The sequence below is a fragment of the Acidocella aromatica genome (assembly GCF_014201825.1).
In the GTDB taxonomy this organism is placed as follows: Bacteria; Pseudomonadota; Alphaproteobacteria; order Acetobacterales; family Acetobacteraceae; genus Acidocella; species Acidocella aromatica.
Window position 1 is genome coordinate 167,875 of the sequence record NZ_JACHFJ010000001.1, and the last position, 111,359, is coordinate 279,233.

At 63.9% G+C, this 111,359-nt stretch carries 116 protein-coding genes, 3 tRNA genes, 1 other RNA gene and 1 pseudogene (2 of these 121 only partly in view); 71 read left to right on the forward strand and 50 right to left on the reverse strand.

The genetic code is table 11. The features are described from left to right. The 10 genes from ahpF to HNP71_RS00865 form a co-directional block, all read right to left on the reverse strand. Window positions 1-75 carry the 5' portion of an alkyl hydroperoxide reductase subunit F gene (ahpF, locus tag HNP71_RS00820; protein WP_183264952.1) on the reverse strand. Its footprint begins 1,503 nt before the window's first position, so the window shows 75 of its 1,578 coding nt (coding positions 1-75); its start codon is at window positions 73-75; its stop codon lies beyond the left edge, outside the window. A gap of 129 nt (window positions 76-204) precedes the next feature. After that, the gene (ahpC, locus tag HNP71_RS00825) at window positions 205-768 is read right to left on the reverse strand and encodes an alkyl hydroperoxide reductase subunit C (protein WP_183264953.1); all 564 of its coding nucleotides are present in this window, start codon (window positions 766-768) and stop codon (window positions 205-207) included. 233 nt (window positions 769-1,001) lie between these two features. After that, the gene (locus HNP71_RS00830; protein ID WP_183264954.1) at window positions 1,002-1,784 is read right to left on the reverse strand and encodes a succinate dehydrogenase iron-sulfur subunit; all 783 of its coding nucleotides are present in this window, start codon (window positions 1,782-1,784) and stop codon (window positions 1,002-1,004) included. Between the two features lie 17 nt (window positions 1,785-1,801). Next, a complete protein-coding gene (gene sdhA, locus HNP71_RS00835) occupies window positions 1,802-3,613 on the reverse strand; it encodes a succinate dehydrogenase flavoprotein subunit (protein WP_183264955.1) in 1,812 nt (603 codons plus the stop codon). A gap of 15 nt (window positions 3,614-3,628) precedes the next feature. Then, the gene (gene sdhD, locus HNP71_RS00840; protein WP_183264956.1) at window positions 3,629-4,033 is read right to left on the reverse strand and encodes a succinate dehydrogenase, hydrophobic membrane anchor protein; all 405 of its coding nucleotides are present in this window, start codon (window positions 4,031-4,033) and stop codon (window positions 3,629-3,631) included. 5 nt (window positions 4,034-4,038) lie between these two features. Further along, a complete protein-coding gene (gene sdhC, locus HNP71_RS00845) occupies window positions 4,039-4,470 on the reverse strand; it encodes a succinate dehydrogenase, cytochrome b556 subunit (RefSeq protein WP_183264957.1) in 432 nt (143 codons plus the stop codon). Between the two features lie 93 nt (window positions 4,471-4,563). Beyond that, window positions 4,564-5,205, reverse strand: coding sequence for a class I SAM-dependent methyltransferase (locus HNP71_RS00850; RefSeq protein WP_221246586.1), 642 nt, complete (start codon window positions 5,203-5,205; stop codon window positions 4,564-4,566). A gap of 33 nt (window positions 5,206-5,238) precedes the next feature. After that, window positions 5,239-5,487, reverse strand: a complete 249-nt coding sequence (locus HNP71_RS00855) for a hypothetical protein (protein ID WP_183264958.1) — start codon at window positions 5,485-5,487, stop codon at window positions 5,239-5,241. Window positions 5,488-5,811: 324 nt separating this feature from the next. Beyond that, window positions 5,812-6,069, reverse strand: a complete 258-nt coding sequence (locus HNP71_RS00860) for a hypothetical protein (RefSeq protein ID WP_183264959.1) — start codon at window positions 6,067-6,069, stop codon at window positions 5,812-5,814. A 161-nt stretch (window positions 6,070-6,230) separates the two neighbouring features. Then, window positions 6,231-6,566, reverse strand: a complete 336-nt coding sequence (locus tag HNP71_RS00865) for an accessory factor UbiK family protein (RefSeq protein WP_408840399.1) — start codon at window positions 6,564-6,566, stop codon at window positions 6,231-6,233. Here HNP71_RS00865 and rfaD point away from each other — a divergent pair. From rfaD to HNP71_RS00890, 5 genes are read left to right on the forward strand one after another with little or no spacing between them, the layout of a single operon-like run. Continuing rightward, window positions 6,553-7,536 carry an ADP-glyceromanno-heptose 6-epimerase gene (rfaD, locus tag HNP71_RS00870; protein ID WP_183264960.1) on the forward strand — a complete coding sequence of 328 codons (984 nt, stop codon included), beginning with the start codon at window positions 6,553-6,555 and terminating at the stop codon, window positions 7,534-7,536. The genes HNP71_RS00865 and rfaD overlap by 14 nt on opposite strands. Beyond that, the gene (gene lgt / locus HNP71_RS00875) at window positions 7,536-8,357 is read left to right on the forward strand and encodes a prolipoprotein diacylglyceryl transferase (protein WP_183264961.1); all 822 of its coding nucleotides are present in this window, start codon (window positions 7,536-7,538) and stop codon (window positions 8,355-8,357) included. The genes rfaD and lgt overlap by 1 nt, the downstream gene beginning before the upstream one ends. Window positions 8,358-8,373: 16 nt before the next feature. Next, a complete protein-coding gene (locus tag HNP71_RS00880; protein WP_246344022.1) occupies window positions 8,374-9,267 on the forward strand; it encodes a class I SAM-dependent methyltransferase in 894 nt (297 codons plus the stop codon). Continuing rightward, entirely contained in the window at window positions 9,264-9,998 is a 735-nt protein-coding gene (pgeF, locus tag HNP71_RS00885; RefSeq protein ID WP_183264962.1) for a peptidoglycan editing factor PgeF, read from the forward strand. Before HNP71_RS00880 ends, pgeF begins: the two co-directional genes overlap by 4 nt. Beyond that, window positions 9,995-10,870, forward strand: a complete 876-nt coding sequence (locus HNP71_RS00890) for a hypothetical protein (protein WP_183264963.1) — start codon at window positions 9,995-9,997, stop codon at window positions 10,868-10,870. Before pgeF ends, HNP71_RS00890 begins: the two co-directional genes overlap by 4 nt. Here HNP71_RS00890 and HNP71_RS00895 read toward each other — a convergent pair. Next, complete coding sequence (locus HNP71_RS00895) at window positions 10,867-11,937, reverse strand: NAD(P)H-dependent flavin oxidoreductase (protein WP_183264964.1); 1,071 nt, start codon at window positions 11,935-11,937, stop codon at window positions 10,867-10,869. The genes HNP71_RS00890 and HNP71_RS00895 overlap by 4 nt on opposite strands. Further along, complete coding sequence (locus tag HNP71_RS00900; protein ID WP_183265265.1) at window positions 11,934-12,596, reverse strand: tyrosine-protein phosphatase; 663 nt, start codon at window positions 12,594-12,596, stop codon at window positions 11,934-11,936. Before HNP71_RS00900 ends, HNP71_RS00895 begins: the two co-directional genes overlap by 4 nt. A 63-nt stretch (window positions 12,597-12,659) precedes the next feature. Between HNP71_RS00900 and HNP71_RS00905 the strand changes: the two genes are divergently transcribed. From HNP71_RS00905 to HNP71_RS14040, 4 genes are read left to right on the forward strand one after another with little or no spacing between them, the layout of a single operon-like run. Then, window positions 12,660-14,387: an ABC transporter ATP-binding protein gene (locus HNP71_RS00905; protein ID WP_183264965.1), complete on the forward strand. Its 1,728-nt coding sequence runs from the start codon at window positions 12,660-12,662 to the stop codon at window positions 14,385-14,387. A gap of 4 nt (window positions 14,388-14,391) precedes the next feature. Next, entirely contained in the window at window positions 14,392-15,504 is a 1,113-nt protein-coding gene (locus tag HNP71_RS00910; protein ID WP_183264966.1) for an MFS transporter, read from the forward strand. Window positions 15,505-15,514: 10 nt separating this feature from the next. After that, window positions 15,515-17,011 (forward strand): ATP-binding protein, encoded by a 1,497-nt coding sequence (locus tag HNP71_RS00915; protein WP_183264967.1) that lies wholly within the window; start codon window positions 15,515-15,517, stop codon window positions 17,009-17,011. Window positions 17,012-17,055: 44 nt separating this feature from the next. Further along, window positions 17,056-17,835: an HNH endonuclease gene (locus HNP71_RS14040; protein ID WP_221246559.1), complete on the forward strand. Its 780-nt coding sequence runs from the start codon at window positions 17,056-17,058 to the stop codon at window positions 17,833-17,835. Window positions 17,836-17,886: 51 nt separating this feature from the next. On the opposite strand, the gene purD is transcribed toward HNP71_RS14040, so the two are convergent. Then, on the reverse strand, window positions 17,887-19,152 hold the full coding sequence (gene purD / locus HNP71_RS00925; protein ID WP_183264968.1) for a phosphoribosylamine--glycine ligase: 1,266 nt from the start codon (window positions 19,150-19,152) through the stop codon (window positions 17,887-17,889). A gap of 49 nt (window positions 19,153-19,201) precedes the next feature. Between purD and xseA the strand changes: the two genes are divergently transcribed. Both xseA and HNP71_RS00935 read left to right on the forward strand, forming a co-directional pair. Next, window positions 19,202-20,689: an exodeoxyribonuclease VII large subunit gene (gene xseA, locus HNP71_RS00930; protein WP_246344006.1), complete on the forward strand. Its 1,488-nt coding sequence runs from the start codon at window positions 19,202-19,204 to the stop codon at window positions 20,687-20,689. Between the two features lie 12 nt (window positions 20,690-20,701). Continuing rightward, window positions 20,702-20,944, forward strand: a complete 243-nt coding sequence (locus HNP71_RS00935; protein ID WP_183264969.1) for an Lrp/AsnC ligand binding domain-containing protein — start codon at window positions 20,702-20,704, stop codon at window positions 20,942-20,944. A 2-nt stretch (window positions 20,945-20,946) separates the two neighbouring features. Here the strand turns inward: HNP71_RS00935 and HNP71_RS00940 are convergent, their stop codons facing one another. Continuing rightward, a complete protein-coding gene (locus HNP71_RS00940) occupies window positions 20,947-21,507 on the reverse strand; it encodes an HNH endonuclease (RefSeq protein WP_183264970.1) in 561 nt (186 codons plus the stop codon). Window positions 21,508-21,699: 192 nt separating this feature from the next. Here HNP71_RS00940 and gluQRS point away from each other — a divergent pair, with 192 nt between their 5' ends. The 8 genes from gluQRS to HNP71_RS00980 all read left to right on the forward strand — a co-directional run bounded on the left by gluQRS (window position 21,700) and on the right by HNP71_RS00980 (window position 27,780). Continuing rightward, window positions 21,700-22,515 (forward strand): tRNA glutamyl-Q(34) synthetase GluQRS, encoded by an 816-nt coding sequence (gene gluQRS / locus HNP71_RS00945; protein WP_183264971.1) that lies wholly within the window; start codon window positions 21,700-21,702, stop codon window positions 22,513-22,515. Continuing rightward, window positions 22,512-23,468, forward strand: a complete 957-nt coding sequence (locus HNP71_RS00950; RefSeq protein WP_183264972.1) for a CPBP family intramembrane glutamic endopeptidase — start codon at window positions 22,512-22,514, stop codon at window positions 23,466-23,468. The genes gluQRS and HNP71_RS00950 overlap by 4 nt, the downstream gene beginning before the upstream one ends. Before the next feature lie 73 nt (window positions 23,469-23,541). Further along, the gene (locus HNP71_RS00955) at window positions 23,542-23,781 is read left to right on the forward strand and encodes a twin-arginine translocase TatA/TatE family subunit (RefSeq protein WP_183264973.1); all 240 of its coding nucleotides are present in this window, start codon (window positions 23,542-23,544) and stop codon (window positions 23,779-23,781) included. A 3-nt stretch (window positions 23,782-23,784) separates the two neighbouring features. Then, window positions 23,785-24,378 carry a methylthioribulose 1-phosphate dehydratase gene (locus HNP71_RS00960; protein WP_183264974.1) on the forward strand — a complete coding sequence of 198 codons (594 nt, stop codon included), beginning with the start codon at window positions 23,785-23,787 and terminating at the stop codon, window positions 24,376-24,378. Further along, window positions 24,375-24,914, forward strand: coding sequence for a 1,2-dihydroxy-3-keto-5-methylthiopentene dioxygenase (locus HNP71_RS00965; RefSeq protein ID WP_183264975.1), 540 nt, complete (start codon window positions 24,375-24,377; stop codon window positions 24,912-24,914). Before HNP71_RS00960 ends, HNP71_RS00965 begins: the two co-directional genes overlap by 4 nt. After that, window positions 24,911-25,567 (forward strand): acireductone synthase, encoded by a 657-nt coding sequence (gene mtnC / locus HNP71_RS00970; protein WP_183264976.1) that lies wholly within the window; start codon window positions 24,911-24,913, stop codon window positions 25,565-25,567. The genes HNP71_RS00965 and mtnC overlap by 4 nt, the downstream gene beginning before the upstream one ends. Then, entirely contained in the window at window positions 25,560-27,065 is a 1,506-nt protein-coding gene (gene lnt / locus HNP71_RS00975; RefSeq protein WP_246344007.1) for an apolipoprotein N-acyltransferase, read from the forward strand. The genes mtnC and lnt overlap by 8 nt, the downstream gene beginning before the upstream one ends. Before the next feature lie 235 nt (window positions 27,066-27,300). Then, a complete protein-coding gene (locus HNP71_RS00980) occupies window positions 27,301-27,780 on the forward strand; it encodes a helix-turn-helix domain-containing protein (RefSeq protein ID WP_183264978.1) in 480 nt (159 codons plus the stop codon). Window positions 27,781-27,823: 43 nt separating this feature from the next. On the opposite strand, the gene HNP71_RS00985 is transcribed toward HNP71_RS00980, so the two are convergent. The 5 genes from HNP71_RS00985 to HNP71_RS01005 all read right to left on the reverse strand — a co-directional run bounded on the left by HNP71_RS00985 (window position 27,824) and on the right by HNP71_RS01005 (window position 34,810). Beyond that, entirely contained in the window at window positions 27,824-29,584 is a 1,761-nt protein-coding gene (locus HNP71_RS00985; protein ID WP_183264979.1) for an acyl-CoA dehydrogenase C-terminal domain-containing protein, read from the reverse strand. A gap of 12 nt (window positions 29,585-29,596) precedes the next feature. Then, on the reverse strand, window positions 29,597-31,873 hold the full coding sequence (locus HNP71_RS00990; RefSeq protein ID WP_183264980.1) for a 3-hydroxyacyl-CoA dehydrogenase/enoyl-CoA hydratase family protein: 2,277 nt from the start codon (window positions 31,871-31,873) through the stop codon (window positions 29,597-29,599). After that, a complete protein-coding gene (locus HNP71_RS00995; RefSeq protein ID WP_183264981.1) occupies window positions 31,873-33,009 on the reverse strand; it encodes an acetyl-CoA C-acyltransferase in 1,137 nt (378 codons plus the stop codon). The genes HNP71_RS00990 and HNP71_RS00995 overlap by 1 nt, the downstream gene beginning before the upstream one ends. A gap of 24 nt (window positions 33,010-33,033) precedes the next feature. After that, window positions 33,034-33,462 (reverse strand): MerR family transcriptional regulator, encoded by a 429-nt coding sequence (locus HNP71_RS01000; protein WP_183264982.1) that lies wholly within the window; start codon window positions 33,460-33,462, stop codon window positions 33,034-33,036. A gap of 76 nt (window positions 33,463-33,538) precedes the next feature. Then, the gene (locus HNP71_RS01005) at window positions 33,539-34,810 is read right to left on the reverse strand and encodes an OmpP1/FadL family transporter (protein WP_183264983.1); all 1,272 of its coding nucleotides are present in this window, start codon (window positions 34,808-34,810) and stop codon (window positions 33,539-33,541) included. A 216-nt stretch (window positions 34,811-35,026) separates the two neighbouring features. Between HNP71_RS01005 and HNP71_RS01010 the strand changes: the two genes are divergently transcribed. The 5 genes from HNP71_RS01010 to HNP71_RS14045 all read left to right on the forward strand — a co-directional run bounded on the left by HNP71_RS01010 (window position 35,027) and on the right by HNP71_RS14045 (window position 41,508). After that, the gene (locus tag HNP71_RS01010; protein WP_183264984.1) at window positions 35,027-35,464 is read left to right on the forward strand and encodes a DUF2147 domain-containing protein; all 438 of its coding nucleotides are present in this window, start codon (window positions 35,027-35,029) and stop codon (window positions 35,462-35,464) included. 68 nt (window positions 35,465-35,532) lie between these two features. Then, a complete protein-coding gene (locus tag HNP71_RS01015; RefSeq protein WP_183264985.1) occupies window positions 35,533-36,717 on the forward strand; it encodes an aminotransferase class I/II-fold pyridoxal phosphate-dependent enzyme in 1,185 nt (394 codons plus the stop codon). Continuing rightward, window positions 36,714-37,337, forward strand: coding sequence for an alpha/beta fold hydrolase (locus HNP71_RS01020; protein WP_183264986.1), 624 nt, complete (start codon window positions 36,714-36,716; stop codon window positions 37,335-37,337). The genes HNP71_RS01015 and HNP71_RS01020 overlap by 4 nt, the downstream gene beginning before the upstream one ends. Further along, on the forward strand, window positions 37,337-38,083 hold the full coding sequence (locus HNP71_RS01025) for a methyltransferase (RefSeq protein WP_183264987.1): 747 nt from the start codon (window positions 37,337-37,339) through the stop codon (window positions 38,081-38,083). Before HNP71_RS01020 ends, HNP71_RS01025 begins: the two co-directional genes overlap by 1 nt. A 428-nt stretch (window positions 38,084-38,511) precedes the next feature. Next, window positions 38,512-41,508: a Hint domain-containing protein gene (locus HNP71_RS14045; RefSeq protein WP_221246560.1), complete on the forward strand. Its 2,997-nt coding sequence runs from the start codon at window positions 38,512-38,514 to the stop codon at window positions 41,506-41,508. 61 nt (window positions 41,509-41,569) lie between these two features. Here the strand turns inward: HNP71_RS14045 and HNP71_RS01035 are convergent, their stop codons facing one another. Then, complete coding sequence (locus tag HNP71_RS01035) at window positions 41,570-42,031, reverse strand: Lrp/AsnC family transcriptional regulator (protein WP_183264988.1); 462 nt, start codon at window positions 42,029-42,031, stop codon at window positions 41,570-41,572. A gap of 152 nt (window positions 42,032-42,183) precedes the next feature. On the opposite strand from HNP71_RS01035, the gene ald reads away from it, so the two are divergent. Beyond that, window positions 42,184-43,302: an alanine dehydrogenase gene (gene ald, locus HNP71_RS01040; protein ID WP_183264989.1), complete on the forward strand. Its 1,119-nt coding sequence runs from the start codon at window positions 42,184-42,186 to the stop codon at window positions 43,300-43,302. A gap of 45 nt (window positions 43,303-43,347) precedes the next feature. Here ald and HNP71_RS01045 read toward each other — a convergent pair whose 3' ends face one another. Then, window positions 43,348-44,784 (reverse strand): hypothetical protein, encoded by a 1,437-nt coding sequence (locus HNP71_RS01045; protein ID WP_183264990.1) that lies wholly within the window; start codon window positions 44,782-44,784, stop codon window positions 43,348-43,350. Window positions 44,785-45,177: 393 nt separating this feature from the next. Here HNP71_RS01045 and HNP71_RS01050 point away from each other — a divergent pair, with 393 nt between their 5' ends. The 5 genes from HNP71_RS01050 to HNP71_RS01070 all read left to right on the forward strand — a co-directional run bounded on the left by HNP71_RS01050 (window position 45,178) and on the right by HNP71_RS01070 (window position 48,083). After that, the gene (locus tag HNP71_RS01050; RefSeq protein ID WP_183264991.1) at window positions 45,178-45,870 is read left to right on the forward strand and encodes a hypothetical protein; all 693 of its coding nucleotides are present in this window, start codon (window positions 45,178-45,180) and stop codon (window positions 45,868-45,870) included. A gap of 117 nt (window positions 45,871-45,987) precedes the next feature. Next, window positions 45,988-46,341, forward strand: coding sequence for a hypothetical protein (locus HNP71_RS01055; RefSeq protein ID WP_183264992.1), 354 nt, complete (start codon window positions 45,988-45,990; stop codon window positions 46,339-46,341). A 19-nt stretch (window positions 46,342-46,360) separates the two neighbouring features. Further along, window positions 46,361-47,071: a C39 family peptidase gene (locus HNP71_RS01060; RefSeq protein ID WP_246344008.1), complete on the forward strand. Its 711-nt coding sequence runs from the start codon at window positions 46,361-46,363 to the stop codon at window positions 47,069-47,071. A 27-nt stretch (window positions 47,072-47,098) separates the two neighbouring features. Beyond that, on the forward strand, window positions 47,099-47,668 hold the full coding sequence (locus HNP71_RS01065; protein ID WP_183264993.1) for a hypothetical protein: 570 nt from the start codon (window positions 47,099-47,101) through the stop codon (window positions 47,666-47,668). Window positions 47,669-47,726: 58 nt separating this feature from the next. Further along, window positions 47,727-48,083, forward strand: coding sequence for a hypothetical protein (locus tag HNP71_RS01070; RefSeq protein WP_183264994.1), 357 nt, complete (start codon window positions 47,727-47,729; stop codon window positions 48,081-48,083). Window positions 48,084-48,095: 12 nt separating this feature from the next. Here the strand turns inward: HNP71_RS01070 and HNP71_RS01075 are convergent, their stop codons facing one another. Beyond that, the gene (locus HNP71_RS01075) at window positions 48,096-49,151 is read right to left on the reverse strand and encodes a sigma-54 interaction domain-containing protein (RefSeq protein WP_183264995.1); all 1,056 of its coding nucleotides are present in this window, start codon (window positions 49,149-49,151) and stop codon (window positions 48,096-48,098) included. A 386-nt stretch (window positions 49,152-49,537) separates the two neighbouring features. On the opposite strand from HNP71_RS01075, the gene trhO reads away from it, so the two are divergent. Further along, window positions 49,538-50,530, forward strand: a complete 993-nt coding sequence (gene trhO, locus HNP71_RS01080) for an oxygen-dependent tRNA uridine(34) hydroxylase TrhO (RefSeq protein WP_183264996.1) — start codon at window positions 49,538-49,540, stop codon at window positions 50,528-50,530. A 199-nt stretch (window positions 50,531-50,729) separates the two neighbouring features. Then, window positions 50,730-51,224, forward strand: a complete 495-nt coding sequence (locus HNP71_RS01085; RefSeq protein WP_183264997.1) for a peptide deformylase — start codon at window positions 50,730-50,732, stop codon at window positions 51,222-51,224. A 376-nt stretch (window positions 51,225-51,600) separates the two neighbouring features. Here the strand turns inward: HNP71_RS01085 and HNP71_RS01090 are convergent, their stop codons facing one another. Then, window positions 51,601-51,831, reverse strand: coding sequence for a hypothetical protein (locus HNP71_RS01090; protein ID WP_183264998.1), 231 nt, complete (start codon window positions 51,829-51,831; stop codon window positions 51,601-51,603). Window positions 51,832-52,096: 265 nt separating this feature from the next. On the opposite strand from HNP71_RS01090, the gene HNP71_RS01095 reads away from it, so the two are divergent. From HNP71_RS01095 to HNP71_RS01125, 7 genes are all read left to right on the forward strand, one after another. After that, window positions 52,097-52,435 (forward strand): DUF2322 family protein, encoded by a 339-nt coding sequence (locus HNP71_RS01095; protein ID WP_221246561.1) that lies wholly within the window; start codon window positions 52,097-52,099, stop codon window positions 52,433-52,435. A 1,076-nt stretch (window positions 52,436-53,511) separates the two neighbouring features. Next, window positions 53,512-54,828 carry a hypothetical protein gene (locus tag HNP71_RS01100; protein ID WP_183264999.1) on the forward strand — a complete coding sequence of 439 codons (1,317 nt, stop codon included), beginning with the start codon at window positions 53,512-53,514 and terminating at the stop codon, window positions 54,826-54,828. A gap of 141 nt (window positions 54,829-54,969) precedes the next feature. Next, window positions 54,970-55,290 carry a hypothetical protein gene (locus tag HNP71_RS01105; protein WP_183265000.1) on the forward strand — a complete coding sequence of 107 codons (321 nt, stop codon included), beginning with the start codon at window positions 54,970-54,972 and terminating at the stop codon, window positions 55,288-55,290. 146 nt (window positions 55,291-55,436) lie between these two features. Further along, window positions 55,437-55,913, forward strand: a complete 477-nt coding sequence (locus HNP71_RS01110) for a hypothetical protein (RefSeq protein ID WP_221246562.1) — start codon at window positions 55,437-55,439, stop codon at window positions 55,911-55,913. Between the two features lie 171 nt (window positions 55,914-56,084). Then, the gene (locus HNP71_RS01115) at window positions 56,085-56,345 is read left to right on the forward strand and encodes a helix-turn-helix transcriptional regulator (RefSeq protein WP_343062170.1); all 261 of its coding nucleotides are present in this window, start codon (window positions 56,085-56,087) and stop codon (window positions 56,343-56,345) included. 101 nt (window positions 56,346-56,446) lie between these two features. Next, window positions 56,447-57,664 carry a tyrosine-type recombinase/integrase gene (locus HNP71_RS01120; protein ID WP_183265002.1) on the forward strand — a complete coding sequence of 406 codons (1,218 nt, stop codon included), beginning with the start codon at window positions 56,447-56,449 and terminating at the stop codon, window positions 57,662-57,664. A gap of 108 nt (window positions 57,665-57,772) precedes the next feature. After that, window positions 57,773-58,006 (forward strand): hypothetical protein, encoded by a 234-nt coding sequence (locus HNP71_RS01125; RefSeq protein WP_183265003.1) that lies wholly within the window; start codon window positions 57,773-57,775, stop codon window positions 58,004-58,006. Window positions 58,007-58,050: 44 nt separating this feature from the next. Here the strand turns inward: HNP71_RS01125 and HNP71_RS01130 are convergent, their stop codons facing one another. The 6 genes from HNP71_RS01130 to HNP71_RS01155 all read right to left on the reverse strand — a co-directional run bounded on the left by HNP71_RS01130 (window position 58,051) and on the right by HNP71_RS01155 (window position 61,305). Continuing rightward, the gene (locus HNP71_RS01130; RefSeq protein ID WP_183265004.1) at window positions 58,051-58,857 is read right to left on the reverse strand and encodes a methyltransferase domain-containing protein; all 807 of its coding nucleotides are present in this window, start codon (window positions 58,855-58,857) and stop codon (window positions 58,051-58,053) included. Further along, window positions 58,854-59,681: a glycosyltransferase family 25 protein gene (locus HNP71_RS01135; RefSeq protein WP_183265005.1), complete on the reverse strand. Its 828-nt coding sequence runs from the start codon at window positions 59,679-59,681 to the stop codon at window positions 58,854-58,856. The genes HNP71_RS01130 and HNP71_RS01135 overlap by 4 nt, the downstream gene beginning before the upstream one ends. A gap of 614 nt (window positions 59,682-60,295) precedes the next feature. After that, window positions 60,296-60,372 (reverse strand) — tRNA-Arg (locus HNP71_RS01140). Window positions 60,373-60,405: 33 nt separating this feature from the next. Further along, on the reverse strand, window positions 60,406-60,711 hold the full coding sequence (locus HNP71_RS01145) for an ETC complex I subunit (protein WP_183265006.1): 306 nt from the start codon (window positions 60,709-60,711) through the stop codon (window positions 60,406-60,408). Window positions 60,712-60,728: 17 nt separating this feature from the next. Then, window positions 60,729-60,805 (reverse strand) — tRNA-Pro (locus HNP71_RS01150). Window positions 60,806-60,822: 17 nt separating this feature from the next. Next, a complete protein-coding gene (locus tag HNP71_RS01155; protein ID WP_183265007.1) occupies window positions 60,823-61,305 on the reverse strand; it encodes a DUF192 domain-containing protein in 483 nt (160 codons plus the stop codon). A 62-nt stretch (window positions 61,306-61,367) separates the two neighbouring features. Here HNP71_RS01155 and HNP71_RS01160 point away from each other — a divergent pair, with 62 nt between their 5' ends. Continuing rightward, window positions 61,368-62,744, forward strand: a complete 1,377-nt coding sequence (locus HNP71_RS01160) for an ArnT family glycosyltransferase (RefSeq protein WP_183265008.1) — start codon at window positions 61,368-61,370, stop codon at window positions 62,742-62,744. On the opposite strand, the gene HNP71_RS01165 is transcribed toward HNP71_RS01160, so the two are convergent. Next, window positions 62,734-63,234 (reverse strand): hypothetical protein, encoded by a 501-nt coding sequence (locus HNP71_RS01165; protein ID WP_183265009.1) that lies wholly within the window; start codon window positions 63,232-63,234, stop codon window positions 62,734-62,736. The two genes, HNP71_RS01160 and HNP71_RS01165, sit on opposite strands and share 11 nt — an antisense overlap. A gap of 157 nt (window positions 63,235-63,391) precedes the next feature. On the opposite strand from HNP71_RS01165, the gene HNP71_RS01170 reads away from it, so the two are divergent. The 6 genes from HNP71_RS01170 to der all read left to right on the forward strand — a co-directional run bounded on the left by HNP71_RS01170 (window position 63,392) and on the right by der (window position 69,516). Further along, complete coding sequence (locus HNP71_RS01170) at window positions 63,392-64,015, forward strand: 2OG-Fe(II) oxygenase (RefSeq protein WP_183265010.1); 624 nt, start codon at window positions 63,392-63,394, stop codon at window positions 64,013-64,015. Further along, window positions 64,008-64,664 (forward strand): 2OG-Fe(II) oxygenase, encoded by a 657-nt coding sequence (locus HNP71_RS01175; protein WP_183265011.1) that lies wholly within the window; start codon window positions 64,008-64,010, stop codon window positions 64,662-64,664. The genes HNP71_RS01170 and HNP71_RS01175 overlap by 8 nt, the downstream gene beginning before the upstream one ends. Window positions 64,665-64,797: 133 nt before the next feature. Further along, window positions 64,798-66,147 carry a glutamate--tRNA ligase gene (gltX, locus tag HNP71_RS01180; protein ID WP_183265012.1) on the forward strand — a complete coding sequence of 450 codons (1,350 nt, stop codon included), beginning with the start codon at window positions 64,798-64,800 and terminating at the stop codon, window positions 66,145-66,147. 35 nt (window positions 66,148-66,182) lie between these two features. Beyond that, window positions 66,183-66,848, forward strand: a complete 666-nt coding sequence (locus HNP71_RS01185; RefSeq protein ID WP_183265013.1) for a tetratricopeptide repeat protein — start codon at window positions 66,183-66,185, stop codon at window positions 66,846-66,848. Between the two features lie 8 nt (window positions 66,849-66,856). Beyond that, the gene (locus HNP71_RS01190; protein WP_183265014.1) at window positions 66,857-68,176 is read left to right on the forward strand and encodes a PQQ-binding-like beta-propeller repeat protein; all 1,320 of its coding nucleotides are present in this window, start codon (window positions 66,857-66,859) and stop codon (window positions 68,174-68,176) included. 2 nt (window positions 68,177-68,178) lie between these two features. Continuing rightward, a complete protein-coding gene (gene der / locus HNP71_RS01195; protein ID WP_183265015.1) occupies window positions 68,179-69,516 on the forward strand; it encodes a ribosome biogenesis GTPase Der in 1,338 nt (445 codons plus the stop codon). A gap of 76 nt (window positions 69,517-69,592) precedes the next feature. On the opposite strand, the gene HNP71_RS01200 is transcribed toward der, so the two are convergent. Together HNP71_RS01200 and HNP71_RS01205 are read right to left on the reverse strand one after the other, a co-directional pair. Continuing rightward, window positions 69,593-71,395, reverse strand: a complete 1,803-nt coding sequence (locus tag HNP71_RS01200) for an ABC-F family ATP-binding cassette domain-containing protein (protein WP_183265016.1) — start codon at window positions 71,393-71,395, stop codon at window positions 69,593-69,595. 45 nt (window positions 71,396-71,440) lie between these two features. Then, window positions 71,441-71,788, reverse strand: a complete 348-nt coding sequence (locus HNP71_RS01205; RefSeq protein WP_183265017.1) for a hypothetical protein — start codon at window positions 71,786-71,788, stop codon at window positions 71,441-71,443. 133 nt (window positions 71,789-71,921) lie between these two features. Between HNP71_RS01205 and HNP71_RS01210 the strand changes: the two genes are divergently transcribed. Together HNP71_RS01210 and HNP71_RS01215 are read left to right on the forward strand one after the other, a co-directional pair. Further along, window positions 71,922-72,656 (forward strand): polysaccharide deacetylase family protein, encoded by a 735-nt coding sequence (locus HNP71_RS01210; protein WP_183265018.1) that lies wholly within the window; start codon window positions 71,922-71,924, stop codon window positions 72,654-72,656. 103 nt (window positions 72,657-72,759) lie between these two features. Further along, complete coding sequence (locus HNP71_RS01215) at window positions 72,760-73,203, forward strand: glycine zipper domain-containing protein (RefSeq protein WP_183265019.1); 444 nt, start codon at window positions 72,760-72,762, stop codon at window positions 73,201-73,203. A gap of 144 nt (window positions 73,204-73,347) precedes the next feature. On the opposite strand, the gene HNP71_RS01220 is transcribed toward HNP71_RS01215, so the two are convergent. The 3 genes and pseudogenes from HNP71_RS01220 to HNP71_RS01235 form a co-directional block, all read right to left on the reverse strand. Further along, window positions 73,348-73,423, reverse strand: a tRNA-Lys gene (locus tag HNP71_RS01220). 374 nt (window positions 73,424-73,797) lie between these two features. Continuing rightward, window positions 73,798-74,263, reverse strand: a pseudogene (locus tag HNP71_RS01230) (transposase); the annotation flags it as partial. 65 nt (window positions 74,264-74,328) lie between these two features. Continuing rightward, window positions 74,329-75,474: a GNAT family N-acetyltransferase gene (locus tag HNP71_RS01235; protein WP_183265020.1), complete on the reverse strand. Its 1,146-nt coding sequence runs from the start codon at window positions 75,472-75,474 to the stop codon at window positions 74,329-74,331. A 56-nt stretch (window positions 75,475-75,530) separates the two neighbouring features. Here HNP71_RS01235 and pepN point away from each other — a divergent pair, with 56 nt between their 5' ends. From pepN to HNP71_RS01250, 3 genes are read left to right on the forward strand one after another with little or no spacing between them, the layout of a single operon-like run. Continuing rightward, window positions 75,531-78,116, forward strand: coding sequence for an aminopeptidase N (gene pepN / locus HNP71_RS01240; protein ID WP_183265021.1), 2,586 nt, complete (start codon window positions 75,531-75,533; stop codon window positions 78,114-78,116). Window positions 78,117-78,138: 22 nt separating this feature from the next. Continuing rightward, window positions 78,139-78,825 (forward strand): glutathione binding-like protein, encoded by a 687-nt coding sequence (locus HNP71_RS01245; protein WP_183265022.1) that lies wholly within the window; start codon window positions 78,139-78,141, stop codon window positions 78,823-78,825. Further along, window positions 78,822-79,490, forward strand: coding sequence for a glutathione S-transferase N-terminal domain-containing protein (locus tag HNP71_RS01250; protein ID WP_183265023.1), 669 nt, complete (start codon window positions 78,822-78,824; stop codon window positions 79,488-79,490). The genes HNP71_RS01245 and HNP71_RS01250 overlap by 4 nt, the downstream gene beginning before the upstream one ends. Here the strand turns inward: HNP71_RS01250 and HNP71_RS01255 are convergent. From HNP71_RS01255 to HNP71_RS01270, 4 genes are read right to left on the reverse strand one after another with little or no spacing between them, the layout of a single operon-like run. Beyond that, on the reverse strand, window positions 79,475-80,227 hold the full coding sequence (locus HNP71_RS01255) for a DUF2272 domain-containing protein (RefSeq protein WP_183265024.1): 753 nt from the start codon (window positions 80,225-80,227) through the stop codon (window positions 79,475-79,477). The two genes, HNP71_RS01250 and HNP71_RS01255, sit on opposite strands and share 16 nt — an antisense overlap. Next, on the reverse strand, window positions 80,217-81,305 hold the full coding sequence (mtnA, locus tag HNP71_RS01260) for an S-methyl-5-thioribose-1-phosphate isomerase (protein ID WP_183265025.1): 1,089 nt from the start codon (window positions 81,303-81,305) through the stop codon (window positions 80,217-80,219). The genes HNP71_RS01255 and mtnA overlap by 11 nt, the downstream gene beginning before the upstream one ends. An 11-nt stretch (window positions 81,306-81,316) precedes the next feature. Beyond that, window positions 81,317-81,793, reverse strand: coding sequence for a UPF0262 family protein (locus HNP71_RS01265; protein WP_183265026.1), 477 nt, complete (start codon window positions 81,791-81,793; stop codon window positions 81,317-81,319). Next, on the reverse strand, window positions 81,793-82,236 hold the full coding sequence (locus HNP71_RS01270) for a DUF983 domain-containing protein (RefSeq protein WP_183265027.1): 444 nt from the start codon (window positions 82,234-82,236) through the stop codon (window positions 81,793-81,795). The genes HNP71_RS01265 and HNP71_RS01270 overlap by 1 nt, the downstream gene beginning before the upstream one ends. Window positions 82,237-82,592: 356 nt before the next feature. Between HNP71_RS01270 and HNP71_RS01275 the strand changes: the two genes are divergently transcribed. Continuing rightward, window positions 82,593-83,303, forward strand: coding sequence for a hypothetical protein (locus HNP71_RS01275; RefSeq protein ID WP_183265028.1), 711 nt, complete (start codon window positions 82,593-82,595; stop codon window positions 83,301-83,303). A gap of 58 nt (window positions 83,304-83,361) precedes the next feature. Here the strand turns inward: HNP71_RS01275 and nudC are convergent, their stop codons facing one another. Further along, window positions 83,362-84,258, reverse strand: a complete 897-nt coding sequence (nudC, locus tag HNP71_RS01280) for an NAD(+) diphosphatase (protein WP_183265029.1) — start codon at window positions 84,256-84,258, stop codon at window positions 83,362-83,364. Between the two features lie 72 nt (window positions 84,259-84,330). On the opposite strand from nudC, the gene ffs reads away from it, so the two are divergent. The 5 genes from ffs (at window position 84,331) to HNP71_RS01305 (ending at window position 88,669) form a co-directional block, all read left to right on the forward strand. Continuing rightward, an RNA gene (ffs, locus tag HNP71_RS01285) (signal recognition particle sRNA small type) lies at window positions 84,331-84,429 on the forward strand. A gap of 33 nt (window positions 84,430-84,462) precedes the next feature. Further along, the gene (locus HNP71_RS01290; protein WP_183265030.1) at window positions 84,463-86,241 is read left to right on the forward strand and encodes a DNA polymerase III subunit gamma/tau; all 1,779 of its coding nucleotides are present in this window, start codon (window positions 84,463-84,465) and stop codon (window positions 86,239-86,241) included. Further along, the gene (locus HNP71_RS01295; protein ID WP_183265031.1) at window positions 86,242-86,565 is read left to right on the forward strand and encodes a YbaB/EbfC family nucleoid-associated protein; all 324 of its coding nucleotides are present in this window, start codon (window positions 86,242-86,244) and stop codon (window positions 86,563-86,565) included. 80 nt (window positions 86,566-86,645) lie between these two features. After that, on the forward strand, window positions 86,646-87,236 hold the full coding sequence (recR, locus tag HNP71_RS01300; RefSeq protein WP_183265032.1) for a recombination mediator RecR: 591 nt from the start codon (window positions 86,646-86,648) through the stop codon (window positions 87,234-87,236). 32 nt (window positions 87,237-87,268) lie between these two features. Next, window positions 87,269-88,669: a pyridoxal phosphate-dependent decarboxylase family protein gene (locus HNP71_RS01305; protein ID WP_183265033.1), complete on the forward strand. Its 1,401-nt coding sequence runs from the start codon at window positions 87,269-87,271 to the stop codon at window positions 88,667-88,669. Here the strand turns inward: HNP71_RS01305 and HNP71_RS01310 are convergent. Next, window positions 88,666-88,872, reverse strand: a complete 207-nt coding sequence (locus tag HNP71_RS01310) for a hypothetical protein (RefSeq protein WP_246344009.1) — start codon at window positions 88,870-88,872, stop codon at window positions 88,666-88,668. The two genes, HNP71_RS01305 and HNP71_RS01310, sit on opposite strands and share 4 nt — an antisense overlap. 173 nt (window positions 88,873-89,045) lie before the next feature. On the opposite strand from HNP71_RS01310, the gene HNP71_RS01315 reads away from it, so the two are divergent. After that, window positions 89,046-90,980, forward strand: a complete 1,935-nt coding sequence (locus HNP71_RS01315; RefSeq protein WP_183265034.1) for a DUF6600 domain-containing protein — start codon at window positions 89,046-89,048, stop codon at window positions 90,978-90,980. Window positions 90,981-91,056: 76 nt separating this feature from the next. On the opposite strand, the gene HNP71_RS01320 is transcribed toward HNP71_RS01315, so the two are convergent. From HNP71_RS01320 to mutT, 5 genes are all read right to left on the reverse strand, one after another. After that, window positions 91,057-91,389, reverse strand: a complete 333-nt coding sequence (locus HNP71_RS01320) for an FkbM family methyltransferase (RefSeq protein WP_183265273.1) — start codon at window positions 91,387-91,389, stop codon at window positions 91,057-91,059. Beyond that, window positions 91,390-92,007, reverse strand: coding sequence for a hypothetical protein (locus HNP71_RS01325; protein ID WP_183265035.1), 618 nt, complete (start codon window positions 92,005-92,007; stop codon window positions 91,390-91,392). A gap of 256 nt (window positions 92,008-92,263) precedes the next feature. After that, the gene (fusA, locus tag HNP71_RS01330; protein WP_183265036.1) at window positions 92,264-94,345 is read right to left on the reverse strand and encodes an elongation factor G; all 2,082 of its coding nucleotides are present in this window, start codon (window positions 94,343-94,345) and stop codon (window positions 92,264-92,266) included. A 224-nt stretch (window positions 94,346-94,569) separates the two neighbouring features. Further along, window positions 94,570-95,319, reverse strand: coding sequence for a competence/damage-inducible protein A (locus HNP71_RS01335; protein WP_183265037.1), 750 nt, complete (start codon window positions 95,317-95,319; stop codon window positions 94,570-94,572). Then, window positions 95,316-96,323, reverse strand: coding sequence for an 8-oxo-dGTP diphosphatase MutT (gene mutT / locus HNP71_RS01340; RefSeq protein ID WP_183265038.1), 1,008 nt, complete (start codon window positions 96,321-96,323; stop codon window positions 95,316-95,318). Before mutT ends, HNP71_RS01335 begins: the two co-directional genes overlap by 4 nt. Before the next feature lie 60 nt (window positions 96,324-96,383). Here mutT and HNP71_RS01345 point away from each other — a divergent pair, with 60 nt between their 5' ends. The 5 genes from HNP71_RS01345 (at window position 96,384) to HNP71_RS01365 (ending at window position 100,093) form a co-directional block, all read left to right on the forward strand. Further along, window positions 96,384-97,646 (forward strand): glutamate-5-semialdehyde dehydrogenase, encoded by a 1,263-nt coding sequence (locus HNP71_RS01345; protein ID WP_246344011.1) that lies wholly within the window; start codon window positions 96,384-96,386, stop codon window positions 97,644-97,646. A gap of 2 nt (window positions 97,647-97,648) precedes the next feature. Next, window positions 97,649-98,251, forward strand: a complete 603-nt coding sequence (locus tag HNP71_RS01350; protein ID WP_343062185.1) for a nicotinate-nucleotide adenylyltransferase — start codon at window positions 97,649-97,651, stop codon at window positions 98,249-98,251. Between the two features lie 110 nt (window positions 98,252-98,361). Continuing rightward, window positions 98,362-98,784 (forward strand): ribosome silencing factor, encoded by a 423-nt coding sequence (gene rsfS, locus HNP71_RS01355; protein WP_183265040.1) that lies wholly within the window; start codon window positions 98,362-98,364, stop codon window positions 98,782-98,784. Next, the gene (locus HNP71_RS01360; RefSeq protein WP_183265041.1) at window positions 98,781-99,236 is read left to right on the forward strand and encodes a 23S rRNA (pseudouridine(1915)-N(3))-methyltransferase RlmH; all 456 of its coding nucleotides are present in this window, start codon (window positions 98,781-98,783) and stop codon (window positions 99,234-99,236) included. Before rsfS ends, HNP71_RS01360 begins: the two co-directional genes overlap by 4 nt. A gap of 125 nt (window positions 99,237-99,361) precedes the next feature. Beyond that, on the forward strand, window positions 99,362-100,093 hold the full coding sequence (locus tag HNP71_RS01365; RefSeq protein ID WP_183265042.1) for a hypothetical protein: 732 nt from the start codon (window positions 99,362-99,364) through the stop codon (window positions 100,091-100,093). A gap of 3 nt (window positions 100,094-100,096) precedes the next feature. On the opposite strand, the gene HNP71_RS01370 is transcribed toward HNP71_RS01365, so the two are convergent. Both HNP71_RS01370 and HNP71_RS01375 read right to left on the reverse strand, forming a co-directional pair. Then, a complete protein-coding gene (locus HNP71_RS01370; RefSeq protein WP_183265043.1) occupies window positions 100,097-100,519 on the reverse strand; it encodes a hypothetical protein in 423 nt (140 codons plus the stop codon). Window positions 100,520-100,655: 136 nt separating this feature from the next. Then, window positions 100,656-101,645: a zinc-dependent alcohol dehydrogenase family protein gene (locus tag HNP71_RS01375; RefSeq protein WP_183265044.1), complete on the reverse strand. Its 990-nt coding sequence runs from the start codon at window positions 101,643-101,645 to the stop codon at window positions 100,656-100,658. A 185-nt stretch (window positions 101,646-101,830) separates the two neighbouring features. Between HNP71_RS01375 and HNP71_RS01380 the strand changes: the two genes are divergently transcribed. The 6 genes from HNP71_RS01380 (at window position 101,831) to HNP71_RS01405 (ending at window position 108,474) form a co-directional block, all read left to right on the forward strand. Next, a complete protein-coding gene (locus tag HNP71_RS01380) occupies window positions 101,831-103,108 on the forward strand; it encodes a tetratricopeptide repeat protein (RefSeq protein WP_183265045.1) in 1,278 nt (425 codons plus the stop codon). An 86-nt stretch (window positions 103,109-103,194) separates the two neighbouring features. Beyond that, window positions 103,195-104,709, forward strand: a complete 1,515-nt coding sequence (gpmI, locus tag HNP71_RS01385; RefSeq protein WP_183265046.1) for a 2,3-bisphosphoglycerate-independent phosphoglycerate mutase — start codon at window positions 103,195-103,197, stop codon at window positions 104,707-104,709. Next, window positions 104,706-105,887 (forward strand): murein hydrolase activator EnvC family protein, encoded by a 1,182-nt coding sequence (locus HNP71_RS01390; RefSeq protein WP_183265047.1) that lies wholly within the window; start codon window positions 104,706-104,708, stop codon window positions 105,885-105,887. Before gpmI ends, HNP71_RS01390 begins: the two co-directional genes overlap by 4 nt. Before the next feature lie 56 nt (window positions 105,888-105,943). Continuing rightward, window positions 105,944-107,302, forward strand: a complete 1,359-nt coding sequence (locus HNP71_RS01395; protein ID WP_183265048.1) for a S41 family peptidase — start codon at window positions 105,944-105,946, stop codon at window positions 107,300-107,302. A gap of 10 nt (window positions 107,303-107,312) precedes the next feature. Continuing rightward, window positions 107,313-107,789 (forward strand): RNA pyrophosphohydrolase, encoded by a 477-nt coding sequence (locus tag HNP71_RS01400; protein ID WP_183265049.1) that lies wholly within the window; start codon window positions 107,313-107,315, stop codon window positions 107,787-107,789. 28 nt (window positions 107,790-107,817) lie between these two features. Further along, window positions 107,818-108,474, forward strand: coding sequence for a dienelactone hydrolase family protein (locus HNP71_RS01405; RefSeq protein WP_183265050.1), 657 nt, complete (start codon window positions 107,818-107,820; stop codon window positions 108,472-108,474). Between the two features lie 50 nt (window positions 108,475-108,524). On the opposite strand, the gene HNP71_RS01410 is transcribed toward HNP71_RS01405, so the two are convergent. Beyond that, a complete protein-coding gene (locus tag HNP71_RS01410) occupies window positions 108,525-109,043 on the reverse strand; it encodes a chromate transporter (RefSeq protein WP_183265051.1) in 519 nt (172 codons plus the stop codon). Further along, entirely contained in the window at window positions 109,040-109,588 is a 549-nt protein-coding gene (locus HNP71_RS01415) for a chromate transporter (RefSeq protein WP_183265052.1), read from the reverse strand. Before HNP71_RS01415 ends, HNP71_RS01410 begins: the two co-directional genes overlap by 4 nt. Before the next feature lie 182 nt (window positions 109,589-109,770). Between HNP71_RS01415 and pstS the strand changes: the two genes are divergently transcribed. Then, window positions 109,771-110,826, forward strand: a complete 1,056-nt coding sequence (pstS, locus tag HNP71_RS01420) for a phosphate ABC transporter substrate-binding protein PstS (protein WP_343062171.1) — start codon at window positions 109,771-109,773, stop codon at window positions 110,824-110,826. A gap of 66 nt (window positions 110,827-110,892) precedes the next feature. Then, window positions 110,893-111,359, forward strand: partial view of a phosphate ABC transporter permease subunit PstC gene (gene pstC, locus HNP71_RS01425; protein WP_183265053.1) — the 5' portion only. Its footprint extends 460 nt past the window's final position; 467 of the gene's 927 nt are visible here — the first part of the coding sequence; it begins with the start codon at window positions 110,893-110,895; the stop codon falls past the right edge of the window.

Genomic DNA, 111,359 nt, shown 5'->3' on the forward strand with positions numbered 1-111,359 from the left:
GGCCACCAGTTCCAAACTCACGGAAACGCGGGCGAGATAGGCCTTCAACTGGCCCTTCAGGCTGTCGTCCAACATAACGGGCTCCATATTTTTTAAAATATAGCGCGGCCTGCCAGGGAAAATGCACTCGGCCAGGGGGCGCGGAAATTTGTCGTCTTGGGGTGCCCCCGCCGGTTGCCCGGCGGGAACGGAGCGGAAATCCGCTTAGATCTTGCCGACCAGGTCGAGCGACGGGGCCAGGGTCTTCTCACCCTCGTGCCACTTGGCCGGGCAGACCTCGCCGGGGTGGGAAGCGACGTACTGCGCGGCCTTCACCTTGCGCAGCAGCTCCTTGGCATCACGGCCGATGCCGCCGGCATTGATCTCGACAATCTGGATCACGCCGTTCGGGTCGATCACGAAGGTGCCACGGTCGGCCAGACCGGCAGCCTCGATCAGCACTTCGAAGTTGCGGGAGATCGTCTGGGTCGGATCGCCAACCATGAAGTAGTCGATCTTCTTCACCGCGGCGGAGGTGTCGTGCCACGCCTTGTGAGAGAAATGCGTGTCGGTGGAGACGGCGTAGATCTCAACGCCCAGCTTCTGGAACTCGGCGTAGTTGTCGGCCAGGTCCTCGAGCTCGGTCGGGCAGACGAAGGTGAAGTCAGCCGGGTAGAAGAAAACGACAGACCACTTGCCCTTGAGGTCGGCGTCCGAGACGGTCACGAACTTGCCACTCTTGAAGGCCTGGGCGGTGAACGGCTTAACTTCCGTGTTGATCAGCGACATAAATTCACTCCTTGCGAGTATGGTTGGGTCTCGACGAGGGAGCTTGTAGCCGCTTTCTCACAATCCATGAAATTGATTTTTTTTGTAATTACAATCGATGAAAGCGATCGAGACCTCGGCGCCCCTGCGATACTCTAGAGAGGCGCTGTGGATTTACAATGCCGAATAAAAGACAAAAAAGAAGCGGCCTTTTTGAGAAAAGGCCGCCCCAAAAACGTCTAAACGTTTGATTTTTAGCCCTGGCGCTCCAGCATCAGCTGCTTGATCTTGCCGATCGCCTTGGCCGGGTTCAGGCCCTTGGGGCAAGTCTGCGTGCAGTTCATGATGGTGTGGCAGCGATAGAGCTTGAAGGGGTCCTCCAGCGCATCCAAGCGCTTGCCGGTCGCCTCGTCGCGGGAATCGGCGATCCAGCGATAGGCCTGCAACAGCACTGCCGGGCCGAGGTAGCGGTCGCCGTTCCACCAGTAGCTCGGGCAGGAGGTGGAGCAGCAGAAGCACAGAATGCACTCCCACAGACCATCGATCTCCGCACGCTCTTCCTTGGACTGGAGGCGCTCGGCATCCGGCGGCGGGGCCGTCTCGGCCTGCAGCCAGGGCTCGATGGAACGCAGCTGCGCGTAAGGCTGGTTCAGGTCCGGCACCAGATCGCGCACCACCGGCATATGCGGTAGCGGGGTGATCCGCACCTCGCCCTGCACGTCGGCGATGGGCTTGAGGCACGCCAGGGTGTTGGTCCCGTCGATGTTCATCGCGCAGGAGCCGCAGATGCCTTCGCGGCAGGAGCGGCGGAAGGTCAGCGTGGAGTCGATCTCGTTCTTGATCTTGATGATCGCGTCGAGCACCATCGGCCCGCACTTGTCGAGGTCAACCTCGTAGGTGTCCATGACGGGGTTCTTCCCGTCATCGGCATTCCAGCGATAGACCTTGAACGCCTTGACGCGCTTGGCGCCAGCCGGGGCCTTGTAGGTCTTGCCCTCACCGATCTTCGAGTTCGCGGGCAGGCTAAATTCAGCCATGGTTCTACTCCCCTTCCTTAGTACACGCGCTTCTTCGGCGGGAACACGGACACCTCGTTGGTGAGGGTCTGCATCTTCACCGGACGGTAAGTGAGTGTAACCTCACCCTTCTCCGAAACATGAGCAACGGTGTGCTTCATCCAGTTGTGGTCGTCGCGCTCGGGGAAATCGTCATGCGCCTGGGCGCCACGGCTTTCCTTGCGGGCTTCCGCACCCACCATGGTGGCGGCGGCGTTGCCCATCAGGTTCTGCAACTCCAGCGCCTCGACGAGGTCGGAGTTCCAGATCAGCGAGCGGTCAGTCACATTGATGTCCGGCAGGCCGCCCCAGAGCTTGTGCATCTTCTCCACGCCCTCGGTAAGGGACTTGGAGTTGCGGAACACAGCGGCGTGGGCCTGCATGGTGCGCTGCAGCTGGTCGCGCAGCTCGGCAACCTTGGTGCCGCCATTGGCATGGCGGGTCTTGTCGAAGCGGTCGAGGCTGGCCTCGCCGGCGCCGGCCGGCAGCGGGGCCTGGGTAGCGCCCGGCTTCACGATCTCGGCGGCGCGGTGGCCAGCGGCACGGCCGAACACCACGAGGTCGAGCAGCGAGTTAGTGCCCAGGCGGTTGGCGCCATGCACGGAGACGCAAGCCGCCTCGCCCACTGCCATCAGGCCCGGCACGACCGCGTCCGGGTTCTCCGCAGTCGGGCGCAGCACTTCGGCCTTATAGTTCGTCGGGATACCGCCCATGTTGTAATGCACGGTCGGCAGCACCGGGATCGGCTCCTTGGTCACGTCCACGCCAGCGAAGACGCGGGCGGTCTCGGAGATGCCCGGCAGACGCTCGTGCAGGATGTCGGCACCCAGGTGCTCCAAGTGCAGCAGGATGTGGTCCTTGTTCGGGCCGACGCCGCGCCCCTCGTTGATCTCGACGGTCATCGAGCGGGAGACCACGTCGCGCGAGGCCAAATCCTTCGCGGTCGGCGCGTAACGCTCCATGAAGCGCTCGCCCTCGGAGTTGGTGAGATAACCGCCCTCGCCACGTGCGCCCTCGGTGATGAGGCAGCCAGCGGGGAAGATGCCGGTCGGGTGGAACTGCACGAACTCCATGTCCTGAACCGGCAGGCCGGCGCGGATCGCCATGCCGCCGCCGTCGCCGGTGCAGGTATGGGCGGAGGTGCAGGACTGGAAGGCGCGGCCGTAACCGCCGGTGGCCAGCACGACCATCTGGGCGCGGAAGCGGTGGATGGTGTCATCCTCCAGGTTCCAGGCCATTACGCCACGGCAGGCGCCTTCCTCGTCCATGATCAGGTCAAGCGCGAAGTATTCGACGAAGAACTCGACGTCATGCTTCAGGCTCTGCTGATACAGCGTATGCAGCATGGCATGGCCGGTACGGTCGGCGGCGGCGCAGGCGCGCATGGCCGGCTCCTTGCCGTATTCCTTCATGTGGCCACCGAACGGGCGCTGATAGATTTTGCCATCCTCGGTGCGGGAGAAGGGCATGCCGTAATGTTCCAGCTCGTAAATCGCCGGAACCGCCTCGCGGCACATATATTCGATGGCATCCTGGTCGCCCAGCCAGTCCGACCCCTTCACGGTGTCGTACATGTGCCAGCGCCAGTTGTCCTCGCCCATATTGCCAAGCGAGGCGCTGATGCCGCCCTGCGCCGCCACGGTGTGGGAGCGGGTGGGGAACACCTTGGTCACACAGGCGGTCTTGAGACCGGCCGCGCCCATACCGAGGGTCGTGCGCAGGCCGGAGCCACCGGCGCCGACGACCACCACGTCGTAGGTGTGATCGACGATATTATAGGCGCCATAAGAAGGTTTGGAGATCGCGTTCATGTTCGCAGGATTCCGTTACGAGAAAGCGAGTTTGAGGACGGAGACGGCGGCGGCCAGCGCGAGGAACCAAACCCCGCCCTTGACGACCAGCAGCAGCGCGAGGCGCTTGCCTTCCTCACGGACATAGTCCTCGATCACGACCTGAAGGCCCATCGAGATATGGGAGAACATCGTGCCGATGAGCAGCAGGAACAGCACGGCGTTCCAGGGCTCGCCCAGATAGGCGGCCATGGCGGCGTGGTCGGCGCCCTTCAGGATCAGCACGGAGACCACGAAATACAGCGACAGCGGCAGCAGCGCGACGGAGGTGACGCGCTCGGCCCACCAGTGGGCGGCACCACTCTTGGCGGCGCCCAAGCCGCGGGCGCGGCCCAGCGGGCTGCGCATGATATGGACGGAGGGGGAGGTATCCTTGCTCATATGCTTCACCCGACGATGTAGGCAACGGCCCAGAAGGCCACGGTGAGGAGGATGGCGGCGCCGATGACCAGGCGGCCGGAGCGGTGCATGTCCGGCAGCTCGAAGCCCTTGCCGGCGTCCCAGGAGAGGTGCCGGATGCCGTTGCAGAAGTGGTAGAACAGCGCCAGCGTGAAGCCGAACAGGACGAGCTGGCCGATCCAGGAGGCGAAAATGGCCTGGACCACGGAGAAAGCGGCGTCGCCCGAGGCGGCGGCAACCAGCCAAGCCACCAGCAAAATAGTTCCGGCGCTTAGAGCGACGCCGGTGATGCGGTGGAAGATCGAGGTCGCGGAGGAGATTTGCGGCTTATACACTTGCAAATGCGGGGACAGCGGCCGGCGCACCAGCTTGCCCTCCGAGTTGCGCCCTACCATCAGGGCTTCGCGGACATCCTTCATCGGAAACCTTTCAATCCGTCGTTTAAGCAATTTTGTGCAGGTGCTTAGTCCCCGGCACCGGCTGGGTCAACGCTTTACGCCAAGCCCTATAACCTATTCAGGGGGGAGCTGGAACAACGTAACGATGCGTTGCTGGGTGTCCTCAAGCTCAAGGCTCGTTGGCACGGAGATCTCCGCCAAGATCTTGCCGCGGGCCGAAGGCAGGTATTTCCTGCCCGGATCGGCGATGATCACCGGAACCTCGCGCGCGCAGGCGGCGAGCCAGGGGAGAATGTGCCGGGTCATCGGCGCCTCATAGCAGACATCTCCGCAGAGAATGACATCCCACCGGCACGGGGTGCCGACGATGTCTCCCAGCAGCACCTCAAGCTCGACTCCGTTGGCCGCGGCATTCAGGCGCATTGCCGCGGCGGCGAGCGGATCGATCTCCGCCGCCTCCACATGGGCGGCGCCGGCGCGCATGCAAGCCAATGCGGCGAGTCCGCAGCCGGCGGCGAAGTCCAGCACACGCTTGCCGCGCACGAGACCGGGGTTTTGGCTGATGTGCAGTGCCAGCGCCTCGGAGCCGGGCCAAGCGAAGGCCCAGAAAGGCGGCTGCATATTGTGCTTACGAAGGAAGTCTTCGGTCGCCAGCCAGAGCGGCGTCAGCTCGGTGGCGAGATGCAGGCGGATCTCCGGCACCAGAACGGCCTGCGTCAGCCTCGTATGCGCCTCGACGAACGCCACTGCCTCCAGCGGCGTGGGAATGGTCTCAGACAGGGGGGTTGATCAGGCAGCGCGGCCGATCTTCGCGACCGGCCCGCGGAAGATGCTCTCCACGAAACCGTCCGCCTCGGACAGCTCGTCCAACAGCGCCTCGATGCCCTTGCGCTCTTCCAACTGGAAGGCCCAACGGCTGGCGACTGGCCAAAACACGATGGTAGCCTGCATCAGCAAAGCGATGACACCGCCAAAGGTCCGGCCATTGGCAAAAAGCACTGCGCAAGGCAGAAACTTGGCCAAATTGAAGGACTTCATAGGAAACTCCTAAATTCTCGCTAAAGTGTTGTCGCGTTAGCAACTTTTCGTCAAGAATTTTATCGAACGGAAAAAGCCTCGAAGTCACCCGAAACCATACCCAAAACAGTTCAAAATCAACGTTTTTGCAATGCAACCACCACAAAAATTGGGGCAACCATCCAAAAACGTCAGCCCCGGAAAAATTCTCAGCAAAATAAATTAATAATTTGATTTTAAACAAAACCACTAACACGCTTTATGTTAGTAATCTTCCCTGAACGACCGCAATTTTGTCTCAGAGACCGATACAGACAAGGGAAAAAGTGATATTGAAATGGTTTTTTAAATAACCGCATCCGCTATGGAGGCATCAGCCTCCACCGGAACAGGTGAGAGGCTACCATATGGCCGGCAAGCATAGCTCACCGATATTTGATCAAGCAGCGCCTGAACTCTGCGCTCCTGGACGAACTCATTCCCCAGGCGCACCGCCATCGGCCACAAGACAAGGCTGAGCTGCATGGCCAGCATCGACAACCCCAAAGTAACCCGCCCGGCACGAAACGCGGCCAGCCACGGGCAAACAAGCATTTTGCTCATTATCATTCTCCCCATCCCGCGAAGCCAAGTGGTTCGCCTCAGGTGAGCAAGATCAACACGATCTTCCACCTAAGGTTCAAATAAACTTCGCGGGAATTTTATTAACGGGCGTTAATGCTGACCTAATTCCAGCCCTAAGCGCCCATTAACGCCAAGCCGGTTCAGCTGGCGAGGTCGCTGGTCTCGTCGGTCTCGGGGGCCCCCGACTCCAGCGCGGCGACGCGGCGCTCCAACGCCTCCACCTCGGCCTTGGCACGGCGCGCGAGCTCGGCCATGGCCTCAAACTCCTCGCGCTTCACCAGGTCCAGGCGGCGCACCGCCTCATCGACCCGCGCGCGCACCAGGGAGGAAACCTCCTCGCGCACCCCCGCCAGGGCGGAAATCGCGCCACCGGCGACACCTGCCAGGTCATCGAAAAATTTCGGACGTTCGGTCATCGGGCGGGCCTTCTCTGTTGTGACGGTTCTCCATATAAACCGGCATATGATATTGGTCACGGGTGGCGCAGGGTTTATCGGCTCCAATCTCCACGCGGCACTGGCCGCGGGGGGGCAGGAGGTCATCATCTCCGACTGGCTCGGCCATGAAGGCAATAAGTGGCGGAACTTCTACCACCACCCACCCGCCACCGTGATTCCGCCCGAGGCGCTGGACGCCTTCCTCGAGCACGACATGCGGCTCACCACCATCGTGCATCTGGGCGCCATCTCGGAAACCACGGCGACCGACGCGGATCTGGTCTGGCACACAAATTTCACACTTAGCCAGAAGCTTTGGACGTGGTGCACCTCGCGCCGGGTGCGTTTCATCTACGCCTCCTCCGCCGCCACCTATGGCGACGGCTCAGCCGGATTCGACGACGACATGTCGCTCGAGTACCTGCACAAGCTGCAACCGCTGAACCTGTATGGCTGGAGCAAGCACGCTTTCGACCTCTGGGTGGCGCAGCAGAACAAGGAGCACGCCCACATGCCACCCAACTGGGCGGGGGTGAAGTTCTTCAACGTCTATGGCCCCAACGAGTATCACAAAGGCAAGATGATCTCGGTGGTGAAGGTGAAGCACGACGAGGTGCAGGCGGGCGGCCCGGCGCGGCTGTTCCGCTCCGACCGGCCGGACATCCCCGATGGCGAGCAGAAGCGCGACTTCATTTATATCGACGACGTGGTGGCCGCGCTGCAATTCCTTATCGGCGTGCCGCAGCTCACTGGCATCTATAATCTCGGCACCGGCATCGCGCGTTCCTATGCCGACCTCGCCCGCGCGGTATGCACCGCCAATGGGGTGGAGGAGCGGATCGAGTTCATCGATATGCCGCAAAACCTGCACGGGCAGTATCAGTCCTACACCGCCGCAAAGATGGAGCGGCTGCGCGCCATCGGCTTCGACCATCAGTTCCACACGTTGGAACAGGGGGTCGTCGCCTATATCCAGAATCACCTACTCAAGCCGGACTCGTATCGCTGATGGTCTTCACCTGGCCCAATTTCTCGCCCGTGCTGTTCAGCATCGGGCCGTTCGGCGTGCATTACTACGCGCTGGCCTACATCAGCGGGCTACTGCTCGGCTGGTGGCTGGCGCGCAGGCTGGTGGCACTCGCCCCCGTGGCGGCCAACGCGGCGCAGGTGGATGACTTCCTCACTTGGGCGGTACTGGGCGTGCTGCTGGGCGGGCGGATCGGCTATGTGCTGTTCTACCAGCTGCACCAGGAAACGCTGGGACAATTGCTGGCGCATCCCATCGACATCATCGCCGTTTGGCACGGGGGCATGAGCTCGCATGGTGGATTTATCGGTGTCGCCATCGCCATTGCCTGGTTCAGCCTGAAACACGGGCTAAACATGCTGCGCTTTGCCGACCGCATCGCGGTCTGCGTGCCGATCGGGCTGTTCCTGGGCCGCTGCGCCAATTTCATAAATGGCGAGCTGTGGGGCCGGGTGGCGGAGAGCAACTGGTTTCCGGTGCTGGTGGTGTATCCGCAATCGGGCACGCTGGCGCCGCGCTATCCGTCCGAGCTGATCGAGGCCGCGACGGAAGGGTTGATCCTGTTCCTGATCATGATTTTCTCGGTCCGTTGCACGGCCTTGCGCAACCGCGAGGGCGCGCTCACCGGCATCTTCCTGGTCTTCTACGCCATTGCCCGCATCGTCTCGGAATGCTTCCGTGAGCCGGATGCGTTCCTCGGTTTCCTGCCCTTCGGCACCACCATGGGGCAGGTGCTCTCGATCCCCGTGCTACTGGCCGGAATCGGGGTGTTCGCCTACGCGATGCGCAAACGTGCAGCCTGAACGCTTCGACCATTTCATGGCTCGCGCCAACGCCGCGTATTACGCGCGCGGTGCCTTCACGCGCGATTTCGTCACCGCGCCGGAACTGACGCAGGTATTCGGCGAACTGCTCGGCGCCTGGGCGAAGATCGTCTGGCAGATGCTCGGCGCGCCGGAGGACGTGATGCTGGTGGAGGCCGGCCCCGGGCGCGGCGTGCTGATGGCCGACGCGTTGCGGGTATGGAACGCGCCCTCCGTGCATTTCATCGAATCCTCCCCGGCGCTACGGGCCAAGCAAGCCAGGCGCGTGCCCCGCGCCATGTGGCACGACTCGCTGGACTCGCTCCCCCCCGGCCCGGTGATCCTGCTGGCCAATGAGTTTCTCGACGCCCTGCCCGTGCGCCAGTTCATCCGTGGCGAGGCCGGGTGGATGGAGCGCCATGTGGCCGACGGCGCCTATGTGGACCTGCCTACGGACTATTCCCTGCCCGACGCCCCAGTGGGCAGCGTGCGCGAGGTGAACGAACCGGCGCTGGAATTCTGCCGCAAGCTGGCAGCGCGGGGTGGCGTGGGGCTGTTCATCGATTACGGCCCCATGCACTCGGGCGTGGGCGAGAGCGTGCAGGCCATCCGCCACGGCGAATACGCCGACCCGCTGCAATACCCCGGCGAGGCGGACATCACCGCGCATGTGGATTTTGGGGCGATCAAGGCCGCCGTGCATACACAAGGGCCGGTGAAGCAGAACGCTTTCCTCACCGCGCTCGGGCTGTTCCAGCGCAGCGATATTCTGGCCCAGCGCCACCCGGACAAGGCGCAGGACCTGAAACTCGCCGTGCACCGCCTGACCGCGCCCGAGGCCATGGGCAGCCTGTTTAAAGCAATTGTGGTTTGCCCTGAGAGCCTGCCCGGTCTACCGGGATTCGCATGACGGAATTCTTCACCGGGTCACTCAAGGCGAAACACGGATTCTTCACCCGCAATGGCGGCGTGTCGCAGGGGCTGTACGCCAGCCTCAATTGCAGCTTCTCCTCGGACAATCCCGACCATGTGCGGGAGAACCGCGCCCGCGTGGCGGCCGCCATGGGAGTGAAGCGCGAACATCTGCTGGGGGTGAAGCAGGTGCATGGCGATGGCGTGGTGACGGTGCGCGCCCCCTGGGCGGAAGGCGCTGGCCCCGCCGCCGATGCGCTGGTGACGAACCTGCCGGGCTTGGCGCTGGGGGTGATAACCGCCGATTGCGCGCCGGTGCTGTTCTGTGCCGAGGGCGTGGTGGGCGCCGCCCATGCTGGCTGGCGCGGGGCGCTGGCCGGGGTGCTGGAGGCCACGGCAGCTGCGATGCGCGAACTCGGCGCGCGGGATATCCATGCCGTGATTGGCCCCTGCATCGGTCAGGCGAGCTACGAGGTGGGCGCGGACATGCGTGACGCCGTGCTGGCCCGCCACACCACGGATACGCAGTTCTTCGAGGCGGGCCGCCCTGGACATTGGCACTTCGACCTGCCCGGCTACTGCGCCGCGCGTCTGCACGCGGCGGGAGTAAAAGCCGAGGCGCTGGGGCTGGATACCTATGCCCAGGAGCAGGAATTCTTCTCCTACCGGCGCAAAACTTTGCGCGGCGAGGCGGCAACCGGCCACCAGATCTCGGTGATCCGCCTGTGAGGCGCACCGCCCTGGCCCTGCCTCTGCTTCTCGCCGCCTGTGGTACGCTGCCGCAGCCTTTCTATGGCAACCCAGGTCCGGCAGGAGCGAAACTCGCCATCCCCCCTGCCCCGGTGCTGATGGTCCCCGCCCCAAAAACCGCGCTGCTGGACGGTAAATCCGCCACCGCCTATGCGGGCGACCTTTCCACCGCGCTGGTGAATTACGATGTCCCCGCCGTGAGCGGCGCTGGCGGCAAGCAGAGCTGGCGCCTTGGTATCAGCGCCAATCAGGCCGGGGATATTGTGACGCCGCGTTACGTCATCACCGGGCCGGACGGCAAGGAATACGGCCATCAGGACGGCGCGCCCGTGCCCGCCCAGGGCTGGACGAGCGGCGATGCCCAGACGCTGAACAACGCGGCATCGACGGATGCGGCGCCCCTGTCCAAACTACTGGCGGCGATCAACGCGCAGATCCAGCAGAGCAACCCGGAATCGCTGGAGAACCGACCGCCCCGAATTTTCGTCGGCACGGTGAGCGGCGCGCCAGGGGATGGCAACAGCACGCTGCCTCTGAACCTCAAACGCAACCTGCCTGGCGCGGATGACGTGCTTGCCAAAGACGCGAAGAACGCGGACTTCACCGTGACCTGCACGGTAAAGACCAAGCCCGACACGGGCGGGCAACTCCAGGTGGAGCTGGACTGGGTGGTGCGCGACGGCAATGGCCGCATCGCGGGGCAGGTGACGCAGATCCACGACCTGGCCCCGGCGGATATCACCCCATACTGGGGCGATGTCGCCGCCGCCGCCGCACAGGAAGCGGCGGGGGGCATTCAGCAGGTGGTGAGCAATGCCGTGCTGAAGAAGGGGCAGAAGCCCACGTCTTAACAGAGGAGCTGCCGCGCCTCGTCCCACCACATCGCCGCGATTTCGCCAGCGGGGCGCGCGGGGGCCAGACGCGCCGACTGCCCGGCCCAGGCCTGCATCCTCGAAAGATCATTATTCCGCATTGCCGCGTCCCGCAGCGCCTGCGTAAGCCCGCGCTGCACCGGATAGGGCGCGGGCGGCGGAGCCTTGGGCGTGGCGGCGGCAAGGACATATTCGGTGGTGAGGCCCCTGCCCGTCCGCCCGGAAAAGGCGCGGGTGAGCATGGTGTCCTCGGGTTGGGCGGTGGCCAGGGCATCGGCCCAGCCCGAGGCGATGCCTGCCTCGGGCGCACGCAGGAAGCCAGTGCCGATCTGCACAGCCGAGGCTCCCAGCAGCAGCGCCGCCGCGATGGTCCGGGCGTCGGCAATGCCACCCGCCGCGATAACGGGAATATCCACCGCATCGCACACCGCAGGCAGTAGGGCGAACAGGCCAATGGCGGCGCTCTCGGCCTCATTGGCTGCAAAGGCACCGCGATGCCCGCCGGCCTCGGCCCCCTGGGCGATGAGCGCATCGGCTCCGGCTGCTGCCGCCGCGCGGGCCTCCGCCACGGTGGTGACCGTGGCGAGCCATTTGATCCCCTCTTCCTTCAACCTCGCCACGAAATCCGCCGGGAACAGCCCCATCATCGAGGATATGGCCGTGGGCCGGGCGGTAAAAATCGCCTCGCATTGCGCGGTGAAGTCTGGCGGGGTGGCGTTGCCCGCTTCGGGCGGTACTGCCGGGCCCCATTGGCCGAGAAACTCGCGCAATGCGGCTTCATTGGCTTCATCGCGCCGGGGTGGCGGGTCCGGCACCCATAGGTTCATCTGGAACCTGCCATTGCTGGCGGCACGGAACTTTTCCGCCCAGTCGGCAATGGCCTGGGGTTGCATAAGCAGCGCGCCGCAGGCCCCAAGCCCGCCTGCATTCGCCACGGCGGCGGATAGCACTGGCGGGCAAGCCCCGGCCATGGGGGCGAGCAATATGGGCAGGCGCAGCCCAAAAGCCGCGCAGAAGACTTCGGCACGAGCCAGATCCTGTTTCATTCGCGCCTCAGCACCGCCGCGTTGATGAACTCTGCCACCTTGCCGGCCTTGAAGGCGGCGCGCAGGGCGTTCTCGTCGTAATCCTCCCGCACCCAGTCTAGGAACGGCTTCTTGCCCTCGCCCGTGCTCTGGTAGAGGCGGAAAAACTCGTCGAGGATGCCGGTCTTGGCCTGTTTGATATGGCCGAAGCGCAGGGAGAGTTGCTTCAGGGCCGCCTCCACCGTGCCACCCCGGATGAGCACGAACAGCCCGGCCGCCAGACCGGCGCGGTCCGCCCCGGATTTGCAGTGGATGAGCGCCGGACCGCGCATATGGGCGATGATGTCGGCATAGCGAAGGATGCGCTCCCGGTGCGGCACGCCGCGCGATTCAAACGCCATGTCGTAGAAATCCAGCCCCAGGCGCTGGGCCGTGTCCCGGGAAAGCGCGTCCGAGCCGTTTTTTGCCGGACCGCGCAGATTGATGAGCGATCTCAGCCCGAATTTTCGGGTAAAGGCGGCAAGGTTGCCCGGCGTGGGGTGGTTGGACCGGTACAGTACGCCCGGCTCGACGGCGGCGAAATTCGTCCAGACCAGCCGGAAGATGGCATGGTCGATGAACAACGCGTCGATCCAGGCGTTGCGGCGGCCGCGTTTGGTGGCGAGGTCGCCCTTGTAGATGGTGTCCATATGCGACGGCTTAGCGCATTTCGCCGCCGCCCAAAACTGTGCATAAGCGGCGCCATGACCGAGCATCCCTCCACCACCGCCCTCATCCGCCGCCTGTGGCGCGAGCATGTGAAGCATTACAAGGGCCGTATCGCCCTGATCGTGGTGGCGACGCTGGCGATGTCCGGTGCCACGGCGCTGTACCCGGCGCTGATCGACTGGGCCTTCACCATGTTCGAACACAAGGATTCGCGCATCATCTACCAGGTGCCACTGCTGATGACGGCGGTGGCGGCGGTGCGCGGCGGCTCGATGTACGTGCAAGCGGTGCTGACGCAGGACATGGTGCTGCTCACCATCCGCCGTTTGCAGAACGCCATGTTCGGGCATCTCACCAACGCCGCCCTGGCGCGGGTGGAGCGCGAGGCCCCGGCCCAGCTCGCCGCGCGCTTCACCACCGATGCCACGGTGATCCGCGAGGCAATGACCCGCGCCGTGAATACCGTGGCCGATGCGGCCACCGTGGTCGGGTTGGTGGCGACGATGATTTCCATCGACTGGAAGCTGAGCCTCGCCGCCGCCGTGCTGTTTCCGGCAGCGGCGATACCGGTGGAGAAAATCGGCCGGCGTCTGCGCCGCGCCTCAGGCGGCATGCAGGAGACTATGGGCGTGGCAGCGGCGATGCTGAACGAGAGCTTCGCCCAGGCCCGCACCGTGCGCGCCTACGGGCTGGAGGCGCACGAGATGAGCCGCGCCGAGAAGACGTTCGAGGGGCTTTACGCCGCGCTGATCCGCATGACCCGCGTGCGCTCGCGCCTGGACCCGATGCTGGAGGTGCTGGCGGGCGCCGCCGTGGCGCTGGTGATCGGCTTTGAAGGCTGGCGCGGCGTGCCGCCGGGCAGCTTCATGGGCTTTGTCTCGGCGCTGCTGATGGCCGCCCGCCCCCTGCGCGCTTTGGGCACAATGAATGCCGCCATGCAGGAAGGCATGGCCGGGCTGGTGCGGGTGTTCGCGGTCATCGACGAGCCGGCTGCCATCGCCGACGCCCCAGGCGCCGTTCCCCTGCCGACTGGGCCCGGCAAGGTAGTGTTCGAGAACGTCGCCTTCACCTACCCCGATGGCCGTCCGGGGCTTAAGAGCCTCTCCTTCACCGCCTCACCGGGCAAGACGCTGGCGCTGGTCGGCAGCTCGGGGGCCGGCAAATCCACCGCGCTGGCGCTGATCCCGCGCCTCTACACCCCCAGTGCGGGGCATATTCTTATCGATGGCACGGACATCTCCCAGATGACGCTGGCCTCATTGCGTGGCTCCATCGCCTATGTCGGCCAGGAGGCACTGCTGTTCGACGATACGATCGGCGCCAATATCCGCCTTGGACGGCCGGATGCGGCGCCGGACGAGGTCTGGGCGGCGGCGGAAGCGGCAGCCTGCGGCTTCATCAAGGATATGCCCGCCAAGCTCGGCACCCGCGTGGGCGTGAACGGCCAGCGTCTCTCGGGTGGGCAGCGCCAGCGCGTGGCCATTGCCCGCGCCATCCTGCGCAACCCGCGCATATTGCTGCTGGATGAAGCCACCAGCGCGCTGGACACCGAGAGCGAGGCCCTGGTGCAGGCGGCCCTCACCCGGCTGCGCCAGGGGCGCACGACCATCGTGGTGGCGCACCGCCTCTCCACCGTGCGCGATGCCGACATGATCGTGGTGATGGCCGACGGCCAAGTGGCCGAATGCGGCACGCATGAGGAGCTGATGGCCAGGGATGGGGCTTTCGCCCGACTGGTGAAGGCCCAGGCCCTGGCGGCATAAAACCATGCCCTATCGTCTGCTGCTCGCCACCGCCTCGTCGTTCTTTTCGGCTGGGTCGTTCTGGATGTTCCTGCCGCTGCTCTCCGTCTCGCTACGCGGCGAGGGGGTGAGCGATGCCTGGGTGGGCGTGATCTCCGGCCTGCCCTGGGCCGGGCTGCTGCTGGTCTCGGGCTTCATCCCCCGGCTGATGCACAGGCTCGGGCTGCAACGCATGGTGCTGGCTGGCATGGGCATCTCGGTGCTGGTGTTCCTGGGCTTCGCCGCCACGCGTTCGGTGCCGCTGTGGAGCCTGCTGTGCCTAGCGCTCGGCGTGTCGCTGGGGCTGCGCTGGTCGGGCATGGATACGTGGATCAATGGCAGCGTGCCGGATCATTTGCGCGGCCGGCTGATCGGCGCTTACGAACTGGTGCTGAGCGGCTCGATGGCCGCCGGACCGGCGGTGCTGGCACTCACCGGCAGCACCGGGCGCGGACCGTTTCTGGCGGCGGCTGCGGTGGTGATGCTGGCCATGGCGATGCTGACTCTGGCCGGGCGCGAGCAAGGCGGCATCACGGAAAATCCCGGCACGGTGAAGGCCATGACCGTGCTGCGCGCGGAGCTGGCGGCGTTCACCGGTATCGGGCTGGTGGGGCTGACGGAAGCGTGCAACCTCTCGCTGCTGCCGCTGATGGGGCTGGGGCTCGGCACCGAGCTGCACCGTGCGGCGCTGCTGGTGGTGGTCTGCCAAACCGGCGTGGCGGCGGGGGCCTTCATCTGCGGCGCGCTGGCGGATAAACTCAACCGGCGGGTGCTCAAGCTGGTCACCGGCGTGGCGATGGCCGTGCTGCCGCCGCTGTTGCCGTTGGCCCTGGCGCATGGCGCGGTGTGGCCGGTGCTGATCCTCTGGGGCTTGGCGCAAGGCGGGCTGTTCACCGTGGGCATGGTCAAGCTGGGCGCGCGCTTCTCCGGCGTGGCGCTGGCGCGGGCGATGTCGCTCGCCATGGTCATCTACACGCTGGGCGGCATTTTCGCGCCGCCTGTTATGGGCGGGGTGATGGCCCTGCTTGGCCCAGCAGGACTGGTCTATGGCCTCGCCGCCGTGGCGGTTGCGGGTGTGGCGGCGATCGCCGCGAATTGAAGGTAAGGTTATGACGGTTGCGATTGATATGGGCCTGACCATGACGGGCGGCCCAGCGGTAATGGACCTGGAAGAACTGCTGGCCACCCGCTTGCTGGTGCAGGGTAATTCGGGGTCGGGCAAGTCGCATCTGCTGCGCCGGTTGCTGGAGCAGAGCGCGCCCTGGGTGCAGCAGGCGATCATCGACCCCGAGGGCGATTTCGTCACCCTGGCCGAGCGGTTCGGACATCTGGTCATCGACGCCGAGGCGCATAGCGAGCAGGGCTTGCAACTGGCGGGGGAGCGGGCGCGGAGCCATCGCGTCTCCACTGTGCTGAACCTTGAAGGGCTGGATGCGGAGAACCAGCTCCGCCGCGCCGCCGCGTTTCTGGGCGGGCTGTTCGAGGCGCCGCGTGACCATTGGTACCCGATGCTGGTGGTGGTGGACGAGGCGCAGCTTTTCGCCCCCGCCGCAGCTGGCGAGGTGTCGGACGATGCGCGCAAGCTCTCGCTGGGGGCGATGACGAACCTGATGTGCCGGGGGCGCAAGCGCGGGCTGGCCGGGGTGATCGCCACCCAGCGCCTCGCCAAGCTGGCCAAGAACGTGGCCGCCGAGGCCTCCAACTTCCTGATGGGCCGCACCTTTCTGGACATCGACATGGCCCGCGCGGCCGATCTGCTGGGTATGGAACGGCGCCAAGCGGAGGCGTTCCGCGATCTGGAGCGCGGGCAGTTCATGGCGCTGGGCCCGGCTGTGTCGCGCCGTCCTCTGGGGTTGCGCATCGGGGCGACGGAGACGCAGCCGCGCAACTCCACGCCCAAGCTGATGCCCCTGCCCGGCACCGCGCCGGAGGATGCGCACGCCATCATCCTGGCCGCCCCGCCACCCGAGGCCCCGCGCGCGGTTCGCCGCCCGCCCCCGCCGCCTGCGCCCGACCTGCTGAGCCAGCTGATGGCCGCCAAGCCAGCGCTGGCCGAGGCCCCGGAGGAAGCCCCCGAAGCGCAGCCCACGCCGGAGGAGCTGGCCGCCCGCCGCGCGTGGCTGGACAAGATTTTGGGCGCGATACTGGCCGACCCGGAGGCGGGCTTCCGGGCCATCGGCGTGCTGTATCAAGACTTCCTGGTCCGCTGCCGGATTGAGGGTCTGGGCTCCGGCGCGCCGGATCTGGCGGCGTTCAAGCGCATGCTCACCCGCGCCCGGGCGGGGATTTCCGCCGAGATGGCCGAGGACGAGGTCTGGCGGGACGTGGCCGCGCGCGGGGCCGTGCTGCCCGAGGATGTGCAGGGAATTTACATGATGATCGCCCGCGCCGCGAAAGACGGGCTACCCTGCCCCAGCGACCCTGCGATCGCCCGGGCTTATGGCACGCGCTCGCTGGGCCGGGCGCGGCGGCTGCTGACCTATATGGAAGAACAGGGGCTGATTGTGTGCCAGCAGGATGGCGCGGGGCGGCGCATCGTGACGCTGGTGGAACTGGCCTGGGCCACCGCGCCGGGGGATCCGAATGCCGACGAGGAAGCGGCGTGAGGTTTTAATTGCAACACCAAAAAACTCAAGATATCTCAAACAGAATGAGAACTCTTGTTGTTTATTGGAAGTCAGGCGAAGCAAAAGGGTACAGCGATCTTTTGCCATGTCGATGGTTCGAAGCTGAAGGCGAATGGCCCAGTGTTACCCATGACATTTTAGGCCCCAGAAACGGAAAATGGCCTGCCAAGTTTACTTTGACCGTGAAGGGTGATGTTGCCCTATTCGATTATGCTGGCAAGAATGGAGAACATATAAGTGCCAATGAAAACTATACCGTTTGCATTGGCACTCTGAAAATTGTTTTCAAAGCTAATAGCTCTCGTACAATTGTCCGCCAAATTTTGTGGCGCAATCATGACGACAAGAAATTTCAAACTGCCGATGTAGATTATTTCGAACAAGATCTAACCGAAAAAGAGGATGCTCTTTTCAACCCTCTGGATCTAGAGGATGGACGCAAATGGATTAAACAAATGATTGTCCTCCGACGCGGGCAATCATCTTTCCGCAAGAAACTTATGATAGCCTACGAATCTCGCTGTGCGATTACAGGCTGTACGATTCCAGAAGTTCTTGAAGCAGCTCATATCAGCCCATACATGGGTGACAAAACCAACCATGTGACAAACGGCTTACTGCTACGGGCAGATATCCATACGTTATTCGACTGCGGCTTGATTGAAGTTAGTCGTGATTACAAAATAATCGCTCCCGACCATATCCGTACGTTTTACCAGCTGCCAGAGAGAATCACTTTACCTCACGTGAAACGCGACTGGCCCAATCAAGATGCACTCGAGCAAAAATTACGTGACGATTGAAAATGCCCACTTTGGGGGGCGAAGAAGCAGCCTCTCTGCCCCCCATTGCGCTTACAGCGCCCTCTTGCCGATATCGCGGCGGCAGAAGCCGTCTTCCCAGTCGATGGCGTCCACCGCCGCATAGGCGCGGGAGATCGCCTCGCGCAGATCGGCACCGACCGCGTTCACCGCCAGTACGCGCCCGCCATTGGCCAGGATGCCGCCCTGGTCGGCCATGGTGCCTGCCTGGAAGATATGCGCGCCGGGGAACTTGCCCGCTTCCTCCAGCCCGTAAATCTCGGAGCCCGTGGCGTAAGCGCCGGGATAGCCCTTGGCGCACATCACCACCGTGGCCGAGCTGCCGGGGCGGAACTCCACCGTGGTGTCCTTCAGCGTGCCATTGGTGGCGGCCAGCAGGGCGGGCAGCAGGTCGGATTTGAGCATCGGCAGCACCGTCTCGCATTCCGGGTCGCCGAAGCGGACGTTGAACTCGATCAGCTTCGGCCCGTCGTGCTCGACCATCAGCCCGGCGAAGAGGAAGCCACGGAACGGCGTGCCGCGACGGACCATCTCTTTCAGCGCGGGGCGGACGATCTTTTCCATGCTCTCCCGCACCACATCCGGCGTGGCCCAGGGTGGGTTGAAGATCGCGCCCATGCCGCCGGTGTTGGGGCCGGTATCGCCCTCGCCGACGCGCTTATGGTCGGCGGCAGTGCCAAAATAGAGCGCGTCCTCGCCATCGCACAGGGCGAAGACGGAGATTTCCTCGCCAACCAGGCATTGCTCGATCACCACCAGGGAGCCCGCTGCGCCGTGGACCTTGTCCTCCATGATGGCGGTAATGGCCTCGTGCGCTTCCTCGGGCGTATGCGCCACGACGACGCCCTTGCCAGCCGCGAGACCGTCGGCCTTGATGACGATCGGCGCGCCCACGGCGTCGATATATTCATGGGCCTCCAGCGCGTGGGTGAAGCTCGCCCATTTGGCAGTGGGAATGTTCGCGGCCTCGGCCACTTCCTTGGTGAATTTCTTGCTGCCCTCGAGTTGCGCGGCTGCGGCGGACGGGCCGCAGCAGGCGATGCCCGCTGCCGCTAGGGCATCGGCGATGCCCGCCACCAGCGGGGCCTCGGGGCCGGGGATCACGAGGTCGATCTTCTGCTCCACGGCAAAGGCCACAATCCCCGCGATGTCGGTGGCGCGCAGGGGCACGTTCTCGCCGCACTGGGCGGTGCCGGGGTTGCCGGGGGCGATGTAGAGCTTGTTGAGCTGCGGGCTCTTGGCGATGGCCCAAGCCAGCGCGTGCTCCCGCCCGCCGGAACCGATGATCAAAACGCGCATGTCGTGCCCCCTACTGTTACCGGGGCGCGCTGTATCATAGTCTGGGCCCATGAGTGAAATGGGACAGAACACGCCGGAATTTTCGGTCTCCGAACTGGCCGGGGCGGTGAAGCGCACGCTGGAGGGATCGTTCGGCCGCGTGCGGGTGCGCGGCGAGATCACGGAATTCAAGGCTTACGGCTCGGGGCACCAATATTTCGCGCTGAAGGATGAGGGGGCGAAAATCCGCGCCATCATCTGGAAGGGCGTGGTGGCGCGAGTCGGGCTGAAGGCGGAGAACGGGGTGGAGGTGATCGCCACCGGCAAGCTCACCTCCTACCCCGAGCGCTCGGAGTATCAACTGATCGTCGAGCGGCTGGAATATGCCGGGGCCGGGGCGCTGCTGGCGCGCATCGAGGCGCTGCGGGTGAAGCTGGCTGCTGAGGGGCTGTTCGAGCGACGCCGTCCGCTGCCCATGCTGCCCGGCGTGATCGGCGTGGTCACCTCCGCCCAAGGCGCGGTGTTGCAGGATATCAAGACCACCATCGCCAGGCGCTTTCCGCGCCAGATATTGCTATGGCCGGTACCGGTGCAGGGCGAGGGGGCGGCCGAGAAGATCGCCGCCGCCATCAACGGCTTCAACGCCCTGCCGTCAGAACTACCGCAGCCGGATGTGCTGATCGTGGCGCGCGGCGGCGGCAGTCTGGAAGACCTGATGGCCTTCAACGACGAAGCCGTGGTGCGCGCCGCCGCCGGAAGCCGCATTCCGCTGATCTCCGCCGTGGGGCATGAGACGGACACGACGCTGATCGACTTCGCCGCCGACCGCCGCGCCCCCACCCCCACCGCCGCCGCCGAGATGGCCGTGCCTGCCCGGCTGGAGCTGCTGGCCGACCTCAGCCAGCGCGCCGCACGGCTGGAGGGGGCGCTGGCCCGGTTGCTGAGCCTCGCCCGCGCCGGGCTGGACCGCGCCGGCGCAAAACTGCCCGACCTGCCCGCCATGCTGGGCACGGCGCGCCAGCGCCTGGACGACCGCACGGAGCGCCTGACCCTGGCGTTGCCCAATTTCTTCGCCGCCCGCCGCGCGCGGGTAGAGCGGTTGGCGTTGCGGCATCCACGCGAGTTCTTGCTCCGCCTGCGCGGCAATGTGCAGCTGCTGGAGCGCCGGCTGCGGGATGGGCTGCCCAATTTGCTGCGCGCGGGGCAAAAGCGGCTGGACGCGGCAGGGTATCGGCTGACCCATCCGGGCGGCGAGATCGCGCTGCGGCGTGGCGGGTTGGACTTGCTGGCGCAACGGCTGGACGCGCCTCTGCCGGGACGGCTGCGTGAAGCGCGGCTACGGCTAGAAAATGTTTCCGCCAGGCTGGAAACCGTGAGTTATGAACGGGTGCTGGCGCGTGGCTTCGCGCTGGTGACGAATGCCAAGGGTGCCGCGGTGACGAGTGCCGCGAAAGTGGCGCCCGGTGCGGCGCTCACGCTGCGCTTCGCCGATGGCGAGGTGGGCGTGCGCGCCGACAAGGGCGAGAAGAGAACCGCTCAACTCGATTTGGGATTATAGGAGGATTCACACATGAAAACGCTGATCGTGCAGATCAAGTGCCAGCTTGGCGAGGCCTATAACGTCGCCGCCTATATCATCGACAAGGTGATCCCCTGCCATATCTACTCGATCTCGGGTCATTACGATCTGCTGGCGATCATCAATCTCGATGACGAGATCGATCCCGGCGTGTTCGTGAACACGCAACTGCATAAAGTGCCGGGCATTGCCGAGACCAGCACGATGATCGCATTCAACGCGTTCACGCCGTAAGGTCAGCTCTCCAGCTCAGAATCCCAGTAGAGAAAATCCCGCCAACTCTCGTGCAGATAGTTCGGCGGGAAATGCCTGCCGCTTTCCTGCAGCTCGTAGCTGGTCGGGCGGCGGGGTTCCTGGCGCGGGATCATACCGCATTCGCGCGGCATCTTGCTGCCCTTGCGCAAATTGCACGGGCCGCAGGCCGTCACCACGTTTTCCCAACTCGTGCGTCCGCCTTTGGCGCGGGGGATCACGTGGTCGAAGGTCAGCTCCTGCGTCGCCCGCTTGCCGCCGCAATATTGGCAGGAGAAGGTATCGCGCAGGAACACGTTGAAGCGGGTGAAGGCCGGGGTGCGGGCCGAGGGAATGAAATCGCGCAGGGCGATGACGCTGGGCAGGCGCATGGAGAAGGAGGGCGAGCGGACCTCCTGCTCGTATTCCGAAAGCACGGAAACCCGGTCCAGGAATACCGCCTTTACGGCGTCCTGCCAGGTCCATGTCGACAACGGATAATAGGATAGCGGACGGAAATCCGCATTGAGAACAAGCGCGGGAAAATGAAACCCGCCGTCAGGCATTACTCTGCCTGCCCCTGTGAGGGAGCAAATCTTGGGGAGTAGCCACGAAACGCTCCCACATGTGGTAGTGCCTTCGAGTCATGCGCGATTTATGACAGGGGAAGCGCCGCACTGCAAGATGCCCAGCCGAATGTAAGGGTTTTGTCACGCGCCTCGCCAAGCCGCAGGGCCGCCGTATAGACTGCGTGGCGCATGAGCATCGTTACCCGTTTCGCCCCCAGCCCGACCGGATATCTGCATCTTGGCCACGCTTTTTCAGCCTGGATGGCCTGGAAGCGCGCGGATATTTTCCGTCTGCGCCTGGAAGATATCGACACCACGCGCTGCCGCCCGGAATACGCCGATGCCATTCTGGAAGACCTGCGCTGGCTGGGGCTGGACTGGGATGGCGAGGTGCGCGTGCAATCCCAGCACTTCCCCGAATACGCGCGGGCTTTGGAAAAACTCCAGGCGCGCGGGCTGCTCTATCCCTGCTTCTGCACACGGGCCGAGATCGCGCGCGCGCAATCCGCCCCGCATGGGGTGGAGGGGCTTTACCCTGGCACTTGCCGTACGCTCCCGCCCGAGGTTCGGGCGGCGCGGATTGCCTCCGGTGCGCCCTATGCCTTGCGGCTGGATGTGGCGGCGGCGCGGCGATGCGTGGGGGAATTGCGCTTCTTCGAGGAAAACACAGGCTGGCTTGAGGCCAAGCCGGAGCGGCTGGGCGATGTGGTGCTGGCGCGCAAGGATACGCCAAGCAGCTACCATCTCTGCGTGGTGCATGACGACGCGCTACAGGGCATCACCCATGTCATCCGGGGCGAGGATCTGCGCGATGCCACGCATATCCATGTGTTGCTGCAAGCCCTGCTCGGCCTGCGCACACCCATTTACGCGCATCACCGCCTGCTCACCGATTCCTCGGGCAAGCGCCTGGCCAAGCGCGACAAGGCCGCGACATTGCGTGAGATGCGCGCCGCCGGTACGAAACCGCAGGCGATCCTGCAACAATTCGAGGCCTCGGCATGACACGTTTCATCGCAGCCCTGGGCTGGCTTCTGGTCTTCATGCTGGGCGGCGCCATGGCGATGAGCGTGGCCGGCGATCTTGCCGCCCAGCATCATCCGGTGCCGGTTAAAGCCCTGGCCCTGCTGGGCGGTCTGGGCAGCGAGATCGGTAGCAATCTCTGGCTACTCGCCCTGTGCTTCGCCCGGCTGCCCGGAGCACGCGAACCGCGCTGGAGCCGCCCGCATCTGGGGTTGCTGCGGGGGCTGTGGGGCATATTCGGCTTTGGGCTGGTCATGGCCGCAGGTGGCGGGCTGTTCGTGAATGTGCGGGTGGCGGCGGCATTCTACCTGATCCTGCAACGCAGTACGGTTCTGCCCAGCTTTACCGATCCGGTGACGCTCACTGGCGCCGTGCTGGCGGGCGAGTTGATGGCGGGGCTGTGGCTGGCTTGGTCGATGCGCCGCCTCGGCCCGCAAGCTTTGGCCGATGGCAGCCCGCACGGCGTGGCATGGCGGCCTGCCCCGCTTGCCGCCTATGCCCAGGCGGTGCTGCTGGCGCTACTGCTCACGCTCGTGGTGGCGGCCATGTTCCGGCTGGTGCCGCCGAATTTCCATGCCATGAAAGACCTTTCCACGGCCAAACTATTCGATGGCCCGCCCATCACCATAGCGGCCATGCTGGGGGTGATGCTGCTGCTCGGCCCGGTGCTGGAAGAAATCGCCTTCCGGGGCATCGGCTTCGCCGGGATCGCCGCAAGCCTCGGCCCCACCGGCGCGACGCTGCTCACCACCGCCCTGTTTCTGGCCGCGCACGCGCCGGAGAAAATGTATTATCTGCCTGGGTTTCTCGACGTAGGGCTGCTGGCGCTGGCCTCGTGCCATCTGCGGCTGCGTTATGGCTCGATCAGGCCGGGCATTCTGCTTCATGTGCTGTATAATGGCCTCGGGCTGGTGGCCACGGCGGCACTGCGCTAGCTCGCACGGGGGATTTGGCATCCTCCGGCAATCCGCGTAAACAGGACCGGATTTTCAGGGTGGAGAGATTACCATGGGTGGGTTGAGCATCTGGCATTGGCTGATTGTGCTGGCCGTCGTGCTGCTGCTGTTCGGCACCGGCAAGGTCAGCAACCTGATGGGCGAGTTCGGCAAAGGCATCAAATCCTTCAAGCAGAATATCGCGGATGAGGATAAGAAGCCTCAGGATGCCTCGATGGCCGATACCGGCGCGCTGAATGCGCCGAAGTCCGGCGCCGAGACCGAGGCCAAGACGTCCGTCAACCAGGGTTAAGACATGGTTCCTATGGAATTGGCGGAGGCCCTGGCCGAGGCCGGGCGCCGGATGGATGCGCGTGGCTGGGTGCCGGGTTCCGCTGGCAATCTCTCGGCGAGAATCGACGAAACCCGCATCGCGATCACCCGCAGCGGCGTGCATAAGGGCCGCCTGACCACGGCCGATATCATCGCCGTGGATTACGAGGGCAACCCGCTCGTGCCGGGCCAGAAGCCCAGCGCCGAGACGCTGCTGCACTGCCAACTCTACCGGCTGTTCCCCGCCGTGGGCGCGGTGCTGCACGGGCACTCCCTGGCGGCCACAGTGCTTTCCATGCAGGGCGGCATCACCTTCGCCAATTACGAGATCCTGAAGGCCTTCGGCTACGCCACCCATGAGCTGGAAGTGCGGCTGCCGGTCTATGAGAACGACCAGGACATCGCCCGGCTGGCGAATTTCATCGAGCCCCTGCTGCAGAACGAGCCGCCGATCGGCTACGTGATCGAGGGTCATGGCGTGTATGGCTGGGGCACCAGCGTGGAGCATGCCTATTGGCGGCTGGAGGCGCTGGAATTCCTGCTGGCCTGCGAACTGGAGCGGAGGAAGCTGAAATGAGCCGCCTGACCGTTTACAAGGACGACGCCCCCAACGCCCCGATCTTCGATTCGGAAGAGCCGGCCGCCGTGGCGGCGGAGCTGAAGCCTATCAATGTCGGGTTTGAGCGCTGGGATAGCCCCGTTCATCTGCCAGCCGACGCTCCGGCCGAAGCGATCCTGGACGCCTACCGCCCGTATCTGGACGCGCTGATGGGCGCCACCGGCGCGGGCTCGGCGGATGTGGTGAAGCTGACGCCGGAACACCCGCAGGCCGCCGCGCTACGCGAGAAGTTTCTCAACGAGCACACCCATACCGAGCCGGAGATCCGCTTCTTCGTCGAGGGTTCCGGGCATTTCGTGCTGCACGAGAACGGCAAGGTCTATGTCGCCCTGTGCGAGGCTGGCGACCTGATCCATGTTCCCGCCGGGATCAAGCACTGGTTCGATGCCGGGCTGAAGCCCAGCTTCACCGCTTTGCGCGTATTCACCGACACTTCCGGCTGGGTGGCGCATTTCACCGGTGACCAAATCTCCAAGCGCTTCCCCACAGCATGAAACCCGCAGCCATTCTCACGGATATCGAGGGCACCACCACCCCGATCTCCTTCGTGCAGCGCGTGCTCTTCCCCTATGCGCGCACGCGCATGGCGGAGTTCGTCGCCTCCGGCCATCCGGCCCTGGCCGATGTGCCGGAGCCAAAGCTGGAAACCCTGCTCGGCTGGATGGACCGCGATGAGAAGATCACGGCGCTGAAAGCCATCCAGGGCGTCATCTGGGAGGAGGGCTACAAATCCGGCGCACTCATTGCCGAGCTATATGGGGATATACCCCCCGCCCTGCGCCGCTGGGTGCGTGCGGGCCTACGGCTGTTCGTGTATTCCTCCGGCTCCGTGCCGGCGCAGAAGCTGCTCTTCGGCCACACTCCGGCGGGCGATCTGACCGGGCTGTTCCAGGCTTATTTCGACACGCGCGTGGGCGCCAAGCGCGAGGCCGCGAGCTATGCCTCCATCGCGCGCGGGGTGAACGTGCCTCCCGAGGAGATGCTGTTCCTCTCGGACATGGAAGCCGAGCTGGATGCCGCTAAAGCCTCAGGCCTGCAAACCTGCCAACTTGTGCGGGACGAGGATGGCACCATCCCCACCAAGCGACATGAGACGGCGAAGGATTTCAACGATGTGGCAAGGAAGTTTGGGCTGCCGCATGGCTAAGTCACCGCGCGACTACATCCGGGCGGCACATGCCCGGTTACAAAAAGCCCCGCTGATGCGGGCTTTTTTGTGGGGTCTTGCCGCCGCAACCGCGCTGCCGCCCGTGCATTTCCTGCCCGCGCTGTTGTTCTCCCTGCCCGCCTTTTTATGCCTGTTGGACGAAGCCGGCAGCATCAAGCGCACCATCTACACCGCTTGGTGCTACGGCTTTGGCTTGGCCATCGCGGGGCTATACTGGGTCACCGAGCCGGTGCTGACAGAGGCCAAGGATTTCTGGTGGCTGGTGCCCTTCGCCGCCCCGGCCATCTCGGCGGCGGTGGCGTGCTATACCGTCATCCCCGCCCTGGCGATCCGCTGGATCAAGCCCGGCTTCGGGCGGTTGCTGGTGTTTGCCGGAGCCTGGGTGCTCTCCAACATCGCGCAGCAATTCTGGTTCTCGGGCTTTCCCTGGAATTTCTGGGGGACGGATTGGACCATCCCCGGCAGGCTGGGCGATGTCTTCATCCAGCCCGCCGCCTGGGTGAGCGTGCATGGCCTGACGCTGTTCACCGTCATCCTGGCTGGACTGCCGCTGTTCGGCAAGCGTGGGCTGGCAGCCCTGGTGGTGGCGCTGGCGGTCTGGGCCGGGGCGGGCTGGGCGCGGCTGCAAACCCCGGTGGCATCCACGGGGCTGAACATCGCCATGCTGCAGCCCAACTTCACCGAACCGCCGGATTATTCCCGCCCGGCGCTGGAGGCTAATTGGCGGCGCCTGCTGGCCATGAGCAACGCAGCGGTGAATTCGGGGGCCAATGCGATCATCTGGCCGGAAGCCGCCAGCCCCTGGCTGCTGGACTCGGATTACGGCGCGCGCCAGCAACTGGCTGAGATCACCGGCACCACGCCGGTCATTGCGGGAACGCTGCGCATGGAGAGCCAGACCGATTTCCGTAACTCGCTGGTGGTGCTCTCCGGCCCGGTGCCGCCGCTGGCGGTGTACGATAAATGGAAGCTGGTGCCCTTCGGCGAGTACATGCCGCACTGGCTGCCCCTGAAGATCATCCCCGACATGCTGGGCGGCGGCTTCACCCCCGGCACCGGCCCCGCGACCATCACCGTCAGCGGCCTGCCCCCCTTCGCCCCGCTGATCTGCTACGAGGACGTGTTCCCCGGCGAAATGATCGACGAGTCGCACCGCCCCTCCTGGCTTGTGGTCATCACCGATGATGCTTGGTTCGGTAACTCCGCAGGTCCATACCAACATTACATCAACGCCAGATTGCGCGCCGTGGAGGAGGGCCTGCCCCTGGCCCGTGCCGGCAATTCCGGCATCACCGCGATGTTCGACCCGTTTGGCCATGTCATCGCTTATTTACCGCTGGATGCTCAAGGGGTTCTGGTAGCGCCTTTGCCCCGCGCCCTGCCACCGACGCTTTTTTCTAGGCTTGGCCTTATACTTCCGGCTATACTTGCGGTTGTGGCAATCATTGCGGGAAAATTAGTCAGCCGCAGAATTTAGCGTAACATATGGTGACATTTTTGATATAGCGTACAGCCTGTCTATTTAATAAGGCAATCTGTGATTTTTTCATTGAGATTTGCGTTACGTTACAGTAATTTGCCGTATAACGTGTAATATCTGGCAAAGTATCGTGTTAGGTTACCTTTCTTATGGTTGCATTCCATGAGTTTCGGGCAACCTAAGAAGATTATAAGCCGGTGGCTACCACCGCAAGTTGGAGAAGACTAGTCTTATGGCCGAAGAACCCGCCGAGCGCCAGGAACGTGAAAGCCGTCCCAGCCCAATCGATATTCATGTCGGTTCGCGCATCCGCCTCCGCCGGACATTGCTCGGCATGTCTCAGGAACGACTGGGCGACGCCCTGGGCCTGACCTTCCAGCAGGTACAGAAATACGAGCGCGGTGTGAACCGGGTGGGCGCCTCACGCCTGTTCGACATCTCCCGCGTGCTGGACGTACCGATTTCCTATTTCTTCGACGATATGCCGGAAGGTATGTCCGAGGGACCAGTATCCGGTCCGCGCGGGCGCATGTATGGCTTCGCCGAACACCAGGAGCCGTTCAGTGCCGGGGTGGACGACCAGTTGACCAAGCGTGAAACGCTGGAACTGGTGCGGGCCTATTACCGCATCCAGGATCCCGCCATGCGCAAACACATGTTCGACCTGATGAAATCCCTAGCCCCGCCCGAAGCGGCATTCGACGCAGGCTGAAACGACGGGCTGAACCCTTTTCAGGTTCAGCCCTTTTTCTCGCTCAGAATGCTTCCTCGGGCAGCGCCATCATCGCGGCCTTGCCGGCCTTAATGGTGAAGAGCAGCGCGCCGGCCTGAGGCAGAATGCGCTCCATGTAGAACCGCGCCGTGGCCAGCTTGGTCTGGTAGAAAGCGGCATCCGGCCCGCCGAGCGGCGCTTTTTCCGCCGCGATGAGCGCCATGCGCACCCACATGAAGCCCAAAGCCACCAGCCCGAACATGCGCAGATAATCGGTGGCGGCGGCACCGGCCTCCTCGGGGTCGGACATGCCCTTCTCGGCCACGAACCCCGTGGCCAGTTGCAGCGCGCCGAAAGCCCGGGCAAAGCCCTGCACCAGCTTGCCGATATGGGCGTCGTTCTGGTGTGCCTCGATGAACTCCGCCACCGGATGGAAGAAGCGGCGCAGGCTACGGCCAAAATTGGCGGGGAGCTTGCGGCCGATCAGGTCCAGCGCCTGCACGCCGTTTGTGCCCTCGTAGATCATGGCGATGCGGGCATCGCGCACGAACTGCTCCATGCCATGATCGCGGATATAACCGTGCCCGCCGTAAACCTGCACGCCGAGGCTGGCACTTTCGAAACCTAGATCGGTGAACAGCGCCTTCACGATGGGGGTCATCAGGGCCACGAAATCGGCCGCCGCCTCGTCGCCTTTCTCCGCCGCGTCCAGCGCCTGCGCCACCCACACGCCCATGGCGCGGCAGCCTTCGTTATAGGCGCGAATGGTGAGCAGCATGCGCCGCACATCCGGGTGCACAATGATCGGGTCGGCGGGTTTATCGGGGTATTTGGCACCGGCCAGGGAGCGGCCTTGCAGACGCTCCTTGGCATAAGCCACCGCGCCCTGATAGGCGGCCTCGCCAACCCCCAAGCCCTGCGTGCCGACGGAGAGACGTTCGGAATTCATCATCACGAACATCGCCTGCATGCCCTTATGCGGCGTGCCGACCAGCCAGCCGGTGGCGTCGTCGAAATTCATCTGGCAGGTGGCCGAGGCCTTGATGCCCATCTTGTGCTCGATGGCCGCGCAGGAGACGCCGTTGCCAGCACCGGGATTGCCGTTGGCATCGGGCAGGAATTTGGGCACCAGGAAGAGCGAGATGCCCTTGATGCCGGGCGGAGCGTCCGGCAGGCGCGCCAGTACCAGATGGATGATGTTGTCGGTCAGGTCATGCTCACCGGCGGAGATGAAGATCTTGGAGCCGGTGATCTTGTAGCTGCCATCCTCCTGCGGCACCGCCTTGGTGCGCAGCAGGCCGAGATCCGTGCCGCAATGCGGCTCGGTGAGGCACATGGTGCCCGACCATTCGCCCGAGACCAGCTTGGGCAGGTAAAAATCCTTCAGCTCCTTCGAGCCATGGCTCTTCAGCGCCAGATACGCGCCGTGTGAAAGCCCCGGATACAGGCCGAAGGACAGGTTGCAGGCGCAGATCATCTCCTCAACCAGCTTGGCCACGGATTCCGGCAGGCCCTGCCCGCCATAATCCGGGCTGGCGTTCAACGAACCCCAGCCGGATTCCGCGAAGGCCTTGTAGGCGTCCTGGAAGCCCTCGGGCGTGCGCACCGTGCCGTTCTCAAAATGGCAGCCTTCCTCGTCACCGCTGGCGTTGAGGGGGAGCAGCATTTCGGTGCAGAATTTCGCTGCTTCCTCCAGGATGGAATCCAACAGCTCGGGCGTGAACTCGGCATTATCCGCCGTGCCGCCATGCAGTTCGTGCAGCACGAAGCGCATGTCGCGCAGGGGCGCTGTGTAGGTTTGCATCGCCGTTTACTCCTAGTTGCGCAGGGGCTTGCCGGTGACGAGCATGTGCTCGATCCGCGCCAGCGTGCCTTCGTTCTTGATCAGCCGCATGAAGGCGGCGCGTTCCAATGCCAGAATGTCCTGCTCGCTCACCTCGTCGATGAGATCCGCCGGACCGCCCGAGAGCACGGTGGCGAGGTTGGAGGACACCACCATGTCATAGGTGGTTGCCGCACCACGGGCGCGAAAGCCCTCGGCAGCGCTCTCGAAGGCGAGCTGTGCCGCCTCCCCGCCCAGCCTGTAGGTGGGGGGCGTGGGGGGCGTGTAGTTTTCCGCCAGCTTCAGTGCGCGAGCCTTGGCGTCGGCCAGTAGTCGGTCGCGGTTCATGGTGATGCCGTCCTCGGCGCGCAGGAACAGCAATTCCTTGGCCTGGGCAGCGGATTTGCTCACCGTGGCGGTGCTTACAATCTCGAACACCTTGGCGGCGGCGGGCATCGGGCCGCGCGGCATGCCGGGCGCTGCCGCCCAGCGGGCCAGCATCTCGGAACAGCCGCCCCAGCCGGGCACCAGCCCCACGCCGCATTCCACCAGGCCGATATAGGTCTCGGCATGGGCCTGCACGGCATCGGCATGCAGCACCACCTCGCACCCGCCGCCCAGCGCCATGCCGAACGGAGCCGCCACCACCGGGAAGGGCGCGTATTTCATCGCTTTGAACACTTGCTGCCCGGCGGCCACAAGTTTCTCGATCTCGCCCCAGGCCGCGATATTGGCGGCGAAGATGGCAAGGCCGAGATTGGCGCCGACGGAGAAATGCGCGCCCTCGTTATACAGCACCAGCGCTTTAGGCTTCAGCTCCACGGCCTTGCCCAGGATTTCAAGATTCTGCTGATCCCAGCTATTGCTCTTGGAGGTCAGCTCGAAACAGAACACTCCATCGCCGATATCCCACACGGCAGCCGAGGCGTTCTTCAGCACCGGCTTGGAGACGCGCTTGATGTCGGCCAGCAGCAGCACGCCCTCGGGGCGGGTAAGCTTGTGGTACGCGCCATCGGTGCCCAGGTAGTTTTGCTGGCCCTCGGTGAGCGTGTAGAAGCTCTTGCCCTTGGCCGCCGCCAGCAGAGGCGGCACGGCCATGCCCTCGGCAGCCAGCTTCTCGGCCAGCCAATCCGCGCCGAGCTTGTCGATCAGCTCGAACGGCCCGAACTTCCAGTTATAGCCAAGGCGCATCGCTTCATCGATGGAGGTGATGTCCTCGGCTGCTTCCGGCACCAGTGTCGCGGCGTAGGCCAACGTCTGCCCCAGCACGCGCCAGGCGTAACGCGCGGCAGGCGATGGAGCAGAAAGCAGCGCGCGCAAATCGCGTAGCTTGGCCTCAGGCAGATCGGCCTTTTGCACCGGGCGGTAATCGCCGGTGGCGAGGTCGATGGCCTCGCGCCCCGCGGCGCCCTTCCGGTAGAAGCCGCCCTTGCCCTTGCGGCCGGTATAGCCCTCCGCGATCATCTTCTTGATGAGCGGTAGATCGCGGTTGGCGGCGTGGAAGGCGTCGCCCTGAGGCAGCGTGGCGGCGAGGCTGGCGTTGATGTGCGGCATCAGATCCAGCCCGACGAGGTCGATCAGCCCGAACACGCCGGTCTTGGGAATGCCGAAGGGGCGGCCCATGATCGCGTCCGCAGCCTCGACGGCGATGCCCGCATCCAGCGCCTCGATGACGCCGCATTGCAGCCAGTACACGCCTAGCCGGTTGGCGATAAAGCCCGGAGAATCCTTGGCCCGTACAACGGTTTTGCCGAGTGCGATGTCGGCGAAGCGCGCCACGCCATCGGCCAGAGCCGGGTCGGTGGCGGGGCCGGTGACCAGCTCCAGCAGGCGCATATAGCGCGGCGGGTTGAAGAAATGGGTGATGAGGAAGTTACGCGCGAAGCTCTCGGGCAGCCCTTCCACCAGCTTCGCCAGCGGAATGGTCGAGGTGTTGGAGGACACCACGGAACCGGGGCGGCGCACGGCGTCAATCTTGCGATACAGATCCTGCTTCAGGTCCAGCCGCTCGACGATGGCTTCCACGATCCAGTCGCACTCGACGAGTTTGGCAATATCCTCTTCAAGGTTGCCCGGCGTGACCAGCTTGACCGCCGTCGATGACATGAACGGCGCTGGGTCGGTCTTCTGCATCTTGGCGATGGCCCCGGCGGCGGCACCGGGGACGATGTCGAGCAGCAGCACAGGCGTGCCCGCATTGGCGAAATGCGCGGCGATGGCCGCCCCCATGGTGCCTGCGCCGATGACGGCAGCTTTTTGAATTCCAGGCATCACACGCGCTCCAGAATGGTGGCGATGCCCTGCCCGCCGCCGATGCACTGCGTAGCCAGCGCGTATTTGCCGCCGGTGCGCGCCAGCAGGCTGGCGGCCTTGCCGGTGATGCGCGCCCCCGTGGCGCCCAGCGGATGACCAAGGGCCAAGGCCCCGCCATCGAGGTTCACCTTCTCCACATCCAGCCCGAGATCGCGGATGCAGGCGAGAGACTGCGAGGCGAAGGCCTCGTTCAGCTCGATCACATCCAGCTCGGCGGCGGTAATACCCGCACGGGCCAGGGCTTTCTGCGTGGCTGCCACGGGGCCGATGCCCATGATCTCCGGCGCGCAGCCCGAGACGGCGCTGGCCTTGATACGCGCCAGCTTCTTCAGCCCGTGCTTATCGGCGTAAGCCTCGGAGCAGACCAGTACGGCTGCGGCGCCATCGGTTAGTGGAGAGGACGTGCCGGCGGTGACCGTACCGCTCACGTCGAAAGCCAGCTTCAGCCCGGCCAGCCCTTCAAGAGTGGTCTCGGGGCGCGGGCAGCCATCGGCGTCCACCACGCCCGCCTTGCCGGTAATCGGCACGATTTCGTCCTTCAGCCGCCCCTCGGCGATGGCGGCGGCGGCACGCTGTTGGCTGCGCACGGCGAAGGCCTCCTGCTCGGCGCGGGAGATGTTCCATTTGCGAGCCACGTTCTCGGCGGTGTCGCCCATGCCAATGTAAGCGGCGGGAACCTTGGCCACCAGCGCCTTGTTGGGCAGCACGTTATAGCCGCCCATCGGTACGCGGCTCATGCTCTCCACACCGGCGGCGACGAACACCTCGCCCATGCCCGCCGCGATATGCCCGGCGGCGATGTGCACCGCCTGCATCGAGGACCCGCAGAAATGGTTCACAGTGTAGCCCGCGACACTCTGCGGCAGGCCGGACAGCAGCCCGACGAGACGGGCGACGTTAAGCCCCTGCTCGCCCTCGGGGAAGGCGCAGCCCATGACCAATGCCTCGATATCCTCGGGCTTCACGCCGCTGCGCGCGATCAGCGCCACGATGGTCTGGGCGGCGAAATCGTCGGGGCGCACGCGGGCAAGCTGGCCCTTGGGCGCGGGGGTGAAGGGGGAGCGGGCGTAACCCGCGATGACGGCATTGCTCACGGTAATCTCCGTTGTCTTGACTTGCTACTTGGTGGCGACGGCTGGTTTTCGCGCCGCCTTGGGTTGGGTTTCGATGGTTTTCAGCGCGTCTGTGGCTTGGCGCTCAATCTCACGCAGTTCGATGAGCGTTTCCTCCAGCGCCAAGCGCTGCTCCTCCAGGCTGTGGATGCGGCTCTGCACCGCCTTCAGCAGCGCCTTGGTCTGCTGCGCGTGGGTCGGGTCGATATCATAGAGTTCAAGATATTCCTTGATCTCCTTGATAGAGAAGCCGAGCCTCTTGCCGCGCAGGATCAGGATCATGCGCGCGCGGTCCCGCTGGGTGTAGACCCTGGTGTTCCCGGCACGCTGCGGAGAAATCAGCCCCTGCGACTCATAAAAATGCAGCGTCCGCACCGTGATCCCCAGCCCGGCGGCGAGTTGGGTGACAGTGTAGAGCAGGCTCTCGTGCGACATCGGCTATCATCTCCTTCAGTTGGCGGGCAGGAAAGCCCCCTGCCCGGCCGTTGTCATCACGTTACACGGTTTTGGTTCAGAACTTCATGGTCACTCCGGCGGTCACGCTGTTGTCGGAGTCGTCGTAACCGCCGGTGATCATCCCCGCCGAGGCGCTGGCGGAGTTGTTGATCTTCCCACCCGGCGAGAACAGGTGCAGATAGGCCAGTTCCAGCTTGGTGTTGGGCAGAAGCTGGTACTGCGCGCCTATGCCCAGATTGTAATGGTCGGCATCCGGCACGCGGGTGGTGCGGTTGTCGTTGGAGACCGGGGATTCATCGTAGGAGAAGCCGGTTTGCAGCATCAGCTTGTCGGTAAGTTGGTAGTTGGCGCCCACGCCGGCGAACCAGCTATTATGCCAGTTCTCATACAGGGTGGAGGAGCCCGAGCCGTTGGTGGCGGTCACCACCAGCGCGTGGAACAGCGACCATTCCGTCCAGGTCGCGCTGGCCATCAGGGCGAGGCGCGGCGTCACCTGGTCATAGACACCAAAGCTCACGCTGTCCGGCAGGGTGATGTTGGTGGTGGCGTGACTGTTGGCGGCGTTCAGCATGGCCGCAAGCAACGGGCTATAGGCGGCGTAGATCGGCGGCACGGTAATGTGCTGCCCGCCCTTGATGTTGTGGCGGATGCGCGAGCGGTAATCCAGACCGAAGCGCAGTGTGTCATCAACCTTGTAGATCGCGCCAAGGTTATAGCCTACACCGACATCATCGCCATAGATGTCGCCGATGGCGTCCTTGCCCGTCAGCGCGCTCAGCGGCGTGTTCAGCGCCTGGCTGAGATTGGCGTTGAAATAGTCGATGTTCGGTCCGCCGCCGACGGAAAAATGATCGTTGATCTTGTAGGACAGCGCCAGACCGAGATTGATGTCGGTGATACTGGAAACGAGGCTCTGATACCGCCCGACGAAATCCCCCGGATAGGAGACGCGCTCGCCATAAGGGGCGGTGACGGAGAAGCCCAGCCGCCATTTCGGCGCCAGGGCCCACACGCCGAACGCGGCGGCGGACGCGGCCGGGGCAACGGCATTGCCGCCGTTCACGCCTGAGACATTACCGCCCGTGTACGGGTTGCTGGCCGAGCCGGTGAACGTCGCACTTGGGCCGATATAGCTGACATTGCTGTCCAATTCGCTGCTATCGAGCAGCGCCATACCCGCAGGGTTGGTCGAGACAGTGCTGGCATCATACGCCTTGGCCACCTCACCGGCGAAGGCGTTGCCCAGCCAATCCGCCGAACCTTCGTTCAGCCCAAACCCCGACGCAAAGGCCGGACCGGACGCACCAAGCGCCGCAACCAGCGCCAACACCGACACCTGTGATAAATTGGTATACCGCGTTCTCTCCACCGACATTTCTTTGCTTCCTCCTCATGCCTATTGCTATTTTGCGGCGTTGTTGATCGCCTGTTGATTAGGGCACTTAACTTACGTATTGTGTATGCAACATATGTCATGAGGGTGGAAATGCAAGCGATTTTCAACGTGGGTTTAAGAAAAATTTTGCTGATTATGGCGTTTGCCATGACGGGCCTGGGCTGCTGGGGCTCGGTCGCGAGAGCGGAAACGCAGGATGTGCAGGGCTGGTGGATGGACCAGAATGGCAAGGCGGGCATCCTCATCGCGCCTTGCGGCGGGCAGCTCTGCGGCAAGATCGAATGGTTGCACCAGCCGCTGGACAAGGAAGGCAAGCCCAAGACCGACATCCATAATGGCGATGCCGCCCTGCGCCCGCGCCTGCTCTGCGGGCTGTCGATTCTCGGCGGCTTTACGCCGGCTGATAACGGCGGCTGGCATGGCGGCTGGATCTACGACCCGGAAAGCGGCAACACCTATAAGTCGGTGATGCATGTGGGCGATGACGGCAAGCTGCATGTGCGTGGCTATATCGGGTTCACGCTCATCGGCCGCTCCGTCACCTGGGTCAGGCCACCCCAGCAACTCGCCCCCTGCGCAGGGTGAGGCCGGATTAAATCTCTGCGTCATCCCCCTGCCATTGGGCGTGGTTTGGCACTATCTCCCTTGGCGGCATGACGATACGAGATTTCGACGAACTTTGGCAAAACGCGCTGGCGGCGCAAGACGCCGCCGGACGCAGACGCAGCCTGAGAGTGGCGGACAGACTGCCCGATGGCCGGGTGCGCGTGGATGGCGGTCCGCCGCTTCTGGATTTTTCCTCCAACGATTATCTTGGCCTGTCGCACCACCCGGCGCTGACCCGCCGCGCCTGCGAGTATGCCGAGCGCTGGGGGGCGGGCTCGGGGGCCTCCCGCCTCGTGGCCGGAAATTTGCCGCCCTTCCCCGATATCGAGGCCAAGCTGGCCGCGGCCAAGGGGACCGAGGCGGCGCTGATCCTCGTCTCCGGTGTGCAGGCCAACCTAACCGTGCTGCCCGCCTTACTCGACTCACGGTATCTGGGCGCGGAACCTCTCGTTTATGCCGACAAGCTGAACCACGCGAGCCTGATCCAGGGCTGCATCGGCGCGGGCGTGCGGCAGATCCGCTTCCGCCATAACGATCTCGAACATCTGGAAGAACTGCTGGAGCGGGACAAGGATCTGAACCGCCCACGCTTTATCGTCACCGAAAGCGTGTTCAGCATGGATGGCGATTGCGCCGACATCCCCGCCCTGCGCGCTTTGGCCGAGCGCTACGGCGCGTTTTTGTATCTGGACGAAGCCCATGCCACCGGCGTGCTGGGCGAAAATGGCTTCGGGCTGGCGCATGGGCTGCGCCAAGGGCTGGTCATGGGCACGTTCAGCAAGGGGATGGGCGGATTCGGCGCTTATGTCGCCTGCTCGGCGGCGCTGCGGGAGTATCTGGTGAACCGCTGCGGCGGGGTGATCTACGCCACCGCCCTGCCTCCCGCCGTGCTCGGGGCCATGGAGGCGGCCATCGACCTCGTGCCCCGCCTCGGCGCCGAGCGCGCCCACCTAGCCCGGCTGGCCGCCAATTTCCGCGCCACACTCAACGCCGCCGGGCTGGATACCGGCATTTCGGCCACGCAGATCGTGCCGGTCATCCTGGGGGCTGAGGAGCGCACGCTGAACGTCGCCCGTGCGCTGGAGGCGGAGGGCTTTCTGGGCGTGGCCATCCGCCCGCCCACGGTTCCCAATGGCACCAGCCGCATCCGCTTCGCCCTTTCCGCCCGGCATAGCGAGGCCGATATCTCCGCCCTCGCCGACGCCGTAATCCGGCTGGCCCGCGCCGCATGAAACCGCTGCTGCTGCTCGTGCATGGCTGGGGGTTCGACGCCAGCTTCTGGGATGGCTTGCGCGCCTGCTTCACGCCCGAGGACACGCTGGCCTGGGATCTCGGCTTTTTCGGCCAACCCGCGCAGCCCGCGCCGCCGCCGGGTCGAAAGGTGCTGGCGGTTGGCCATTCCCTCGGTCTGCTCTGGCTGCTGCACCAGCGCCCGCTGGGCTGGGACGGGCTGGCGGGCATCAACGGCTTCACCCGCTTCGCCAAAGCCGGCGATTTCCCCGCCGGCATCTCTCCGCGCGTGCTGGAGCGGATGCTCTCACGGCTCGCCACCGCCCCGGCCGAAGTGGTGAGCGAGTTCCGCGCTCGCCAGGGCTGCACCGCGCCGCTTCCCGGCATGCCCAACGCCGAAGCCCTGGCCGCCGGGCTGCAAGCCCTTGCCGGTTGGGACGCCCGCCCGGCCCTGGTGGATGCCGCGCTCTGCGGACAACAGGACATGCTGGTCTCCGCCGCGATGAGTAAAGACTGTTTCCCCGAGGATCGGATCATCTGGCATGAGGGCGGGCATCTGCTGCCGCTCGATGCCCCGGACTGGTGCGCCTCCCAGCTTTACGGTCTACTGGAACGGCTCTGATGACCGATAAAACCAGGGTTGCCGCCGCCTTCACCCGCCAAGCCGAGGCTTATGACAGTGTCGCCACCATCCAACGCGAGGTGGCACGGCGTTTGGCCCAGCGCATCGCCAGCCGCCTGCCCGCTCCTCCCACGCGGATTTTGGAGATCGGCTGCGGCACCGGGCTGCTCAGCGCCGAACTCGCGGCGGCTTTCCCTCAGGCCCGGCTGCTGCTTACCGACATTTCCCCCGCCATGCTGGAGCGAGCCCACGCCCGGCTGGGCAACCGTGCCGAATACCGGATTCTGGATGGAGAACATCCCGAGGGGCTGACGGGCGGCTACGACCTCATCGCCAGCAGCCTCGCCATGCAATGGTTTGCCGATTTGCCCAGTGCACTGGCACGACTCAGCCACCTGCTGGCCCCAGGCGGGTGGCTTTGCTTTGCCACTCTGGGGGCGGGCAGCTTCGCCGAATGGCGCGCGGCGCATGCGGCGCTTAGCCTGCCCTGCGGGCTACACGACTATCCCAACGCCGCCGCCTTCCCCTGGCCATCTGGAGTAAAAGGCACAATCGAGGAAGATTTCCTCGCTGAGCGCCATACCTCCGGCCAAGCCTTTGCGCGGGCGTTGAAAACTTTGGGAGCCGGCGAACCGGCCCAGGGCCATCAACCCCTACCGCCCGGAGCCTTCCGCAAACTGCTGAACGCCCTGCAAGGCGGTTTTTCGGTGACGTATCATGTGCTGTACGGAGAGCTTCGCACCTGAAACCACAGCCCTAGGCTTCGAACGCGGTTCAGGACGAACGCTTAGGGATACAACGTCATCTAATCCGCTCCACCAACGATTGTCGTGAACATTAAAGATCCACCACATTAGCACCTCTTCCGATGGCGTGGAGTCGTATCCTGCGCCGTAAGACCGCAAAAGCGGCACATACCTCCGGCAGACGCCAACAAGTGCACCAACAACCACGCAGCAATCAGTTCACGTTTTTTTTACTGTTTGACACATCTTGATCATCGTTTGGAAATTACAGCGTTTTTTAGAGGAGTATCTGCATCCTCGCAAAAGCTTGTTCTGATTTTCTCTTTTTTTGGACGATCCGCCCTAGGAATGTTGTATGCAACTAGTCTAAAGCTATCAGGCTTCCGTATTATTAACTGGCTGTCATCTTGTGTGTGGGGACCTGAAGAATGTCTGATACGTGGAAGGGCTCGTCCACCTCTTGGTTCACCAAGAACAATTGGAGCGGAGGCGTTCCGACCAATTCGGCCAACGGCACCCAATCGGTAGTCATTTCCGGCACCACAACCAACCAGCCGGTTATTTCCCCCACCGCGAGCGGCGCTGCGGACATTTACGTGGCGCAGACGCTCACCGTCGACAGCACCACCTACACCGTGCTGCTGGAAACCCAGATTGCCGGCCAGCTCATTACCCTGAGCAATGGCGCGAACTTGACCATTCAGGGCATCGCCATGGGCGTGTTCTACGGCAATACCGGCACCACCCCGACCGGGGCCACCATGACCGGGCTGCACGGTGCGCTCTCCGCCACGCCGAGCTACGACTCCCACCTACAGCTCATCGCGCGGGGCACGGACACACTGACCGTCGATACCGTCAACGAGAATTTCGGCCTTATCACCATCGGCTCCGGCGACAAGCTGACCATCTCCAACATCACCACCGGCGGCAACCAGCAGGCGCCGCACGGGCTGATCAATTACGGGCTGATCACCATCGCCTCTGGCGGTGAACTCGACATCACCTCCACCAACGGCTCCTCCGGTACCGTCGCCAATTTCTACAATGCGGGCTGGATCGTCGATAACGGCGGCACGCTGAACATCGCATCCTCGGTGCTCGACGGCGCCAACACCGCCTCCAGCGCCACCTCCATCGATGGCTATATCGTGCTCGAGGGCGGAGCCAACGCCATACTGGCCAGCACGATCACCTCCCGTGAGGAAGTGCTGTTCGCTGACACGTCCTCGAACACGCTGCAAATCGCCGCGGGCACGCTGTTCGCGGGCACGGTGGCGGGCTTCGGCGCTACCGACACCATCATTGTCAACGGCTTCACCGGCACGTCCAACGCCACGCTGGTCAGCAGCGGCACGACGACTAAGCTGGTCACCTCCAATGGCACAGTGCAAACCACCATTACCCTGGCTGGCACGCTAAGCGGGGGGCTGGCCGTCGGCACCAATTCCTCCACTGGGCAGGAATTCATTCTGCTCGGTGGCTCCACGCTCACCAGCTCGACGATCGCCAGCGGCACCACCTTCGGCAACGGCACCGTTTCCCTGGGTGGCACCAGCGTGCCCGCCATCACCCTCAGCGGCACTGCGGGCATCAGCGGCTCCGGCACAGACGTGAAGGTGAACTCCAGCCTCACCGGTAACGGCACGCTGTTCATCGACAACAGCGCCACCCTGGCGCTTGGCAACACCGCCGGAACGGATGCGGGCATCACCGTGCTGTTTGGCACGCATGGGTCCGCCACCGCCCCCAACACGCTGATCCTGAACGACAACCCATCCGGCTTTGGCGGTAAGATCAATAATTTTGGGGTAAATGACGAGATCATCGTCGGCTCCAACGTGCTGGCCCAGCCGACCGCGGGCCAGGGCCTCGTGCTCAGCTACAGCAGCGCGACTGGCGTGCTGACGGTGACCGATACCCTGAGTTCCACCGGCAGCGCCGTCAGCAGCACGCAGCTCACCATCGCGGGCACGGCAGCGGGTGCGCTCTCCACCGCCTCCTTCGTGGCGCTGGAAGGTAGCTCGGGCATCGATATCGAACTCGCCCCCACCACGGCCACCAACTTCACCTTCTCCACCTCCGGCATCGGCAGTTTCGAGCAGGCTAGCAACTTCACCGGCGGCACCGCGCCTGGCGACATCATCACCAGCCTTGAAACGGTGAGCATCACCGCAGGGACCGCCTCCATCTCCTCGGGCGGGGTGAGCGAGAACGGGATCATCACCGTTGCCAGCGGCGCAGCCTTCTACGATGCTGGCTCGCTCTCCGGCACCGGCACGCTCGCCGTCGGCGCGGGCGGCAGCGCAACTCTGTCGGGCACCACCACGCTGGGCAGCATCTTTGATGCCGGCACGCTGGTACTCGGAGGTAACGATGCCGCGGCGATTACCATCGCCTCCGGCGCGCAAGCCACCATCTCCTCCGGCTTCAGCGACACAGTTGCCATTACAGGCGCCGGTACGCTGACCGTGAACAGCGGCGTCACAGCCACCCTGGCCGCGGGCTCCAGCGTTGCCACGGTCATCGATGCCGGCACGATTGACCTCGCCGGCGTCACGGGCGGCGTCATCTTCTTGAACGGCAATAATGCCGACAGCGTGGTGGATTTCTCCGGTACGGATGTCACAGGCCATGTGCTGAATACGACTCTCTCGGATTTTGGCACCCACGACACGATTATCCTTGGCTCCAGCAATTTCAGCCTGAGCGGCACCACCGATCAGCTGACGGATAGCTACAATAACGGCACGCTGGTGGTAACGGACGAGACTAACGGCGAAACGGTCACGATCGATGTCAGCTTGGCCGCTGGAGTTTCTCCGAACTCGATTGCCATGGAAGACTCCACCGGTCAGTTGGTCATCCATCTCTGCTTCTACCCCGGCACACGTATCGCCACGCCGGAGGGCGAGATGGCTGTCGAGGCGCTACAGGCGGGTGATCTGGTGGTGACCGCCAACGGTACCAAGCCGGTGCGCTGGGTCGGCCAGAGCCATGTGCATACCCGCTTCGCCGATCCCCTCCGCAGCCTGCCCATCCGCATCAAGGCCGGGGCGCTGGGCGACAGTCTGCCGGTGCGCGACCTGCTGCTCTCGCCGGATCACGCGGTGTTTATCGATGGCATCCTGGTCCAGGCCAGCGCCCTGGTGAATGGCACCAGCATCGTGCGTGAGTACGACGCTCCCGAGCAGTTCACCTACTACCATGTGGAGTTGGAGACCCATGAGCTGCTGCTGGCCGAAGGTGCACTAGCGGAAAGCTTCGTCGACAATGTGGATCGCATGCACTTCCACAACTGGGATGAGCGCAAGGCTCCGGCCGAGGCGATCGTGGAAATGGATTACCCGCGCGCCAAGTCGGCCCGCCAGGTGCCCATGGCCATCCGTCAGCGCCTTGGCGGCAACGCCGTAAACGCGGCCTAAGCTGGACTCATAACCAAATAAAAACGGGGCAGGTTCACCACCTGCCCCGTTTTTATGTCCATTACAGCGGCAGCATCGCCGTGCGCTTTACGGTGCGCAGCGTCATGGTGGACTGCACCCGCCTTATGCCCGGCAGGCGGGTCAGCACCTCGGAATGCAGGCGCTCCAGATCCTCCGAATCCTTATAGACGACCCTGAGGAGGTAATCGGCCTGCCCGGCCAAAAGGTAGCACTCCTGCACTTGCGGGATCAGCTTGATCCGCGCCTCGAAGGCGTCGAGCTGCTTACGGTCCTGCCCGTCGAGCGTGAGAAACACATAGGCCGTACCCGGATAGCCCACCATTTTCTGGTCCAGCACCAAATGCGTGCCCGCCACCAACTCCCCCGCCATGAGCAGATGCAGCCGCCGCAGACAGGCTGAGGGCGAGAGGTTTACCTTGGCCGCCAGCTCGGCATTGCTTAGCCGTCCGTCCTGCTGCAAAGCGTTGAGAATCTTGATATCGGTGTCATCTAGGGCGGGCATGATATTTTCTTCGAACTATTCTTGAATAACTCGAATATTCAGCCAATTTCTAATGATACTCCACCCATAAATCGTAAAAAATTACGCAAGACTAGCATTATCCTTCAATCATTGGCCGTTGCGGCCAGCACCAAACCAGAAGGACAGAAAAAATGCGTATAGGCGTACCCAAGGAAATCAAGGACCGTGAAGACCGCGTGGGCATGGTGCCCGGCGCGGTGCATGAGCTGGTGAGCAAAGGCCATGAGGTCTTGGTGGAGCACAACGCTGGCAAGAATATTGGCTTCACCGACGCTGATTACATCGCCGCCGGCGCCAAAATCGCAGCTGACGCCGACGCCGTGTGGAAGGCTGCCGAGATGATCGTGAAGGTGAAGGAGCCGCTGGCCGTGGAGCGCAAGAAGCTGCGCGCCGACCAGCTTCTGTTCACCTACCTGCACTTGGCCCCGGACCCGGAGCAGGCCAAGGACCTGATGGCCTCCGGCGCCACTTGCATCGCCTATGAGACCGTGACCAGCCCCACCGGCACCCTGCCACTGCTGCAACCCATGTCCGAGGTCGCGGGCCGCATGTCCGTGCAGGTTGGCGCGCAGTATCTTGAGAACGCCTATGGCGGCCCTGGCATCCTGCTGGGCGGCGTGGCGGGCGTACACCCGGCCAATGTCGTGATCCTGGGTGCGGGGGTTGCCGGTACCAACGCCACGCTGATGGCCGCTGGTCTGGGCGCTGATGTCACCGTGGTCGACCGCTCGCCGGATGCTCTGCGCCGGATCATCGCCAGCTTCGGCACTCGCGTGAAGACCGCCTACTCCACCCGCAACACCGTGGCCGCGCTGGTGGCGCAGGCCGATCTGGTCATCGGCACCGTGCTGATCCCTGGCGCCGCCGCGCCCAAGCTCATCACCCGCGAAATGCTGAAGACCATGCGTCCCGGGTCCGTGATCGTGGACGTGGCCATCGACCAGGGCGGCTGCACCGAGACCTCCAAGGCCACCACCCACACCAACCCCACCTATGTGGTGGACGGCGTGACGCATTACTGCGTGGCCAATATGCCGGGTGGGGTGGCGCGCACCTCCACCTTCGCGCTGAACAACGCCACCCTGCCCTATATCGTGGCGCTGGCGGATAAGGGGTGGAAGCAGGCCTTGGCTGAAGACAAGCACCTGCGGGACGGTCTGAACGTGCAGGGCGGCGCCATTACCTACAAGGCCGTGGCTGACGCCCTGGACCTGCCGCTGCGCAGCCTGGAAACCGCGCTCGCCGCCTGAACCAAATGCATCCGGGCCGCATAGCGCGGCCCGGATCGATTGCACTTAAAAGAGGTTGAAGCGCGTCGGGAGTTCGACGAGGATTTTCGCCGCCGGGGCATAAGGCCCGACACCGATCCCCACACCGATATTCAGATTGGTCATCGGGGTAATCGCATAGCCCAGGCCGAAATTGAACGTACCGAAATCATAGGCCGAACCAGCGATCTGCCGCCCGCCAGCCGAGGACGCGAATACATGCTCTTCCTGGTAGCTGAAGGTCATGGAGGCCTTGTCATTCAGCGCGAAGCCGATGCCAAACGTACCCGCCACCGCCTGGCCCGGCTTCAGATATTCATGCACCGCCGGACCGCCGCCGGGATTGGGGATATCAAAATGGCTTCCGAAGCTCTGGACGAATTGCAGATTTCCAAACAGCACGCCAGGTGCCGTGGCATAGAACACCGTCAGGCTTGGCTCCAATGAATAGAAGCCCGTGCCGGTGGGCAGCTTCTTCGGCACGCCCAGCAAAAGCTGGTCGCTGGCGGTCTGGTTGGTGCTCGCCGAGCTGTAGATCGGAACATCATACGGGCTTTGGCCCGTGGCGGTCTTGAACATCAAATTGCCGACAAAGACCGGCCAGCCATTATCGCCGCTGTTGAACTGATACGAGGCGCCTAATTGAATATCGCCGATATCGCCATTGGTTTGGCTGGTGTGTACAGGTATGGCGTTGGGACCGGCGGCCTGTGCCGTCATCGATCCGAACGCACCGACAACGGGAATCTTCAGGTTAATCTCGAGATTGTCCGTCACGCCATAACGCGCCGTTAGCGCTGCCGTCAGAAAGCGCTGATCCACACGAGAGATGTAGATATTACCGAAGGTAATTCCTGGGATAATGGTGAACCCATTCAGGTTGAGCTGGTTCTGGGTCCAGTAATCATATTCCACCGAAGGATCAAGCAGCAACTGGCCTTTTGGCGTCAATACCCCGCCCGTGCCGGAAAGCACTGTGGAGGATTGAAGGATGACCTTTGTCTGCTGGTCCTGATTCTCCTGCTGCGCCTGTTGCTGCTCAGCGCCAACAGGTTGTGTGGGCGCCTGGGCTGGCTGATCTGTAGCCGGCGCAGGGGCGGTATATTCCGTGGTATCTGCTGGAACTTTTACCTTAGTCTTACTGACCTCACCCGCTCCACGCAGATTGGACATCTCATTGTCCAGCAATTGCTGCTGGCGATTCAGCTCCAGAGATTGCTGCTCTAGCTGTAACTCTTCCTGATTCAGCTTTGCCTGCTGCGCCGCGATAGACGCCGCAAGTGTCGTTATCTTGTCCTGCACTGATTCCGCATGGCTTGGGCCAGCCATCGCCAACGCCATTGCAAAAGACATCGAAAATACAGAAACCGCGGGTACGCATAATCTATCCCACGGCAGATCTGGCGAGATCACGCCGCACACCGCGCCAGAAAAAGATTGCTGTTTGAAGTCTCCCGAATCCATGTGACAGCCCGAAAAAACGCTTGAACGCCGAGGCATGGCAAGCTCCCTTTTTTCTTACTATGGATCACCGTAACTCAGTTTGTAAACGAGTTTATGTTTCTTTACCGTATTTTATTCTTTATCAAGCCCACGATGTATCTTCCAGACTGTTTCCGCGTTACGCGTGTTACAGTCAAAAGTTACAACTTTAACAGTTGCTGCATACGCAAAAAATGCAGCGATTCAGGTTGAATACAAACACACAACACAATGAATTAGCTTATTTTTTTCATAAAATTATCTGAAGAACAAACTCTGGCACACGGCTTGCTGTAGTTCTTGCGTGATCGTGTTGCAGCATCAACCGTCATGCGAAGCCAATCAAACTCACCTAATTAAACGAGGAGGACTATCATGCGCTCACTGCTTCTGACGAGTTCCGCTCTTTTTCTTCTGGCCGGCGGCGTTGCACTGGCTAGCGGCCCTGGTGACCATGGCGGCTCTGGTGGCGGCACCACCACCACCAACGTGTGGGTTCCGGTGAAGAACGCCACCGCCGATAACGGCAGCAGCTCCGCCACCTCCGGTAGCACCGCGGTGACTGCTAACGGCAATGCCTTGGACTCCAACAACACCACCTCTCTTCCAATTAAGAACGCCTCTTCGACTGGCAGCAGCAGCGCTGCCACTACTGGCGGCACCGCGATTACGACCGACGGCAATACGCTGAACACCACGAGTTCCGGCAACCAGGGTTCGTTTAACACTCTGGACTTCACCAAGACGCTGACAAATGTCGGCAACGACTATCTGTCGGTCACGAAGACCTATGTGCACCAGGATATCAAGCTGGCTACGTCCATGAATAATGGCGAAGTGAAGGATATCGTGTTCGTGGGCACCAGCGGTGGTGGTCGCGAGGGCGAGCATGGTTCTGGCGGCGGCATGGTGCGTAGCGGCGATGCCAGCATGACCACTGGTATTTCCGCGAGCTCGGGCATCAACACCGTGCAGCAGAATACCGGCAATGCCTCTCTGCAGCAGAACTCCGTGGCGCTTGGCTCCTATGTCACCGGTGGCAGCAGCGGGTTCAACGGCGGCTTCTGATTACTTTCCCCTGCACCGCAGCATTGGCTCCGCATGGCACTACACCAAGTGCCATGCGGGGTTGGTGTATCCAACTATAAATTTACGGTATCGTAATTTCTAGTTTAGGAGCGTCTAATGAAGAACATGATCAAAGCCGCGGTTCCATGTCTTGTTGCCGCGGGAATTTTATGTTCCACGGCGCCTTCCGCTCTCGCTTCTGGCACCGACGATTCCAGCGCAATACTCAGTAGCCTTGGGAATACTCAGGTAGAGAGCAGTCAGCTAGCCAAACTCAGAGGCGGAGCCCTTTCCGTAGCTTCAGTGAATATTGGCACCGACTCAAACAATACTGCGAACAACTCGCCGACCGGCACCATCAACAACAATCAGTCCGTGAACAACAACACCGGCCTGACGACAATATTACAAAATACGGGTAACAATGCTCTTTTGCAAAGTAGTATGACTGTGAACATCGTCGTTCACTAGCATCGACCCTGGAGTGGCTATGATGCAAAAAACAATAAAATTAGTGACAGGATTGCTGACATGCGCTTTCCTTGGAACATCGGGCGCACACGCTGGACAGATCAGTTTTAATGGTCTCTCGGTCGGATCTGGATATGCCGATGTCCATATTCAAAGCTTCCAGGAAAGAAAATTCAGTACGACGATCAAGCAGAAATATGATTTTTCGTGCGGATCGGCGGCTTTGGCAACGTTGCTGCTCTTTACATATCATATGCCGGCGACTGAAACGTCCGTCTTCATCGATATGTTCATGAACGGCGATCAGAAGGCGATCCAAGAATCCGGCTTCTCTCTGCTTGACATGAAAGACTACCTCACCCGCCATGGCATTCCGTCTGGCGGTTTTCGTGCGCCACTGGAAAAGTTGGCTGAAATCCGGGTGCCGGCGATCGTGCTGATCAACGAGCATGGGTACAAGCACTTTGTGGTTCTACGCGGCATCCAGGATGGTAACGTATTGCTTGCCGACCCTGCAATTGGCCTGCGTACCGTCTCGGTATCCAGCTTTCAGAAGCAATGGTCTGGGATATTCTTTATTGTTCTGGCCGACCTTCCGGCCGCACGAGCTAGTTTTAACGACCATCAGGATTGGGCCGGAGAGCCAGGCGCTCCGATCGATCTCACCAGGTTCATGATTAACTTGGCTACACTACAAGAAGTTACCATGCCTGATCCAACAAGGTTCTAGCCTGGTGTAAAACGGGAGCATGAAACGATGTTGTATCGCGGCTTACCTAAATATGCACTATTTGCTGGCACGGCGGCCGCAGCCCTATTGGCTCCGGCCGCCAACGCCTTGCCTTCCGCCCCAGCGATCGTAACCATACCAGGCGCTGTGCAACTGACATCAGCCCAACTTGGGGCGATACGTGGGGGATTTGATATCAGCCCATCTTTATCGATCGACTTTGCCTTTCAGCAGATCGATACTGTTGGAGGCACGGTTATCCAAAGCATCATGGTTCCGAATGTAACTTTGACCTCGGCTTCATCTGCCATACCAATCACCGTAACAAATGGCGCTGGCAGCAATACCATTACGCCAGCCTCAGGCTCCAATATCACTCTGACCAGTACCGCCAATAGCGGCCTGACCACCATCGTCTCCACACTCGGTGGCAGCGGAATTTCTAATGTTGTAAGCAATCAGGCAAATAATGCGCTGGTTGGTGTCGCGACAACAATGAATATCGCGATCACGGGAATGACCCCCTGGCTTACACAACAACAAATTAATACAAATATTCAAAATTCTCTTTACTATAATAATGGTAGCTTCAAATAATTGAAGCCAGATTTTATTTTCAGCACAACCAGCCAGGAAACAGTTTCATAAGGCAATAGTGAAAGACCCGAAGATGAAGCGCAGAAATACAGCAAAGACACGGGGAATACGGCTAAGCCTGCTCACCAGTTGCTTCCTGGGTGTGACCCTGGCCAGCATTATCATGCCGGCCAGGTCTCTTGCTCAAGGCATGAATCAAGCTGATATCCTGCCTGTTGCCGACATAACTTTATTCCCGCTTGCCAATAATACGATGGCATCAGTCAAAGGGACGGGGTTGCAAGGACCTTCGCTCAATAAGTCGTCAACGCCGCTGGGCACAATCACATTGTGGGATGAGTTGAAGCCCTCGCCGCAGCAACAGAGTATAATCTCAGGCAGCCAAGTTATTACCATTAATGGCATCAGCCAATAGCAGCTATCGGACTTAGATATCCGGTTCTTGCCGGGATATACTCTGAAGTGCATCCGGGTGGCGCTTTGCCATACGGTAAAACGTGACGCGAGAAACACCTATCTCGGCAGCCGCTTTCGTCACATTATTCCGATTTCTGGCTAAAGCTTGCAGCATGACATTCCTTTCCTGATCGGAACCAGGTTGGAGGCGACGCGCAAGCGGCAGCACTTGTGAAGTCTTGGGCTGTTCAATCTCCGGCTTTATCTGAATTGCCAGATCCTCAGCCCTGATAACGTTAGATGAACTCATGACAACAGCCCGCCTGACCGCGGCAATCATTTCTCTTACATTGCCCGGCCACGAGTAAGCCTGGATGATGGATTTCGCTTCCGGCGTAAACTCCATAACGTCGGTGCCAAGCTCCTTTGTTATCCGGCGCAGGAAATATGTCGCCAGAAGCAACAAATCACTTTCACGCTCCCGCAACGACGGCATACGTAATGGCAGAACATTCAAGCGGTAGAACAAGTCATCCCTGAATATCCCTGCGGCCATGGCCGCCTCGAGATTAACGTGGCTTGCCGAAATCACACGGGCGTTCACTTGGATTGCGGTATGACCGCCCAATCTCGTAATGGTGTGCTCCTGCAAGAAACGCAGCATATGAGCTTGCAGATCAAGCGGCAGATCCCCAATCTCGTCCAAGAATAGAGTGCCGTTATTGGCTTGCTCTATCAACCCGAGCTTCCGGGTCAACGCTCCTGTGAAAGCTCCCTTCTCGTAACCAAATAGTTCAGAGGCGATTAGCGATGCCGGCAACGCGGCGCAGTTTATGGCAATAAACGGCCCATTCTTGCGCTCGGATCTTTGATGGATTGCCTGCGCCGCCAGTTCCTTGCCTGTTCCGGTTTCCCCGGAAATCAGTACTGGGGCATCATATTTTGAAAAACGCCTTATACGCTCGAAAACCTCTCGCATGGTGGCGCAGTCGCCAACGATAAATTCCTGCCTTTTATCCGCTTCATCTCTACCATAAGACAGGCCTCCCGCCTGAAACTCCGTGTGAACTGGATGATGGGCAACCATCGGCGCAGTTCCTCTCTGTAATATTTTTTAAAGGGACGACTCTCTTAAGTTGTATATCGCCATCCCGTTACACGTTATGATTTAACAACGACGACTTTACGTCAATACTATACCTCTACGCCAAATGACTATGGATTATTTTCCCTTCATCTACGCGTCCAAAAAACATTAATGTCGAAACGTAACTTTATCCGCATACCATTATCATATCCAACCGTCACGATATCTAGAAATAAAATGCAATATGCTTGGCCAACTCGGCCGAGCGCAGGGCGATGAGGGCAACGGCTAGCATGGCGCCATGATACCTTGGGGCAGGGCCGGCATTTGGCAGCCAATGGAGGCTTGATCATGACGGCAGTACGTATTCCTGCTAATCGTCAGCGATGTCATTGCTAGAGCACACTGCGCCCGAGGAAGGGGCCGCCGCCAACCTGTCTGTCTGTGTCGCCGCACTCTATAAGTTTGCGTCCTTTGACGATTGTGTGGGCATTCGAGAGGTTTTGATAAAGCTTTGCCGCGCGCAAGGCGTGAAGGGCACCCTGATTCTCGCCCGCGAAGGGATCAATGGTACCATCGCCGGATCGGATGAAGCAATGGGCGAAGTGCTGGCCCATATCAGGCAATTACCAGGTTGCGCGGACATCGACGTTAAATTCTCCCGTGCGCCATCGCCACCGTTTCACCGGATGAAGGTCCGGATCAAAAGGGAAATTGTCACGATGGGTGAGTTGAACATCAATCCGCTGGTTAACGTTGGCCATTATGTTCTACCTCAGGACTGGAATACTCTAATTTCCGAGCCAGGAACGATCCTGATCGACACGCGTAACGACTATGAGGTGGCGGTTGGTAGCTTCGCCGGTGCCATCAACCCGCAAACACGGAGTTTCCGTGAATTCCCTGCTTGGTTCCGTGCCGAGCGCAATAGGCTGCTTGGCGAAGGCACGCCACCAAAAGTGGCGATGTTCTGCACGGGCGGTATACGCTGCGAAAAATCGACCGCCTTTCTCATGGCGGAGGGGGTGGATGACGTCTACCACCTGCAAGGCGGCATCTTAAAATATCTGGAAACCATCCCGCCGGAGCAAAGCCTTTGGGAGGGAGAGTGTTTTGTGTTCGATCAACGTGTCGCGGTGGGGCACGGCCTTGAGTTGGGCAAGCATGGCTTGTGTCACGCCTGTCGCCGTCCTGTGAGCGAGGCAGACCGTTTATCTCCCCTCTTCGAGGACGGTGTTAGCTGCCCTGCTTGCCATAGCGAACGTACCGATGAGCAACGCGCCGGCTATAGGGAGCGCCAGCGGCAGGAAAATCTGGCTGGCCAACGGGGAGATGAGCATATCGGCGCTGTGCTGGTCTCGCAGCATCAGCAGGATTAGGGAGGCCAATGAAAAATCCCTGCCTATGCCAGACTTTGGTCGATTTGGGATTGGCAGCCTTGTCCTCGAGTAGCCAGAGAGCGGTCAGACCGCTCTCTGGCCAGTCCTCCAGGGCTAACAGCGCTCCGGGTGGTGGCTTCGGCGGCCTTGTACACCGGGCAGCTTCAGGCCGCAGCGATTTCAGGCTAGATATAACGCAATGACCATCCGTGACATCCTAAAATTTCCAAATCCGGGTCTACGGCAGCCCGCGGCGGTCGTCTCCGTCTTCGATGGCGCGTTGAAAGCCTTGTCCGGCGACCTCATCGACACCATGCGCGCAGCACCCGGCATTGGCATCACGGGGCCGCATATTGGCGAATCATGGCGTATTATCGTTCTTGAATTAATACCGGGCGAGGTACGCATATACGTAAATCCTCAGATCATCTGGCAATCCGCTGAGTTGAAAATTCATGAGGAAGGCAGCGTCTCCATGCCCGGCGCTATCGAGACAGTTGAACGGCCGGCCCGCGTACGTGTGAGGTACCAGGATATTGACGGTGTCCCGGCAGCAGAAGAAGCGGACGGGTTGCTCGCCGTCTGCCTACAGCACGAGATTGACCAGTTGGACGGCATTTTCTGGATCCATCGCTTGTCACGCCTGAAGCGCGACAGACTGACAAAAAAATGGGAGAAGCAGCGGAGTCGCTAATTACCCGCCGCGCACGAGCCAGTGACAGACGAGTGCCAACGCCATCCATTTATCGCAGGCTGATCCGTGGAGAGGTCATTTCAGCTTCCGACGGACAGTATGGTTTTCCGCCCCTCCGCTCCCGGCTCATTTTGTCTAAATTATTGGACAGTGTCATTGCGTCGTATGGTCTGGGGGAAACCAACAGCTTTTAGGTGGCGTGGACGAATTTAAACCATTGCCCCTGGAGTGGCGATATGAACCATGTCAAGAGGCGGCTCGGCGAGGCTTACGACCACTGACGAGGGCTGCGAAGTCGCCTTCGGTGTCTTGGAAGACGAAACTCGATAGACTTTCTCTGGAGCGACCGCCGCCATCTTGCCGCGGGCACTGGAGCTTATTGGCTGAACGCATTCCCCACCTGATGCGCCGTATGCACAATGGCGTCGCCCGTGGCGTTGGCCCCGTCGCTAAAGCCCCGGCCAATGGCATTGAAACCGCTGCCAATATGGCCTTGGCCAAGATTATTGCCGGCCGCGTTGAAATCCCCTTGCGCACGGGCGCCATTGGTATTGCAGGCGGCAAGGGCCAAAGGCAGTGCCAACAGGCACAGGTGGGGTAGTCTCATATAAACGGTTCCTTTCGCCCCTCATCTCGTCCATCCAGGGACAGATTTCAATATTCTGGCGTCAGCTCAAATGCTTGCGCGAACAGTTGACAGGAATTTATCCACGCCACCTCGCCAGTGGCATCGGCGGCGATCACCAGCTTATCCAGTTGTGACCGCGCCAGACCCAAGGCAGCCGTTGGGCAGAAATCTTCGCTCGCCTGTTAGCGGACACTTGAAGAAGTGTGTTACATGCCGCCTCGCAATTAACTCAGGAATTCGAGAGATGCTGGCGATGATCCAACCAAGCGCGACCTTCAAGGATAATTTTCAGCAATTGCCGCCCATCGATGACGTGCAGCGCATCGACCTCATCAACAGGGAGGGGGCTGTGGTCGCCAGCATCGCGAATCAACCGGGCAAGCAAGGCTCCCTAGCAGTTTACCAATACCTAAAACAGGTCTTTGGCACCCTGGACGCGAAAGCGGCTGAACACGGCTTGGTCGTATTCGCCGAGCATACAGCCGATGCGCGCAACCGCCCGGGCGCGCATCCGAATGTCGACCGCCTACTTGCGATCGCCGCTGGTGGTACTCCGCTGCGGATCGAAGTCATCGACGCTTGAAATGAATGATTGAAACCTACAGCTTGACAGTTTCCAGACATTCCTAGCTTGGGCAAGAAAGACGGCAACTTTACGGCTATAGGGACGCCAACGGGGCCTAACCAACCTGTCTCTAGCTAAAAGTCAGTCGGAGCCCCCCCCTGGGGAAGTTATTATTTTTGTTCGAGAATGGCGTCCGCGGCGGGATTCGAACCCACGACCCCAGGATTCATACCACTTCGGCTTTCACCGCCGCCCTTTCGGGCGTTCGTGGTCTGGACTGTCCCTTCACCATGGGACCGAAGCCCGTTAGGTGTTGCCCATCCAGTCTCTACACCTTCCTCTTGCGAGGCTTGGCTCGGGATTGGCAAGGCGCCTAAGCGCCGTAGCGTTCCCCGACTTTGAGCAAATCCATTGCACAGTTTCCAAGTGCAACGCCCAATTAAAAAGGAATCCTGTGCTCTATCCTGCTGAGCTACGCGGACACATTCCACCAAACTAACCGCCCACAGAACCGAGGGCACTGCAGACTTTGCCTATTTTATAGAGCTTTAGCTGCATTGGCAATGCAATGGAACATACGGCCAAGAAGTGGCAGAGTGGTAGGCTTACCACCAACGCAATACCAAGATTACGCCAAATTGTACCACCACGGGTAGGATGGCAGGGTCTAAAACACGTTCTATTCTGCTGAGCTACGGAGACTTAAGCCACACACTGGGGATAAGCCTAGCCCAGCAACTGAGGCAAAGCAAAGGCTTGGCGCGCCCTGGTGGAATCGAACCACCGGCCTCAAGATTAGAAGTATCATTCCGATATAGTAACAATTACCCGCGATCGGCCGCGATTGCCCCATTTGGGTGAAAATAGCTTCATCTCCGGCGGGGCTCCAGCCCATGCCGTGCCCGCAATGGCCGTGGATCGCCCGCATCCACCGGCATCCACCTAGGGGGATTTTGGGGGGACGGGCCGAGGGAGGCTCCGGCCCAGGGGCGGCAGGTACTTGCAAGTGCTGTTTCCGCTCGAAAATCTCTCCACCACTTGCTTTCTCGGCCCTCTCTGGCCACCCTCGCGCCGGATTCTGCTGGGAGACACGCGTGCCGGATCATGTCGAAGACCCCGGGGTTGGCCCCGTGGCGAGCGGGGTGCCCCCGTCTGCCGCCGTCCAGGCGGCGGACGTGCTGCTGGACCGCATCCAGCTCAGCCTGGACATCCTGCTCCCCGTGAAGGCCACGGCGAGCGAGGCGTCCAAATTCTGCCGGGCGCTGGCCCGCGCCGGCTTCCTGCTCCGCGCGCCCGAACCGGGTGCCGCCCTGGACCAAAAGCTCAAGGTAGGCCCTGCGCCTGTCCACCTGCCTGGCGGTGCCTCCGTCTCCCTGGCTGGCCAGCTCACCCTAGTCCCCAACGGCGCCGGTAGGCTCCAAATCCGCCGGGGCAGCACGCTCCTGCCGGACCCCATGCGCGCGCTGCGCTCCTTGCTCCCCTCCCCGCTGGCCGCAGGCAGGGGCGGCGAGGACAACCTCGCCGAGCCGTACTCCCCTGGCTCCTATGTGGACCTGCTGCCCCGCCAGCTTCGCGCGGTGGCCGAGGCGGTAGATGCCTTCGTGGCGGCGCTGGCACAGGCCGCCGGTGTCGCCTCAAACCAGCTCCGAGGCGCGGTGCGTGTGCAGCAGGCAGAGTTCTGCCGCGACTACTTGTACGAGGACGGCGCCGAGCACTTCGTCCGCCGCCTGCGCGACCGCCCCATCCTCGGCTCGCGGCACGAGCGCGGGCGGTTCTTCGCCGACCAGCTCGGCAACGGGCTGGCCGTCTCCTGGCACGAGGGCACCAAGAACGCGCCGGAGAGGAAGGCGTACCCGAAGCGGTCGGACCTCGTCAGGGTGGAGGTCTCGCTGCGCAGCCGCGCGGTGGTCTCCGCCCTGCGCAAGCGCCTGCGCGTCCCCAGTGCCGCGCCGAGCCTGTTGGGCGCGGACGTCGCGGACGAATTGGCCCATCTGGCGCACGGCGCCGAGGCCCTGCTGAACGAGGCGGTGGACGTACTCAACGAGGCCCTTGTGGCCGTGCCGCGCACCGGCGCGGATTTCCTGCTGGCGTTCGCACCGCTGCTGCGCCTGGCCGCCCCGGCACCGAAGAAGGTGGGCGCCGCCGGCCGGCCGCGCGGCGCGGAGGTGGAGCCTCTGGCTAACCAGGCCCTGGAGCGGCTGCTCGCCGAGGGCAAATTCGACATGCGCGGGAAAGCCCCGAGCAACCCCGTCCTGCTGGCGCTCAAGGAGATGCAGACCGCCGGCGCGCTGGCCGTGACGCCGCGCCTGCCGCGCCTGTTCACGGTGGCGCCGGAGCTGGAGGCGGCCCGGCAGGCCCTGGCCAAGGTGGAGACCAGCCCTCTGGGCGGAGTTGACGAAGGCGAGGTGTAGAAGACCGGGCGTGCCAGCGCCAGCACCCGGCCGCATGTGATTCTCCCGCCCAGGCCGTTGCAGGCCGGGCGTTGCACCCAACCCCAACCAGCAGCAGGCCCCGCCCCCAAAAGGCGGGGCCTGCTGCGTCTGGAGCATCACATGGACGAAGAAATCCAACCCCTGGAGGCGCTGCTGACGCGCTTTTCCAGCCCCGAGCGGCTGCCCGAAGTGCAGCGCGTGGACTTCGCTGAGGCCGTGCGCACCGGCCAAGACCCGCTGCGCGTCCTCCTGTACCTCCGCAGCCTCGGCATCGAGGTGCGCGAGCCGGCCGACCTCTTCCTGCGCAACGACGCACCCGACGAAGAGGAGCTGAACGCCTTCTGGGTGCCTGAGGGCGTGGCCGTCTGCATCCAAAGCGACGACCTGTGGCAGGTCTTCGAGATCGACCGGCCCGGTGCCAAAGGAGGCGCGCGGCCGTGATCGACATCAGCGAGAAGGACATCGCCGCCGTCCGGCAGACGGCGGACGGCGAGAGGTTCGTGGTGTTCACCCGCACCGACCTGCTGCCACACTGGGGGCAGGGCTTCTGGGGCGTGATGCTCGACACCGGCTCCGACGGCCTCGGCGTGCCGGTGCGGTACGGCACGCTCTGCACGGCGCCGGCGGGCTGGAGCCTGCGCCAGCTCCTGCTGGTGCTGCAGGCGCGCATGGCGCTCGACCACGCCAGGGCGCCGGAAGGCGGCGCGCTCACCGTGCTCGAAGCGCTGGGCGAGGCCAGCAGACAGATGCAAGCGGGCGAGCCCCTCGGCGCCGGGGTAGAGTACGGCCCCTCCGGCCGCGCCTCTCCCTACGCCTGGACCCTGGCGTGGTGCGGCGATCTGGCCCTGCCGCTCTGCCCGGACCCGGCCAGCCGCGAAGAGGGCGTGGTGCCCGAGCAGGTGCTGCTCGTGCTGGCCGAGGCGCTGCGGGACTGGGCCGAGCGGGCGCCGTATCTGCGCCGGGTCTGGCAGGCCAGGAACGCCGTCCAGGCCGCGCTGGCCGCCGAGATCGTGCGCGTGCGGATCGCGCGGGGCGGGGGCGCGGAGCCAAGCCTGCCGGGGTGAGACCCAGACCAGCAGCGCCTGCCAATCGCCAACGCGCCGGGCGGAATTTGGGCCGCCCGGCCAACCGCCCAACCCGGCGTGGCGGCGAGCGGCTCCCTCCGCCGGCCAATGCCGGCCTCCAAAACATCTCCATGGCTGAAGCCGGGGCATCGCCGCCGCCGGCGCCTGAAAGTGGAGACAGACATGGCCGAGAAGAACGCCGCCGCTCAGAGCGGCATCGCCACCATCGCCGCCGGGCCGGAGACCGCGCGGCTGCTGACCCCGCGCGAGGCCGCCGAACGCCTGGGCGCCACCGTCGAGGCCCTGGAACGCTGGCGGGGGCGCGGCGGCGGCCCCGCCTTCGTCAAGCTCTCCGCCAAGTTCGTCCGGTACCGGCTGGAAGACCTGGATGCGTTCGTCCAGGCCTGCCGCCGCGAAAGCACGGCCGGGTAGGCATCGCCCACCCGGCCCAGCGCCCGAACCACCCCGCCAGCAGCACGCCGGCGCCCCAGCGGCGCCCGCGTCCGACCACCCACAACCAGAAGAGGAACCCCATGACCGCGAGCACCATCACGCGCACGCTCATGCAGAAGCTGCCGCCCCTGCCGACGGGCGCGGCCAAGCACCGCATCTTCGACGACCGCCTCGCCGGCTTCATCGCCGAGCAGCGCGCCTCGGGCGTGACCTTCTACTTCAGGTACGCGGACGCGCGCGGCCGCCGGCACGAAATCCGGCTCGGCCGCCTCGGCGACGTCACCGTGGACCAGGCCCGCCGCCGCGCCGAGACGCTCCGGGCAGAGGTCAGTCTGGGAGGCGACCCGGCAGCGGAGAAGGCGAAGCGGCGCGCCGTCCCCACCGTGGAGGAGTTCGCGCGGGAACGGTACCTGCCGCACGCGCGCGAGCGCCTACGCTCAGCGTACAACGTCGAGGTGTACCTGCGCCTGCGTATCCTGCCTGCGCTCGGCAAGAAGGTGCTGGACGAAGTGACGCCCCAGGACGTGGCCGAGCTGCGCCGCAAGCTGGTCGCCGAGGGGCTGGCAAACGCCACCGTCAACCGGCATCTCGCCTACGTCCGCGCCCTGTTCAACGCGGCGATCCGATGGGGGCTCCTCCAGGGGCGGAACCCGGCCGGCTCGCCGGGGATGCTGCCCGAGCAGCACCGGGACCGATATCTGTCCCCGGTTGAGACGCAGGCGCTCTTCCGAGCGCTGGACGCCGACCCGGACGAGACCGCCGCCTCGGCCCTGATGCTGCTCGCCGTCACCGGCGCCCGCCGGGGCGAGGCGCTGCAGGCGAAGTGGGAAGACGTGGACCTGGAACGCGGGCTGCTCACCGTGCCTCCCTCGCGCTCGAAATCCGGCCGCGTGCGGCACATCCCGCTCTCGGCCCTGGCGACAGCGATCCTCCAGCGCCAGCTCGCCAAGCGGCAGCTCCACCCGGACAACCCGCACGTCTTCCCCAGCAGCCGCCGGGCGGGCAGCCCGGTTGAGGGCGTGCGGGGCGCGTGGCGGCGGGCGAAGAAGGCCGCTGGGCTGGCGGATGACCTGCGCATCCACGACCTGCGGCACTCGTTCGCGTCCGCGCTGGCCAACTCCGGCGTGCCGCTCAACGAAATCGGCAGGGTGCTCGGCCACAGCCAGCTCAGCACAACCCTGAGGTACGCACACCACGCCCCGCAGAGGCTGATCGACACCGCCACCGTCGCGGCGCGGGCGTGGAACCTCCTACCCGAGCCCGAAGCGGCGCAGGCAGACGTGCAAGACGCGGCGTAGGCCGGGCAAGCCGAGGCCGCCACCACCGCGACCGGCACGAAGACGGGGAAGGCGCCGCTGCGCCTTCCCCGAACGATCCAGAACCCCAACCAGAAAGGAACCGCCGACATGCAGACCGAGACGAAACCCGGCCGCATCCAGCTCCCGCCGCCCAGAAGGCGCAGCCTGTGGCGCCGCCTGCCCTCCGCCGTGAAGATCGCCCTCGCGGTGCCGCTGGTCATGGCGCTGCTCGGCGCGGAGGTCGAGCTGCGCCTCGCGCCCCAGATCGACGTCATCGCCACCGCCGCCGGCATCTGCGCCATCTGGGCGTGGCTCTCCGGCGGGCCGTCTGCGGCGGCGTGAGCCTGCATGGCGGGGCCAGGCACGCAGCTTGGCTCCGCCGGCCCTCAGCTTTTTCCCTTGAACGCGAGCACCCGCACGCCGGGCTTGGCGTTGGGCAAAACGACGATGCGCCGGAAGTGCGGCGCCAGCGCAGCGCGCACGCCGGCACGGGTGAAGAGGGCGAGATGCTCCGGCGGGCGCAGCGCCTCCCAGCGCAGCAGGTCACCACGCACCCGCCAATGGCCCGCGTCCGGCGTGGTGAGGAACAGCACCCCGCCCGGCGCGACGGTGGCGGCGAGCCCCGCCGCGAAGCGCGGAACGTCCGGCACATGCTCAATCACCTCGACACACTGGACGAGATCGAACTGCCGCCCCGGCGGCAGCGCGTCCAGTGTGCCGGTCAGGAACTCATTGCCCGGGAAACGTTCGCGCGCGATCGCCACAGCGTCCTCGCCCAACTCCAGCCCGGTGGCGTCGAAGCCGTGCCGGCGTGCGGCCTCGACGGTGCAGCCGATGTTGCAGCCCACGTCCAGGAAGCGGCGGCCGCGCACGAGGCGCTTGAGCCACGCGAGGCGCCGCGAGTCCCGCGCGAGCTTCTTGTCCAGCTTGGCCAGGTAGGCGGTGTTGCTGCGGTAGGCCCCGTAGAAGCGGCCGAGTGCCGCAGGCGTGGGCACGCGGTCGGTGCAGACCGTGCCGCACACGCTGCACCGCAGGATGGCGCCGAAGGCAAGGTCCGGGTCCGCCTGCATCGCGGCCTCGTCATCCTGGCGCATGTCCGGGGCGGCGGCACGCCACTCGGCGCGGGTGAAGGCGGCGGCCAGGTCGGCCGAACCGCAGGCCGGGCAGCAGTCGCGGAGGGTGCCGCCGGTCACGCCAAGTACATCCGCAGCAAGCCGTGCACGGCACCAAAATTCCGGAGCAGGGTACGGCGGGCGATCTGGTACAGCCCCGCCGGGCCGCGCCGGGCGTCGTCGGCCGCACGCTCGCCGATGGTGGAGGCGATGCCGGTCTCGTGGCGGACCGGGTAGGGCAGCACGGCGTAGGTGTCGAGGCGGTTGAAGCAGGTCTCGTCCAGGGCGATGTCGATCTGCTGGGTGATCGGCGTGCAGTAGGAGATGAGCTTGCGCGCGCCGGCGGCGGTGACGACGTAGGCCTGGGCGCCGCAGGGCCCGACCGCGAGGCGGGCGAGGTCGTACCCGCCGGAGAGCCGGCGTACGATCCTGCCCCGGCGTTCGCGCAGCCCGGCTAGCCGGACCACCTCGAAGCTCCCCCGCCGCATGCCGGCCAGCTCGGCCAGCACGGGCGCCACCGTGTCCGAGAGGACCACGTCGTCCTCCAGCACCAACCCAATGCCCGCTTCGCTCGCGGCGATGCGCCGGCAGACTTCCAGATGGCTGAGGCAGCAGGCGATTTCGGCCAGGGTGAGGTCGCTGCCGTAGGTCCGCAGCCGGCGGCTGCGGTCGTAGATGCGCTCCAGCCCCTCGATCGGCTCCCGCCCGTCCACGGCCTGGACGATCTCGTGGGCCAGGCCGAGGCGCGCCATCTGCGCGCGCATGTGCTCCCGGCGCTCCGGCACACGGTCGAGGGAGATGACGTAGATGGGAATGGCGGCCGGCGTGAGCACGGCCTCATCGGCGGAATCTGGTCCGCCGAACGCGGGACGCGCCAAAGCGCCCGCCAGTGCAGGTGTGTACATTGCTCGCCTTGTTTTTCGCCCGCCGCCCCTGCCACAGGACGAACGGGCGCAGTTGCCCACCGACGCCTCCTGGCGTCGGGCGGTTGGCAGAGTGGAAAAACAAGGCGAACCACTCCCTGCCTATTCCCCAAGGAGGCGAGACCACGGCCTGCCTCCGGGAACTAGGTTCCGGGTGTTGTATTCGGCAGGCCACCCGACATAGGGGGCCGCCTTGTTTTTCGATGCGCTGCCAAGCGCACCGGGATCATATCACGGGTGGTCGCAAGGTGCCACTGGCACCTGCCGCGCGCCGAGATGGGGAGCTGGCTGGGGCGCGGCGGGCTGCGCGGCCGCACTTGGGTTCACGCTCGCCCGGCTGGAAGCAGTCCGGTGGCGAAGTGACCGGGGAGTGTGCAGAAAGAGTGCTGGGCCTGTCCGGCGAGCTGTTCGCTGATGTCCTCGGCCTGCACCGGCAGGGACTTGTCTTGGCGAACTGGTGCAGACCGCCGCGCGCGTCCCACGCGACGTCCGGCGGCGAAATGGAGCCATCGGGGGGATTGTGGTGGGCAGAGGCCCCGGCGTCCGGGGGCGCCCCGCAGGGGCTCTCAAATCTCGCAGGAATTTCTTGGGAGATTTGGCGCGCCCTGATGGAGTCGAACCATCGGCCTCAAGATTAGAAGTCTCGTGCTCTATCCAACTGAGCTAAGGGCGCTGAAGCAAGCCAGCCCGTGCTAGCCTGGACGCGTCAGTGCGTCCAGTTTTCCTTGCGGTCGACGCGGAAATTATCGGCGTAGGCCTTGGGCTTGCGGGTATGCGCCGGGGGGATTTCCAGGTCGTAGGGAATCCCTTCCGCCTTGGCATAGGCGATGGCGGCTTCCTGCGTCTCGAAGCTGAGGCGGATCTGCTGGCGCATATCGTCCGAGCCAGTCCACCCCATCAGCGGCTCGATCACCTTCTTGTGCTCCGGCTCATACTCCAGCACCCAGCGATGCGTGCGCGCCAAGCCGGACTGCATGGCGGATTTCGGCGGCAGATAAATTCGAGCCCGCATAACCTCTTCCTTCCATCTGGTCGGGGCGCCCGGATTCGAACCGGGGGCCTCTTGTACCCAAAACAAGCGCGCTACCAGGCTGCGCCACGCCCCGACATTGTGCAGCCGGGATTAGCCCCCGCCAAACTGCTTGGCAATCACCTTATCGCCAACACTGATATTATCAGCCGCGGTGGCACCGCCCGCAAGCTCCAGCACGGCGGCCACCGGCACATTGCTGGAGATGTTGCGCAGGCTATACGGCACAGTGTTCTCGGCGATGGTCTTAATCGTGCCATCCGCCCCGATGAACACCATATCCAGCGGCACGATGGTGTTCTTCATCCAGAACAGCTGCACGGACGGCGGATCTACGGGAAACAGCATGCCTGTGCCCGCCGGCACCGAAGAGCGGAACATCAGCCCATAGGCCTGCTCCTGCGCGGTGGCGGCCACCTCCACTGTGAAATTATAGGTTTTGCCGTCATCGCCCTTGATGCCGAGCTGCTCGGTCTGCAGCTTGGGCTGCGGGCCGGTCGGGTCGTCGTTCACCTGGGCCAAAGCCACACCACCCAACGCCAGGCTGGCCGCTAAAACCGGAGCAAAAATCCTCATGCACCCCTCCATGCTGACGCTTCTCTTGCCCGGCGGCGCGCGCCCTGGCAAGCATGGGCGGCGTGAACCGCGCTCTGCCAGCCCTTGTCTTCCTCGCCCTCTCAGCGCTCACGCGCCTGCCGGTGCTGCACCGTGCGGTGCTGGATTGGGACGAGAGCCTCTACTTCCTCATGGCGCAGCAATGGCGCCTGGGCCACCTGCCCTACACCACGGTGTGGGACAACAAGCCGCTCGGCATCTACGTCATCTTCGCTGCCTTTCAGGCAGTCATCCCCGGCATTGCGGCCATACGCGTGGCCACAGCGCTGTTCGTGGCCCTGCTCGCCTGCACGGTATTCGGCATCACCCAGCGCCTCACCGCCAGCCGCCAAGCCGCCTGGCTGGCCGGGCTGGCGCTGGGGCTGGCCTCACTCTCCAATGACGGCCTCTCCGCCAATACCGAGCTATTCATGGCCAGCTTCACAGCCCTGGCGGTGCTGGGCGTACTCGCCAATGCCCCGGCCTGGGCGGTGGGGCTGGCGCTGGGCTGCGCGGTGATGGTCAAGGATGTCGCCGTTACCGAGGCCCCCTGCGTCTTCCTCCTGCTGCTCTACCGGCGGCGGGACTGGCAGACGGGCCTTGCCTGCTTGTTGGGCGCCGCAATCCCGCTGGCGGCGGCACTCGCGTTGTACGCCGCCAACGGGCAATTGCCGCTTTGGTGGGAGTGCAATGTGCTGGCCAATCTGCGGCGGGCCAGTGTGCCGCTTTCACCCGGCACCGTGTTCTGGGGCCTACAGACCCAGGCTGTGCGCTGGGGCGGGCTCTATGCCGCTGCTGCCCTGCTGGCGTTGCTGGGGCGCGGACGCAGCCTCGCCGCCATTTTCCCGCCGCTCTGGCTGCTTTGCGCCATCGTCGGCGCCATCTCGGCCAGGAGCTTCTACGACCATTATTTTCTGCAAGCCCTGCCGCCGCTCTGCGTCTGCCTCGGCGCACTTTACGCCCGCCTGCCGCCCCGCCCGGCCTTACGCGCCACCCTGGTCGCCACCACTCTGGCCCAACCGCTGCGCGCCGCACAACTGGCCCTGGACTACGCTGTCAGCCCGGATGTCATCGCTGCCGCCGGAGCGGACCTCGCCGCCCAGCACCCAGCCAGCCTGTATGTGTTCGACGCCCAGCCAATTCTCTACGCCCTCGCCGGCACGCCTTTACCCACGCGTTATGTGCTGCCCTCGGTGCTCACCCGCACAACGCTGCCCCGTGTGGCTGGGGTGAATGCCTCGGCCGAGGTCGCGCGCATCCTGGCCACGCAGCCGCAATTCATCGCCCGCCGCACGCCAGCACCCAACGACGCCCTGTCCAGCCAAGCCGTCTATGCCCAGCTGGACGCCGTCCTGGCCCAGAATTACGCCCCCTGGCACAGCTATCAAGGCATGACGATCTACAAACGCCTCATCCCCTGACCAGCACCTTCTCCAAGTTCCTGTAGGCGGCCTCCTCCGCCGCTTGGCGCAGATCCTCGTGCCCAAAAAACCGCTGCGAACGCAGATCCGCGATTACGAAGGGAATCGCCTGGGTCCAAAGCGCCCGCCCAAGTGCCGCCATCTGCGCTCCGGCCTCCTTGCTTACCAGCGGCCCGCCGATGAACTCCAGCCCGAACTTGCTGCCGGCACTCCAACACCTTCGCACGCGGTAGCTGGGGCCGCTCGCCATTTGCAACACCATCTCCTCCGGCAGCACGAACATCGTACCCAAATCCACCAGCACGCCATTGGCGGCTTCATCCAGCACCAGACAATTGATGACGCTCTGGTTATAGCTGTCGCCCAGCAGAAGCTTAGCGCTCTTGATCACCGGTGTGCGGGACGCCGAACGCCGTTCCACCCACCCGGTACCGGCCAGGGGCGCGGCGCCCGTCTCCATCACATGTCCGCTATATTCATGTTCAAGCATGCCATCCGCCTCGCAGTGAGTCTGGCGGATCATCCCCCCGAATGGTTAACAGCCCCCCAACGGCTTCCCCTACGCATTGATCCACATCAATGCCCAACACGGCTGAAACCGCCTAACCGGACCGGAATTTCCTCCCCACCCGAGCCGGACAACGCCCATGGCCATCCTCGATCTCGACGCCTTCCTGCAAGCGCCTATGGCCACCGAACCCTTCCAGTACACCGTCATGCAGGGGTTCATCCGGCCGGAGCAGGCGCAGGCCGTGCGCGCCGATTTTCCCGAGATCGACCATGCCGGGCTGCTGCCGGTGGAGGCGACCAGACCCGGCCCGAATTTCCAGGCGCTGATCGACGAGTTGACCGGCCCGGCCGTCACCGCCGCCTTCTCGAAGAAATTCGGCGTGGACCTCACCGACCGCCCGACCATGCTGACCCTGCGCGGCCGCTGCAGCGAGCGCGACGGGCGCATCCATACCGACAGCGAAGCCAAGCTCGTCACCGCCCTGCTCTATTTCAACGATGGCTGGGAGGCCGAAGGAGGTCGTCTGCGTCTGCTCCGCGGGCCAGACGACCTCAACGACATGATCGCCGAGGTCCCGCCCGAACTCGGCACGCTGGTGGCGTTCAAGCGGTCCGACAAATCCTTCCACGGCCATGAGCCCTATATCGGCGTGCGCCGCTACGTGATGATCAACTGGATGACCTCGGGCCTCGCCGCCCAGCGCGAGTTGATGCGCCACAAGATCTCGGCCACGGCCAAGAAGGTGCTGCACTATGCTTGACGCCACCACCACGGCCGCGCATTTCCTCGGCAGCTTGGCCCAGGGGCAAGAAAAACAATCCCCCTACCGCCACTGGCTACTGGACAACATGCTGCCCAGCAGGATGGTGGACGACATCGTAGCCCTGCCGGTCGCCCCACCGGCCATCGAGGACACGCAAGGAAGGCGCGAGACGCATAATTCCAAGCGCTGGTTCTTCGGCGTGGAGCAACAGCAGCAATTCCCGGTCTGCCACGATCTGGCCGAGGCACTGCAAAGCCATGAGGTGGTGCATACGCTGGAGCGGCGCTGCGCGGTGAACCTCAAGGGCAGCTCGCTGCGCATCGAGTACTGCCTGGACACGGACGGGTTCTGGCTGGAGCCGCATACCGATATCGGCGCCAAATTCTTCACCATGCTCATCTACCTCACCGACTCCGCGCCGGGGGAGAACTGGGGCACGGACATCTTCGCCTCCCCCACCGAGCATGCCGGTGCCGCCCCGTTCATCCGCAATCGCGGGCTGATCTTCATCCCCGGCAGCGATACATGGCACGGCTTCGTCAAGCGCAGGATCACCGGCGTGCGGCGCTCGCTGATCGTGAACTACGTGACCGAGGAATGGCGCTCGCGCCACGAGCTGGCTTTCCCGGAGCAGCCTGTAGGCTGAACCATCAGGAGCTTTTGGGTTGCGAAGGGCGCCGCCGGTTCAAGCGCTCCGGGCATTATTTTCGTAAAAAGGGTGTCCCACAAACCTCTGAAACTTCCTTCCCCCCCGAGCCAGAATGGTCTAACCCGCGCGGATGGTAAAAGTTCGCTTCGCTCCCAGCCCCACGGGCTATCTGCATGTCGGCAACGCGCGCGCCGCGCTGGTGAATTTCCTCTTCGCCCGCAACCAAGGGGGGACGCTCCTGCTCCGGCTGGACGATACCGACACCGAGCGCGGCCGCCCGGAATATGAGCAGGGGATTTATGACGACCTGCGCTGGCTAGGCATTAGCTGGGACGAGACGGCACGACAGTCCGACCGCTTTGCCCGCTATGCCGAGGTGGCGGAACAACTGAAGGCCGCCGGGCGGCTTTACCCGTGCTTCGAGAACGAGGACGAACTCGCCGCCAAGCGCGCCGCACTGGTCAAGCGCAAGCTGCCCCCAGTGTATGACCGCGGGGCGCTAAACATGACTGCCGAGCAGCGCGCGGCCGCCGAAGCCAACGGCAAGACGCCCTATTGGCGCTTCAAACTCTCGGACGGTGCGGCAGGCTGGAACGACCTCGTGCTCGGGCCGCGCAACATCAAGCTTGGCACGGTCTCCGACCCAGTGCTGATCCGCGCCGACGGCACGCCGCTCTACACCTTCACCTCGGTGGTGGACGATGCCGATATGGGCATCACCCATATCATTCGGGGAGAGGACCATGTCTCCAACACGGCGGTGCAGATCGACCTGTTCCAGGCGATTACCAAGTCGCCCGTGCCGCGCTTCGCGCATCTGCCGCTGATCTCGGGCGGCGATGGCGAGAAGCTCTCCAAGCGCATCGGCTCGATCTCGTTGAAATCGCTCCGCAAGGATGGCATCGAGCCGGCGGCGATCACGGCGTATCTGGCTAGGCTTGGCACCAACAAAGATCCGGCGGCCGTGCCGATGGAGGAGCTGATCGGCAGCTTCAACCTCTCCGATTTCGGCCGTTCCCCACCGCGTTTCGACGCCAAGCAGATGCTCGGGCTGAACCGCAAACTCCTGCACCATTTGGAGTACGAGGCCGTGAAGGACCGCCTGCCCGAAGGCGCCACCGAGGCGTTCTGGCTCGCGATTCGCGGCAATCTGGACCTGCTGACCGAGGCGCGGCGCTGGTGGGAGGTGGTGAACAGCGAACTGCCCGCCCCCGAACTGCCCGGCAACTCCCAGGTGCTGCGCGCGGCGCTGGACACGCTGCCCGCCGAGCCGTGGGACGAGGAAACATGGAAGAGCTGGACTGGCGCGATCTCGGAAGCCACCGGCGCCAAGGGCCGCGCACTGTTCCAGCCGCTGCGCCTCTCCCTCACCGGCGAGGAGCACGGACCGGAGATGGCGAAGCTACTCCCGCTCATTGGCCGCGGCCGGGTGGAGCGCCGCCTAGCGGCCTGCGTTGCCGCGCGCGGCACGCCCGGCTAAGAGGTTTCCCACGAAGGCACTTATGGGATTATCGCGTGGTCGATATTTTTGACGAGGTTTCCGAGGATCTGCGGCACGACCGGGCGGTCTCCCTGGCCAAGCGCTATGGCGGTTTTCTGATCGCCGCCATGGTGCTGGTGCTCATCGGCGTCGGCGCGGAGCAGGCTTATACCGCGCACAAGGCCAAGCTGGCCGAGGCCGCGGCCACCCAGTACCTCGCCCTCAGCCAGTCCGTGGACCAGCAGGGCGCGCAACTGCCGCCCGACCAGGCCGTGCAGGCCGCCCAGGCGCTGAACAAATTCGCGGCCTCCGCCCCCGAGGGCTACAAGACCCTGGCGAATTTGCGCGCCGCCGGGCTGTACGCCGCCGTCGGCAAGCTGGACCAGGCTAATGCGCTATGGACCGGCGTGGCTCAGGATGGCGGCGCGGACAAGCTGCTGCGCGACCTCGCCACCCTGCTCTGGGCGCAGCACGCTTTGGGCGCAGTGCCGGATACCGACATACAGGCCCGGCTACAGCCGCTCGCCTCCACCGCCAACCCTTACCACGCGCTGGCGCAAGAAGTGGAGGCGCTAACCTATCTACACCAGGGCAACCCGGACTTGGCGAAAGCCTTGTTTACCAGCCTTGCCGCCGACCCCACCGCCCCGGCCGGTGTGCGCGAACGCGCCCAGGGCCTGCTTGCCCAGTTGAACGGATGACCCCTCCCATGATGCGACGCCGCACCGCCACCGCCAGCCTGTTCTCGCTCGGGCTGCTGGCCTCCTGCACCACGCACAAGAAAGCGCCGATCATCGGCACGCAGATCCCCGTGCTGCCGGAAGGCAACGACATGGATGTGGCGGTGAACCCGCCGCCGGTGAGCATTCCCCAGGCCAGCGCCCTGACCGCCTGGCCGCAGCCTCTGGCCAACCCCACCCATGCGCCGGGCAACGTGAGCGCGCCGCTGAACTTCAAGCCGCAATGGCAGGCCCCTATCGGCACCCCTGGCGGCCTGCGCCGGCCGCTGGCGGCCAGCCCCATCATCGCCGAGGGCAAGGTCTTCACCATGGATGCCGATGCCACGGTGCGCGCCTTCTCGCTCGCCGATGGCAAGCACCTCTGGCACGCCAACACCAGGCCAAAGCATGCCTCCGAGCAGAATCTGGGCGGCGGCATCGCGTATGACAGCGGCATCGTCTACGCCAGCACCGGCTACGCCGAGCTGCGCGCCCTGGACCCGGCCACCGGCAAGCTGCTCTGGCACCAGCAGCTCGACTTCCCCACCCGCTCGGCGCCGCTGGTGGCTGGCGGACTGGTCGCGCTGGTCACGCAGGATGACCTGCTGCTGACTTTCGACGCCACCTCCGGCACTCCGGGCTGGCGTTTCGACGGTTCAGCCGGGCAACCCAACTCCGCCGCCGTGGCGGTTGCAGGCCCCCCTTCCTTTGCCGATGGCATCATCGTCGCCGGGTTCTCCAACGGTCTGCTCGCGGCCATCAACGCCAACTCCGGCACGCCGGTGTGGGAGCAGAGCCTCGCCGCCTCCTTCGGCCAGAGCGGGCAGCTCGACCTTTCCGACATCGTCGCCTCCCCGGTGATCGCGGGCGGCGTGGTCTACGCCATCAACCTGGGCGACACGATGATGGCCGTGGACCTGCATTCCGGCGCCAAGGTGTGGACGCATGGCGCCACCGGCACGCAGCCCATCTGTCTGGCCGGCGGCTTCGCCTTCGTGCTGGACAAGAACCAGATCCTCTACGCCGTGCATGCCGATGACGGGCTGATCAGCTGGTCGCTGCAATTGCCGCTCTACGCCAAGCCGAAGAAGCAGAAAGACCCGATCAGCTGGGCCGGGCCATTGCTGGTGAACGGCCAACTGCTGCTGGTGAGCGACCATGGCACCGCCGCCTTGGTGGACCCGGTGGCCGGAGCGCTACAGCATGTGGTGAAGCTGAAGGATGGTGGCGTGGCCGATATGGCGCCGCTGGCCGCTGGCGGCATGCTGCTGCAGCTGACGCGCAACGCCAACCTTACGGCGTATGCCTGATCATGATACCCCACGTTGTTATTGCCGGCCGACCGAATGTCGGCAAATCCACCCTTTTCAACCGGCTGGCTGGGGCGCGAATCGCGCTTGTGGCCGACACGCCGGGCGTAACGCGCGACCGCAAGGAGGCCGAGTGCGTACTGGCGGGCACGAAAGTGCTGCTGGTGGACACCGCCGGGCTGGAGGAAGCGGCACCGGACACGCTGCCGGGCCGGATGCGGGCCTCGACCTCGCTGGCCGTGGAGAACGCGGACCTCGTGCTGTTCGTGTTCGATGCCCGCGCCGGGCTACTGCCGGAGGACCATCATTTCGCCACCTGGCTGCGCCGAACCGGCAAGCCAGTGCTTGTGGTGGCGAACAAGGCCGAAGGCCGGGGCGGTGCCACCGCCGCGATGGAAGCCTATGAGCTGGGGCTGGGCGAGCCCTGCGCCATCTCGGCCGAGCATAACGAGGGCATCTACAACCTGATGACCGAGATCGCCGACCGGCTGCCCAAGCCGGAAGAGGGCGAGGCGGAGTCGGACGAGAATCTGCCGCTGCATCTGGCCATCGTCGGACGCCCCAATGCAGGCAAATCGACGCTGATGAACTATCTGCTGGGCGAGCAGCGCATGATCACCGGGCCGGAGCCTGGGCTGACACGCGATGCCGTCTCCGCGGATTTCACCGGGCCCGACGGCAAGCTCTACCGGATTGTGGACACCGCCGGGCTGCGCAAGCGCGCCCGCGTGGATGAGGGACTAGAGAAGATGTCCACCTCCTCCTCGATCGAGGCGCTGAAAAAGGCCGAGATGGTGGTGCTGGCGGTCGACGCCGTGAACGGCGTGCAGGAACAGGATCTGCACATCGCACGGCTCATCGAGCGCGAGGGCCGGGCCTGCGTGATCGCGCTGACGAAATGGGACGCGGTGGAAGACCGCGGCGATGCGCGCAAGGCGGCACTCGATCGTATCTCCATCTCGCTGAGCCAGATGAAAGGCATTACCGTGGTGCCGCTCTCCGCCGAAACCGGCGAGGGTGTGGCCAAGCTGTTCCCCGCCCTGCGCGCCACCTACGAGAAATGGAACCTGCGCATCCCCACCAGCCAACTCAACCGCTGGTTCGAGTCGGCGCTGGAGCGCTTCCCCCCGCCGCTGGTGGAAGGGCGCCGGCTGAAGCTGCGCTATATCACGCAGATCAAGGCGCGGCCGCCGACCTTCGCGCTGTTCGGTACGCGTGCGGAGCAGGTGCCGGAGACGTATCAGCGTTATCTGGTGAACAGCCTGCGCGAGACGTTCGAAATGCCGGGCGTGCCGATCCGCATCTATCTGCGCGGCACGACGAATCCGTACGCGGACTGAGTTTTAAAAATTTTTTTAGGTCTGCTCAGCGCGTTCGAACCGGTGGCGCGCTGAGCAGTAGTCTTCAAAAAACTCTTTAACCTTCTTTCAGCATCTCCAGCTCCAGCCAGCGCTCCTCGGCCTGTTCCAGCTTGGCGTGCAGGCCGCCAAGTGCCTCGGTGGCGGCGGCGAATTTCTTCGGGTCCTTCTCGTACAGTCCCTGCGTGGCGAGGATGGTATCGAGCTTCTGGATCTCGACATGCAGCTTGTCGATTTCCACCGTCAGCGTCTTCAGCTCATGCTGCTCCTTGAAGGAGATTTTGCGCGCCGCCGGTTCGGCTTGCTTGGGCGCTGCGGCTTGCGGCTTGGGGGCCGCTTTCTTCTCGCCCTTCTGCTCCGCCGCCGGCGCACCAGCGCGCTGGGCCAGCATGTCGGAATATCCGCCCGCGTATTCCACCCATTTGCCATTGCCTTCCGAGGCCAGCACTGAAGTCGCCACACGGTCAAGGAAGTCACGGTCATGCGACACGACGATGACCGTGCCGGTGTAGTCGGCCAGCATCTCCTGCAACAGGTCTAATGTTTCCAGATCGAGATCGTTGGTCGGTTCGTCCAGCACCAGCAGGTTGGAGGGCTTGGCCAGCGCCACCGCCAGCAACAGCCGCCCGCGCTCGCCGCCCGAAAGTGTGCCCACCGGCGTACGCGCCTGCTCGGGCTTGAACAGGAATTCCTTCATATAGCCGATCACATGACGGCTCTGATTGCCGACATGCACTTGGTCGCTCTTGCCGCCGGTTAGCGTGTCGGCCAGCGAGGTATTGGGGTTGAGCGCCGCGCGCTGCTGGTCCAGCGTCACCACTTCCAGCGACGCGCCGAGCTTCACGGCGCCGGCATCCGGTTCCAACTGCCCGAGGATCAGTTTCAGCAACGTGGATTTGCCTGCGCCATTGGGGCCGACAATGCCGAGCCGGTCGCCGCGCAGCACACGGAAGGTGAGATTGTCGACCACCTTGCGCTCGCCAAAGCTCTTGGAAATTCCGTCGGCATCGACGACGATTTTGCCCGAGGTGGCGGCGTCCAGCGAGGCCAGCTTGGCCGTACCAAGCTTATGCGTGTAGTTGCGGCGCTCCGCGCGCAGGCTATGCAGCCCGGCCAAACGCTTGACGTTGCGCTTGCGCCGGGCGGTGACGCCATAGCGCAGCCAATCCTCCTCGCGCGCGATCTTGCGGCCCAGCTTGTGGAATTCCTGCTCCTCCTGCTCCAGCACCTCGTCGCGCCAGGCCTCGAAATGGGCGAAGCTCTTGTCCAGGCGCTTGGTCTGGCCACGGTCCAGCCAGACCATCGAGCGCGAGAGGTTCTCCAGGAAGCGGCGGTCGTGGGAGATGAGCACGAGGCCAGAGGAAAGCGACTTCAGCTCGCTTTCCAGCCACTCGATGGCGGGCAAGTCGAGATGGTTGGTCGGCTCGTCCAGCAGCAGCAGGTCGGGGCTGGGGGCCAGGGTGCGGGCGAGTGCGGCGCGGCGAGCCTCGCCGCCCGAAAGATTCGCGGGCTTCTCGTCGCCGCTTAAGCCCAGCTCGCCGAGCAGATAGCGGACACGATATTCGTCGTCATTCGGCCCAAGCCCCGCCAACACATAGTCCATGACATTAGCGAAGGCCGAGAGGTCAGGCTCCTGCGGCAGATAACGCATGGTCGCGCCGGGCTGGAAAAAGCGGGTGCCGGAATCAAAGGGGACCTCGCCCGAGGCGATCTTCAGCAGGGTGGATTTGCCCGAGCCGTTGCGACCGACGAGGCAGATGCGCTCCCCCGCCCCAACCGAGAGCGACGCCCCCGAGAGCAGCGGCACGGTGCCGAGGGTGATGGAGATGTCGGTAAGCAGGAGGAGCGGGGGAGGAGCCATACGCGCTGTTTGGCGGTTCGCGGCTCAGGACTCAAGAGTGCCTTGTCAGGGCAGAGTTACGGGCTGGGCCGGGCCGGAGGGAGCATAGCTGCTGGAAGGGAGCGGGCTGGGCTGCGGCGCAGCGGGTGCCGGAGTGAGTGCGGCGGGTGCTGGGGCGGCCGTACCGGAGACCGGGGGTGCCGTGCAGGGCAAGGGCGGACGGGAACCGTCGAGCTTGGCCTGATAGCGCCGGCCAGCCAGGAAACCCCGCTCATAGGCAGCGGACTCCACTTGGTGGAGTTGCTTGGTGGGCGCGGCAGCCTGTTCCGAAGCAGACTTGGAGGCGGCCTCGGGCTGGGTCGCGCAGGCAACCAGCGACGCCGCGGCGAGTACCGCCAGGAGCACCCCACGCACGGGCCGTGAAAGGCATGGTCTGAACATTAGCATAATATAGCCGTAACCTGATGCGCGTAAAACCCGCCAGGGCGTTGACGCAGCCCCTCCCCTGCGGCACGAGGCGCGCGAAACCTGCCGGACCAGCCTCCCAATGTGTACCTCCTGCCCCCCCTTCTCCCGCCGTGCGTTTTTTGGCGGGGCGCTCACCTTGCCACTCTGGCATGGCGGACGTGGTGCCGGGCTGGTGGAACCCTGCCTGCGCCTGCCAGTGCCCGGGGTTGCCGTGACGCTGGATGCCTGCCCCGGGCATTTCGACGAGCGCATCGCCAATACGCTGATTGCCTGCAACATCCCGGCGACGATCTTCGTTACCGAAACCTGGATGCGCTGGAACCCGGACGGCCTGGCCCTGCTTAAATCCCGCCCCGATCTGTTCAAGTTGGAGAACCACGGGGCGCGGCATATTCCGCCGGTGCTGGGAACGGTGCCGATCTATGGCATTGCCCCGGCAGGCACGCTGGACGCCATCCGTGCCGAGGTGCTGGACGGCGCCGCCGCCATTACCGCCGCGACAGGCAAGCGCCCGACTTGGTACAGGGCGGCGGCTGGCATCTATAGCCCGGCGGCGATCCCGGCCATCGAGGCTATGGGGTTCAAGATCGCCGGGTATTCACTGAACTCGGATGAAGGGGCCTCGCTGCCCGCCCGCACCGTGGCGGCGCGGATTACGGCGGCGAAGAATGGCGATGTGATCGAAGGCCATATCAACCAGCCCAAGCGCGACAGCGGCGCGGGCATCGCCGCCGGACTGAAGGCACTGCACGCGGCGGGAACAAGCTTCGTCCGCCTGGACCAGCTGCCCACAAGTATCGACGTAACGGTATGAACCGTAACCAACTGACACGCGGCCGATGTGACACTATATTGAAATCGTGCCACCCCGATCCACAGGGGCCGCAGTAGGTCCAAAATACAATCTGGAGGTTATCATGCTCGTGTATCTTCGTCGCCTTACCCCCGCAGCAGCGGCTTTAGTCTTGCTCACTGGCTGCCAGCCCACCCCCCCTACCGGGCCGACGATCACCGTTATGCCGGGGCCGCATAAAACGCTCACGCAGTTTCAGAACGACGATTACGTCTGCCGCAACTTCGCGCAGAACCAGAGCTATCAGGCACCGCGGACGGGCCTTAACAGCCCCGTTGGCACGACTGCAGCAACCACCGTGGGCGGAGCGGCTGCCGGCGCACTGCTTGGGGCTGCGGCTGGCAATGCCGGCATGGGCGCAGCAATCGGCGCTGGCGCCGGGCTTCTCGGCGGTGGCGCCTATAGCATGCATGAGAACAACCAGCAGGGCATGTCCGCGCAGCAGAGCTACAATATAGCGTATGCGCAGTGCATGAAAACCCGCGGCAACAGCGTGCCTCCGATGTAATCCACCATCTCCCGTGAATCCGCCTCAGCCGCACCTAACACAGGAGCGGCTGAGGCGGTGTAGGGGGAATGACATGAGGCCCAGAAACAACAAAGACCGCTGAAGCGGCCTTAAAATTTCCGTCTTTACCTGAAATATTTTGGATGGTGGGTGCACAAGGATTCGAACCTTGGACCTACTGATTAAGAGTCAGCTGCTCTACCAACTGAGCTATGCACCCATCCGTCCGGAGCGGCGTTGCCGCTGCGGTGTGTGAGGGAGCGTATAACTGTTCATCGCGAGAAAGAAAAGCCCACCCCAAAAGAAATTTTACAAGCAACCCCGCACTTTACCGTACGTTGACCTTAACGCATTGGTCATATTCACTAAGCGCATGAATACCCAAACCTGAAGGAGCCGCCCATGGCCTATGCGCTGCAACAGCGCGTCAGCGGCCTTACACTGGGAATGATCTACGGTTTGATCGCCTCGGGCTACACCATGGTTTACGGCATTATCGGCATGATCAACTTCGCCCATGGCGATGTGTTCATGATCGCGCATTCATGCGCCCACCGGCATTACCTCCGTGCCTCTGGGGCTTCTGGCGGCGTTATGGTTCCCTGGCCGCGCCTGCGCATTACACAAATACAGAAAGCACAAGCCTCCAACCCCGCTTGGCATTCGTCGGACCCACGAGCAGATCGGGATCTCTTCGTTCTCGCCGACCAGCTTGGGCGCATAGCGATAGCGTGTTTCGTTCACCCCAAATGCCCGGCAGACCAGCACGATGCTGCCCCCGCGTCTCGCCGCGGCCGGCTATTTTTGCTAAAGCCTCCTTGAGCAACTCATTCTGCATGCTCAGCTCAGCAACCATCTTTTTCAGCCGCCGGTTTTCGTCTGCCAGGGACTTCATCGACGAAATCATCGAGGCGTCCATCCCGCCATATTTGGCCCGCCACTTATAAAATGAGGCGTCGCTCATGCCGCGCTCACGGCATAATTCAGCTACGGGCACACCGCCATCGGCCTGGCGTAAAATCGCAAGAATCTGCGCTTCGCTGTATTTCGACTGCTTCATCCAAATCTCTTCAAGCAATGAGCCGAGAAAATTCTACTTATCAATCCCCTTAATCTCAGGGGGGATTACCACCCGTCCCTCCTATACGGCCCCTCCTCCGTCATCTCCGCCATCGCTTCTTCCACGCTGGCACGCTCCACTTCCAAAAACTGCGCCACGGCGCGGCGCAGGCCGGGGTGGCGGATGTAGTGGGCTGAGTAGGTCGGCTGGGGCAGATAGCCGCGCTGGATTTTATGTTCGCCTTGCGCACCTGCTTCCACGCGCTTCAGCCCGTGGGTGATGGCGTAGTCGATGGCCTGATAATAGCACAGCTCGAAATGCAGGAAGGGCACGTCCTCGGTGCAGCCCCAGTTGCGGCCATAGAGGACATCGCCGCCGCGCAAATTCAGCGCCCCGGCGATGGGCCTGCCCTCGCGCGCGGCGATCATCAGCACCACCTTCTCCCCCAGCCTTTCGCCCAGCAGCGGGAAGAACTCGGGCGTTAAGTACGCGCCGCCCCATTTGCGGTCCACGGTGGAGGTGTAGAAGCGGTAGAAGGCGCGCCATACCTCCGGCGTCAGCGCCTCGCCCGAGAGGGCCTGGAAGGTGAGCCCCGCCTGTGCGTCCCGCCGCTCGCGCTTGATGGCTTTGCGCTTGCGCGATGAGAGTGCCGCCAGAAAATCGTCGAAGGCGGAAAAACCCTGGTTCTCCCAATGGAACTGCGTGCCAAGCCGTTGCAGCCAGCCTTCCTCGCCCAGCGTCTCCCATTCCGAACATGAACAAAACGTAATATGGACGGAGGAGCAGTCCAGCTCCCCCGCCAGCGCCACCAGCGCCCGCGCCATGGCGGGCACGGCGGCGGGGTTGCGGGTGAGGATGCGCGCCCCCGGCACCGGGGAGAACGGCGCCGCCACCTGGAGCTTGGGGTAGTAATTGCCGCCCGCGTTGTGCAGGGCGTTGGCCCAGGCGTGGTCGAACACATATTCGCCGTAGGAGTTTGTTTTGGCGTAACAGGGGGCTACGACCACCACCTGCCCGGCGGCATCGCGCAGCACGGCGTGGCGCGGATGCCAGCCCGTGCGCCCGCCCACCGAGCCGCTATCCTCCAGTGCCGAGAGGAAAGCGTAGGAGGTGAAGGGATTCCCATCCCCCGCGCACCCATCCCACGCCGCTTGCCCGATCTCGGCAATCCGGGAATAAACGTCCAGTGTCAGAGGTATTTCGTCCGCCATGCTCCAAATTTAGGCGCGCGGGCGCAAATTTCGCCAGTACGGAGAGGATTTTTTAAATGGCCGAACCAAGCTCCATCCACATTCCGGTGAATCTGGCGGATTACACGCCGCCCGTCTTTCAGGTGGAGACCGTGGAGCTGGAGTTCGACCTGCACCCCGCGGCCACGCTGGTGCGCTCCAGGCTGCGCCTGCACCGCCACGCCGCGGGACAGCTGCACCTGAATGGCCGCAAGCTGAAGCTGCGTGAAATCCTGCTGGATGGCGAGCCTCTGGGCGACAACCTCTACAGCCTTGACCCCTCGGGCCTGACCGTGTTCGAGGTGCCGGACGAGTTCACGCTGGAGACGCTGGTGGAGATCAACCCGGCGGAAAATACCGAGCTTTCGGGGCTGTATATGTCCGGCAGCGGGTTCTTCACCCAGTGCGAGCCCGAAGGATTCCGCAAGATCACCTTCTTCCCCGACCGGCCGGACGTGATGGCGCGCTACCGTGTGCGCATGAGCGCCGATGCCAAGCGCTTCCCCGTGCTACTCTCCAACGGCAACAAGCTGGCCGAGGGCGAGGAGTACGGCCGCCACTGGGCGGAGTGGGAAGACCCGCACCCCAAGCCCTCTTATCTCTTCGCGCTGGTGGCGGCGGACCTCGTGGCGGTGAAAGACGAGTTCACCACCCGCTCCGGCCGGCATGTGGACCTTGGCATCTGGGTGGAGCGCGGCGACGAAACGCGCTGCGGCCATGCCATGGCCTCGCTCAAGCGCGCGATGCTGTGGGATGAAGACACCTTCGGGCTGGAATATGATCTCGACGTGTTCAACATCGCCGCCGTGTCGGACTTCAATGCCGGGGCGATGGAGAATAAGGGCCTCAACATCTTCAATACCGCCTATGTGCTGGCCAGTTCCGCAACCGCGACGGACACGGATTTCCAGAACGTGGAGCGCGTGATCGCGCATGAATATTTCCACAACTGGACCGGCGACCGCGTAACCTGCCGCGACTGGTTCCAGCTCTCGCTGAAGGAAGGCCTGACCGTATTCCGCGACCAGGAATACATGGCCGACCAGTTCTCCGCGGCGGTGAAGCGCATCGCGGATGTCCGGCTGCTGCGCGCCACACAGTTCCGCGACGATGCCGGGCCGCTCGCCCACCCCGTGCGCCCCGCGAGCTATCTCGAGATCAACAATTTCTACACCACCACCATCTACGAAAAAGGTGCGGAGGTGGTGCGCATGTACCGCACGCTGATGGGCCGCGAGGCTTTCCGGCACGGCATGGAAATTTACATCAGGGATAACGACAACTCCGCCGCCACGGTGGAGGATTTCTTCAACGCCATGCAGGCGGCGGTGCCAGAACATAACATCTGGCAAATCATGCGCTGGTACGAGCAGGCCGGAACGCCCGAGGTCACGGCAGAGGAAACCTATGATCCCGCCAGCCGCAGCTTCACCCTTACCCTGCGCCAAACCACCAAGCCCACGCCGGGTCAGGACGAGAAACACCCCTTCCTGATGCCGGTGGCCATCGGGCTGCTGGATGCCGAAGGCCGCGATCTGCTCAGCGAAACGCTGCTCTTCCACAAAGCCGAACAGAGCTTCGTGTTCGCCGATATCGATCAGCCAGCGGCGGTGTCGTTGTTCCGCGGCTTCTCCGCGCCCATCAAGCTGAAAGGCCAGAGCCGCGAGCGCCTCGCCTTCCTCGCCGCCAAGGACACAGACCTCTTCAACCGCTGGGACGCGCTGCAGCAATACGCCACCGCCGTGCTACTGGAGGCCGTGGCCGCGCATCAGGACGGGCAGGTGTTCAGGCTGGATGACGGGCTGCTGGAGGCCATCGCCGCCACGCTGCGCGAAGCCCCGCGCGACCCGGCCTTCACCGCCGAGGCACTGCTGCTGCCCGCCGAAAGCCTGCTCGCCGACGAGATGGGGGTGGTGGACCCGGATGCGATCCACGCCGTGCGAGAGGCCACACGCGCTGCCCTGGGCGAGGCGCTGCGCGACCGCCTCAACAGCACCTATTGGGAATACGGCAAGGTGGACCCGGCGGACCATTCTGGCCCGGCCATGGGCGCGCGGGCGCTGAAGAACGCCACCCTCGCCTATCTCGCCGCCTCGGGCGACGCCTCCCGCGCCTGGGAGCAGTTCAACAACACGGGCAACATGACCGACAGGCTGGCAGCACTGACCCAGCTTGCCGACCTCCCCGGCGAGAAACGCGATACGGCGCTGACCTCCTTTTACGAAACATGGCGCAACACGCCGCTGGTGCTGGACAAATGGTTCTCCGTACAGGCGCGCGCCAACGCGGCGGATACGCTGGAGCGCGTGCAAGCGCTTACACGGCACGAGGCGTTCGAGCTGCGCAACCCCAACCGCGTGCGCTCGCTTATCGGCGCTTTCAGCGCCAATCAGGCCAAGTTCCACAATGCCTCCGGGGCTGGCTACCGGCTGCTGGGAGACATGGTGCTGCGGCTCGATGAAACCAACCCGCAGATCGCCGCCCGGCTTGTCTCCGGCCTCAGCTCCTGGCGGCGCTTTGATACCGCGCGGCAGGATTTGATGCGCGCGGAGCTGGAGCGCATCCTTGCGCGCGAAGGGTTGAGTTCCAATACTTATGAGATGGCGTCGAAAGCGCTCGGCTGAACAGAACCTACGGGAAGACCAGATGATCGAACTCTATTACTGGACCACGCCGAACGGGCATAAGATCACGATTTTTCTCGAAGAGACTGGCCTTCCCTATAAAATCCTCCCCATCAACATCTCCAAGGGCGAGCAGTTCGAGCCATTTTTCCTCAGCTTCTCGCCCAATAACCGCATCCCCGCGATCCGCGACCTCTCCCCCGCCGATGGCGGCGAGCCGATCGGCATTTTCGAATCCGGCGCCATTCTCGAATATCTCGCCGACAAAACCGGCCAGTTCCTGCCTCGCGAAACGCGCCAGCGCTTCGAAGTGCTGGAATGGCTCTACTGGCAGATGGCCGGGCTCGGCCCCATGGCCGGGCAAAATCACCATTTCGTGCAATACGCGCCAGAGCGCATCCCCTACGCCATGGAGCGCTACATCAAGGAGACCAACCGTCTCTACGGCGTGCTGAACAAGCGCCTCGAAGGGCGCGACTACATCGCGGGCGAGTACTCAATCGCCGACATGGCCTGTTACCCGTGGATCGTCCCCCATGAACGCCAGCAGCAAAAGCTGGAAGATTTCCCGCATCTCAAGGCGTGGTTCGAGCGGATGGCGGCGCGCCCAGCCGTGCGGCGCGCCTATGCCAAGGCGCAGGAGATCAACCCCAGCCCAACCGTGACACCGGAATCACGCGCCATCCTGTTCGGCCAAACAGCGCGATGAGCCGCGTGCTCTACGACCTTGCCGGAGCGGATGAGAGCATCCGCTTCAGCCCCTTTTGTTGGCGCACCAAGCTGGCGCTCGCGCATAAGAACCTCGCCTTTGAGACTACTCCCTGGCACTTCACCGAGAAGGACAAGATCGCGTTCTCGGGCCAGAGCAAGGTGCCCGTGCTGGTGGATGGCGAAAAGGTGGTGAGCGACAGCCATACGATCGCCGAATATCTGGAAACCACCTACCCCAATGAGGCTTCGCTCTTCGGTGAACCTCCCGCGCGCCCTCTCACCACCTTCATCAAGGCGTGGACGGAGACCGTACTGCACCCGGCCCTCGTGCCCGTGCTGCTTGCCGATATTCACGCGCTACTCACACCCGAAGACCAAGCATATTTCCGCCAGACACGCAAAGGCTACTACAAGCGCAGCCTGGAGGATTTCGCAGCACACCGGGCGGAAGCCATAACGCTGCTGAACACCGCGATGAAGCCGCTGAAGAGTACGCTGGAGAAGCAGCCCTTCCTCGCCGGGCTGGCGCCCAACTACGCCGACCATATCGTATTCGGCGCGCTCAAATGGGCGACAACTGTATCCTCCACCACGCTGCTGGAGCCGAACGGCGTGCTGGAGCGCTGGATGAACGCGGTCCTGGAAACCTACGGGCTGGCGTAGTTCACGCGCAGCACGACGAACCAGTTCTCGCGGTTGCCCTGCAATTCGCCGGTAGCGTTGGTCTGCAAATGTTCCATCGTCACCGCGTCATCCACATTGCCGCCAACGATGGTAACGCTGTCCACCCCGCCGCCAACGATAATGCCGCAATGCGCGGGGAAGCTGCTGGTTGTCGGCAGATCGGCAAAGGTGAGATTGCGTGCCGAACCGCGCGGGAAACAGGCGAGATCACCCAGGCGCGGCGCGTAGTTCGCCGGATCTTCCGCATCCAGCAGCCCATGCGCCTCATGCCGCGCAGCCGCGTTGATATAAGTCGCGTGATCAGCGCCGTAGGGGAAATCCCGCCCCGCCCCGGCTATACGCATGACATAAGAGATGAACGCCGCCGACCAAGCGTATTGCCCGTTCTCCGGCACAGGGAAAACACGGCCCGCACCATCATGCTTGCCAGTCCAGCCCGAAGTCTGGTCACCAGCATTCATGCCTTCCCACCAATATTCGCCGACACGCTGCCACAGCCCTTGCTGGCGCTCGGGCATGGTGGCGCCGGTCTGCACGTAGCCGGCGCCACCATTATCATCCACATGCTCACCCCAAAGCCGCCACTCATCCATCGCCACCGCCACGGCGGCGCTGCGGGAGAACGGCTCGTAAGGCACGTTGGCGAAGGGCGGCGCGTGGTTCTGCACCGCGCAGCCGCCCAACAGCAGAAGAGGAAGAAGAGACTTACGCAACATCCTTGAACATCGCGGTCAGCGCGGCCTCGTTGGCATCGCACAGACCACGCTCCGTAATCAGCCCGGTGACGAGCCGCGCCGGCGTCACGTCGAAGGCTGGGTTGGCGGCCGGGCTGGAGGTCGGCACGATACGCACGGTGGCGATGGAGCCATCCAACGCACGGCCGGTCATGGTGGTCACTTCCGTCGCCGCACGCTCCTCGATGGGAATGTCGGAGAGGCCGTCGCTGATCGTCCAATCAATGGTGGAGGAAGGCAGCGCAACCCAGAACGGCACGCCGTTATCACGCGCCGCCAGCCCCTTCAGATAAGTGCCTATCTTGTTGCAGACATCGCCGCTGCGGGTGACGCGGTCGGTGCCGACGATGACCAGATCCACCTCGCCATGCTGCATATAGTGGCCACCAGCATTGTCGGCGATGACGGTGTGCGGCACACCATGCTTGCCTAGTTCCCAGGCGGTGAGCGAAGCGCCCTGGTTGCGCGGGCGGGTTTCCTCGACCCAGACATGCACGTCGATGCCGGAATCGTGTGCCATGTAGATCGGCGCGAGCGCGGTGCCCCAGTCCACAGTGGCAATCCACCCAGCATTGCAATGCGTCAGCACGTTCACGCGGCGGCCATTCTTGGCGCGCTCAGCAATGAGCGGCAGGCCATTCTCGCCTATGGCGCGGTTCGTCGCCACGTCCTCGTCGCAAATCTTCGCGGCTTCCTCATAAGCGGCGGCGACGCGCGCGGCGGCAGGCAGCGGAGCCAGCACCTTCTCCATGCGCGCCAGCGCCCAACGCAGATTGATCGCTGTGGGGCGGGTGCCGCCGAGCACGGCTAGCGCGTTGGCTAGGCTGGCGTCGGACGCATCGGCGCGCAGCGCCAGCGCCACGCCATACGCCGCCGAGGCGCCAATCAGCGGCGCGCCGCGCACCAGCATGGCTTTGATCGCATGCGCCATCTCTTCCATCGTGGTGAGGCGCACGAGATCGACCGCCCAGGGCAGCTTGGTCTGGTCGATGATGCGGACTGACCAGCGGTCCAGTTCATCAACCCAGATCGAGCGGAAGGGCGTGCCGTCAATTCTCATAATTCGATATCCTAAAGTTTCTGGTGCAGGGCGCAGACGAGGGTGAATAAGCGCCGTGCGGTCGGAAAATCAATCTCCACCTTTCCGGCCAGGCGTTCGACCATCAGTTCCGCACCTTCGTTATGCAGGCCCCGGCGACCCATATCGATAGCCTGGATGCGCGCCTCGCGCCCTTCGGCCACGGCCTGGGCGTAAGAGTCGAGCAGCATCTGGTAGTCCTTGATGAGCATCTTGAACGGCCCCATCGCGAGCATCACCGCCTGCACCGGGTTGTCCTCTGCGTCGCGAATGTCGAACACCAAACGCCCCTGCTGAATGGAAAGGTGGAGTATGCTTTGCAGGTCGGGATGCGTGGTGAGGTAGAAGGAGTTATCCTCGCGCAGATCCGCCACCGCCTGGTCGCGATCAGCCTCCTGCAAGGCGGAGAGCCTGTGCAGTGCCTCCCCCTCCAGCACAATCAGCGTCAGCCGCCCCTTTGCATCCGCCATTACAGCCTCTCGCGTTTCAAGCCGAGCTTCAGCAATATGCCGATCACCGCCCCCTTGGCCATGCGTAAAACGACCATGCACAGCAGCACCAACAGAACCAGCAGCACCCCGGCCATGAAGATCCCGGGCCGATAATAGCCCTTGTAGAAAAACACGACAAATAGCGCCACAAAGTGCAGCACAACGAGCATGGCTATGTAGGGGGGCGCGTCGTCTGCCGGCATGTCCCCAAGCGGCGCGCCGCAATGCAGGCAGGCTTTGTGGACCTTGAGATAGCCGTCGAAAATCGGCCCCTCCTTGCAGCGCGGGCATCGCCCGCATGCGCCGCGCCAGATCGTTTCCGCCCAACCCGGCATGGCCTGCTGCGGTGCCTCGTGCGTGGTATCGGGCGGCCAACGCTCGAACTCGTCCTGCGGTTCAGGCGGTACGGAAGGATTGCTCATGCAGATGATTGTGACGACATCAACGGCAAATTCAAGCCGCGGGTTTTTATTCCGAACACGACCCAAAACTCACGAAGCGCCACACCACATGCCGCGCCTTTTTACCACGCGGCAAAAAAAAATGCGTGCTATGCGTTGGTTATTGATGCTTTTTATTGACAGCAAACTACGGGAAGCAGAATAGCGAATCTTGCGTGCAATGCGCGATTCGCGCCGCAACCGAGTCAACCCCCTGCGCGGTCAAGTGGTCCGCACGTAAAAATAAGAAGGACAGGCCCCTGGCCTGACAGAAGATTATCAAGCGTCGGACTGCATGGAACCGAATCTTAACACCTTGTTCGAAGGAGCATCCCATCGTGAGCATTGAAGACACCAACGACACCAAGCGGGCCAAGCCGCTCGCCGTGAAAGCAACGGCGAAGAAGACCGCCGCCACCAAAAAGCCCGCCGCGAAGAAGACGGTTGCGAAGAAAGCTGCCGCGCCCGCGAAGAAGACCGCAGCCGCCAAGAAGCCCGCTGTGAAGAAGACCGCCACCGCGAAGAAGGCGACGACTACGAAGAAGACCACCGCCAAGAAGGCCACCACCACCGCGAAGAAAACCACCGCCGCCGCCAAGAAGCCGGCCGTGAAGAAGACCGCCGCCGCCAAGAAGACGACGGCCGCGAAGAAGACCACCGCCGCCGCCAAGAAGCCGGCCGTGAAGAAGGCGGTTGCGAAGAAGACCACCGCCGCCAAGAAGCCCGCTGTGAAGAAGACCGCCGCCGCGAAGAAGGCGACGACCGCGAAGAAAACCACCGCCGCCGCCAAGAAGCCGGCCGTGAAGAAGACCGCCACCGCGAAGAAGACGGTTGCGAAGAAGACCACCGCCGCCGCCAAGAAACCGGCCGTGAAGAAAGCCGCCGCGCCCAAGAAGGCTGCCGTGGCGAAGAAGCCGGTCGTGCGCCGTCCTCGCAAGACTGCGGCCCCTGCCCCGGCGCCCGAGCTGCTGGAGACCGAAGTGCAGGTCGTCGAGCCCATCGAGACCTTCGAGCAGATCGACACCCCGACGGAAACCTCGCTGACCTGATCAAGCGCCCGGTTAAACGGAACCACGAAAAATGCAGGGGTCTTGGCCCCTGCATTTTTTATTCGCTCTCCAGCCAGTCCTCTATCAACCTGCGCGCGATTGAGTCTTTCGGCGGCAGGTTGAAGCCCAGGGCCTTGCGATTGGCGATCTCCTCGCGCGTGAACCAGCGCGCATCGCGCATTTCCTCCACTTCCAGCACGATCTCGTCGCTCAACCCTTCCGCGTAAAAGCCGAGCATCAGCGAAGCCGGAAACGGCCAGGGCTGGCTGGAGTGATACACCACCTCACCCACGCGCACGCCCACTTCCTCCAACACCTCGCGCCGCACCGCATCCTCCAGGCTCTCGCCCGGCTCCACGAAGCCCGCAAGGGTGGAGTAGAAATTTCGCTCTGGCGGAAAACGGTGCGACTGCCCAAGCAGCAATTTGCCGCCACGCGTCACGAGCATGATCACCGCCGCATCGATGCGCGGAAAATTCTCGCGCCCGCAGCCGCCGCAATGCAGCACCCAGCCACCACGCACCGGCACAGTAGCGCCGCCACAGGCCGGGCAATATTTATGTGTGGCGCGCCAATGCAGGATGCCGCGCGCGGTTGCCAGAATCTCGGCGTCAAGCGGTGGCAACAGCGCCGTCATGGCGCGCAGGTCAGCGAACTCGCCCACGCCAAACGCGGGCGGTTCCTCAGGCGCCGAAACATCCAGCGCGAACACCGGCGCGCCTTCCACCAGCCCCAGAAACACCCAAGCTCCGTTCTGCGCCGGCCTTGGCAACAGCACGGCGCGCGGTATCTCACCGGGCGCGATCAGCGCCCTGCCGCGCCAAAACGGTACAAAACGGCTGGCTGGATCAGCCAGGGCGGTCTCCAGCCAAGCAGTGTCGGCACGCAGATACACGGCGCGTTCCAGCGTGCCGCCGCTATATTGATTGGGCCTTGAGGGCCGGATGATGCGCATGCCAAGACCCTGGCACGGCGCATTTTTCTTGCCAAGCTTGCACTCGGGCCAGGATAAGAGGATAAGGCCCCTGGGAGATCGGCGGCGGACAGCGCGTGCCGCCAACCTGGTCAGGGCCGGAAGGCAGCAGCCACAACGGATTTCGCATGGGTCGCTGTCCGGTCTCCCACCCCATACGCAAAAGTCTAAGGTGAAGCGCCGCCCATGGGTTTGTTCGACGACGACGATAAAGACGCGCCGCCGCCGCCCGGGCCCTCGCTATTCGGGGATGAACCGCAGGATACCGCGCCAAAAGCCGCCGCTTACCGCGTGCTGGCGCGCAAATACCGCCCCACCACATTCGACGATCTGATCGGCCAGGACGCGCTGGTGCGCACCCTGCGCAACGCCTTCGCCATGAACCGCATCGCCCATGCCTTCATGCTCACTGGCGTGCGCGGCGTGGGCAAAACCACCACCGCCCGCATCCTCGCCCGCGCACTCAATTGCACAGGGCCGGACGGCACTGGCGGCCCCACGCCCGACCCATGCGGCGTGTGCGATAACTGCAAGGCGATTCTCGCCGACCGCCATCCGGATGTGGTGGAGATGGACGCCGCCTCCAATACCGGCGTGGACGATGTCCGCGAGATCATCGAGGCAACACGCTTCCGCCCGCTTTCCGCGCGCACCAAGGTGTTCATCATCGACGAAGTGCACATGCTCTCCAAGGCGGCGTTCAACGCGCTGCTAAAAACGCTGGAAGAGCCGCCGCCGCACATCAAATTCGTGCTCGCCACCACCGAGATCCGCAAAGTGCCGATCACCGTGCTCTCGCGCTGCCAGCGCTTCGATTTGCGCCGCGTGGCCGTGGAAACACTGGCCACACACTTCACGCGCATCGCCGAGAAAGAGCATGTCGCCATCGCACCGGGCGCGCTCGAGCATATCGCCCGCGCCGCCGATGGTTCTGTGCGCGATGGCCTCTCGCTGCTCGACCAGGCCATCGCACGCGGCGCCGAGGATGGCTCCGAAATCTCCGCCGCCATGGTGGCGGACATGCTGGGCCTCGCGGATCGCGGCTTTGTCTTCGACCTGATGGACGCCGTGGTGGCTGGCGACGCCGCCAAGGCGCTGGGCTTTGCCGACGACGCCTATGAGCGCGGCGCCGACCCCGGCGTGCTGCTCTCCGATCTGCTGGGCCTTGCCCATCTGCTTACGCGCATGAAATCCGTGCCGTCTTTGGCCGGCAGCGCCACCTTGCCCGAGGCCGAGCGCACGCGCGGCACGGCGCTGGCGCAGATGCTCTCCATCCCCTTCCTCGGCCGCCTGTGGCAAATGCTGTTGAAAGGGCTGCAAGAGGTGGAGACCTCGCCGGACAAGCGCGCCGCGGCGGAGATGATCCTCATCCGCCTGTGCCATGTGGCGGACATGCCGCCCCCTGGCGAGCTGATCAAAAAACTCACCGAAAACCCCGGCGCCAACATGAATGGCGACCCTGCTCCCGGTCCTGGCGGCGGTGGGGCCGTGCGCGCCATGGCGGGCGGTGGCGGTGCGGTGTTGCAGGCCGCTCCACGCAGCCTCACCTTCCAGGATGTGGTGGCGCTGGCGCAGCATAAGCGCGACGTGATGCTGTATGCGCATCTGCGCCAATCCGTGCATCTGGTACGCTTCGCCCCGCCGGTGATCGAGTTGCGCATCGAACCCACCGCCCCGCGCGATACCGCCGCTAAGCTGGCCGCGATGCTGGAGGCCGAGACCGGCAAGCGCTGGACCATCGCGCTCTCCAACCTGCAAGGCGAGCCAACCATCGACGAAGCGGAGGGCGTCGCCACCGCCGCAGCGCGCAATGCCGCGCTCGCGCATCCGCTGGTGCAGGCGATCCTCTCCGAGTTCCCCGGTGCGCGGGTGGAAACGCCCATTACCCATGAACCAGACCCCGAGCCGCCCGCCGATTGGGCGGCGCTGATCCCGCCAGACGAACTCTACGAAGGAGAAGACTAAATGAAGAACCTTGCCGGCATGATGAAGCAGGCCCAGCAGATGCAGCAGAAGATGGCCGAGATGCAGGCGCGCCTGGAAGCCGCCGAGATCGAGGGCGTGGCTGGCGCCGGGCTGGTGCGCGTGACGCTGACCGGCAAGGGCGTACTGAAGGGGCTGAAGGTGGACCCGAAGCTCGCCGACCCGGCGGAGATCGAGATGCTGGAAGACCTCGTTGTTGCCGCGCATGCGGACGCCAAGTCCAAGCTCGACTCCATTATGGAATCCGAGACCAAAAACGCCATGGGCGGCATCAGCCTGCCGCCGGGCCTCAAGCTGCCGTTCTGAGCTTTGGGGAAAACTGACAAAAGTTTTTGGGGCGCGCTTTTTTAAAAAAAGTGGCACCAAAAAATTTTTGTCCCATTAACATGGGCGGCCCTGAGCTCGAAAACCTGATCGCGCAATTCGCCCGCCTGCCGGGGCTTGGCCCCCGCAGCGCGCGGCGCATTGTGCTAAAACTGCTCACCGAGCGCGACACCCGCCTGCTGCCGCTGGCCGACGCCCTGCGCCAAGCCTCCGCCGCCGTACGCAGCTGCTCCATCTGCGGCAATCTCGACACGCAAGACCCCTGCACCATTTGCGCCGACCATAGCCGCGAAAACCGCATCTGCGTGGTGGAAGGTGTGGCCGATCTCTGGGCGCTGGAGCGCGCGCATGTGTATCGCGGCGGCTACCATGTGCTGGGCGGCACGCTCTCGGCCATCGCCGGGCGCGGGCCGGAGGATCTCGCCATCGCCCCGCTGCTGGCGCGCGTGGAGCGCGAGCACCCCGAGGAGATCATCCTTGCTTTGCCCGCCACGGTGGACGGCGCCGCCACCGCCCATGTACTCACCGACCGGCTGAAGCCCTTCAGCCTCCCCGTCTCCCGCCTGGCCCAGGGCGTGCCCATGGGCGGCACGCTAGAGGTGCTGGACGAAGGTACCCTGGCAACCGCGCTGCGCGCCCGCAGCCCGGCTTGAGAAGCGCAGCGACTTCCCCCATACCGCGCGCCATGAGCACGCTAGACCCCGCGGATTGGTCCGCCCTTCGCGCCCTTGGCCACCAGATGCTGGACGACATGGTGGACCACCTCTCCGGCATCCGCGAGCAGCCCGTCTGGCGGCCCATGCCCCCCCCTGTGCGCGAGGGCTTTACTGTCCCTCTACCCGCCATCGGCACCGCTCCTGAGGCCCTCTACGAGCGCTTCCAGGCCGATATCCAGCCCTATGTGACCGGCAATACACATCCGCGCTTCATGGGCTGGGTGCATGGCGGGGGGAATCCTGTCTCCATGCTGGCGGAACTGCTGGCCGGGGCAATGAACGCCAATTGCGGCGGGCGCGACCATGTGGGCATCGCGGTGGAGCGTCAGGTCATCGCCTGGGCGGCGGAGATGCTGGGCCTGCCGGAGAGCACCTCCGGCGTGCTGCTCACTGGCTCCTCGATGGCCAATTTCGTCGCCGTGCTCTGCGCCCGCTACAAGGCGCTGGGGCAGCAGGGCCGCCGCCAGGGCGCTGGCAGGCAAAAGCTCGTGGCCTATGCCTCGGCGGGCGTGCATCGCTGCGTGCCGGGAGCCATGGATATGGCCGGGCTAGGCTCGGACGCGCTGCGGCGCATCCCCGTGGACGCCGATTTCCGCATGGACCTCGCAGCCCTGCGCACCGCCATCACGGCTGACCGCGCGGCCGGATACCGCCCTTTCCTCATCATCGGCACCGCGGGCACAGTGGATGTCGGCGCGTTCGACGATCTCAACGCCCTGGCGGACATCGCCGTGGAAGAGAATTGCTGGTTCCATGTGGACGGCGCCTTCGGTGCATTGGCTACCCTCTCGCCCACGCTGAAGCCGCTCACCAACGGCATCGGCCGGGCGGATTCCGTGGCGTTCGATTTCCATAAATGGGCGCAGGTCACCTACGATGCAGGCTGCGTGCTGGTGCGAGACCGCGAGATCGAACTCGCCACCTTTGCCCAGACCACCAATTATCTGGCCTCCGCCCCACGCGGGCTGGCAGGCGGCTTCCCCTGGCCGTGCGACCTGGGGCCGGACCTCTCCCGCGGCTTCCGCGCGCTGAAAGTGTGGATGACGCTCTCCGCCTATGGCAGCGAAGCGCTTGGCGGTATTGTGGACGACACCTGCACCCTCGCCCAGCGCTTGGCCGCGCGCGTGAACGCCAGCAACCGTCTGGAGTTGCTGGCTCCGGTGAAGCTGAACATCGTCTGCTTCGGCATCGCCGGCTTCACCGACACACAGACAGCGGATCTAGTGGCCGATTTGCAGGAAGAGGGGAAATTCACCCCCTCCACCACCACCATTGGCGGGCGCCTCGCCATTCGTGCCGCGATCGTCAACCATCGCACCACGGCAGCGGATATCGATGCACTGGCGGAGGAGATTCTACGGCGGGTTTAACGCCAGTGGCCATGCTCGCCCCAGTCGTCACCCCAGCCCCACCAGCCGCCAACCACCACCGGCGGCGCGACATAAGCGGGCTGCGCATAATAACCGTAGCCGGAGGGGTAATACACGCAGCCCGCCAGCGACGCGCCAGCCAGTGCGATCGCGGCAATGCGCGCCATCGCCCGTGACGAAATTTTCATGCCCATGATAGCCATAGCCTGATCCTCGTAATCTTTGCGGCGCAACGACGCCCGGTTTTGGATTGTCTCATGATTTTGAGGCGGGTTTTGGGCAATACAAGCGCGAGAATTTAAAACATTGTAACGCCATGCCATGGTTTCGCCGCCGTCGCGCATTATGTGCGGGATAATAATGACAAGGACCCGCCATGTCCCGCACACGCCTTTCCCTTCGCCGCGCCCTCGCCTTCACCACGGCGCTTGGTCTCGCCGTGCCCGCCAACGCGCAGGATAGCAGCTACGCCGCACCTCCCTCCCGTGTCGGCCAGATCACAGGCATTGCGGGCGGCGTCTCGTATAACGGGGCAGGCTCCAACGGGCAGTGGGTTGCCGCCAGAAACAATTACCCCCTCACCACGGGCGACACCCTGTTCACCCAGGGGGATGGTGAAGCATCCATCGCCATCGATTCCAGCCGCGTCACGCTGGGGCCAAACACCGAGTTGCAGGTGACACTGCTGGATGACAGAGATTTCACCGCCACCGAGAGCCAGGGTGACATCTTCCTGAACCTTACCGCACTGCAACAGGGGCAGGGCTTCAACATCAACACGCCGGGCGGCGAAGTCAGCATCGACGAACCCGGGCAATACGAAGTGTTAGCCGGAGATGCGAACACTCCCGCCGAGATCCAGGTGCTCCAGGGCCAGGCCGAAGCCGGCGGCGTGACGATTTCCGCCGGGCAGGCCGCGTATCTTGCCGGTAACGGCCAGCCTGAAATCACCCAGGCGCAGCGCGACGCGTTTGCCGACCATGTGATGGCGGAGCTGACCCCGCCCCCGCCGCCCTACGCGCCCCCAGCTGTAATGCAGATGACCGGCGTGGAGGAACTCTCCGGCTACGGCAGTTGGGAGCAATCGCCGCAATATGGCGCTATCTGGTACCCGAATGTCGCTTCCGGCTGGGCGCCCTATCATTATGGCCATTGGGCCTATGTGGTTCCCTGGGGCTGGACCTGGGTGGAAGACGAGCCCTGGGGCTTCGCGCCGTTCCATTACGGGCGCTGGGCACAGATTTACGGCCGCTGGGGCTGGATACCCTGCGGCTATGCCGATGGAAGCTATGCCGAGCCCCCGGTTTACGCGCCTGCGCTGGTCGCCTTCTTCGGGCTCGGGCTGGCGGCGGGCATTACCATCGAGGCCCTCTCCCAAGGTTATATCGGCTGGGTGCCGCTGGGCCCCGGCGAGGCCTATTATCCGCATTATCACGCCGACCAGAATTACCTGCGGCGGATCAACCGCTTTGACATGCACGACCCCGGCCGGATCGATTTCCAGCACCCGCCCGCTTTCGGCCATTACACCAACCGAGGCGCGGCGCTGTACGGCCCGGCCAGCGCCATCTCGCATGGCGAGCAGGCGGGCCATTACGCAAAGCCGGTACCGCATGAGATGTTCGGGCAGGCCCGCCCTGTGGGACAGCAATTCCCCGAGGCCGTGCGCCCGCAATTCACACCACATTCAGCCCCGGCGCCAACACCCGGCTTCCATCAGCAGCAGGGCATCGCACCGCAACCGCAGATGCAGCCTCCGCCTGGACAGCACGGCACGCCCCAACAGTTTCACCAGCAAACACCTGGCGGATTTGTCCCGCAAGGGCAGCAGCAAGTCCACCAGCAGCAAATGCCGCAGGTGATCACGCCGCCAGAACAACAACAGCACGCGCAGCCGCAATTTCACCAGGAACAGCCACAGCAATTCCACCAACAGCAGACGCCGCAGATACTCGCACCACAGCAACAACAGCCGCACACACAGCCGCAATTCCATCAGGAGCAGCCGCAACACCAGTTTCACCAGGAACAGCCACAGGGCTTCCAGCAACAACAATTCCACCAGCAGCAGACGCCACAGATGCTCGCACCACAGCAACAACAGCCGCACACACAACCGCAATTCCATCAGGAGCAGTCGCAACACCAGTTTCAACAGGAACAGCCACAGGGCTTCCAGCAACAACAATTCCACCAACAGCAGACGCCGCAGATGCTCGCACCACAGCAACAACAGCCGCACACACAACCGCAATTCCATCAGGAGCCACCACAACCACGGTCGGAACAGCCACAATTCCATCCGCAATAGCCGCAAAAAACAGCCGCATGAGGAGCATCAGGAACAGCGAAACGGCCCGCATGGCGGCCAGTTCCCACCGTGAGCCTTATGCGGGAACGCCGTAGAGAACAGTATCGAACGCGTTAGCCTCATGCTGACGCAAAAACAGCTTGGCATAAGGCGCCAGTTCCCTCAGCAGGCGCGGCAGTGTCCACAGATCATCCGGCCGGTGATACGCGCTCACCGCAAGATGCGGTCTCGTCCTGCCAATGGCCTTAGCCATGCCGCGTAGCGCCATTGCCTCCCCGCCCTCGATATCGAGCTTGATGTAATCGGGCCGCAGCCTGGGCAGAACATCGTCCAACGCGACGCAAGGAATGGTAATATTGCCAGAGGCTTCGGCATGTGCCGAAGTGCCGCCATCGGCAGCGAAACGGATTTATGCGAAGCTATCACTGAGCCCACAAGGGAACAGAGCCGTCCGCGACGGAATATCCTTCGCAAATGCCACGAGCTTTTCAAAATTTCGTGGATCAGGCTCAAAACCCGCCCAGTCGCCAATCTCAATACCTTTGCTTCGCAAATATCGGAATGTATCGCCATCAAAGGCCCCGCCATCGACAAAACTGATCTGCTTCGGCAGACGTAAAACACCCGGCGGGAAATATTGCTCACTCAGATTGTAATCGGGATGATGATCCGGTTCGCCGGTAATACGGTAGCGGACAAGGCCGGTAAGCGTCCTAACACTCGTATCATCCGCCAAATGCGAGGCCGTTTCAGCAAAGTCTCGCAGATGTTCAATCACGAAGTGCCGCGCCGTCAGCCAGTAATTATCCGCCTCGGCTCCCAGCGCATCGGCAAGATCCGCATTCCACAACACATCCGCAAACGGAAGAGAACGGCCATAGGCAAGAATTGCCTCAAGCTTGGCGAGATGGCTGTGCACACCAACAACAAGGCATTTACCCTCGGCCTGGGCGGGTTCCAGCGCTTTCGGCGCAAAGGCGGGCAAGCCTTCAAACACCTCACCATTGCCCGTGAATTTACGGTCCACGACGCCGTGGCAATGAATCCCCCGGGCCCCTAACAAGGCCAAAATCCGCCGCCCATACCCGCCAGCACCATAAACATAGCACCCAGCCGACAGCATTTGTCTCAGATAAGCCGGGGAACGGGATTGAACGAAAGCCGTCAACTCGTTCTCGAGGTCCGAAAAAATCACACCGCCCCCTTTATTTCTTCAATGTCATGATAACAAAAAAACGGCGCCCGCGAAGGCGCCGTTTTCATTTATCCGCAGTGGGAGTGCTTTACGCGCTCTTCGCCATGATCTCGTCGGCCACGTTGCGCGGCACCGGATCGTAGTGGTGGAACTGCATGGTGAAGGACGCGCGGCCCTTCGTCATGGAGCGCAGGTGCGAGATGTAGCCGAACATTTCCTTCAGCGGCACATGCGCGCGCACGATCACGGTGGAGCCCGAGGCCTCCTGGTTCTGGATCATGCCGCGGCGGCGGTTGAGATCGCCCACCACGTCACCCACATGGTCGTTCGGGGTGGTGACTTCCACGTCCATGATCGGCTCCAGGATCACCGGACCGGCCTTCTTCATACCCTCGCGGAAGCAGGCCTTGGCGGCGATTTCGAACGCGAGCGCGCTCGAGTCGACGTCATGGTACTTGCCGTCCACCAGCGCGAAGCTGAAGTCCACAGTGGGGAAGCCCGCGAGCACACCAGTATCGGCCTGGTTGCGGATGCCCTTTTCCACGGCCGGGATGTATTCCTTGGGAACCGCACCGCCGACGACCTTGTTCTCGAAGGTGATGCCCTCGTTCCGCTCACGCGGCGCGAAGACGATCTTGACTTCGGCGTACTGACCCGAACCGCCCGACTGCTTCTTGTGGGTGTAGGTTTCGGTGTGCTCCTTGGTGATCGTCTCGCGGTAAGCCACCTGCGGGGCGCCGATATTGGCGTCCACGCCATATTCGCGCTTCAGGCGGTCGACGATGATCTCCAAGTGCAGCTCGCCCATGCCGGAGAGGATGGTCTGGCCGGTTTCCTGGTCGGTCTTCAGGCGCAGGGACGGGTCTTCCGACGCCAGCTTCTGCAGGCCGAGCGTCATCTTCTCGACGCCTTCCTTGGTCTTCGGCTCGACGGAGATGTCGATCACGGGCACGGGGAACGCCATGCGCTCCAGCACCACCGGGTCCTCGGCGGCGGCCAGGGTGTCACCAGTGCCGGTGTCCTTCAGGCCCACGAACGCGGCGATATCGCCCGCCACCACTTCGGTGATTTCCTGGCGCTTATCGGCATGCATCTTGTACATGCGGCCGATACGCTCCTTGTGGCCCTTGGTGGTGTTCAGCACGGAGTCGCCGGACTTCAGCGTACCGGCGTAAACGCGCACGAAGGTGAGCGAGCCGTACTTGTCGTTGATGATCTTGAAGGCGAGGCCGGCGAACGGCGCGGCCGGATCGGCCTTGATGCGGCGTGCGTTCGGGTCTTCGTCCTGTCCCTCTTCCGGGGCCACCTTGATGCCCGGAACGTCAACCGGGGACGGCAGGTAGTCGAGCACGCCGTCCAGCAGCGGCTGCACGCCCTTGTTCTTGAAGGCGGTGCCGCACATCACGGGACGGAAGGCGCCGGTGATGGTGCCGGTCTTGATGGCGCGCTTCAGGGTCTCGACGGAGACGTCGCCCTTCTCGAAATACTCTTCCATGCCCGCGTCATCGACGGCCAGGGCGGTGTCGAGCAGGACCTGACGGGCCTCCTTGGCCTTCTCCAGCATGTCGGCCGGGATCTCTTCGTCGTGGAACTTCGCGCCGAGCTCGCCGCCTTCCCAGATGATGGCCTTCATCTCGACCAGATCGACCACGCCGAGGAAGCCGTCTTCGATGCCGATGGGCAGCTGCAGCGGCAGCGCCACGATGTCCAGCTTCTCCTTCAGCGTGTCGAAGGCGCGGTAGAAATCGGCGCCGGTACGGTCGAGCTTGTTGATGAAGATCAGGCGCGGCACGTTGTAGCGGTCGGCCAGACGCCAGTTGGTCTCGGACTGCGGCTGCACGCCGGCAACGCCCTCGATGATGAAGATGGCGCCGTCGAGCACCCGAAGCGAGCGGTTGACTTCGATGTTGAAGTCGATGTGGCCCGGGGTGTCGATGATGTTGATGTTGTGGTTCTTCCACTCACAGGTCACCGCGGCGGAGGTGATGGTGATGCCGCGCTCACGCTCCTGCGCCATATAGTCGGTGGTGGTGTTGCCATCGTGCACTTCACCAATCTTGTGGGACACGCCGGTGTAGTAAAGGATGCGCTCCGTGGTGGTGGTCTTGCCCGCGTCGATATGCGCGGTGATCCCGATATTCCGGATCTTCGTAAGGTCAGTCTCAGCCATCAGTGCCTCCACGGGCGGGAAAAAGGTCGAACACGTAGTACGCCGCCCAAATAGGCAGCGCTGCTCGGGCGGCTTTTGCGGCAGAGCGCGGCTTTTGGCAAGTGCAAAACATGCCCCCGCCGAAACCAAACCCGGCCTTGCCCCCGGCATCCGCTAAAATATCACAAAAGTTTTTGGGCGCGCTCTTTTTTCAAAAAGGGTGCAAAAACGTTCTTAATTAATGTTCAGCCCGGCTCGCCCGGGACGGGGACAACCCCCTGAGCCGCAATCAGCGCGGAAGCCTCGGCAATTGCCGCCTCGATGGCCGCAACATCCGTCCCCTTGCCCACCAGCGCCACGCCCCATTTATTGTCGCGCTTGAACGGGTAGCTGCCGAGATCCACCTGCGGGAAACGGTCCTGAATCGCGCCCAGCCCGTCGGCGATGGAACCTTCCAGCACCCCGATGCCGTACACGGCCCGCATCTCGATTCGCTCCCCGCGCGGCAGTTCCGGCTCCAGCGCCTTGAACATGGCCTGCATGATCCGCGGCACCCCGGCCATCACATGCACATTACCAATCGTGAATCCCGGCGCGATGGAGGCCTCGTTCTTGATGGGCACGGCCCCCTGCGGCATCGTGGCCATGCGCAGCCGGGCGGCGTTCACCCGCTCGCCCCAGGCCGCGCGCATGACCTCCGCCGTCTCCTCATGAAGCACCCAGGGCACGCCGAAGGCCGCGGCGATGCACTCACTGGTGATGTCATCATGCGTCGGACCGATACCGCCCGTGGTGAACAGGCAGGTATAGGCGGCGCGCAGCTCGTTCACCGCGCCGATGATACGCCCCGGAATATCCGGCACCACCCGCACCTCCTCAAGCTTGATACCAAGCTCAGCCAAGCGCTGGGCGATGAACTGGACGTTCACATCCTGGGTGCGGCCCGAGAGGATCTCGTTGCCGATGATCAGGATCGCGGCAGTGGGGTTGGTCATAGGAAATCCCTCAACATCGGAATGAGCGGCCGGTCGGCCGGGGGCATCGGGTACTCCACCAAGCGGTCCGGCGCCACCCAGGCCAAAGCCTGCCCTTCCTTGGGCTGCGGCTCACCCTTCCAGCGGCGGCACAGAAATACCGGCATCAGCAGGTGGAAACTGTCATAGGCATGCGAGGCGAAGACGAAGGGCGCGAAATCCTTGGGGTTGGTCTCCAGCCCCAGCTCTTCGCGCAACTCACGCGCCAAGGCGGCCTCAGGCGTCTCGCCCGGCTCCAGCTTGCCGCCGGGGAATTCCCACAGCCCAGCCATCTTCTTGCCCTCGGGCCGGCGAGCCAGCAGGATCCGCCCCTGCGAATCGATGAGTGCGGCAGCGGCTACCAGCAGCGTGCCTCCCTTGGGCGCCTCGGCCGCGATGCCGGAGGCCAGCAACTCGCGCTCGCGGGTGAAGTGCTTCACCGGCAACTTCTGCCCCGGACGGCACATGAAGCTCTTCAGCCCCTTGCTCGTCTGGGCGAAACCTAGCTTGCGCAGCACGGCCATCGAGCCCTCGTTATCCGCCGCCACCGTGGCGGTGACATGCGAGAGCGGCAGCGCCGCGAAAGCCCAGTCCAGCAGCCGCCGCGCGGCCTCCAGCGCGTAGCCCTGCCCCCAATGCGCGCGGCCCAGCCAATAGCCCAGCTCGGCCGTTTTCTGCCCTTTGCCCAGGCGCAGCCCGGCAACCCCCACCAGCGCGCCGGTCTCGGCCTCCACCATGGCGAATTGCTCGGCCCGGGCGGCCTCGCGGTCGGCCAGCGCCGCGTCGATCCAATCCGCCGCCAGCTGCGCCGGGTAAGGAAAGGGCGCATCCGGCAGGCGGCGGCAGATTTCCCAGTCATTGATGAGCCGGTGGAAATGCGCCGCGTCGCCCGCATGCAGGGGGCGCAGCACCAGCCGCGTGGTGCGTAGCACGGGGCCGGGGGGCGGCAAGGTCTCCAGCATCGGCGAATCGTTTAGGTCTGGCATACGCTATGCTGTTTAGCGTGCTGTTGAACTTCCCGCCAGGACAGGGCAAGCATGTCGCCCATGAACGCGGAACCCGATACCAACACGCAGATCATGCACCAGATGGGCGCCAAGGCCAAAGCCGCCGCCGCCCTGCTCGCCCGCCTGCCTGCCGGCACGCGCGACCACGCGCTGCGCCAAGCCGCCGCCACACTGCGCCGCGACGCGCCGCTGATCATCGCCGCCAACGCGCGGGACATGGAGACCTTCAAGGGCAGCGCCGCCTTTGGCGACCGCCTGATGCTGAACGAGGCCCGCGTGGAGGCCATGGCGCGGGGACTCGAGGAAGTCGCCGCCCTGCCCGACCCGCTGGCCCGCTCCCTCGGCGAGTGGACCCGGCCCAACGGTCTCGTCATCTCCCGCGTGCCCCAGCCGCTGGGCGTGCTGGGCATGATCTATGAGAGCCGCCCCAACGTGGGCGCGGACGCCGCCGCCATCGCCATCAAATCCGGCAACGCCATCATCCTGCGCGGCGGGTCGGAGAGCTACCATTCCGGCAAGGCGATCAACGCCGCGCTGACCGAGGGCCTGCGCGCCGCCGGTCTGCCCGAGCACGCCGTGCAGGTGGCCCCCAGCACGGACCGCCGCTTTGTCACCGCCATGCTCCAGGCCTCGGGGCTGCTGGATCTCATCATCCCCCGCGGCGGCAAGACACTGGTGGAGCTGGTGCAGAAGGAAGCCCGCGTGCCGGTGCTGGCCCATGCCGAGGGGCTGAACCACACCTACATTCACCGCTCGGCCGACTTCACCATGGCGCGCAACGTGCTGGCCAACGCCAAGATGCGCCGCACCGGCGTCTGCGGCGCCACCGAAACCCTGCTGATCGACGCCGCCGTGGCCCCGGCTTTGCTACCGCTGCTGGTGGCGGACCTCTCCGCCCTGGGCTGCGCCTTCAAGGCCGATGCGGCGGCGCGGGCCATATGCCCCGAACTGCCCGCCGCCGTGGCCAAGGATTTCGAGACCGAGTGGCTCGACGCGGTGCTGAACGTGAAGATCGTCGCCGGGGTGGACGAAGCCCTGGCGCACATCGCCCAGCACGGCAGCGAGCATACCGACGCCATCATCACCCAGGACGCGGCGGCGGCGGAATACTTCCTCGCCAGCATCTCCTCGGCCGTGGGCATGTGGAACGCCTCCACCCAGTTCTGCGACGGCGGGGAGTTCGGCTTCGGCGCGGAGATCGGCATCGCCACCGGGCGCATCCACGCCCGCGGGCCGATCGGGCCGGACCAACTCACCACCTTCCGCTACATCGTGCGCGGCACGGGTCAGGTACGTCCCTGAACATCCCGCGTTTCGGCCACCATCGCCGGATTCGCATCGGTCTTCTGGGCGGCTCCTTCAACCCGGCGCATGAGGGGCATCTGCACGTCGCGCGGGAGGCGCTGCGCCATGCCGGGCTTGACCAGCTCTGGCTGATGGTCTCCCCCGGCAACCCGCTGAAGCCCAGCATCGGCATGGCCCCGCTGCCCGAGCGGCTGGCCACGGCGCGGCGCTTCGCGGATGGGCGGCGGATCATCGCCACGGATATCGAAGCGCGCATCGGCACACGCTACACCGTGGACACGATGCGCGAGCTGAAGCGCCGCTTCCCCGCCGCCCGATTCGTCTGGCTGATGGGGGCGGACAACCTGATCCAGCTGCCGCGCTGGGGAAGCTGGCGGCGGATCATACGCGCCATGCCCATGCTGGTGCTACCCCGCCCCGGGGCCACGCGCCGGGCGCTGGCCTCGCAGGCTGCAAAAGCATATGGAAAATATCGCCTTCCGGCGCGGGCTGGGCTATGCCTTCCGGCGGCGGAGTCACCCGCCTGGATTCTTCTGCCGGTGAAGGAGAATCCGGTCTCTGCCACGGAATTACGCCGGAAAGCCAAAGGAGCGTCGCCATAACCCGTCCGCCGACCCGCACCCCCCCCGCCCGTGGCGCTGCCCCCGCCACGCCCCGCAAACGCGCGCCCAAAAAAGCCGCCGCTGCCGCCCCGGCCGAGGCTCTGCCCGCCATGCCCGGCACGCCGCGCAAAAAGGCGGCCATCGCCGGACCCAAGGGCAAGAAATCCGCGCCCAAGCCGCCGGTGGAGATGCTCGACCGCCTGCAGGGCCTGATCGTCGCCGCACTGGAGGATGACAAGGCCGAAGACATCGTGGTGCTGGACCTCGAGGGCCGCGCCAGCTTTGCCGACCGCATGATCATCGCCACCGGCCTCGCCGACCGGCAGATCTCGGCCATGGCCACTCATCTACACGAGAAACTGCACGAGGCCGGGTTCAAGAAACCCCTGACCGAAGGCGCCAGCGGCACCGACTGGGTGCTGATCGACGCTGGCGACATCATCGTGCATCTGTTCAAGCCTGAAGCCCGCGCGCTCTACCGGCTGGAGAAGATGTGGTCCGCCGAGTTGGATGAGGCCGACGCCGAAGAGTGAGGCTACTGGCTGTCGGCAAGGGGGGCAGTGGCCCAGAACGTGAGTTGTTCGAACGCTATGCCAAGCGTATCAAGCCTACTCTTTCGCTCGTCGAATTCCCCGACGGCGTGGGCAGCCCCGCCGAGATCAAGCGCCGCGAAGCGGACGCGATTCTCGCCGCGCTGAAACCAGATGAATTCGTCATCGCCCTGGACTTGGACGGCGCCACGCCGGACAGCCCGGGGCTGGCGCGTCTGCTGGCCGGATGGCTGGAGCGGAGCAAGAAACTCGCCTTCGTCATCGGCGGGGCGGAAGGGCTGGATGCCGCCATACTGGCGCGCGCCGGGGCGAAACTCTCGCTCGGCAAACTCACCTGGCCGCATATGCTGGTCCGCCCGATGCTGGCCGAACAGATCTACCGCGCCCAGATGATACTGGCCGGGCACCCGTACCACCGGGCGGGCAGGCCCTAAAAGCAGGACGGCGATTGTCGCCTCAAAATGGACATCATGACCCGCCAAGGAAAAACGCGCGCCGCATATTGTATTTTCAGCCGCCGGCTTTCCAAATCCTGTTGTCCAACTGCCTGGAAACGATCATGACCACTGTCAAATACCGGCTGTACCAGCCGCGCCTTGCCCCCCGCCGCACCAAGGTCCAAGTACCGGGCTGGGGTGGCACGAAGGAGCCAAGGCAGGATGGCTCGCATGAGCAAGCCTGGCACTGCCTGCCTTTCGTCGAGGGCGCGCAATACGGCATCGAGATTTTTTATCCCTATGACAACGAAGTGCGTGTCTCCCGCCGCGACGGCAAATTCGTCTTCGACGGCGATTTCGGCCCCAACCCGAACACGGGCGTGAGCTGGCCGCCCTTCCGGGCCTTCGGCGAGGGCTTTTACACCCTCCAGCTCCTGCTCGACCTGAAAGTGCCGGAAAGCATGGCCGTCCGCACCGAACCGCATCCGCGCTTTTATTTAAGTGCCACGGATGACGTGCCGCTAGCCGTTCCGGCGCTGCTGCGCACGTCTTGGTGGCCGATGATCAATTTTGTCGTGTTTAAGGCCCCGCCTGAAGGTGGCATGCATATATTCCGCCCCGGCGAGCCGTTCATGCAGTTTTGCATCGTGCCGGCCGAACCCGATTTTGTGCTGGAACCGATGGGCGAAGAAGAGGCTGCCGAGCGCGAGCTGCAATCCAGGCGCATTCACGCCAGCCGCGAGACTCTGGGCCGGGACACAAGGTGGGTCTCATCGACCAAGACCGTGTTTGACGGCACCTACCGCCGCATTCTTGGCGCCGCCCGGGCCAGGGACCGGGCGGCCGACGACTAAGCTTCAGTTAATCTCCACGCCAATACCCGGCAGCATGATCACCGCCCCGCTGTGGTGGTGGTGGTGGTGATGGTGATGGTGATGGTGGTACCAGTAGGGAGGCGGTGGGGGTGGAGCATAATAGTCGTGGTGATGGTGATGATGGTGGTGGTGGTGGTGGTGGTGGTGGTGATCGTAGCCATCGCCCTCTGGGTACCATTGCACTTCTTCCACCGGCACCTTGCTGGCCTGTTCCGTCAATTCCGCATTATGGGCTTTCAATGCCGCCACTGCGTTGGGAATGGGGCGGAGCAGATCGGAATAGGACGTCACCGCCAAAGGCGCCGGCGGCATTACGGCGGCATGGCTCGCGGCCTGCGCGTTGCCGGCCCCCAGGGCGGCGACCCCGGCCAATGCGCCGAGCAACCCGGCTGTTTTCCGTTCCATCTAACACTCCTCCAAGCAATAAGCGGAACCTAGAATGGGGGAGAGCAGCCGACTTTTTTGCGCTTGAAAAAGGGTTGGATTGTGGCGGGCAGCCTAAAAGCCATTAAGTTATGTTCAGGTGAGAGTAAGGTCGTCCCTACTTCCCCATCACCAGCACCGCTGCGCCTTCCAACCGGCCTGCGCGCAGGTCGGCCAGTGCGGTATTGGCATCTTCCAGCCTGTAGGGCTTCGTCGTCGTCACCACCGGAATTTTCGCCGCCAGCGGCAGGAACTCCTCGGCATCGCGGCGTGTGAGATTCGCCACCGAGCGGATGCTCCGCTCCTTCCACAAAATCTCATACGGAAATGGCGGGATCTCGCTCATATGGATGCCCCCGCACACCACCACGCCACCCGGCGCCAGCGCCCGCAACGCCGCCGGCACCAGCGCGCCGACGGGCGCAAAAATCAGCGCCGCGTCTAGCGGTTCGGGCGGCAATTCGTCCGACCCGCCAGCCCAGCCACCGGTGATGGAACTGGCGAAATCCTGCGCTGTTTTGTCGCCTGGGCGGGTGAAGGCGTACACCTCCCGCCCCTCATAACGCGCCACCTGCGCCGCGATATGCGCCGCCGCGCCAAAGCCATAAATGCCAAGCCGTTTCGCATCGCCCCCGGCGCGCAAAGTGCGGTAGCCGATCAGCCCGGCACAAAGCAGCGGTGCGGCTTCAGTGTCGGAAAATCGTTCGGGGATGGGAAAGCAGTAGCGCGCATCGGCCACGGCCTGCTCGGCATAGCCGCCGTCGATCTGATAGCCGGTGAAGCGCGCCGTCTCGCACAGGTTTTCGCGCCCGGCACGGCAATAGGCACATTCCCCGCAGGTCCACCCCAACCAGGGCACGCCCACGCGCTCACCTCGGGTAAAACGCTCCACGCCAGGCCCCACCGCCAGCACCCGGCCGACAATCTCATGCCCCGGCACCACATGCGGCTTCGGGTTAGGCAACTCACCATCCACGATATGCAAATCCGTGCGGCACACGCCGCAGGCACAGACCTGCAGCAATATCTGCCCCGGTCCCGGCTCTGGCGCGTCGCATTGGCGCAGTCGCAAAGGCACGCCTGCTTTCTCGAAGATCATCGCCCGCATGGACGGAGCCTAGACCCGCCTCTGGCCAGGAGCAATCAGCCAAATATCCCTACAAACTCAATTGACATTACAAAAGCTGCTTCCTAGGCTGCCATCATTCCCAAGCCAAGGAGCCACGCCTTGCCCGCGCTCACCTGCCCCGAAGAGACCACCCAAGCCTTACCGACCTTCGGGAGAGAGCAAAAATGAGCCAATCCGTGCGTGACGCCGCCTTCGCCCAAGCCGTGGACGAATATCTCGGCTGGTACGGCGACCCGATGGCCAGCCTGAACAAGGCGTTGGACGCCGATCCAGGCTTCCTGCTCGGCTACACCACCTTCGCCGCATTGCATTCCATCGGCGGCACACCGGGCGATGCCGAGCCTATCCAGACCGCGCTGAAATCCGCCGAGGCGCTCTCCACCAGCGCCACCATTAAAGAAAAACTGCATTTGCGCGCCGCGCAGGATTGGGCCAGGAGCGCCATCACCGAGGCCGCCACCTCCTGGGAACTGGCCCTGGCCGAGGACCCGCACGATCTGCTGGCGCTGCATCTGGCGCATGACACGCATTTCTACCTGGGCGATGCACGCAAGTTGCGTGACGTGCCGCTCTCCGTACTGCCCGCCCAGGCCTCCGGCTCCAAGGCGCGCGGCTATGTGCTGGGCATGGCGGCCTTCGGGCTGGAGGAAAGCGGCGATTACGAAGCGGCCGAGCGCGCCGGGCGCGAGGCGGTGGAGATCAACCCCGCCGACACCTGGGCCATCCACGCCGTGGCGCATGTGCTGGAAATGCAGGGCCGCGCCGATGAGGGCATCGCCTGGCTGCGCGGGCTGGAGCCACATTGGGCCCCGGCTGGCGGGCTGGCAGTGCATCAATGGTGGCATCTCAGCCTGTATCTGCTGGAGGCCGGGCACTTCGACGAAGTGCTGGAGATCTACGACGCCCATATCCGCACCCAGGAAACCAGCCAAATCCTCGATCTTGTGGACGCTGCCGCCCTGCTCTGGCGCCTCGAGCTGCTGGGCGTGAACGTGGGCGAGCGCTGGCAGGCGCTGGCCCCCATCTGGGGCAGGCACGCCCAGGAGCATGTGCTCGCCTTCAACGACGTGCATATCGCCTTCACCCTGGACAGTGCGGGCGACAAGGCCGGGTTGGAAGAGCTGGAAGCCTCTCTGGCCCGCTATGCCCAAACCGGCACCGAGAATGCCAAATTCACCCGCGAGACCGGCCTACCACTGATCCACGCCCTGCACGCCTTCCGCCGTGGCGATTTTGCGCGGACGGTGGAGCTGCTCGCCCCCATCCGCGGGCATCTCAAGCAGATCGGCGGCTCCAACGCCCAGCGGGATTTGTTCACCCAGACCCTGGTCATCGCCGCCTTCCGCGCCGGGCAGCCAGAGCTGGCGCATCAGGTCATCGCCGAGCGCAAAGCGATCAAGGCGGGCAGCCCGCGCGCCTTCGCGCCATATCTGGCCAGCTAAACGCGCAACGCGGGACACTCCCCCTTGGGATTCGCGCGGGTTTTGCCCTAATAAAGCCCGCGCGTACCGCTTAATTGGGAGTTGAGATGCCTAAAAAACCCGTCATGCTCGTGATCCTCGATGGCTTCGGCTGGAATGAAAGCCGCGAGGACAATGCGGTCGCCCAAGCGCATAAGCCGAATTTCGACCGTCTCTGGGCAAATTCGCCGCACGCCTTCCTCAACACCTCGGGCCGGGTGGTGGGCCTGCCGCAGGGGCAGATGGGCAATTCCGAGGTCGGGCATCTGAATATCGGCGCGGGCCGCGTGGTCACGCAGGAGCTGCCGCACATCGACATCGCCATCGAGGACGGCTCGCTCGCCGCCAACCCCGTGCTGGCTGATTTCATCGCCGCGCTGAAAAAATCCGGCGGCACGGCGCATCTGCTGGGCCCGGTCTCGCCGGGCGGGGTGCATTCGCACCAGGACCATATCGTCGCCCTGGCCAAGATCCTGCACGCGGCGGGCATCAAGGTCGTCGTCCATATCTGGACCGACGGGCGTGACACCGCCCCCGAATCCGCCGCCGAATACGTGAGATCCTTCACCGCCGCCCTGGGCGACGCCGCCAAGATCGGCACCCTGGTCGGCCGCTATTACGCCATGGACCGCGACAAGCGCTGGGAGCGCGTGCAGCTGGCCTATGACCTCCTGGTGGACGCCAAGGGCGCGTCCTTCGCCGATGCCGAGACGGCAATCCTGGAGAGCTACAACACCGAGGTAACGGACGAGTTCATCAAGCCCGTGGTGATCGGCGACTACGCCGGGGTGAAGGATGGCGACGCCGTGCTCTGCGCCAATTTCCGCGCCGACCGCGTGCGCGAGATCCTCACCGCTTTGCTCGACCCGTCCTTCACCGGCTTCACCGCGCGTCAGCCTAAATTGGTGGCCGCCACCGGCATGACCGCCTATTCCGACGCCCTGGCCCCCTTCATGACCACGCTCTTCCCGCCTGAACGGCTGGAGAAGCTGCTGGGTGAGGTCGTCGCCTCCCACGGCATGACGCAGATCCGCATGGCGGAGACGGAGAAATATCCGCACGTCACCTATTTCTTCAACGGTGGCATCGAGCAGCCCTACCCCGGCGAGGACCGCGTCCTCGTCGCCTCGCCCAAGGTCGCCACCTATGATTTGCAGCCTGAGATGTCCTCGGCCGAGCTGACCGAAAAGGCCGTCGAGGCGATCAACTCCGGCAAGTACGACCTGCTGGTGCTGAACTTCGCCAACCCGGACATGGTGGGCCATACCGGCGTGCTCTCCGCCGCTATCAAGGCGGTGGAAGCGGTGGATAAGGGCCTCGGCGCCATTGCCGATGCCATAGCCGCCCATGGAGGTTCGCTGCTCGTCACCGCCGACCACGGCAATTGCGAGATGATGCGCGACCCCGAGACCGGCGGCCCGCACACCGCGCACACCACCAACCCGGTGCCGGTGTTCCTGGCAGGCGCACCGTCTGGCGCGAAGCTGCATGACGGCGTGTTGGCCGATCTGGCCCCAACTCTGCTCAAGCTGATGGGCCTGGAGCAGCCGGTGGAAATGACCGGGCAACCACTCTTCTCTTGAAGCGCGGCACAGCCCTCTGTTTGGCTCTGGCCCTCGCCCCGGTTACGGCCGGGGCGGAGTCGGCTCACCACCATAAGCACGCGCACCACCACACACAGGCAACGGCGGCAGCACCCGCGACTCAGGCTCCAAACGATGCCATGCAGGCGGCGCAGCAAGCCAAGCAGGAGGCCCAGAAAGCTCAGCAGCAGGCGCAGCAAGCCCAGCAGGCGGCAGCCGCCCGTGCCACGGCGCTGGCGCAGCAGCAGGCCCAGGCGGCGGCTTCCATCCGCGACCTGGAGGATAAAACCGCCCAGGCCACCGGGCAGCTCGCCAATCTCCAGGCGGCGCAGGGCGACACGGCCAAGCATCTGGCCCAGGCCGAGGCCGCGCTTTCCCGGCTTTTGCCGGTGATGCAGCGCCTCTCCACCCAACCCGCCTCCACGCTGCTTACCGCTCCGCTCTCGCCCGGCGACGCCGTACGGGGCGTGGCCCTACTGCAAGGCTTGGCCGCCGCCATCGCCACCCAGGCCCAGGCGGTGCAGACACAGAACGCCCAGCTGACCCAGCTCATCGCCGCGACCAAATCCAGCCAAGCCCACCTCACCAACGCCGCGGCCCAGCAGCAGGCAGCCGAGGCGGCACTCTCGGCGCAGATCGAGGCGGCCAAGGCGGCGGAGCAGGCGGCGGCAGACAAGAAAGCGGCTGCCCAGGCGCAGAAACTGGCGGCGGCGCATAAGCTCGACACTCTGAACGACGCCGTGAACGGCCTCGTCCCCGCCGCCACCCGGGCCAGCCTGCCCGTCAGCGCTGGCACCGCACCCGTGGCCGGGCATATCGTGCAGGCTTATGGCGCTTCCACCCTGGCTGGCCCCTCCACCGGGGTGAGCTACGGCACCGCGCCGGGCGCGCGCGTAACAACGCCGTGCGGGGGGACTGTTATGTTCGCCGGTCCGTTCCAATCTTATGGGAACATGGTCATCACCGATTGCGGCGGCGGCACCAGCGTGGTGCTCGCCGGCATGGATCATCTCGACGTCTCGCAAGGGCAGCGCTTGGTTAAGGGCCAGCCCATCGGCAGCATGCGTGGCTTCGACCCTTCCACCCCCACGAACCAGCCCCGGCTCTACGTGGAGCTGCGCCAGAACGGCGCACCGGTGGACCCCACCCCCTGGCTTGCCGGGCACAGCTCTGGCTAACAGGATGGGATGCTGTCTAATATGATTTCAGTTATCCGGTTTTGAGGACATAATACATGCGTTTGCGCGGCGGTCTCTTGCTGAGCGGGGTTTTCTTGGGCGGGCTGGCGCTCGGCACGGTGGCGCAGCCGCTGACACGCGCGATGGGCCAGAACGCCCCATCCGATAGCACCTACCAGCAGCTCTCCCTCTTCGGCGATGTGCTGACCCAGGTGAAGCAGAACTACGTGATGGACCCGCCATCCGATAAGCTGATCTACAACGCCATCAACGGCATGCTCTCGGGGCTGGACCCGCATTCCAGCTACATGAACGCCAAGCAGTACGCCGACATGCAGGTGCAGACCTCAGGCCAGTTCGGCGGGCTCGGCCTTGAGGTGACGGAGAAGGACGGGCTGATCGAGGTCATAGCGCCCATCGATGGCACGCCGGGTGCGCGGGCGGGCATCAAGCACAACGACATCATCCTGGAGATCAACGGCCATTCCACCGACGGCCTCGCGCTCGACGACGCCGTGGCCAAGATGCGCGGCACGCCGGGCACGCAAATCACCCTCACCATCAAGCGCAATGGCGTGAACACGCCGATCCACGTCACGCTAACGCGCGAGGTCGTCAAGATCGAAGACGTGAAGAGCAAGCTGTTCAACACCCCGGACGGCCCAGTGGGTTATATCCGCCTCTCCAGCTTCGACGAGAACGCCGACCCGCATATCCGCAACGCGGTGAACAGCCTGCGCCAGCAGGCGCATGGCAGCATCCACGGCTATATCCTGGACCTGCGCGACAACCCCGGCGGACTGCTCGACCAGGCCGTGGCGGTGAGCGACGACTTCCTCAATTCGGGAGAGATCGTCTCCACCCATGGCCGCCACTCACAGGACGACCAGGTGTGGTACGCGCAGAACGGCGATGTCACCAATGGCGCGCCGATCGTCATCCTCACCGATGCCGGCACCGCCTCGGCGGCCGAGATTGTCACCGCCGCGCTGCAACAAAATCGCCGCGCTCTGGTGCTAGGCACCAAGACCTTCGGCAAGGGTTCGGTGCAGACGATCATGCCCATCGACAACGAGGGCGCGCTGCGCCTGACCACGGCGCTGTATTTCACGCCGTCGGGCAAGTCGATCCAGGGTTACGGCGTGACACCGGACGTCAAGGTCTCCGACACCAACCTGCCGGATGACGCCTTCTTCGCCCAGCTGCGCGAGACGGACCTGCTGAACTCCTTCGCCAACCCCACGGGCCAAGCCGTGGCCCCGCTGCCGGCGGCGCCGCCCTTGCCCGCGGTGGCCTCGCAGATCCAGGCCAAGCCGCCGCAGAACTGGCCGGCCTTCGACCCCACCAAGCCGGATACCGACTTCCAGCTGCAGATGGGGATCAAGCTGCTGGACGGCATGACCCGCGCGCAATAAAGCCCCGGCCATGACTGACCATAGCTCCCTGCCGTACCGGCTGAATGTCGGCGCGGTGCTGTTTGGCCCGGATGGGCGCGTGTTCGTGGGCAAACGCATCGGCGTGCCCGATGCCTGGCAGTTGCCGCAAGGCGGAATCGACGCGGGCGAGGACCCGCGCGAGGCCGTGCTGCGCGAGTTGCTCGAAGAAGTCGGCACCGGCAAGGCCGAGGTGATCGGTGAGCATCCGTGCTGGCTGGAATACGACCTGCCGCCCTCGCTGCTCGGCGTGGCTTGGGGCGGCAAGTATCGTGGCCAGAAGCAGAAATGGTTCGCGCTGAAATTCCTCGGCGCGGACGAGGACATTCAGCTCAACGCCCATGAGCACCCGGAGTTCGAGGACTGGAAATGGGTGGAGCTCGCCGAGCTTCCCGCCCTGGCCGTGGCGTTCAAACGCGAAATTTACGAGATACTCGCCCGCGACTTTGCGGTATATGCAAAGCTGTAGCGTATTTCATAAACCATAGGGAACGCCAATGCTGAAACTGACTGCCGCTGACGGCCATGAATTCAGCGCCTTTGAAGCCGGAAACGTGAACGCCCCTCGCGGGCTCGTGGTGGTGCAGGAGATTTTCGGCGTGAACGCGCATATGCGTTCCGTGTCCGAGCGTCTGGCGAGCTATGGCTACCGCGTGCTTTGCCCCCGCTTGTTCGACCGCGTGGAGCGCAACGTGGAGCTGGGCTACGAGCCAGCGGATATCGAGAAGGGCCGCGAGCTGCGCTCACGCATCACCGAGGCGCAGGTCCTGCTGGACCTGCAAGCCACGGCGGCGGCTTTTGGTGGCAAACCGGTGGGGATCATTGGCTATTGCTGGGGCGGCACGCTGGCCTGGCTTGCCGCCGCCAAGACGGAAGCCTTCTGGGCGGCTTCGGGCTGGTATGGCGCCGGCATCGCGGCGCAGCGCGACCTTACACCCAACTGCCCGGTGCAACTGCATTTCGGCGAGCACGACCACAGCATTCCGCTGAGCGATGTCGAGGCCATCCGCAAGGCACAGCCGGGCATTGAGATACACGTGTACCAGGGCGCCGAGCACGGCTTTGGCTGCGAAGCCCGGGCCAGCTACAGCCGCAAGGATTGGGAACTCGCGGAACTGCGCAGCCTCGCGTTTTTTGCTGAACATGTGCGATAAGCATCTGTAAAAACGCCACTTTTTTGCAAAAAAACGACACCAAAAAACTTTTACAAAATTAACATCCCCAGCACCGCGCCGCCGCCCAGCAGCCAGAGCGGATGCAACCGGCTGCACCAGGAGAGCACGGCGCAGCCCAAGGCGATGCAGGCCGTCAGCCAGCCGGAGACCGACTGCACCGTAAGCACCAGGGCCGCCGCCAGCACCAGCCCCGCGGTGATGGGCAGCAGCGCCGCCTTGGCCAGTTTCTGCCACCGCGCCCCGGCATGGCGCTCGAACCCCTTACTCACCAGAATCGCCAGCAGGCCAGAGGGCAGGATCATCGCCAGCGTGGCCACGATACCGCCCGGCACCCCGGCCACATGCGCGCCGATCACCGTGGCGATCATCACATTCGGCCCCGGCGCGGCGTTGGAGATGGCGTAAAGCTGCGCGAACTGCACCGGGCTGAGCCAGTGGCGCAATGTAACCACTTGGCGCGCGATTTCCGGTACCGTGGCATTGGCCCCGCCCACCGCCACCAGCGAGAGCTTGCCAAACAGCAGCGCAAGCTGGGCGAGGATGTTCATTTCACTGCCCTCCAGGCCAGCAGCAGCGAGACCGGTAGCACCAGCAGCATGGTTAGCGGCAGCGGCAGGCGCAGCCCCACCACCAGCACAAACACCGCCACCGCGATGCCGATATTGCGCCCCACCTTCAACACCGGCCCGGCGATCTTCAGCCCCGCACCCAGCATCAGCCCCGCCGCGGCCGCCGCCAGCCCGGCCAGCGCGTGGCGCACCGGCCCCAGCGTGCCATAGCGCGCATACAGCCCACCAAAGACCATCACGATGGCCATCGGCGCACCCAGAATGCCCAAGATCGCGGCTGCCGCGCCGCTGAGCCCCTGGTTACGCGCCCCGAAGGCGAAGGCAAAATTCACCATATTCGCCCCGGGCAGGGATTGGCAGAGCGAAAACAGCTCGTTGAACTGCTCCTGCGTAAGCCAGCGCCGCTTTTCCACCACCACCCGCCGGGCGATGGGCAGCACGCCGCCGAAGCCGAACACCCCCGCCTCGAAAAACCCCAGGAACAGATCCTTATGTGACAAGCCTGCGGCGCGGTTATGCTGCATGCGGCGTTATTATGGGGCGAAACCTCACAAAACAATGTTTAATAAGGGAGAAATGTCATTGAACTGCAACCCAAATCCCGTCGCCATTGTCACACGCTTCAACTATTGCGAGCCCATGCGGGGAAGCCCCCGCTGACCGCACAGGGATTCCTCTTCAGGGACTCAACATAAGGAACGCGAACGTGAAGATTTTGACCAACCTCCTCCGCTCCGGCGTTGCCGCGCTGGCCATTGCCTCCGCCGCCGGCGCCGCCCACGCCCAGACTGTCGACGTCCCGCTGACCGAGAGCGGCTCCAGCCTGCTTTACCCGCTGTTCAACCTGTGGGTCGCCTCCTACAGCGCCAGCCATCCCGGCGCTGACATCACCACCACCTCGACCGGTTCCGGCGCTGGCATCGCGCAGTCCATCAAGGGCCTGGTGCAGATCGGCGCCTCCGATGCGTATCTCTCCGATACGATGGTCAAGAAGAACCCGACGATGATGAGCATCCCGCTCGCCATCTCCTCGCAGGCCGTGAATTACAACCTGCCCGGCATCTCCCACCTGAACCTCTCCGGCCCGATCCTGGCTGGCATCTATGAGGGCAAGATCACCCAGTGGAACGATCCCGCGATCGTTGCCGCCAACCCGGGCGTGAGCCTGCCGAACCACGTGATCATCCCGGTGCACCGCCTGGACGGCTCGGGTGACACCTTCATCTTCTCCCAGTACCTGGCTTTCTCCACCCCGGAATGGGCCTCCACGCTGCACTACGGCACCACCATCTCCTGGCCGGCCGTCCCCGGCGCACTCGGTGGCAATGGTAACTCCGGCGTTCTCGCCGCGGTGAAAGCCAACCCGTACTCGCTCGGCTATATCGGTGTGTCCTATGCCGACAAGGCCGCTGCCGCTGGTCTGGGCGTCGCCGCGCTGCAGAACAAGCATGGCGAGTACGTGCTGCCGACCGACGAGACCATCGCCGCCGCCGCGCAGAGCGTCGCCACCACCACCCCGGCCGATGAGCGCGTCAGCATGATCTTCGCCGAAGGCGCGAACGCCTACCCGATCGTGAACTACGAATACGCGATCGTGAACAGCACCCAGCCCGCCCCGGCGCTGGCCTCCGCCATCCACGACTTCCTGACCTGGGCGATCAACGAGGGCAACAGCCCGACCTTCCTGAAGCCCGTGCACTTCCTGCCGCTGCCGGCAGCGGTGAAGACCCTCTCCCAGGCCCAGATCGACAAAATCCAGTAAGACGCCTAAACACCTCCCCTTCCGGCATAAGCCGGAAGGGGAACCCTCAAAAACGCACGGTGGACCATGAAAATCAGGCCGTTTCGTCTTTCAGTCCTGTCGCTCAGCCTGCTGATTCCTGCCGCGCTTGTCGCGGTTGTTTTGTTTCTGGTGGTGTATTCGGGCCAGGCCATGCTCTTCAACGGCCTGCATTTCGTCACCGACATCAACTGGAACCTGGGCGACCTGTATAGCGATCCGGTGACCGTCAATGGAATCTCCGTTCCGTCCGGCGCCAATTACGGCATCCTCGTCTTCATCGTCGGCACGCTGCTGTCCTCCCTCATCGCCATTCTCATCGCCGTGCCGCTCTCAGTGGGTGCCGCCATCTTCCTGGCCGAGGCCGTACCGCATCGCATCCGCCCGGTGCTTTCCATGCTCGTCGAACTGGTGGCGGTGGTGCCCTCCGTGGTGTTCGGGCTTTGGGGCATCGCGGTGCTCATCCCTTTCATCGGCCATTATCTCAGCCCCACCGGCAACGGCTACGGTCTGCT

Bases quoted from the DNA above. Each gene is read 5' to 3' on its own strand.
- HNP71_RS01370 (WP_183265043.1), bottom strand. From the start codon at position 100,519: ATGGAACGGAAAACAGCCGGGTTGCTCGGCGCATTGGCCGGGGTCGCC.
- gluQRS (WP_183264971.1), top strand. From the start codon at position 21,700: ATGAGCATCGTTACCCGTTTCGCCCCCAGCCCGACCGGATATCTGCAT.
- sdhC (WP_183264957.1), bottom strand. From the start codon at position 4,470: ATGAAGGATGTCCGCGAAGCCCTGATGGTAGGGCGCAACTCGGAGGGC.
- HNP71_RS01045 (WP_183264990.1), bottom strand. From the start codon at position 44,784: ATGGATTCGGGAGACTTCAAACAGCAATCTTTTTCTGGCGCGGTGTGC.
- HNP71_RS01310 (WP_246344009.1), bottom strand. From the start codon at position 88,872: ATGGCTATCATGGGCATGAAAATTTCGTCACGGGCGATGGCGCGCATT.
- HNP71_RS01295 (WP_183265031.1), top strand. From the start codon at position 86,242: ATGAAGAACCTTGCCGGCATGATGAAGCAGGCCCAGCAGATGCAGCAG.
- HNP71_RS01145 (WP_183265006.1), bottom strand. From the start codon at position 60,711: ATGCGGGCTCGAATTTATCTGCCGCCGAAATCCGCCATGCAGTCCGGC.
- HNP71_RS00855 (WP_183264958.1), bottom strand. From the start codon at position 5,487: ATGAAGTCCTTCAATTTGGCCAAGTTTCTGCCTTGCGCAGTGCTTTTT.
- HNP71_RS01075 (WP_183264995.1), bottom strand. From the start codon at position 49,151: ATGGTTGCCCATCATCCAGTTCACACGGAGTTTCAGGCGGGAGGCCTG.
- mtnC (WP_183264976.1), top strand. From the start codon at position 24,911: ATGAAACCCGCAGCCATTCTCACGGATATCGAGGGCACCACCACCCCG.
- nudC (WP_183265029.1), bottom strand. From the start codon at position 84,258: ATGCGCATCATCCGGCCCTCAAGGCCCAATCAATATAGCGGCGGCACG.
- HNP71_RS01155 (WP_183265007.1), bottom strand. From the start codon at position 61,305: ATGAGGATTTTTGCTCCGGTTTTAGCGGCCAGCCTGGCGTTGGGTGGT.
- HNP71_RS00965 (WP_183264975.1), top strand. From the start codon at position 24,375: ATGAGCCGCCTGACCGTTTACAAGGACGACGCCCCCAACGCCCCGATC.
- HNP71_RS01245 (WP_183265022.1), top strand. From the start codon at position 78,139: ATGATCGAACTCTATTACTGGACCACGCCGAACGGGCATAAGATCACG.
- HNP71_RS01105 (WP_183265000.1), top strand. From the start codon at position 54,970: ATGGACGAAGAAATCCAACCCCTGGAGGCGCTGCTGACGCGCTTTTCC.
- rsfS (WP_183265040.1), top strand. From the start codon at position 98,362: ATGCCCGGCACGCCGCGCAAAAAGGCGGCCATCGCCGGACCCAAGGGC.
- pgeF (WP_183264962.1), top strand. From the start codon at position 9,264: ATGACGGAATTCTTCACCGGGTCACTCAAGGCGAAACACGGATTCTTC.
- HNP71_RS01015 (WP_183264985.1), top strand. From the start codon at position 35,533: ATGACGATACGAGATTTCGACGAACTTTGGCAAAACGCGCTGGCGGCG.
- HNP71_RS00910 (WP_183264966.1), top strand. From the start codon at position 14,392: ATGCCCTATCGTCTGCTGCTCGCCACCGCCTCGTCGTTCTTTTCGGCT.
- HNP71_RS01065 (WP_183264993.1), top strand. From the start codon at position 47,099: ATGTTGTATCGCGGCTTACCTAAATATGCACTATTTGCTGGCACGGCG.
- HNP71_RS00990 (WP_183264980.1), bottom strand. From the start codon at position 31,873: ATGCCTGGAATTCAAAAAGCTGCCGTCATCGGCGCAGGCACCATGGGG.
- lnt (WP_246344007.1), top strand. From the start codon at position 25,560: ATGGCTAAGTCACCGCGCGACTACATCCGGGCGGCACATGCCCGGTTA.
- HNP71_RS00860 (WP_183264959.1), bottom strand. From the start codon at position 6,069: ATGAGCAAAATGCTTGTTTGCCCGTGGCTGGCCGCGTTTCGTGCCGGG.
- HNP71_RS01265 (WP_183265026.1), bottom strand. From the start codon at position 81,793: ATGGCGGATGCAAAGGGGCGGCTGACGCTGATTGTGCTGGAGGGGGAG.
- HNP71_RS01250 (WP_183265023.1), top strand. From the start codon at position 78,822: ATGAGCCGCGTGCTCTACGACCTTGCCGGAGCGGATGAGAGCATCCGC.
- fusA (WP_183265036.1), bottom strand. From the start codon at position 94,345: ATGGCTGAGACTGACCTTACGAAGATCCGGAATATCGGGATCACCGCG.
- HNP71_RS01415 (WP_183265052.1), bottom strand. From the start codon at position 109,588: ATGCAGCATAACCGCGCCGCAGGCTTGTCACATAAGGATCTGTTCCTG.
- HNP71_RS01405 (WP_183265050.1), top strand. From the start codon at position 107,818: ATGCTGAAACTGACTGCCGCTGACGGCCATGAATTCAGCGCCTTTGAA.
- ahpC (WP_183264953.1), bottom strand. From the start codon at position 768: ATGTCGCTGATCAACACGGAAGTTAAGCCGTTCACCGCCCAGGCCTTC.
- rfaD (WP_183264960.1), top strand. From the start codon at position 6,553: ATGATATTGGTCACGGGTGGCGCAGGGTTTATCGGCTCCAATCTCCAC.
- gltX (WP_183265012.1), top strand. From the start codon at position 64,798: ATGGTAAAAGTTCGCTTCGCTCCCAGCCCCACGGGCTATCTGCATGTC.
- HNP71_RS01290 (WP_183265030.1), top strand. From the start codon at position 84,463: ATGGGTTTGTTCGACGACGACGATAAAGACGCGCCGCCGCCGCCCGGG.
- recR (WP_183265032.1), top strand. From the start codon at position 86,646: ATGGGCGGCCCTGAGCTCGAAAACCTGATCGCGCAATTCGCCCGCCTG.
- HNP71_RS01375 (WP_183265044.1), bottom strand. From the start codon at position 101,645: ATGCGGGCGATGATCTTCGAGAAAGCAGGCGTGCCTTTGCGACTGCGC.
- HNP71_RS00880 (WP_246344022.1), top strand. From the start codon at position 8,374: ATGGCTCGCGCCAACGCCGCGTATTACGCGCGCGGTGCCTTCACGCGC.
- der (WP_183265015.1), top strand. From the start codon at position 68,179: ATGATACCCCACGTTGTTATTGCCGGCCGACCGAATGTCGGCAAATCC.
- HNP71_RS01035 (WP_183264988.1), bottom strand. From the start codon at position 42,031: ATGCCCGCCCTAGATGACACCGATATCAAGATTCTCAACGCTTTGCAG.
- HNP71_RS01120 (WP_183265002.1), top strand. From the start codon at position 56,447: ATGACCGCGAGCACCATCACGCGCACGCTCATGCAGAAGCTGCCGCCC.
- HNP71_RS00950 (WP_183264972.1), top strand. From the start codon at position 22,512: ATGACACGTTTCATCGCAGCCCTGGGCTGGCTTCTGGTCTTCATGCTG.
- HNP71_RS00955 (WP_183264973.1), top strand. From the start codon at position 23,542: ATGGGTGGGTTGAGCATCTGGCATTGGCTGATTGTGCTGGCCGTCGTG.
- HNP71_RS00985 (WP_183264979.1), bottom strand. From the start codon at position 29,584: ATGCAAACCTACACAGCGCCCCTGCGCGACATGCGCTTCGTGCTGCAC.
- HNP71_RS01135 (WP_183265005.1), bottom strand. From the start codon at position 59,681: ATGTACACACCTGCACTGGCGGGCGCTTTGGCGCGTCCCGCGTTCGGC.
- HNP71_RS01345 (WP_246344011.1), top strand. From the start codon at position 96,384: ATGAACGCGGAACCCGATACCAACACGCAGATCATGCACCAGATGGGC.
- HNP71_RS00830 (WP_183264954.1), bottom strand. From the start codon at position 1,784: ATGGCTGAATTTAGCCTGCCCGCGAACTCGAAGATCGGTGAGGGCAAG.
- HNP71_RS00905 (WP_183264965.1), top strand. From the start codon at position 12,660: ATGACCGAGCATCCCTCCACCACCGCCCTCATCCGCCGCCTGTGGCGC.
- HNP71_RS01395 (WP_183265048.1), top strand. From the start codon at position 105,944: ATGCGTTTGCGCGGCGGTCTCTTGCTGAGCGGGGTTTTCTTGGGCGGG.
- trhO (WP_183264996.1), top strand. From the start codon at position 49,538: ATGTCATTGCTAGAGCACACTGCGCCCGAGGAAGGGGCCGCCGCCAAC.
- HNP71_RS01090 (WP_183264998.1), bottom strand. From the start codon at position 51,831: ATGAGACTACCCCACCTGTGCCTGTTGGCACTGCCTTTGGCCCTTGCC.
- HNP71_RS01400 (WP_183265049.1), top strand. From the start codon at position 107,313: ATGACTGACCATAGCTCCCTGCCGTACCGGCTGAATGTCGGCGCGGTG.
- HNP71_RS01165 (WP_183265009.1), bottom strand. From the start codon at position 63,234: ATGCTTGAACATGAATATAGCGGACATGTGATGGAGACGGGCGCCGCG.
- HNP71_RS01095 (WP_221246561.1), top strand. From the start codon at position 52,097: ATGCTGGCGATGATCCAACCAAGCGCGACCTTCAAGGATAATTTTCAG.
- sdhA (WP_183264955.1), bottom strand. From the start codon at position 3,613: ATGAACGCGATCTCCAAACCTTCTTATGGCGCCTATAATATCGTCGAT.
- HNP71_RS00940 (WP_183264970.1), bottom strand. From the start codon at position 21,507: ATGCCTGACGGCGGGTTTCATTTTCCCGCGCTTGTTCTCAATGCGGAT.
- HNP71_RS01170 (WP_183265010.1), top strand. From the start codon at position 63,392: ATGGCCATCCTCGATCTCGACGCCTTCCTGCAAGCGCCTATGGCCACC.
- HNP71_RS01305 (WP_183265033.1), top strand. From the start codon at position 87,269: ATGAGCACGCTAGACCCCGCGGATTGGTCCGCCCTTCGCGCCCTTGGC.
- HNP71_RS01085 (WP_183264997.1), top strand. From the start codon at position 50,730: ATGACCATCCGTGACATCCTAAAATTTCCAAATCCGGGTCTACGGCAG.
- pepN (WP_183265021.1), top strand. From the start codon at position 75,531: ATGGCCGAACCAAGCTCCATCCACATTCCGGTGAATCTGGCGGATTAC.
- HNP71_RS01200 (WP_183265016.1), bottom strand. From the start codon at position 71,395: ATGGCTCCTCCCCCGCTCCTCCTGCTTACCGACATCTCCATCACCCTC.
- HNP71_RS01055 (WP_183264992.1), top strand. From the start codon at position 45,988: ATGAAGAACATGATCAAAGCCGCGGTTCCATGTCTTGTTGCCGCGGGA.
- HNP71_RS01000 (WP_183264982.1), bottom strand. From the start codon at position 33,462: ATGTCGCACGAGAGCCTGCTCTACACTGTCACCCAACTCGCCGCCGGG.
- HNP71_RS14045 (WP_221246560.1), top strand. From the start codon at position 38,512: ATGTCTGATACGTGGAAGGGCTCGTCCACCTCTTGGTTCACCAAGAAC.
- HNP71_RS01060 (WP_246344008.1), top strand. From the start codon at position 46,361: ATGATGCAAAAAACAATAAAATTAGTGACAGGATTGCTGACATGCGCT.
- HNP71_RS00960 (WP_183264974.1), top strand. From the start codon at position 23,785: ATGGTTCCTATGGAATTGGCGGAGGCCCTGGCCGAGGCCGGGCGCCGG.
- HNP71_RS00935 (WP_183264969.1), top strand. From the start codon at position 20,702: ATGAAAACGCTGATCGTGCAGATCAAGTGCCAGCTTGGCGAGGCCTAT.
- HNP71_RS01025 (WP_183264987.1), top strand. From the start codon at position 37,337: ATGACCGATAAAACCAGGGTTGCCGCCGCCTTCACCCGCCAAGCCGAG.
- HNP71_RS01175 (WP_183265011.1), top strand. From the start codon at position 64,008: ATGCTTGACGCCACCACCACGGCCGCGCATTTCCTCGGCAGCTTGGCC.
- HNP71_RS01020 (WP_183264986.1), top strand. From the start codon at position 36,714: ATGAAACCGCTGCTGCTGCTCGTGCATGGCTGGGGGTTCGACGCCAGC.
- HNP71_RS01050 (WP_183264991.1), top strand. From the start codon at position 45,178: ATGCGCTCACTGCTTCTGACGAGTTCCGCTCTTTTTCTTCTGGCCGGC.
- HNP71_RS14040 (WP_221246559.1), top strand. From the start codon at position 17,056: ATGAGAACTCTTGTTGTTTATTGGAAGTCAGGCGAAGCAAAAGGGTAC.
- purD (WP_183264968.1), bottom strand. From the start codon at position 19,152: ATGCGCGTTTTGATCATCGGTTCCGGCGGGCGGGAGCACGCGCTGGCT.
- HNP71_RS01215 (WP_183265019.1), top strand. From the start codon at position 72,760: ATGCTCGTGTATCTTCGTCGCCTTACCCCCGCAGCAGCGGCTTTAGTC.
- gpmI (WP_183265046.1), top strand. From the start codon at position 103,195: ATGCCTAAAAAACCCGTCATGCTCGTGATCCTCGATGGCTTCGGCTGG.
- HNP71_RS01235 (WP_183265020.1), bottom strand. From the start codon at position 75,474: ATGGCGGACGAAATACCTCTGACACTGGACGTTTATTCCCGGATTGCC.
- ald (WP_183264989.1), top strand. From the start codon at position 42,184: ATGCGTATAGGCGTACCCAAGGAAATCAAGGACCGTGAAGACCGCGTG.
- HNP71_RS01335 (WP_183265037.1), bottom strand. From the start codon at position 95,319: ATGACCAACCCCACTGCCGCGATCCTGATCATCGGCAACGAGATCCTC.
- HNP71_RS01365 (WP_183265042.1), top strand. From the start codon at position 99,362: ATGACCACTGTCAAATACCGGCTGTACCAGCCGCGCCTTGCCCCCCGC.
- HNP71_RS01255 (WP_183265024.1), bottom strand. From the start codon at position 80,227: ATGTTGCGTAAGTCTCTTCTTCCTCTTCTGCTGTTGGGCGGCTGCGCG.
- lgt (WP_183264961.1), top strand. From the start codon at position 7,536: ATGGTCTTCACCTGGCCCAATTTCTCGCCCGTGCTGTTCAGCATCGGG.
- sdhD (WP_183264956.1), bottom strand. From the start codon at position 4,033: ATGAGCAAGGATACCTCCCCCTCCGTCCATATCATGCGCAGCCCGCTG.
- HNP71_RS01410 (WP_183265051.1), bottom strand. From the start codon at position 109,043: ATGAACATCCTCGCCCAGCTTGCGCTGCTGTTTGGCAAGCTCTCGCTG.
- HNP71_RS00915 (WP_183264967.1), top strand. From the start codon at position 15,515: ATGACGGTTGCGATTGATATGGGCCTGACCATGACGGGCGGCCCAGCG.
- HNP71_RS01125 (WP_183265003.1), top strand. From the start codon at position 57,773: ATGCAGACCGAGACGAAACCCGGCCGCATCCAGCTCCCGCCGCCCAGA.
- xseA (WP_246344006.1), top strand. From the start codon at position 19,202: ATGAGTGAAATGGGACAGAACACGCCGGAATTTTCGGTCTCCGAACTG.
- HNP71_RS00895 (WP_183264964.1), bottom strand. From the start codon at position 11,937: ATGAAACAGGATCTGGCTCGTGCCGAAGTCTTCTGCGCGGCTTTTGGG.
- HNP71_RS01010 (WP_183264984.1), top strand. From the start codon at position 35,027: ATGACGGGCCTGGGCTGCTGGGGCTCGGTCGCGAGAGCGGAAACGCAG.
- HNP71_RS01315 (WP_183265034.1), top strand. From the start codon at position 89,046: ATGTCCCGCACACGCCTTTCCCTTCGCCGCGCCCTCGCCTTCACCACG.
- mtnA (WP_183265025.1), bottom strand. From the start codon at position 81,305: ATGAGAATTGACGGCACGCCCTTCCGCTCGATCTGGGTTGATGAACTG.
- HNP71_RS01210 (WP_183265018.1), top strand. From the start codon at position 71,922: ATGTGTACCTCCTGCCCCCCCTTCTCCCGCCGTGCGTTTTTTGGCGGG.
- HNP71_RS00980 (WP_183264978.1), top strand. From the start codon at position 27,301: ATGGCCGAAGAACCCGCCGAGCGCCAGGAACGTGAAAGCCGTCCCAGC.
- mutT (WP_183265038.1), bottom strand. From the start codon at position 96,323: ATGCCAGACCTAAACGATTCGCCGATGCTGGAGACCTTGCCGCCCCCC.
- HNP71_RS01190 (WP_183265014.1), top strand. From the start codon at position 66,857: ATGATGCGACGCCGCACCGCCACCGCCAGCCTGTTCTCGCTCGGGCTG.
- HNP71_RS01270 (WP_183265027.1), bottom strand. From the start codon at position 82,236: ATGAGCAATCCTTCCGTACCGCCTGAACCGCAGGACGAGTTCGAGCGT.
- HNP71_RS01380 (WP_183265045.1), top strand. From the start codon at position 101,831: ATGAGCCAATCCGTGCGTGACGCCGCCTTCGCCCAAGCCGTGGACGAA.